This window comes from Peptoniphilus sp. BV3AC2, assembly GCF_000478945.1.
GTDB lineage: Bacteria > Bacillota > Clostridia > Tissierellales > Peptoniphilaceae > Peptoniphilus_B > Peptoniphilus_B duerdenii.
This window is the reverse complement of the sequence record NZ_AWXD01000031.1, coordinates 1-115,343: the sequence shown is the minus strand read 5'-3', so window position 1 is coordinate 115,343 and position 115,343 is coordinate 1. Positions and strand designations below refer to the sequence as shown.

The 115,343-nt window shown below is 33.3% G+C and carries 108 protein-coding genes, 1 tRNA gene, 14 pseudogenes, 1 riboswitch and 1 other annotated feature (1 of these 125 running past the window's edge); of the genes and pseudogenes, 99 read left to right on the top strand and 24 right to left on the bottom strand.

Features of this window, described 5'->3' with window-relative positions:
• The 17 genes from HMPREF1252_RS08230 to mnmH all read left to right on the top strand — a co-directional run.
• A protein-coding gene (locus HMPREF1252_RS08230) for a TetR/AcrR family transcriptional regulator (RefSeq protein WP_023060212.1) crosses the window boundary here: on the top strand, nt 1-565 show its 3' portion. 5 nt of this gene lie to the left of the window's left edge; only the last 565 of its 570 coding nucleotides appear in the window; the start codon falls outside the window, past its left edge; the stop codon is at nt 563-565.
• Between the two features lie 57 nt (nt 566-622).
• The gene (gene gpmA, locus HMPREF1252_RS08225) at nt 623-1,306 is read left to right on the top strand and encodes a 2,3-diphosphoglycerate-dependent phosphoglycerate mutase (protein WP_008901897.1); all 684 of its coding nucleotides are present in this window, start codon (nt 623-625) and stop codon (nt 1,304-1,306) included.
• 146 nt (nt 1,307-1,452) lie between these two features.
• Complete coding sequence (locus HMPREF1252_RS08220; RefSeq protein ID WP_023060214.1) at nt 1,453-1,980, top strand: phosphatase PAP2 family protein; 528 nt, start codon at nt 1,453-1,455, stop codon at nt 1,978-1,980.
• Nucleotide 1,981: 1 nt separating this feature from the next.
• Nucleotides 1,982-2,764: a nitroreductase family protein gene (locus HMPREF1252_RS08215; protein ID WP_023060192.1), complete on the top strand. Its 783-nt coding sequence runs from the start codon at nt 1,982-1,984 to the stop codon at nt 2,762-2,764.
• Between the two features lie 281 nt (nt 2,765-3,045).
• The gene (locus tag HMPREF1252_RS08210) at nt 3,046-3,729 is read left to right on the top strand and encodes a phosphoribosylaminoimidazolesuccinocarboxamide synthase (RefSeq protein ID WP_023060224.1); all 684 of its coding nucleotides are present in this window, start codon (nt 3,046-3,048) and stop codon (nt 3,727-3,729) included.
• Between the two features lie 23 nt (nt 3,730-3,752).
• Entirely contained in the window at nt 3,753-4,229 is a 477-nt protein-coding gene (gene purE, locus HMPREF1252_RS08205) for a 5-(carboxyamino)imidazole ribonucleotide mutase (protein WP_008901901.1), read from the top strand.
• 3 nt (nt 4,230-4,232) lie between these two features.
• Nucleotides 4,233-5,525 (top strand): amidophosphoribosyltransferase, encoded by a 1,293-nt coding sequence (locus HMPREF1252_RS08200; RefSeq protein WP_008901902.1) that lies wholly within the window; start codon nt 4,233-4,235, stop codon nt 5,523-5,525.
• Complete coding sequence (gene purM, locus HMPREF1252_RS08195; protein ID WP_023060213.1) at nt 5,515-6,540, top strand: phosphoribosylformylglycinamidine cyclo-ligase; 1,026 nt, start codon at nt 5,515-5,517, stop codon at nt 6,538-6,540. Before HMPREF1252_RS08200 ends, purM begins: the two co-directional genes overlap by 11 nt.
• Complete coding sequence (purN, locus tag HMPREF1252_RS08190) at nt 6,518-7,135, top strand: phosphoribosylglycinamide formyltransferase (protein WP_081695967.1); 618 nt, start codon at nt 6,518-6,520, stop codon at nt 7,133-7,135. The genes purM and purN overlap by 23 nt, the downstream gene beginning before the upstream one ends.
• Nucleotides 7,135-8,652 carry a bifunctional phosphoribosylaminoimidazolecarboxamide formyltransferase/IMP cyclohydrolase gene (gene purH / locus HMPREF1252_RS08185; RefSeq protein ID WP_023060098.1) on the top strand — a complete coding sequence of 506 codons (1,518 nt, stop codon included), beginning with the start codon at nt 7,135-7,137 and terminating at the stop codon, nt 8,650-8,652. Before purN ends, purH begins: the two co-directional genes overlap by 1 nt.
• 100 nt (nt 8,653-8,752) lie before the next feature.
• Nucleotides 8,753-8,987, top strand: a binding site (T-box leader).
• A gap of 46 nt (nt 8,988-9,033) precedes the next feature.
• Complete coding sequence (locus HMPREF1252_RS08180; protein ID WP_023060115.1) at nt 9,034-10,077, top strand: methionine ABC transporter ATP-binding protein; 1,044 nt, start codon at nt 9,034-9,036, stop codon at nt 10,075-10,077.
• Nucleotides 10,070-10,738 (top strand): methionine ABC transporter permease, encoded by a 669-nt coding sequence (locus HMPREF1252_RS08175; RefSeq protein WP_008901907.1) that lies wholly within the window; start codon nt 10,070-10,072, stop codon nt 10,736-10,738. Before HMPREF1252_RS08180 ends, HMPREF1252_RS08175 begins: the two co-directional genes overlap by 8 nt.
• 9 nt (nt 10,739-10,747) lie before the next feature.
• Nucleotides 10,748-11,581: a MetQ/NlpA family ABC transporter substrate-binding protein gene (locus HMPREF1252_RS08170; RefSeq protein WP_023060118.1), complete on the top strand. Its 834-nt coding sequence runs from the start codon at nt 10,748-10,750 to the stop codon at nt 11,579-11,581.
• 18 nt (nt 11,582-11,599) lie between these two features.
• Nucleotides 11,600-12,811, top strand: a complete 1,212-nt coding sequence (locus HMPREF1252_RS08165) for a M20 family metallopeptidase (protein WP_023060163.1) — start codon at nt 11,600-11,602, stop codon at nt 12,809-12,811.
• 118 nt (nt 12,812-12,929) lie between these two features.
• Nucleotides 12,930-13,562, top strand: coding sequence for an endonuclease III (gene nth, locus HMPREF1252_RS08160; protein ID WP_008901910.1), 633 nt, complete (start codon nt 12,930-12,932; stop codon nt 13,560-13,562).
• The gene (locus HMPREF1252_RS08155; RefSeq protein WP_023060158.1) at nt 13,544-15,001 is read left to right on the top strand and encodes a VanW family protein; all 1,458 of its coding nucleotides are present in this window, start codon (nt 13,544-13,546) and stop codon (nt 14,999-15,001) included. The genes nth and HMPREF1252_RS08155 overlap by 19 nt, the downstream gene beginning before the upstream one ends.
• Before the next feature lie 213 nt (nt 15,002-15,214).
• On the top strand, nt 15,215-16,234 hold the full coding sequence (mnmH, locus tag HMPREF1252_RS08150; RefSeq protein WP_023060099.1) for a tRNA 2-selenouridine(34) synthase MnmH: 1,020 nt from the start codon (nt 15,215-15,217) through the stop codon (nt 16,232-16,234).
• A gap of 112 nt (nt 16,235-16,346) precedes the next feature.
• On the opposite strand, the gene HMPREF1252_RS08145 is transcribed toward mnmH, so the two are convergent.
• The 3 genes from HMPREF1252_RS08145 to HMPREF1252_RS08140 form a co-directional block, all read right to left on the bottom strand.
• A tRNA-Leu gene (locus HMPREF1252_RS08145) sits at nt 16,347-16,433 on the bottom strand.
• A gap of 74 nt (nt 16,434-16,507) precedes the next feature.
• Entirely contained in the window at nt 16,508-16,636 is a 129-nt protein-coding gene (locus tag HMPREF1252_RS10025; protein ID WP_023060234.1) for a hypothetical protein, read from the bottom strand.
• The gene (locus HMPREF1252_RS08140) at nt 16,633-19,425 is read right to left on the bottom strand and encodes a transglycosylase domain-containing protein (protein ID WP_023060175.1); all 2,793 of its coding nucleotides are present in this window, start codon (nt 19,423-19,425) and stop codon (nt 16,633-16,635) included. The genes HMPREF1252_RS10025 and HMPREF1252_RS08140 overlap by 4 nt, the downstream gene beginning before the upstream one ends.
• Nucleotides 19,426-19,570: 145 nt before the next feature.
• On the opposite strand from HMPREF1252_RS08140, the gene hflX reads away from it, so the two are divergent.
• The 8 genes from hflX to HMPREF1252_RS08105 all read left to right on the top strand — a co-directional run bounded on the left by hflX (nt 19,571) and on the right by HMPREF1252_RS08105 (nt 26,284).
• On the top strand, nt 19,571-20,833 hold the full coding sequence (gene hflX / locus HMPREF1252_RS08135; protein WP_023060219.1) for a GTPase HflX: 1,263 nt from the start codon (nt 19,571-19,573) through the stop codon (nt 20,831-20,833).
• Nucleotides 20,830-21,474, top strand: a complete 645-nt coding sequence (locus HMPREF1252_RS08130) for a YigZ family protein (RefSeq protein WP_369756432.1) — start codon at nt 20,830-20,832, stop codon at nt 21,472-21,474. Before hflX ends, HMPREF1252_RS08130 begins: the two co-directional genes overlap by 4 nt.
• 1 nt (nt 21,475) lies before the next feature.
• Entirely contained in the window at nt 21,476-21,859 is a 384-nt protein-coding gene (locus tag HMPREF1252_RS08125; protein ID WP_023060233.1) for a CoA-binding protein, read from the top strand.
• Nucleotides 21,856-22,581 (top strand): NAD(+) synthase, encoded by a 726-nt coding sequence (gene nadE / locus HMPREF1252_RS08120; protein ID WP_023060149.1) that lies wholly within the window; start codon nt 21,856-21,858, stop codon nt 22,579-22,581. The genes HMPREF1252_RS08125 and nadE overlap by 4 nt, the downstream gene beginning before the upstream one ends.
• 213 nt (nt 22,582-22,794) lie before the next feature.
• Complete coding sequence (locus HMPREF1252_RS08115; protein ID WP_023060180.1) at nt 22,795-25,410, top strand: heavy metal translocating P-type ATPase; 2,616 nt, start codon at nt 22,795-22,797, stop codon at nt 25,408-25,410.
• Nucleotides 25,411-25,414: 4 nt separating this feature from the next.
• Nucleotides 25,415-25,549, top strand: coding sequence for a heavy-metal-associated domain-containing protein (locus HMPREF1252_RS09975; RefSeq protein WP_238318200.1), 135 nt, complete (start codon nt 25,415-25,417; stop codon nt 25,547-25,549).
• On the top strand, nt 25,546-25,815 hold the full coding sequence (locus HMPREF1252_RS08110; protein WP_008901920.1) for a metal-sensing transcriptional repressor: 270 nt from the start codon (nt 25,546-25,548) through the stop codon (nt 25,813-25,815). Before HMPREF1252_RS09975 ends, HMPREF1252_RS08110 begins: the two co-directional genes overlap by 4 nt.
• Before the next feature lie 7 nt (nt 25,816-25,822).
• Complete coding sequence (locus HMPREF1252_RS08105) at nt 25,823-26,284, top strand: hypothetical protein (protein ID WP_023060185.1); 462 nt, start codon at nt 25,823-25,825, stop codon at nt 26,282-26,284.
• Nucleotides 26,285-26,512: 228 nt separating this feature from the next.
• Here the strand turns inward: HMPREF1252_RS08105 and arcA are convergent, their stop codons facing one another.
• The 4 genes from arcA to HMPREF1252_RS08085 all read right to left on the bottom strand — a co-directional run bounded on the left by arcA (nt 26,513) and on the right by HMPREF1252_RS08085 (nt 31,509).
• Nucleotides 26,513-27,733, bottom strand: coding sequence for an arginine deiminase (gene arcA, locus HMPREF1252_RS08100; RefSeq protein WP_023060122.1), 1,221 nt, complete (start codon nt 27,731-27,733; stop codon nt 26,513-26,515).
• A 107-nt stretch (nt 27,734-27,840) separates the two neighbouring features.
• Nucleotides 27,841-28,935, bottom strand: coding sequence for a hypothetical protein (locus HMPREF1252_RS08095; protein ID WP_023060197.1), 1,095 nt, complete (start codon nt 28,933-28,935; stop codon nt 27,841-27,843).
• Entirely contained in the window at nt 28,935-30,110 is a 1,176-nt protein-coding gene (locus HMPREF1252_RS08090; protein ID WP_023060117.1) for a hypothetical protein, read from the bottom strand. The genes HMPREF1252_RS08095 and HMPREF1252_RS08090 overlap by 1 nt, the downstream gene beginning before the upstream one ends.
• Before the next feature lie 160 nt (nt 30,111-30,270).
• The gene (locus HMPREF1252_RS08085; protein ID WP_023060157.1) at nt 30,271-31,509 is read right to left on the bottom strand and encodes an AraC family transcriptional regulator; all 1,239 of its coding nucleotides are present in this window, start codon (nt 31,507-31,509) and stop codon (nt 30,271-30,273) included.
• Between the two features lie 220 nt (nt 31,510-31,729).
• On the opposite strand from HMPREF1252_RS08085, the gene argF reads away from it, so the two are divergent.
• The 4 genes from argF (at nt 31,730) to HMPREF1252_RS09360 (ending at nt 36,566) form a co-directional block, all read left to right on the top strand.
• Nucleotides 31,730-32,722 (top strand): ornithine carbamoyltransferase, encoded by a 993-nt coding sequence (argF, locus tag HMPREF1252_RS08080; RefSeq protein WP_023060144.1) that lies wholly within the window; start codon nt 31,730-31,732, stop codon nt 32,720-32,722.
• A gap of 187 nt (nt 32,723-32,909) precedes the next feature.
• On the top strand, nt 32,910-34,064 hold the full coding sequence (locus HMPREF1252_RS08075; RefSeq protein WP_023060215.1) for a hypothetical protein: 1,155 nt from the start codon (nt 32,910-32,912) through the stop codon (nt 34,062-34,064).
• A 42-nt stretch (nt 34,065-34,106) separates the two neighbouring features.
• On the top strand, nt 34,107-35,696 hold the full coding sequence (locus HMPREF1252_RS09365) for an AAA family ATPase (protein WP_023060128.1): 1,590 nt from the start codon (nt 34,107-34,109) through the stop codon (nt 35,694-35,696).
• Nucleotides 35,697-36,566, top strand: a complete 870-nt coding sequence (locus HMPREF1252_RS09360; RefSeq protein WP_081695966.1) for an ATP-dependent Clp protease ATP-binding subunit — start codon at nt 35,697-35,699, stop codon at nt 36,564-36,566.
• Between the two features lie 46 nt (nt 36,567-36,612).
• Here the strand turns inward: HMPREF1252_RS09360 and HMPREF1252_RS08065 are convergent, their stop codons facing one another.
• Nucleotides 36,613-36,945 (bottom strand): hypothetical protein, encoded by a 333-nt coding sequence (locus HMPREF1252_RS08065; protein WP_023060119.1) that lies wholly within the window; start codon nt 36,943-36,945, stop codon nt 36,613-36,615.
• 127 nt (nt 36,946-37,072) lie between these two features.
• Here HMPREF1252_RS08065 and HMPREF1252_RS08060 point away from each other — a divergent pair, with 127 nt between their 5' ends.
• The 8 genes from HMPREF1252_RS08060 (at nt 37,073) to HMPREF1252_RS08025 (ending at nt 45,673) form a co-directional block, all read left to right on the top strand.
• Complete coding sequence (locus HMPREF1252_RS08060) at nt 37,073-37,351, top strand: (2Fe-2S) ferredoxin domain-containing protein (protein WP_023060207.1); 279 nt, start codon at nt 37,073-37,075, stop codon at nt 37,349-37,351.
• On the top strand, nt 37,348-38,853 hold the full coding sequence (locus HMPREF1252_RS08055; RefSeq protein WP_023060151.1) for a 4Fe-4S dicluster domain-containing protein: 1,506 nt from the start codon (nt 37,348-37,350) through the stop codon (nt 38,851-38,853). The genes HMPREF1252_RS08060 and HMPREF1252_RS08055 overlap by 4 nt, the downstream gene beginning before the upstream one ends.
• A gap of 251 nt (nt 38,854-39,104) precedes the next feature.
• On the top strand, nt 39,105-39,572 hold the full coding sequence (locus HMPREF1252_RS08050) for a CtsR family transcriptional regulator (protein ID WP_008901931.1): 468 nt from the start codon (nt 39,105-39,107) through the stop codon (nt 39,570-39,572).
• Nucleotides 39,569-40,063, top strand: a complete 495-nt coding sequence (locus tag HMPREF1252_RS08045; RefSeq protein WP_008901932.1) for a UvrB/UvrC motif-containing protein — start codon at nt 39,569-39,571, stop codon at nt 40,061-40,063. Before HMPREF1252_RS08050 ends, HMPREF1252_RS08045 begins: the two co-directional genes overlap by 4 nt.
• Nucleotides 40,050-41,006, top strand: coding sequence for an ATP--guanido phosphotransferase (locus tag HMPREF1252_RS08040; RefSeq protein WP_023060189.1), 957 nt, complete (start codon nt 40,050-40,052; stop codon nt 41,004-41,006). Before HMPREF1252_RS08045 ends, HMPREF1252_RS08040 begins: the two co-directional genes overlap by 14 nt.
• On the top strand, nt 41,006-43,465 hold the full coding sequence (locus HMPREF1252_RS08035) for an ATP-dependent Clp protease ATP-binding subunit (RefSeq protein WP_023060142.1): 2,460 nt from the start codon (nt 41,006-41,008) through the stop codon (nt 43,463-43,465). Before HMPREF1252_RS08040 ends, HMPREF1252_RS08035 begins: the two co-directional genes overlap by 1 nt.
• The gene (gene radA / locus HMPREF1252_RS08030; RefSeq protein WP_023060193.1) at nt 43,452-44,801 is read left to right on the top strand and encodes a DNA repair protein RadA; all 1,350 of its coding nucleotides are present in this window, start codon (nt 43,452-43,454) and stop codon (nt 44,799-44,801) included. The genes HMPREF1252_RS08035 and radA overlap by 14 nt, the downstream gene beginning before the upstream one ends.
• Before the next feature lie 245 nt (nt 44,802-45,046).
• The gene (locus HMPREF1252_RS08025; protein WP_023060205.1) at nt 45,047-45,673 is read left to right on the top strand and encodes an AAA family ATPase; all 627 of its coding nucleotides are present in this window, start codon (nt 45,047-45,049) and stop codon (nt 45,671-45,673) included.
• Nucleotides 45,674-45,778: 105 nt separating this feature from the next.
• On the opposite strand, the gene thiT is transcribed toward HMPREF1252_RS08025, so the two are convergent.
• Together thiT and HMPREF1252_RS08015 are read right to left on the bottom strand one after the other, a co-directional pair.
• On the bottom strand, nt 45,779-46,309 hold the full coding sequence (thiT, locus tag HMPREF1252_RS08020; protein WP_023060160.1) for an energy-coupled thiamine transporter ThiT: 531 nt from the start codon (nt 46,307-46,309) through the stop codon (nt 45,779-45,781).
• 14 nt (nt 46,310-46,323) lie between these two features.
• Nucleotides 46,324-46,419: riboswitch (TPP riboswitch) on the bottom strand.
• Nucleotides 46,420-46,662 carry a hypothetical protein gene (locus HMPREF1252_RS08015; protein ID WP_023060110.1) on the bottom strand — a complete coding sequence of 81 codons (243 nt, stop codon included), beginning with the start codon at nt 46,660-46,662 and terminating at the stop codon, nt 46,420-46,422. It abuts the riboswitch before it with no gap.
• A gap of 221 nt (nt 46,663-46,883) precedes the next feature.
• Here HMPREF1252_RS08015 and HMPREF1252_RS08010 point away from each other — a divergent pair, with 221 nt between their 5' ends.
• From HMPREF1252_RS08010 to HMPREF1252_RS07990, 5 genes are all read left to right on the top strand, one after another.
• On the top strand, nt 46,884-47,879 hold the full coding sequence (locus HMPREF1252_RS08010; RefSeq protein WP_023060228.1) for an LCP family protein: 996 nt from the start codon (nt 46,884-46,886) through the stop codon (nt 47,877-47,879).
• 98 nt (nt 47,880-47,977) lie between these two features.
• Nucleotides 47,978-48,892, top strand: coding sequence for an aspartate carbamoyltransferase (gene pyrB, locus HMPREF1252_RS08005; protein WP_023060135.1), 915 nt, complete (start codon nt 47,978-47,980; stop codon nt 48,890-48,892).
• A 1-nt stretch (nt 48,893) separates the two neighbouring features.
• Complete coding sequence (locus HMPREF1252_RS08000; RefSeq protein WP_008901941.1) at nt 48,894-49,325, top strand: aspartate carbamoyltransferase regulatory subunit; 432 nt, start codon at nt 48,894-48,896, stop codon at nt 49,323-49,325.
• Entirely contained in the window at nt 49,322-50,032 is a 711-nt protein-coding gene (locus HMPREF1252_RS07995; RefSeq protein WP_023060111.1) for a dihydroorotate dehydrogenase electron transfer subunit, read from the top strand. The genes HMPREF1252_RS08000 and HMPREF1252_RS07995 overlap by 4 nt, the downstream gene beginning before the upstream one ends.
• Nucleotides 50,025-50,924 carry a dihydroorotate dehydrogenase gene (locus HMPREF1252_RS07990; RefSeq protein WP_008901943.1) on the top strand — a complete coding sequence of 300 codons (900 nt, stop codon included), beginning with the start codon at nt 50,025-50,027 and terminating at the stop codon, nt 50,922-50,924. The genes HMPREF1252_RS07995 and HMPREF1252_RS07990 overlap by 8 nt, the downstream gene beginning before the upstream one ends.
• An 87-nt stretch (nt 50,925-51,011) precedes the next feature.
• On the opposite strand, the gene HMPREF1252_RS07985 is transcribed toward HMPREF1252_RS07990, so the two are convergent.
• The gene (locus tag HMPREF1252_RS07985; protein ID WP_023060220.1) at nt 51,012-52,133 is read right to left on the bottom strand and encodes a poly(R)-hydroxyalkanoic acid synthase subunit PhaE; all 1,122 of its coding nucleotides are present in this window, start codon (nt 52,131-52,133) and stop codon (nt 51,012-51,014) included.
• A gap of 189 nt (nt 52,134-52,322) precedes the next feature.
• Nucleotides 52,323-52,955: a hypothetical protein gene (locus HMPREF1252_RS07980; RefSeq protein ID WP_023060196.1), complete on the bottom strand. Its 633-nt coding sequence runs from the start codon at nt 52,953-52,955 to the stop codon at nt 52,323-52,325.
• A gap of 159 nt (nt 52,956-53,114) precedes the next feature.
• Here HMPREF1252_RS07980 and HMPREF1252_RS07975 point away from each other — a divergent pair, with 159 nt between their 5' ends.
• The 19 genes from HMPREF1252_RS07975 (at nt 53,115) to tnpA (ending at nt 67,392) form a co-directional block, all read left to right on the top strand.
• Nucleotides 53,115-53,384: a hypothetical protein gene (locus tag HMPREF1252_RS07975; RefSeq protein ID WP_023060210.1), complete on the top strand. Its 270-nt coding sequence runs from the start codon at nt 53,115-53,117 to the stop codon at nt 53,382-53,384.
• A gap of 62 nt (nt 53,385-53,446) precedes the next feature.
• Complete coding sequence (locus HMPREF1252_RS07970) at nt 53,447-54,253, top strand: 5-bromo-4-chloroindolyl phosphate hydrolysis family protein (protein WP_023060206.1); 807 nt, start codon at nt 53,447-53,449, stop codon at nt 54,251-54,253.
• The gene (locus HMPREF1252_RS07965) at nt 54,246-55,382 is read left to right on the top strand and encodes a toxic anion resistance protein (protein WP_023060190.1); all 1,137 of its coding nucleotides are present in this window, start codon (nt 54,246-54,248) and stop codon (nt 55,380-55,382) included. The genes HMPREF1252_RS07970 and HMPREF1252_RS07965 overlap by 8 nt, the downstream gene beginning before the upstream one ends.
• A gap of 15 nt (nt 55,383-55,397) precedes the next feature.
• Nucleotides 55,398-55,976, top strand: coding sequence for a xanthine phosphoribosyltransferase (locus HMPREF1252_RS07960; RefSeq protein ID WP_008901948.1), 579 nt, complete (start codon nt 55,398-55,400; stop codon nt 55,974-55,976).
• A gap of 2 nt (nt 55,977-55,978) precedes the next feature.
• Entirely contained in the window at nt 55,979-56,500 is a 522-nt protein-coding gene (locus tag HMPREF1252_RS07955) for a nitroreductase family protein (protein WP_023060161.1), read from the top strand.
• An 8-nt stretch (nt 56,501-56,508) separates the two neighbouring features.
• A complete protein-coding gene (gene tsaE / locus HMPREF1252_RS07950) occupies nt 56,509-56,961 on the top strand; it encodes a tRNA (adenosine(37)-N6)-threonylcarbamoyltransferase complex ATPase subunit type 1 TsaE (RefSeq protein ID WP_023060116.1) in 453 nt (150 codons plus the stop codon).
• The gene (tsaB, locus tag HMPREF1252_RS07945) at nt 56,955-57,617 is read left to right on the top strand and encodes a tRNA (adenosine(37)-N6)-threonylcarbamoyltransferase complex dimerization subunit type 1 TsaB (RefSeq protein ID WP_023060164.1); all 663 of its coding nucleotides are present in this window, start codon (nt 56,955-56,957) and stop codon (nt 57,615-57,617) included. The genes tsaE and tsaB overlap by 7 nt, the downstream gene beginning before the upstream one ends.
• Nucleotides 57,602-58,048, top strand: a complete 447-nt coding sequence (gene rimI, locus HMPREF1252_RS07940; protein ID WP_023060102.1) for a ribosomal protein S18-alanine N-acetyltransferase — start codon at nt 57,602-57,604, stop codon at nt 58,046-58,048. The genes tsaB and rimI overlap by 16 nt, the downstream gene beginning before the upstream one ends.
• Nucleotides 58,029-59,030, top strand: coding sequence for a tRNA (adenosine(37)-N6)-threonylcarbamoyltransferase complex transferase subunit TsaD (tsaD, locus tag HMPREF1252_RS07935; protein ID WP_023060138.1), 1,002 nt, complete (start codon nt 58,029-58,031; stop codon nt 59,028-59,030). The genes rimI and tsaD overlap by 20 nt, the downstream gene beginning before the upstream one ends.
• A gap of 124 nt (nt 59,031-59,154) precedes the next feature.
• Nucleotides 59,155-60,762, top strand: coding sequence for a CTP synthase (locus tag HMPREF1252_RS07930; protein WP_023060202.1), 1,608 nt, complete (start codon nt 59,155-59,157; stop codon nt 60,760-60,762).
• Nucleotides 60,763-60,786: 24 nt separating this feature from the next.
• Nucleotides 60,787-61,401, top strand: coding sequence for a hypothetical protein (locus HMPREF1252_RS07925; protein ID WP_023060200.1), 615 nt, complete (start codon nt 60,787-60,789; stop codon nt 61,399-61,401).
• Nucleotides 61,388-62,206, top strand: coding sequence for a S1 RNA-binding domain-containing protein (locus tag HMPREF1252_RS07920; RefSeq protein ID WP_023060179.1), 819 nt, complete (start codon nt 61,388-61,390; stop codon nt 62,204-62,206). The genes HMPREF1252_RS07925 and HMPREF1252_RS07920 overlap by 14 nt, the downstream gene beginning before the upstream one ends.
• Nucleotides 62,203-63,465, top strand: coding sequence for a 23S rRNA (uracil(1939)-C(5))-methyltransferase RlmD (gene rlmD / locus HMPREF1252_RS07915; RefSeq protein WP_023060114.1), 1,263 nt, complete (start codon nt 62,203-62,205; stop codon nt 63,463-63,465). The genes HMPREF1252_RS07920 and rlmD overlap by 4 nt, the downstream gene beginning before the upstream one ends.
• A gap of 225 nt (nt 63,466-63,690) precedes the next feature.
• The gene (locus HMPREF1252_RS10105) at nt 63,691-63,816 is read left to right on the top strand and encodes an erythromycin resistance leader peptide (protein ID WP_017771940.1); all 126 of its coding nucleotides are present in this window, start codon (nt 63,691-63,693) and stop codon (nt 63,814-63,816) included.
• A gap of 57 nt (nt 63,817-63,873) precedes the next feature.
• Nucleotides 63,874-64,605, top strand: coding sequence for a 23S rRNA (adenine(2058)-N(6))-methyltransferase Erm(A) (erm(A), locus tag HMPREF1252_RS07910; RefSeq protein WP_021934625.1), 732 nt, complete (start codon nt 63,874-63,876; stop codon nt 64,603-64,605).
• A 216-nt stretch (nt 64,606-64,821) separates the two neighbouring features.
• Entirely contained in the window at nt 64,822-65,346 is a 525-nt protein-coding gene (locus HMPREF1252_RS07905; RefSeq protein WP_001176020.1) for a phosphotransferase, read from the top strand.
• A gap of 45 nt (nt 65,347-65,391) precedes the next feature.
• Nucleotides 65,392-65,781 carry a cytidine deaminase gene (locus HMPREF1252_RS07900; RefSeq protein ID WP_001041171.1) on the top strand — a complete coding sequence of 130 codons (390 nt, stop codon included), beginning with the start codon at nt 65,392-65,394 and terminating at the stop codon, nt 65,779-65,781.
• The gene (locus HMPREF1252_RS07895) at nt 65,772-66,464 is read left to right on the top strand and encodes an MBL fold metallo-hydrolase (RefSeq protein WP_019124342.1); all 693 of its coding nucleotides are present in this window, start codon (nt 65,772-65,774) and stop codon (nt 66,462-66,464) included. The genes HMPREF1252_RS07900 and HMPREF1252_RS07895 overlap by 10 nt, the downstream gene beginning before the upstream one ends.
• A 472-nt stretch (nt 66,465-66,936) precedes the next feature.
• Entirely contained in the window at nt 66,937-67,392 is a 456-nt protein-coding gene (tnpA, locus tag HMPREF1252_RS07890; RefSeq protein WP_023060178.1) for an IS200/IS605 family transposase, read from the top strand.
• A gap of 131 nt (nt 67,393-67,523) precedes the next feature.
• On the opposite strand, the pseudogene HMPREF1252_RS07885 reads toward tnpA, so the two are convergent.
• A pseudogene (locus tag HMPREF1252_RS07885) lies at nt 67,524-67,733 on the bottom strand (endonuclease); the annotation flags it as partial.
• A gap of 1 nt (nt 67,734) precedes the next feature.
• A complete protein-coding gene (gene mobC / locus HMPREF1252_RS07880; RefSeq protein WP_000370325.1) occupies nt 67,735-68,091 on the bottom strand; it encodes a plasmid mobilization relaxosome protein MobC in 357 nt (118 codons plus the stop codon).
• Nucleotides 68,092-68,386: 295 nt separating this feature from the next.
• On the opposite strand from mobC (HMPREF1252_RS07880), the gene HMPREF1252_RS07875 reads away from it, so the two are divergent.
• The 10 genes and pseudogenes from HMPREF1252_RS07875 (at nt 68,387) to HMPREF1252_RS07835 (ending at nt 77,540) form a co-directional block, all read left to right on the top strand.
• A complete protein-coding gene (locus tag HMPREF1252_RS07875; RefSeq protein WP_023060156.1) occupies nt 68,387-69,025 on the top strand; it encodes a TetR/AcrR family transcriptional regulator in 639 nt (212 codons plus the stop codon).
• A gap of 57 nt (nt 69,026-69,082) precedes the next feature.
• On the top strand, nt 69,083-70,813 hold the full coding sequence (locus HMPREF1252_RS07870; RefSeq protein ID WP_023060120.1) for an ABC transporter ATP-binding protein: 1,731 nt from the start codon (nt 69,083-69,085) through the stop codon (nt 70,811-70,813).
• Between the two features lies 1 nt (nt 70,814).
• Nucleotides 70,815-72,548, top strand: coding sequence for an ABC transporter ATP-binding protein (locus HMPREF1252_RS07865; RefSeq protein WP_023060132.1), 1,734 nt, complete (start codon nt 70,815-70,817; stop codon nt 72,546-72,548).
• A gap of 10 nt (nt 72,549-72,558) precedes the next feature.
• Nucleotides 72,559-73,149 carry an MptD family putative ECF transporter S component gene (locus tag HMPREF1252_RS07860; protein ID WP_019118518.1) on the top strand — a complete coding sequence of 197 codons (591 nt, stop codon included), beginning with the start codon at nt 72,559-72,561 and terminating at the stop codon, nt 73,147-73,149.
• On the top strand, nt 73,136-73,831 hold the full coding sequence (locus HMPREF1252_RS07855; protein ID WP_023060141.1) for an energy-coupling factor transporter transmembrane protein EcfT: 696 nt from the start codon (nt 73,136-73,138) through the stop codon (nt 73,829-73,831). Before HMPREF1252_RS07860 ends, HMPREF1252_RS07855 begins: the two co-directional genes overlap by 14 nt.
• Nucleotides 73,819-74,127, top strand: coding sequence for an ATP-binding cassette domain-containing protein (locus HMPREF1252_RS09970; RefSeq protein WP_023060169.1), 309 nt, complete (start codon nt 73,819-73,821; stop codon nt 74,125-74,127). The genes HMPREF1252_RS07855 and HMPREF1252_RS09970 overlap by 13 nt, the downstream gene beginning before the upstream one ends.
• Nucleotides 74,039-75,241: an ATP-binding cassette domain-containing protein gene (locus tag HMPREF1252_RS07850; protein ID WP_238318198.1), complete on the top strand. Its 1,203-nt coding sequence runs from the start codon at nt 74,039-74,041 to the stop codon at nt 75,239-75,241. The genes HMPREF1252_RS09970 and HMPREF1252_RS07850 overlap by 89 nt, the downstream gene beginning before the upstream one ends.
• Before the next feature lie 220 nt (nt 75,242-75,461).
• Nucleotides 75,462-75,665 (top strand): annotated as a pseudogene (locus HMPREF1252_RS07845) (sigma-70 family RNA polymerase sigma factor); the annotation flags it as partial.
• Nucleotides 75,666-76,069: 404 nt separating this feature from the next.
• Nucleotides 76,070-76,570: a hypothetical protein gene (locus HMPREF1252_RS07840; protein ID WP_023060204.1), complete on the top strand. Its 501-nt coding sequence runs from the start codon at nt 76,070-76,072 to the stop codon at nt 76,568-76,570.
• A 100-nt stretch (nt 76,571-76,670) separates the two neighbouring features.
• The gene (locus HMPREF1252_RS07835; protein ID WP_023060226.1) at nt 76,671-77,540 is read left to right on the top strand and encodes a ketopantoate reductase family protein; all 870 of its coding nucleotides are present in this window, start codon (nt 76,671-76,673) and stop codon (nt 77,538-77,540) included.
• 350 nt (nt 77,541-77,890) lie between these two features.
• On the opposite strand, the pseudogene HMPREF1252_RS09965 reads toward HMPREF1252_RS07835, so the two are convergent.
• From HMPREF1252_RS09965 to HMPREF1252_RS07805, 5 genes and pseudogenes are all read right to left on the bottom strand, one after another.
• A pseudogene (locus HMPREF1252_RS09965) lies at nt 77,891-78,242 on the bottom strand (transposase); the annotation flags it as partial.
• Nucleotides 78,243-78,390: 148 nt separating this feature from the next.
• Nucleotides 78,391-79,529: pseudogene (locus HMPREF1252_RS07825) on the bottom strand (IS3 family transposase).
• 71 nt (nt 79,530-79,600) lie between these two features.
• On the bottom strand, nt 79,601-80,227 hold the full coding sequence (locus HMPREF1252_RS07815; RefSeq protein ID WP_023060221.1) for an IS3 family transposase: 627 nt from the start codon (nt 80,225-80,227) through the stop codon (nt 79,601-79,603).
• A gap of 17 nt (nt 80,228-80,244) precedes the next feature.
• Entirely contained in the window at nt 80,245-80,649 is a 405-nt protein-coding gene (locus HMPREF1252_RS07810) for a helix-turn-helix domain-containing protein (protein WP_051338899.1), read from the bottom strand.
• A pseudogene (locus HMPREF1252_RS07805) lies at nt 80,606-81,133 on the bottom strand (transposase); the annotation flags it as partial. The pseudogene HMPREF1252_RS07805 and the gene HMPREF1252_RS07810, both read right to left, overlap by 44 nt.
• A 240-nt stretch (nt 81,134-81,373) precedes the next feature.
• Between HMPREF1252_RS07805 and HMPREF1252_RS07800 the strand changes: the two are divergent.
• The 3 genes from HMPREF1252_RS07800 to HMPREF1252_RS07790 are packed head-to-tail and all read left to right on the top strand — an operon-like array spanning nt 81,374 to nt 85,680.
• Nucleotides 81,374-81,979 (top strand): TetR/AcrR family transcriptional regulator, encoded by a 606-nt coding sequence (locus tag HMPREF1252_RS07800; protein ID WP_023060184.1) that lies wholly within the window; start codon nt 81,374-81,376, stop codon nt 81,977-81,979.
• Nucleotides 81,980-82,029: 50 nt separating this feature from the next.
• Nucleotides 82,030-83,940, top strand: a complete 1,911-nt coding sequence (locus HMPREF1252_RS07795; protein WP_023060229.1) for an ABC transporter ATP-binding protein — start codon at nt 82,030-82,032, stop codon at nt 83,938-83,940.
• A 3-nt stretch (nt 83,941-83,943) separates the two neighbouring features.
• Nucleotides 83,944-85,680, top strand: coding sequence for an ABC transporter ATP-binding protein (locus HMPREF1252_RS07790; protein WP_023060174.1), 1,737 nt, complete (start codon nt 83,944-83,946; stop codon nt 85,678-85,680).
• A 173-nt stretch (nt 85,681-85,853) separates the two neighbouring features.
• Here HMPREF1252_RS07790 and HMPREF1252_RS09960 read toward each other — a convergent pair.
• Nucleotides 85,854-86,032, bottom strand: a pseudogene (locus HMPREF1252_RS09960) (IS30 family transposase); the annotation flags it as partial.
• Nucleotides 86,033-86,407: 375 nt separating this feature from the next.
• Here HMPREF1252_RS09960 and HMPREF1252_RS07785 point away from each other — a divergent pair.
• The 10 genes and pseudogenes from HMPREF1252_RS07785 to HMPREF1252_RS07750 all read left to right on the top strand — a co-directional run.
• Nucleotides 86,408-86,977: a helix-turn-helix domain-containing protein gene (locus HMPREF1252_RS07785; protein ID WP_023060109.1), complete on the top strand. Its 570-nt coding sequence runs from the start codon at nt 86,408-86,410 to the stop codon at nt 86,975-86,977.
• A gap of 411 nt (nt 86,978-87,388) precedes the next feature.
• Nucleotides 87,389-87,652: pseudogene (locus HMPREF1252_RS07780) on the top strand (sigma-70 family RNA polymerase sigma factor); the annotation flags it as partial.
• A gap of 3 nt (nt 87,653-87,655) precedes the next feature.
• Nucleotides 87,656-87,751 (top strand): annotated as a pseudogene (locus tag HMPREF1252_RS10100) (23S rRNA methyltransferase); the annotation flags it as partial.
• A 376-nt stretch (nt 87,752-88,127) separates the two neighbouring features.
• Entirely contained in the window at nt 88,128-88,754 is a 627-nt protein-coding gene (locus HMPREF1252_RS07775; protein WP_023060177.1) for a TetR/AcrR family transcriptional regulator, read from the top strand.
• 4 nt (nt 88,755-88,758) lie between these two features.
• Nucleotides 88,759-90,924 (top strand): ATP-binding cassette domain-containing protein, encoded by a 2,166-nt coding sequence (locus HMPREF1252_RS07770; RefSeq protein ID WP_023060127.1) that lies wholly within the window; start codon nt 88,759-88,761, stop codon nt 90,922-90,924.
• An 18-nt stretch (nt 90,925-90,942) separates the two neighbouring features.
• Nucleotides 90,943-91,524 carry an MptD family putative ECF transporter S component gene (locus HMPREF1252_RS07765; protein ID WP_023060159.1) on the top strand — a complete coding sequence of 194 codons (582 nt, stop codon included), beginning with the start codon at nt 90,943-90,945 and terminating at the stop codon, nt 91,522-91,524.
• A 9-nt stretch (nt 91,525-91,533) separates the two neighbouring features.
• Complete coding sequence (locus tag HMPREF1252_RS07760) at nt 91,534-93,255, top strand: ABC transporter ATP-binding protein (RefSeq protein WP_023060112.1); 1,722 nt, start codon at nt 91,534-91,536, stop codon at nt 93,253-93,255.
• A gap of 14 nt (nt 93,256-93,269) precedes the next feature.
• Nucleotides 93,270-94,616 (top strand): ABC transporter ATP-binding protein, encoded by a 1,347-nt coding sequence (locus HMPREF1252_RS07755; protein ID WP_023060230.1) that lies wholly within the window; start codon nt 93,270-93,272, stop codon nt 94,614-94,616.
• Nucleotides 94,579-95,001 (top strand): ATP-binding cassette domain-containing protein, encoded by a 423-nt coding sequence (locus HMPREF1252_RS09955; protein WP_238318197.1) that lies wholly within the window; start codon nt 94,579-94,581, stop codon nt 94,999-95,001. The genes HMPREF1252_RS07755 and HMPREF1252_RS09955 overlap by 38 nt, the downstream gene beginning before the upstream one ends.
• 233 nt (nt 95,002-95,234) lie before the next feature.
• A pseudogene (locus tag HMPREF1252_RS07750) lies at nt 95,235-95,387 on the top strand (sigma-70 family RNA polymerase sigma factor); the annotation flags it as partial.
• A 321-nt stretch (nt 95,388-95,708) separates the two neighbouring features.
• Here HMPREF1252_RS07750 and HMPREF1252_RS07745 read toward each other — a convergent pair.
• Nucleotides 95,709-96,701, bottom strand: a complete 993-nt coding sequence (locus tag HMPREF1252_RS07745) for an AraC family transcriptional regulator (RefSeq protein WP_023060231.1) — start codon at nt 96,699-96,701, stop codon at nt 95,709-95,711.
• Nucleotides 96,702-96,852: 151 nt separating this feature from the next.
• On the opposite strand from HMPREF1252_RS07745, the pseudogene HMPREF1252_RS07740 reads away from it, so the two are divergent.
• The 8 genes and pseudogenes from HMPREF1252_RS07740 to HMPREF1252_RS09815 form a co-directional block, all read left to right on the top strand.
• A pseudogene (locus HMPREF1252_RS07740) lies at nt 96,853-97,224 on the top strand (AMP-binding protein); the annotation flags it as partial.
• Between the two features lie 101 nt (nt 97,225-97,325).
• Complete coding sequence (locus HMPREF1252_RS07735) at nt 97,326-99,047, top strand: ABC transporter ATP-binding protein (RefSeq protein ID WP_023060139.1); 1,722 nt, start codon at nt 97,326-97,328, stop codon at nt 99,045-99,047.
• Between the two features lie 26 nt (nt 99,048-99,073).
• Complete coding sequence (locus tag HMPREF1252_RS07730) at nt 99,074-100,804, top strand: ABC transporter ATP-binding protein (protein ID WP_023060222.1); 1,731 nt, start codon at nt 99,074-99,076, stop codon at nt 100,802-100,804.
• A gap of 14 nt (nt 100,805-100,818) precedes the next feature.
• Entirely contained in the window at nt 100,819-101,397 is a 579-nt protein-coding gene (locus HMPREF1252_RS07725; protein ID WP_019132828.1) for an MptD family putative ECF transporter S component, read from the top strand.
• On the top strand, nt 101,398-102,108 hold the full coding sequence (locus tag HMPREF1252_RS07720) for an energy-coupling factor transporter transmembrane protein EcfT (RefSeq protein WP_023060217.1): 711 nt from the start codon (nt 101,398-101,400) through the stop codon (nt 102,106-102,108).
• 2 nt (nt 102,109-102,110) lie between these two features.
• Nucleotides 102,111-103,133, top strand: coding sequence for an ATP-binding cassette domain-containing protein (locus HMPREF1252_RS07715; protein WP_023060123.1), 1,023 nt, complete (start codon nt 102,111-102,113; stop codon nt 103,131-103,133).
• Entirely contained in the window at nt 103,117-103,599 is a 483-nt protein-coding gene (locus HMPREF1252_RS10020; protein ID WP_369756448.1) for an ATP-binding cassette domain-containing protein, read from the top strand. Before HMPREF1252_RS07715 ends, HMPREF1252_RS10020 begins: the two co-directional genes overlap by 17 nt.
• Nucleotides 103,589-103,729 (top strand): hypothetical protein, encoded by a 141-nt coding sequence (locus HMPREF1252_RS09815; RefSeq protein ID WP_023060173.1) that lies wholly within the window; start codon nt 103,589-103,591, stop codon nt 103,727-103,729. The genes HMPREF1252_RS10020 and HMPREF1252_RS09815 overlap by 11 nt, the downstream gene beginning before the upstream one ends.
• Here HMPREF1252_RS09815 and HMPREF1252_RS07710 read toward each other — a convergent pair.
• From HMPREF1252_RS07710 to mobC (HMPREF1252_RS07695), 3 genes and pseudogenes are all read right to left on the bottom strand, one after another.
• Nucleotides 103,686-104,789: pseudogene (locus HMPREF1252_RS07710) on the bottom strand (IS256 family transposase). The gene HMPREF1252_RS09815 and the pseudogene HMPREF1252_RS07710 overlap by 44 nt on opposite strands.
• A gap of 85 nt (nt 104,790-104,874) precedes the next feature.
• Nucleotides 104,875-106,205 (bottom strand): annotated as a pseudogene (locus HMPREF1252_RS09630) (relaxase/mobilization nuclease domain-containing protein).
• Between the two features lies 1 nt (nt 106,206).
• A complete protein-coding gene (mobC, locus tag HMPREF1252_RS07695; RefSeq protein WP_023060167.1) occupies nt 106,207-106,563 on the bottom strand; it encodes a plasmid mobilization relaxosome protein MobC in 357 nt (118 codons plus the stop codon).
• A gap of 292 nt (nt 106,564-106,855) precedes the next feature.
• On the opposite strand from mobC (HMPREF1252_RS07695), the gene HMPREF1252_RS07690 reads away from it, so the two are divergent.
• From HMPREF1252_RS07690 to HMPREF1252_RS07660, 7 genes and pseudogenes are all read left to right on the top strand, one after another.
• Entirely contained in the window at nt 106,856-107,428 is a 573-nt protein-coding gene (locus tag HMPREF1252_RS07690; protein ID WP_023060096.1) for a TetR/AcrR family transcriptional regulator, read from the top strand.
• Between the two features lie 51 nt (nt 107,429-107,479).
• A complete protein-coding gene (locus tag HMPREF1252_RS07685) occupies nt 107,480-108,058 on the top strand; it encodes an MptD family putative ECF transporter S component (protein ID WP_005956598.1) in 579 nt (192 codons plus the stop codon).
• Complete coding sequence (locus HMPREF1252_RS07680; protein ID WP_012291072.1) at nt 108,058-108,738, top strand: energy-coupling factor transporter transmembrane protein EcfT; 681 nt, start codon at nt 108,058-108,060, stop codon at nt 108,736-108,738. Before HMPREF1252_RS07685 ends, HMPREF1252_RS07680 begins: the two co-directional genes overlap by 1 nt.
• Nucleotides 108,735-110,183, top strand: coding sequence for an ABC transporter ATP-binding protein (locus HMPREF1252_RS07675; protein ID WP_023060232.1), 1,449 nt, complete (start codon nt 108,735-108,737; stop codon nt 110,181-110,183). The genes HMPREF1252_RS07680 and HMPREF1252_RS07675 overlap by 4 nt, the downstream gene beginning before the upstream one ends.
• 12 nt (nt 110,184-110,195) lie before the next feature.
• Nucleotides 110,196-111,533: pseudogene (locus tag HMPREF1252_RS07670) on the top strand (MATE family efflux transporter); the annotation flags it as partial.
• 51 nt (nt 111,534-111,584) lie between these two features.
• Nucleotides 111,585-113,306 (top strand): ABC transporter ATP-binding protein, encoded by a 1,722-nt coding sequence (locus HMPREF1252_RS07665; protein WP_036747155.1) that lies wholly within the window; start codon nt 111,585-111,587, stop codon nt 113,304-113,306.
• Nucleotides 113,299-115,036 (top strand): annotated as a pseudogene (locus tag HMPREF1252_RS07660) (ABC transporter ATP-binding protein). The gene HMPREF1252_RS07665 and the pseudogene HMPREF1252_RS07660 overlap by 8 nt, the downstream one beginning before the upstream one ends.
• Nucleotides 115,037-115,343 lie beyond the last annotated feature (307 nt).

Below are 115,343 nucleotides of genomic sequence, written 5' to 3'. Positions count from 1 at the left end.
AGACGAAATAACTGAATCTATAATAGAATGTGGAAAGAATGAATTTCTTGAAAATGGATTTGAAAAAGCATCTTTACAAGAAATTTGTAAAAAATCAAATATAACTACTGGAGCATTTTATAGAAGATTTAAATCAAAGACCGATCTCTTCGAAACTATCGTATCTCCGTCAGTACTCTCAGTTAAGAATTTGGTTTCATCTCCAAACGATGATGTGCCAACCTTTATAAGAAAAGTTTTGAAAGGAAAACAAGACGAGGACACACTTCTTAACTTTTTTGAACACAGAGATAATATTATTCTTTTATTAAATGCTGCAGAAGGCACAAAGTACGCGGAATTTTTCCATAATGTAGCTAAATCTATGTCAGATGTTGCTTATAAATACCTATCTTCAATGGAAGAAGCACATGAAATATCAGAAGAAGAACTACATATCTTTATGTCTAGCTACTTACAAGCTATATTTGAAGCGGTAGTACACGCACAAAACAAAGACGAATACAGAACCTATGTAGAAAATCTAAATAAATTTTATAATTGGGAAAAGATTTTAACAGACTAACTTTGACAAGGCTATTTTAATATGTCAAAATGAAACTAGAATATTTTGGAGGTCAAAATGAAGTTAGTATTATTAAGACATGGACAAAGCGAGTGGAACAAACTAAATCTATTCACTGGATGGAAGGATGTAGATCTTTCTGAAAAAGGAGTAGAAGAAGCAAAATCTGCTGGAAGAAAATTAAAAGAAGCTGGCATCGAATTCGACATCGCCTACACTTCATACTTAAAGAGAGCCATAAAGACATTAAATATCGCTCTTGAAGAGATGGATAGTCTCTATATAGAAACTGTTAAAACCTGGAGATTAAACGAAAGACATTACGGTGCACTACAAGGATTAAATAAAAAAGAAACTGCAGAAAAATACGGAGACGAACAAGTGCATATCTGGAGAAGGTCTTTTGATATAGCACCGCCACTTATGGACAAAGACGATGAAAATTCAGCTCACAGGGATAAAAAATACAGAGATTTTCCACAAGATGTAATCCCAGATGGAGAAAGTCTAAAGCTAACTTTGGAGAGAACATTGCCATTTTTTATGGATGAGATTGGACCAAGCTTAATCGCTGGCAAAAATGTGCTAGTGGCAGCCCACGGCAATAGTTTAAGATCCATCACAAAATACATTGAAAATATCTCCGACGAAGAGATAACTTCTGTTGAAATCGCGACAGGAGAGCCAATCGTATATACACTAGATGAAAATTTAAAAATAATTAAAAAAGAAATTCTATAATATAAAATATAAACCAAAGGTAAATTTATCTTTGGTTTTTTTATTTTAGAAGACATGAATTTTTAGAAAAGCATAAATTTAATATAATAACTAAAGTATCGTAAAATTCCTTTAAATCATTTCTTTTCTGTATTATAATAAAAGTAATGGGTAAATTTATAAAAAAGTTCGATTCTCTTATTATAGAGATGCTTAACAAGAAGATTAAATGTTCCTTCTTGGACATTTTCTTTAAAAATTTTACAAACATATGTGGTCCAGTATTTCTAACGATAATGACGGCTCTACTAATACTTATTTCTACTACGAGAAATATGGGACTTCAGCTTGGGTCAATGCTCATTATAAACGGAATCGTGGTCCATATAATAAAGATCATAAGGAAGAGACCGAGACCCTACTGGGTAGATGAATTTATAAATACTTTGGGAATAGATCTAAATGACTATTCATTTCCATCTGGCCATACCAACGCAGCTTTTACAATATTTTTTGTACTTAAAAGCATATTTCCACAGTATCTATATATATTTCTAATCTTTGCAGTCCTTATGGCGATTTCAAGGGTGTATCTCGGAGTTCACTATCCAACGGACACGGTGGCAGGAGCATTCGTAGCTTGGATACTATACTTAATTCTATATGAGAAAATCAGAATCTTTATCGGAGGTTAATATGTTACTTACAAACTTTTTAGAAAAGAGAAAATCAGTTAGAAACTTCACAGACAAATCAGCTGACAGCGCAACTTTAGACAAAGTAAAATCAATAATCAAAAATTCAGAAGAAGAAAATTACATTCTTTTTGAAAATGGAAAGATCATCGCTAAGGGATTAGAAGGCAAGGCTGGATACAATAACACAATGATCGTTGCTCCACACTATATCGGTCTTTCTGTAAAAGGAAGTACTGATGAAGATAGACTAAAGACTGGATACTATCTTGAAAAGATAAATACAGAACTTATAAGACTAGGTCTATCAACATGCTGGATCACAGTAGATAATGTAGATGATGCAACTTCAAAATCTGTTTTTGGAGAAGAAGGAGCTCACATCTCTTACCTAATCGCATTTGGATATCCAAAAGCTAGAAAACTTTTCGATCCTAAGACTCAAAGCGAAAGAAAACCTGTATCAGAAATAGTTTTCGTAGAAGATTTCAACCATCCTGCAACAGCAGAAGATTTGGAACAATACGGAATTTTAAATATTATGTCTACAATTAGGTATGCGCCTAACTACATGAATTTACAACCATGGAGATTTTTAATAAAAGAATCTGCGATGGAACTTTTCATGGAAGAAAAATACGACAAAACTAAGACACTAGTTGACTGTGGTGTAATAATGTATTACTTCGAAGAGCTTATGAAAGCTATGGGAAGAAAATCTACTTGGAATATAAAATTAGAAGAAGCTGAAGGTATGCTTAAAATAGCTACATTTACTATGTAATTAAAGAGACTTTATGTCTCTTTTTTTGTAATAAAAATTTTAAGAAATTATTTTTTACATCTGGTGAAAAATTCTATTGACATGGTAATTTCTTATTGGTATTATTGCATTAGAAAGTGCTCAAGAAATTTGAGCGAAAGAGTGCCTAGGGATCCGTACTATGTAAAGGACCAAGCGGCACAGTGCTATGCACTACACCGAAGGGACAAAAGCCCAGGAGGATAGGTTTCGCTGACCTATCTTTCTGGGCTCTTTTAATGAAAAATTTTAAGGAGTGTATTATGAAAACAATTTACGAAGGTAAGACAAAAAACGTTCTAGAATCAGAAGATGGAAAGATATTTTTAAAATTCAAAGATACCATGACTGGCACAGATGGTGTATTTGATACAGGCGGAAATGAAGTAGCCGGATCTATCGAAGGAGCAGGCAGCGAATGCCTAAAAGTTTCCAAATTCTTCTTTGAAAAACTTCGTGAAAAAAATGTAAAAAGCCACTATGTTGACTCAGATTTAGAAAACAACTTAATGGAAGTTGAACCTATAACTATCTTTGGAAAAGGACTTGAAGTTATCACTAGATTTGTAGCAGTAGGATCATTTATAAGAAGATACGGAAGCTACATCGAAGAAGGAGCATCACTTCCAGGATACACAGAAATAACATTAAAAGATGATGATAGAAATGACCCACTAATCACAAAAGAAGGACTTGTAGATCTAAACATCTTAACAGCAGAAGAATATGACGAAATCGTAAGACAAAATCTAGAAAATGCGAAGATCATAAGAGACATTCTTGAAGAAAAAGGACTTAAACTTTATGACATCAAACTTGAATACGGAAGAAGAAAAGAAAACGGAGAAATAATTTTAATTGACGAAGTAAGTGGTGGAAACATGAGAGCATACAAAGATGGCAAGTACATCGAACCACTTGAACTTTCTAAATATCTAGGTATTTAATTTATTAAAAGAACGGAGAAAGAATGAGAGTTTCAGTTATTATGGGTTCTATTTCTGACAAAGAAATAGCTGACAAAGTAGTTAAGAAATTAAAATCATTTGATATAGAAACAGAAGTTAAAGTAATCTCTGCCCACAGAGCTACCAAACTTCTTGAAGAATATGTAAAATCTGCAGAAGAAGAATCAAAGGTATTTATAGGAATCGCAGGAAAAGCTGCTCATCTAAGCGGAGTTATTGCTGCCATGACCACAAGACCTGTAATTGGAATCCCAGTTAAAAGCTCTACTTTAGGTGGACTTGAAGCACTACTATCCACAGTAGAAATGCCAAGTGGAGTACCAGTAGCAACAGTTGCTATAAATGGCGGAGAAAATGCTGCTATACTAGCTGCAGAAATCCTAGCAGTTTCAGATGAAAATTTAAGAAACAAACTTAAACAAATGAAACTAGATATGGAAAAAAAGATTAAAGAAACTGAATATGTTTACGAGGATTAAAATTTGAGCGCAATATTTGGAGTTTTTTCTCAAAGAAAAAATAAAAATGTATTTTTAAGAATTTATGCCGGTCTCTATGCCCTTCAACACAGAGGGCAAGAGGCTATGGGCATCTGTCTAATCGAAAATGAAAAGATATCTGAGATTAAGGGAAGAGGATTAGTATCCGACAATATTAAACATGACAACAAGAATAGTATCGGAGGATACGCAGGAATCGGTCACGTTAAATACGAATACTCTGACGATGATATAACTACCCTACCTATGCCTTGGCAATACTATCCAGATGGCAAGGACCAAGTAATAATCGCAGTAGATGGTAAATTCTTAGACGATAGAGATGTGGAAGAGATAGCTGGAGTTTTAAACGGACCAATCGAAAAAATTCCAGAATATATTCTAAACCTAAAGGGAGCATATTCAATTATCTTTGCAAAAAAAGACATGATGATTGCTATAAGAGATCCCCATGGAATAAAACCACTTTCAATGGGTAAGGTTGATTCAGAAATAATATTCTCAACAGAAACTTGCGGAATCACAGGTTCAGATGCAGAAGTAGTAAGAGATCTTCAACCTGGAGAAATAGTAGTAGTTACAAAGGACGAAGTGAAATCACTAAGAGCGGGAAACTTCACAGCGACTCCATGCGTTTTTGACTTCGTGTACACAGCAAGACCAGATTCATTTATAAATGGAACGAGTGTATATAGATCAAGAATAAAAATGGGCATGGAACTCTTCGAAGAAGCTCCAGTAGAAGCTGATATTGTAGTGGGATCACCAGACTCTGGTATGATTTCAGCACTTGGATTTGCGAGAGCTTCAGGAATAAGTTACGAAAAGGCAATAGTTAGAAATAGATATATTGGAAGGACATTTATACTTCCATCAGATGAAATGAGAAAAAAAGGCGTGAAGATGAAATTATCGCCTATTAGATCACTTATTGATGGTAAGAGAGTTGTCCTTGTTGATGACTCAATAGTAAGGGGTAACACTATAAAACATGTCATCGAAATATTAAAAGATTCTGGAGCAAAAGAAATTCATGTTAGGATCGCAAGTCCACCAGTTATTAGATCAGAATCTCTTACATTCGATGTACCAAGCCCAGAAAAATTGATAGCAAATGGAAAAACTGTAGAAGATATACGCGAATATATAGGAGCAGATTCCCTTGCTTACTTAAGTCTAGACGGACTCAACAAAGCCTGTGGCAATGGTAAGTTCTATGAAAGATGTTTTGGTGGATATGATCCATTTGAAGAAGGAGATGAAGATGTCAATTAATTACAAAGATTCTGGCGTAGATGTTGAAGCTGGAGCAAAGGAAGTAAAACTTATAAAAGGTATGGTAGAAGCAACCCATGGTAAGGAAGTTCTATCATCAATAGGTGGATTTTCTGGACTATTCAGTCTAGAAAGTATGGACTATAAAAATCCGGTACTAGTTTCTGGAACAGATGGGGTAGGTACCAAGGTTATCATTGCTCAAAGCATGGATATTAATGACACAGTTGGGATAGACTGTGTTGCTATGTGTGTGAATGATATACTTTGCCAAGGTGCAAAACCATTATTTTTCTTGGATTATATTGGAACTGCAAAGCTTGAACCTCATAGAATGGCAGAAATTGTAAAAGGTGTGACAGAAGGCTGTAAGATTTCAAATATGGCACTAATCGGTGGAGAAACTGCAGAGATGCCAGGAGTTTATCATGGAGAGGACTATGATTTAGCTGGATTTGCTGTTGGAATCGTAGATAAAGATAAAATCATCGATGGTTCTACAATCGAAAAGGGAGATATAATATTTGGCCTTTCATCTTCTGGAATACATTCAAATGGATATTCATTAGTTAGAAAGATAGTTTCTGAAAGATCAGGACATGAATTAACAGATAAGGTAGAAGGTTTAGAAAAATCTCTTGGGGAGACACTTCTAACACCTACTAGAATCTATGTAAGAGAAATGTTAGACCTAATGGCAAAAGTTGATGTCAAAGGCGCTTGCCATATAACTGGTGGTGGATACTATGAAAACATACCTAGAATGATGCCAAAAGGTCTTACAGCAATGATAGATGTAAGAGAAGTAAAGATTCCATATATCTTTGAACTTTTAAAGAAATGGGGAAATCTTGAACTAAGAGAAATGTATAGCACATTTAATATGGGTCTTGGAATGGTATTTGTAGTTAAAGAATCTGATAGAGAAAAGGTGCTTGACCATTTTAAAGATTACGACTCTATCTACGAAATTGGAAAAGTTGTAGATGGCGATGAAATTGAACTCAAATATTAAAGTAGCTGTCCTAGTTTCTGGTTCAGGCTCCAATCTTCAAGCAATAATAGATGCTTCAAAAAACGATAGAGATTTTGGAGCTGAAGTTGTACTTGTAATCTCAAATAGAGAAAAGGCATATGGACTAAAACGGGCAGAGTTAGAAAACATAGACCACTTCTGCATTAAAGACAATGAAGAAGTACTTAAAAAATTAAAAGAATACGAAATAGATTTAGTAGTCTTGGCTGGATATTTAAAGATAATTCCAGAAAGCATAATAGACGAATTTCCAAATAGAATTATAAATATACATCCATCACTAATACCATCTTTTTGTGGCATGGGCTACTATGGAATAAAAGTCCATGAAGCTGCCATCGAAAGAGGCGTGAAGGTAAGTGGTTGCACCACTCATTTTGTAAATAAAATGGCGGATGCAGGTCCAATTATCTTGCAAAAGGTAGTGGATGTAGATTTTTCCTATGATGCGGATAGATTACAACAAGAAATATTAAAGGAAGAACATAAAATTCTACCAGAATCCATAAAATTATTCGCCCATGGAAAGCTAGAAGTAGTAGGAAATAGAGTAAAAATAAGGAGTAATAATTGATGCGTGCACTAATTTCAGTATATGACAAAGAAGGAATCGTAGAATTTGCAACCGAGCTTGAAAAACTTGGCTACGAAATAGTAAGTACAGGTGGAACATACAAAAAATTAAAAGATAGCGGTTTAAAAGTAATAGAAATTGATGAAGTTACAAAATTTCCAGAAATTTTAAACGGAAGAGTTAAGACTTTAAACCCTCTTATCCATGGAGCAATCCTCTATAAGAGAGACAATGAAGAACATGTAAAGACTGTAAATGAACATAACATCACATCCATAGATATAGTTGTAAACTCACTATATCCATTTGAAGAATGCCTAAAGAGAGGCGCTTCTCACGATGAAATGATTGAAAATATAGATATCGGTGGACCATCTATGATTAGATCCGCTGCAAAAAATTACAAAGACGTACTAATCGTAACCAATAGAAATCAATACGACGAAGTACTTAAGAGATTAAAAGAAAATAACTGCGACGAAGAATTTAGATTCTCCCTTGCAAAGGAAGCTTTTAATCTAACTGCAAGATACGACAGTCTAATCGCTGGATACTTCAATTCATTCGGCGAAAAAGAAGAGTTTGAAAAGATACTTGAACCTAAGTATGTTTTGAAAGAAGTCCTAAGATATGGAGAAAACCCACATCAAAAGGCAGCTTTCTATGAAGAAGAAAATATAGACAAAGTTGAATATAAAGTTCTCCATGGAAAACAAATTTCCTACAACAATCTAAACGATATGTACGGAGCTATAAAAGCTCTTAAAAACTTCGGAGATATTCCAACTGCAATTGCAGTTAAGCACACCAACCCATGCGGAATGGGAACTGGGGATACTTTAGCAGAAGCATTTAGAAAAGCGTACGATTGTGACGACGAAAGTATATTCGGGGGAATCATCGCTCTAAATAGAGAAGTAGATCTAGAAACTGCAGAGATGCTTTCAAAAATCTTCCTAGAAATCGTAGTGGCACCATCATTTGCAAAAGATGCCTACGAACTTTTAGCTAAGAAGAAAAATATCAGACTTATAGAAATGCCAAGAATCAACGATTTTGAAATAAAGATGTCTGTTAAAGAAGTTTTAAATGGACTTATCGTTCAAGAGTATGATAATGTGGATTTAGATGAAGATAAACTTGAAGTAGTGACTAAGAGAAAACCTACAGAAGAAGAAATGAAGGAACTTAGATTTGCTTGGACTGCTGTTAAAGCAAGTGCATCAAACTCTGTTGTTGTAGCTAAAAATGGTGGAACACTTGGAATTGGTCAAGGTCAAACCAAGAGATCTTGGGCAGTTGAAGAAGCTCTTGAAAGAGCAGGAGATAAGATTGAAGGAGCAGTATTTGCATCTGATGGATTCTTCTTTAGAGATACCATGGAACTTTTAAATAAATATGGTATCAAGGCTATAATTGAGCCAGGTGGATCTGTAAAAGACCCTGAAGTCATTGAATTTGCAGATGCTCATGATATGTCAGTAGTCTTTACTCATATCAGACATTTTAGACACTAAAAATAAATTTAAAAAAATTTTTAAAAATAGTGTTGACAAAATTTTAAATAGCCCGTACAATAAAAAACAAGTTCAAAAAACGAACTTAAAAAACAAACTTAAAAACTACAAGACAGGAAGAGTAAAAAGAATTTTAGTCTTTACAGAGAAGCTACATTTTGGTGAGAGTGGCGAGATGAGATCTTTTGAACATGATCCTTGATGGGGTGGTTCGATATTTAGAATCACACGGGAACTCCCGTTACAGAGTTAGTGTATGATGGTACATGAAGTGGCATTATTATTTATTATTGTAATGCAATTAAGGTGGTAACGCGGATTATTTCGCCCTTTTTATCCTAACGGATGGAAAGGGCGTTTTTTTATTTTACAGGAGGCAAAATGATAGAAATTAAAAATGTAAGTGTAGCATTTGAAAATAAAAACAAAGTGGTACACGCACTTAGGAATGCATCTCTTGATATAAAAGAAAAAGAGATATTTGGAATTGTTGGTTACTCTGGAGCTGGAAAATCAACCTTGGTAAGATGTATAAATCTTCTTACCAGACCAGATTCTGGAGAAATATATATAAAGGGAGAGGATATAACAAAATTATCAGAAAAAGAACTTAGAAAAAAGAGAATGAAGATAGGAATGATTTTTCAACATTTTAATCTGTTCTCAACAAGAACAATATTTGAAAATGTATACTATCCTTTAAAACATTCGAAATTAAAAGAGAGTGAGAGAATTAAAAAAGTAGAATCGCTTTTGAAATTAGTTGACATCTATGAAAAGAGGGATGAGTACCCTAGCAAACTCTCAGGTGGTCAAAGACAGAGGGTGGCAATAGCAAGAGCCCTTGCAAATGATCCAGACATACTTCTTTGTGATGAATCTACTTCAGCGCTAGATCCACAAAACACTTCTCAAATTTTAAAACTTCTAAAGAGACTTAACGAAGAACTTGGACTGACAATCGTAATCATAACCCACGAAATGCAAGTGGTTAAATCTATTTGTACCAAGTGTGCAGTGATGGAAGATGGAAATATTGTAGAGAGCAAGAGCGTGTTAGAAATATTTTCAAACCCAGAACACAGACTTACAAGAGAATTTATTGAAAGCACCATCCAATCAGAAGAAGTATTAGAAACTCTAAAGAACAACAAGGACGTTGTAGTGACGGACAATTCAAAACTAGTAAGACTAGATTATACAGGAGATTCCACATTGGAACCTATAATACTTGAGCTTTACAAAAAGTTTGACGTGGTCACTTCGATCCTTTGGGGAAATGTAGAATTTATACAGGATACACCACTTGGAGTTTTGATAGTGATATTAAAGGGAGATTGTAAAAATATTTTAAAATCCTTCGAATATATGAGGGAAAAAAATATTAGGGTAACTGAACTTAAACTGGAGGAAGAAAATGAGTGAATTTTTTAAGAATGCGATAGCGATTAAAGGTGATTTTTTACCTGCAACATTAGAAACAATTTATATGGTATTTTTTACTTCGATATTTGCAGGTATAGTAGGACTAGCACTTGGAATAGTGCTTGTAACTACGAAGGAAGGCGGAATACTTGAAAACAAGGTTTTAAATTCAATACTAGATAAATTTATAAACCTACTTCGTGCGGTGCCATTTATAATTATTTTGGCAGTGGTTGCTCCACTTACAAGTGCCATTGTCGGCACGAGGATCGGAGCGACAGCAGCGATTGTTCCACTTTTCTTTGGAGCATTTCCATTCTATGCAAAACAAGTGGAATCAGCTCTATCTTCTATAGACAAAGGTCTTATAGAAGCGGCAGTTTCAATGGGAGATAGTCCTTTTAATGTGATCACCAGAGTCTATTTAAGAGAAGGACTTCAAAATTTAGTAAGAGTTTCTGCTCTTACCATGATTTCATTAATCGGGCTTAGCGCGATGGCAGGAGCTATCGGAGCGCAAGACTTAGGTAAGCTTGCAATAGCAACCGGTTACAATAGATTTCAAGACGACGTAGTAATAGTATCGATGGTTCTTATACTAATACTTGTGTATTTTGTACAAGGAATATCAAATTTAGCAATCAAAAAATTAGAAAGATGAGGTATTAAAATGAGAAAAACAATTAAATTTTTAGCAGTAGCAGCATTAGCAGTAGTATTAACAGCATGTGGTTCAAAGGACACAGCAAAGAAAGTAGATGAAAAAGTAGGAATAGATCGTCCAGTTAAAATAGGTGTAGTAGGAACTAAATCAGACACTTGGAATTTCGTAATTAAAAAACTTGAAAAAGAAGGAATAAAGGTAGAACTAGTAGAATTCACAGACTACAATCAACCAAACGTAGCACTTCTAGCAGGAGATATCGACCTAAATTCATTCCAACATCAAAACTTCCTAGATCACTTCAACGAAGATAAGAAATCAAACATAGTTTCCATAGGAGACACAGTGCTTGCACCACTTGGAATCTATTCAAACAAAATAAAAGATGTAAGCGAACTAAAAGAAGGAGACAAGATTGCAATTCCAGATGACGTTTCAAATCAAGCAAGAGCAATATTCTTACTTCAAACTGCAGGACTTATAAAAGTTGATGGTAAACCTGGAGATCCAGTAACACCTAAAAATATTATAGAAAATTCAAAGAATCTAGAAATAATACCAATGGATGCATCTCAAACCGCAAGAGCACTAGATGACGTAGCAGCAGCATGTATTAACAACGGTGTTGCAACAGATGCTGGATATTCACCATCAGAAGATGCAGTTCTATTAGAACCTGTAGATGAAAATTCAAAACCATTTATAAATATCATAGCAGCAAGACCAGAAGATAAGGACAACGAAATATTTAAGAAAATAGTAGCAGCATACCAATCTGACGACACTGAAGAAGTAATCAAAAAAGAAAGTAAAGGATCTTCAATAGCAGCTTGGAAATAATAAACTGGAGGAAAAAAGATGATTTCAAAAGAAGTTTTAGATTTAAAAGACTATGTAGTAGAAACGAGAAGATATCTTCACAAAAATCCGGAAGTATCACTAAAAGAATATAAGACATCTGCATATATAAAAGGTGAACTAGATAAGCTAGGCATCGAATATGTAAATGTCGGAGAGACTGGAATTTTGGCAACCATAAAAGGAAAGCATGAAGGTCCAACAGTATTCTTAAGAGCAGATATGGATGCCCTTCCTCTTCAAGATAAAATTGAAAAAGATTATAGATCTATAAACGAAGGTGTGTCCCACGGATGTGGACATGACGCCCATGTGGCGGGACTTCTTGCAACTGCTAATATTATTGCAAAAAGAAAAGATGAAATAAAAGGAACAGTTAAACTATGTTTTCAAGCAGCAGAAGAGATAGGTAGAGGAGCAAAAGAATTTGTAAAAGCTGGTCATCTAAAAGATGTGGACTACACTTTTGGAATTCATGTTGCAAGTTCCCTACCTGTTGGTAAAGTTGCCGTAGTTCCAGGAGCGATAAATGCCTCTTGCGATATATTTAAAATCCATGTCAAAGGAGAAAGTGCTCATGGATCTAGACCAGACCTTGGAAAGGATGCTCTTCTTGCAGCAGCATCCATAGCCGTTGAACTACAAAATATAGTTTCAAGAAGGGTAAGTCCACTAGATAGCGTCGTGCTTACATTAGGTAAATTAAACGCAGGCACAGCTTATAACATCATCGCAAATGACGGTTATATAGAAGGAACTCTAAGGACACTTGACCAAAATATAAGAGAAAAAATCTTAAAGAAGATTGAACTTATATCCAAAAATATTGCAGAAGTCCATGACTGTGAAGCAGAGTTTGAAAACTACAACGCGGCATCCATACTTCAAAATGATGAAGAACTCACAGAAGAAGTACAAAGCATCGCAAAGAAGATACTCTGCACAGAAAATGTAATCACAGCTGGCAAACCATCTCTAGGAGCAGAGGATTTCTCAGAATTTACAAACTTAGTTAAGGGAACATTTATAAATGTGGGCACATCAAGTTGTGACGCTACCTCCTATCCTCACCACCATGAAAACTTTGATCTAGATGAAGAAGGAATCCTCTATGGGGTGGAACTATTTAAAAATATTTTAGAAAAATATTCATTAAAAGAAAATAAAATTGATCTAGAAAAATTTGGCACACATAAAAAAATCAAAAAATAAAAATAAATCTTTAGCAGGAATTTGGTAAAAATTAAAAACCTCCAATAATTATTGTTACAAAATGGAAAATTCATAATTTTAAAAAATTATAATATGTTACAATAATTATGGAGGTATTATGAGAATTTTAAGTAAGAAAAAAACAGCTGAAGTAATAGAAATACTAAATAAAACATATCCAGATGCAAAGTGCGAGTTAAACTATTCGACTCCATTTGAACTTTTGGTAGCAACCATTCTCTCTGCCCAATGTACGGATGTGAGAGTAAATATGGTGACTAAAGAATTATTTAAAAAGTACAATACCCCACAGCAATTCGAAGAACTTGGAGCAACTTCGATAGAACCACTGGTAAAAACTTGCGGCTTCTACAGAAATAAAGCCAGATCCATCTATGGCGCATCGAAGATGATCATAGATGAATACGGTGGCGAAGTTCCAAACACCATAGAAGAACTTGTGAAACTTCCTGGAGTAGGGAAGAAGACTGCAAATGTAGTTGCGTCAAACTGTTTTGGCATACCAGCCATAGCAGTTGACACCCATGTGTTTAGGGTTACAAATAGAATTGGAATCGTAAATGAAAAAACTCCAGAGAAGACAGAAGAAGCACTTATGAAGAGAATAGATAAAAATATGTGGACAAAGGCTCATCATCTAATAATTTTCCATGGGAGAAGAAGATGCATGGCTAGGAATCCAGATTGTGGACTTTGTGAGGTGAGAGAGTATTGCAACTGGATAAAGTAAAAAAAGCGGTATATATAACTATAACTGTACTAATCCTTTCCATATTAATATTTAGTTACTACTATTCAGTTAAAGACTCTGGGAAAATATATAGTGGAGTAAAAGTAGACTCCATAAATGTATCTGGACTTACCTATGAGGAAGCTGAGAAACTAGTAACTGAAAAGACCAATGAGAAAAAATCAAAAAAGATTGAATTTAAATTAGGAGATTTGACTTACTCAAGAACGCTTGGAGAACTTGGATTTGACAAAGAGATCAAAGATGCAATAAAAGAAGCGTTCTATGTAGGAAGAAGCGAAAATAAAATCGAAAACTTCTTCAGGATAATCTCACTTCCAATAGCGAATAAAAATATAGAATCCAAAACTATAATATCTGATGAAAAAGTACAAGAATCCATAAATTACTTGGTAGATAAAGTATATATAAAATCAGAAAATGCAAAAGTAGAAAATATAGATGGAAAATTTGTAAAATCTAAAGAAGTAGTAGGAAGATATCTGGACGCATCAAATCTAAAAGAAGAGATTAAAAATTCCATAGGCAAGGTGGACACAGTTGAAATAAAAGCTCTGCCTATACTACCAGAAGTAAAATCCGAATACTTCGATGGAATCGACGCAGTGTTAGGAAGTTTTATAACGGATTTTCACAGATCAGAAGACAATAGAAAGTTCAATATAGAACTAGGAGCAAGTAAAATATCGAATTTATTTGTAGCGCCTGAACAAGAAATATCATTCAACGACACGATCGGAGAGATGAATGAAGCGGGAGGATTTAAAGCTGCAGGAGTCATAGTCAATGGAGAGTTCGACAGAGGTTGGGGCGGAGGCATCTGCCAAGTATCAACCACACTCTACAACGCCCTTGTAAGGTCTGACATAGAAATATTAGAAAGATCCAACCACTCCCGTCCAATAGGATATGTGGAAAGAGGAGCAGACGCAGCAGTGGCACCAGGATATAAAGATTTAAAATTCAAAAACAACTTAAAACATAAAATATATATAGACTCAAAAATTGTAGATGACAAAATAGAATTTATAATTTATGGAAACAGTAGCGACAAAGAATTCGACATAGACCTAGTGACTAAATTTGTAAGCGAAAAAACACCAGAAACCATAACTAAGTACTCAGATCAAATTCCAGATGGAGAAGTACAAGTTGAGTCCCAAGGCAACAAAGGCTACGATTACTCATCATTTAAAGAATATAAAAAGAATGGGGAAGTAGTAAAAGTAGAAAAATATCTAAGCTCTCACTACATACCCAAAAATAGGGTAGTAGTAATAGGACAGGGAAAAGCAAAATCAAAAGATTCTGAAGAAAAGTCGAAGAAAAAGGAAAGCAAAAAAGATAACAAAAAGGAAAGTAAAAAAGAAAATAAAAAAGAAACTAAGAGTAAAAAATCAAAGAAAGAAAAAAGATAAAGATTTTACGCCAAAGCACCGATAAGGTGCTTTTTTATTTAAAAGTTTCCAAGAGACCCTTTTTCTTAAATACTTCCAATATGTCTAAAGCTTATTTTAAAGAGGAGACTGAAATTTTGCATTACAACCTCCGCATACTCGAAGTTTTTTAATTTCACCTCTACATTTAATAAAATACTTTAAAAATTTTTTTAAAACAACTATAATAAATCTATGTTTAAAGCAACAGATTATAAAGAAATTTTAAAATTTAAAAATCCTATCTTTATTGACTTACGAAGTGAAGGAGAGTTTGAAGATGGAACAATTTTAGGGGCAATATCCATGCCCATACTTTCAAATGAGGAGAGAAAAATTGTGGGTACTCTCTATGCATCAGGGGATGTAAAGAGAGCAAAGGAAAAAGGTGTGGAGTTTTTTGCGCCTAAGCTTACGGATTACTATAAGCGTATTTCCCAAATGGAAGAAGATCATGAAGTTGTCCTCTTTTGTTCTAGGGGAGGTTTTCGCTCTACTGCACTTTTTAATCTTTTAAAGACCTTGGGACACAATGTATATAAGTTAAATTATGGATACAAGTCATATAGAAAATATGTCCTTAACTTTATGGACACATTTAAGGATTATGAGTATGTGGTCCTTAAAGGCTACACTGGCTGTGGCAAGACGGAAATTTTAAAAGAGCTAAGGAAAAGGGGAGAGAATGTCCTTGACCTTGAAGGGCTTGCAAGACACAGAGGCTCACTCTTTGGTGGAGTAGGCATGGGATTTCAGCCTTCTCAAAAGACCTTTGAGTCGGAGCTTATTGAAAGCTTTAAAAGTTTTAAACAAGGTCCTATTTTTGTAGAAGGAGAGTCTCCACGCATAGGAAGCATAAATCTTCCTTCGGAACTTATAAAGGCTATGGCTCAGACGGATAAAGTTTTTTTAATTGAGGACACTATTGAAAGAAGAACAGAGCGAATTAAGTCCGACTATTTAAGTGACTATGGACTTAAGAAAAAAGAAGAGATTATCTCGGCACTTGAAAATTTAAAGAGATATATAAGTGCAAAGAGATACGAAAATTATTTGAAGTTGGTGGATGAAGAAAACTTCGATCTTATAATTAAAGACTTGATGATAAAATACTATGACGCCAATTACTCTATAAATAAGGACAAAATTTTTTATAAAATTTTAAATGAAGATATTAAAAAATCCTGTGACACAATACTTGATATCCTAAAATAAAAGCATCAGAAAAGGTGCTTTTTTTTCGAATAAATTTTTGGTGATAAATTTTATTATGAAATAAATTAAAAACAAAAAAATAAAAAACCGATACAATCGTATCGGTATTAATTGGTGCGGAAAAGGGGACTTGAACCCCTACGCGAATAGTCGCACATGCCCCTCAAACATGCCTGTCTGCCAATTCCAGCACTTCCGCAAAACATCTTATTTAGTTTACCACTTTTGAATTATTTTTTCAACTAAAATAAAAAATCTCCCACCAGGGGAGATTTATAATAAATTTTTTCTCTTTTTTATTCTTCTTGCTGCGAAAAAGATATTCTTTACATTTTTCATTGGAACTTTTCTAAGTTTTTTAATTGCTTTAAATGCTAAGAATATCATTTTTAATTTTCTCATCTTCTACCTCTTTTCTTGTGGTGCATGTACCAATCTTCGTCATGAACATTGCAGTAAAGGGATGGCACATATTGATAGTCATCCGGGTATATGCCGCCGTGATCTTTTGAATTGTATGGTGGATTTCTTTTGAAAAGTATCTTTAGTTCTACATCTTCTTTTGGACAGTATTCTCCTGCGAGTCTGCCAGAAGAGTTGCAGATTAGAAGTTTTACATGGCCATCGCAGTATTCTGTAGGCACATTTGTCGCTTCAAAACTTTCTAAGTATCCATCCTGTGCTTCTTCACAGAGTTTTGTACCGAGCTTTCCAGATTTTTCACAGATAAATTTCTTAACTATTCCATCAGGTGTTTTGAATTTGTCTGGCAATTCTCCATCTTGAGCAATCTTTTCTATTTCTTTGTAGAAATTTATAAGATAATATTTGTCTACATTTACTTCTATTTTTGGTGAGTCGGCTCCAAACCATGTAGTTATTACATAGTCGTTTGTAAATCCACTTAGCCACATGTCGCTTCTATCTTTATTGATACCCATCATCGCTCCTTGGTCATACTTTCTAGCCATAGGTTTTAATTCGCCACGGGTGACATTTGTTCTTAGAGCATCTCTAAGCAGATGACCAATGGTTTCTTTGTAAATTCTCTTACCTTTTGGGTTTGAATTGTCGATTAAGGATTCACCACTACTATCTATGATTTTAATTATTGATGTAGGTTTCTTGTAATCGCCTAGTCTTGCTACGGTTAAGTACGCATTAGTCATATCAAAAGGTGAGAAGCCGTAGTGCAAGTTGCCGAGTCCTAGTCCGTCTAGTGTTTCGTCATTTTTGTTTGGATCTTCTGTTGAGGTTATGAACCTATCATTTTCATTTATAAGTCCGATTAGTTTTAGAGTTTCTACAGATTTTTTAAATCCAACTTCTTGAAGTATTTTAACTGCTGCCACGTTGGAATTATTTTCTAGTGCAAGCCTTCTTGTGAGGAGTCCCTTATAGCCGGGATATTCATTTGATGGCCACATATTTACATCTACAAACATCGGCACATCGTCTACCACGTCTGAAAGTCTATCTCCTTTAAGTAGAGATGCTAAGTACACAGAGAATGGTTTCAAAAGACTTCCAGGATTTCTTGTGCTGTCATAAGCTCTATTAAATATTTTTTGATTTTTAGATTTTGTATCAAGACCGCCTACGATTGCTCTAATGTATCCGGTTTGCACATCGGTTATAAGAGATGCAGATTCCGGCTGAGTTATAGGGTTTCTATCTGCATTTATAAATTCATTTGAAATTATTAGATTGTCGTCTACAATTTTGTAAAATGTCGGATTGTCTTTTAAAAATGCGTGATCTATAACGATATAATCCTTTTGATTTTTAAATGAATTCTCCGGCACCTTTATCTCTTGAATACTATATGTTACAAGGGATTTATCGCTGAATTTATAGGTGTCTACTATGTCGATTTTCTTATCTACTCTTAAAAAATTCTTGTTTATTGAAAGGTCATTGGACTTTGAAATAGAATAGTCTTCCTTAGATAATTTTAAATTGAAATTTTCATCGAAATACTTGTCGTGATTTAGATACACCAAATTTCCTGCAGAGTCGATGATATTTTCGTTTGCATCTATATTTATGGAAAGTCCGATGCTTTCTCCGCCATTTTCTATATATGTCTTTAGATTTTCGTATACATCTTCTAGCTGATTTTGTTTTAACTTGTCGATGGAACTTATGATGTGGTAACCATTGGTAAGTAGTTTGTATTCAGCTTCATCTGCAGAGACATTGTATAACTTCATAAGCTCTCTCGTCGCCTGAGCCTTTATAAAATCGGTGGAATAACTGCTCATTTGGTGGTATTTTTTAATCCCTGGCTTGATTGAACCAACTATATCGAAATCTAACGCCTCTTTATATTCTGCTTCAGTTTTCTTTCCAAGGTCCAACATTTTTTTAAGAACTATTTTCTGTCTTTCAAAAGCTTTGTCATTTAGAACTATGTTGTATTCTATTCCGTCTATTACAGTGGTTCCTACTAATTTATTCTTATCCTTGTCAAAATTATCTACAGTGAGCCTCTTAACTGGAGGATATTCAACTGGAGATTTTGCAATTCCTGCCAAGAGGGCAGCTTGAGCAAGGTTTATATCTTTTGCATGTTTAGAAAAATATGATTGGGAGGCAGCTTCAACTCCGAAGGCTCCCTGTCCAAGGTCTATTCTATTCAAATATCCTTCCAAAATTTCTGGTTTAGATAAAACAGATTCAACTCGAAGTGCAAGATATGCTTCTCTTATCTTTCTAGTGAGAGTTTTTTCATTTGTTAAGTAAACATTCTTAACCAGTTGTTGGGTGATGGTTGAACCACCACGCACTAGATTTCTACTCTTTATATTTGTTAATGTCGCCCCTGCAATAGATTTTAAATCTATTCCGTGGTGAGTATAAAACCTTTGGTCTTCTATGGATACAAATGCATCTTGCAAGACTTTTGGAATTTCATCTATGGATAGAATGGTTCTATACTGTCTCGCATCAATTTTTTCTAAAAGTTCGCCCTTTTCATCATAGATATATGAGGTCTGTTCAAAACTCGAAGATAGATTTTTCAAATTGGTAGGAGGAGATTTCTTTATAATTGAATAAAAAACTGTAGCAAAAATAGTACCTATAGTTATAAGTAGTATAAGTATAGATAGAATTATTACTTTTATTTTTTCTTTTTTCTTTAAATCTTTAAAATTAAATTTAAAATCTAAGTTTAAATTGAAATTCATTTCTTACCTCCCAACTTCATTATAGCATTTAGAAATCTTTTTGTCTTTTTCAATATTGTATTAAACAGGGGACTTTCACCATCTTTTATTTAAAATTCAAAATCTATAAAATGATAAAATTAAAATTTTATTGTATAATGACTTTATGGAATACATTGAAAATTTAAAGAAAAAAGAAAAAGTTATACTTGTCGGCACAGACCTTGGAGCACTTCCAAATTCACTTAGTTCATCCATGGAAGAACTTAGGGAACTTGTTGAAGCAGATGGTGGAGAAGTGATGGGGGTTGTCACTCAAAATATTGAGAAGTTCAGCCCAAAATTTCTAATCGGCTCTGGAAAAGTAAATGAGATTAAAGAAATCGCAAAAAATATGGAAGTTGAAACCATTATTTTCAACGATGAGCTGACAGGGATTCAACTTAGAAACTTGGAAAAAGAATTAAAATTAAAAATTGTAGATAGAACCAACTTGATTTTGGATATTTTTGCCCTTCGCGCCAACACCTATGAAGGTAAACTGCAAGTGCTACTTGCAAAGAGGGAATACGAAATGCCTAGACTACTCGGGATAAAGGGTTGGTCTAGAACCGGTGGAGGAATCGGAACCCGTGGTCCTGGGGAACAAATTATAGAAACAGATAGAAGAAGACTTCAAAGAGAGATCGACTCCATTCGCGACAAATTAAAAGTTGCAGAAAAAAATAGAGAGACTAGATCCAAGAGAAGAATGGAATCGAGACTTCCAATCGTATCTTTGGTGGGATATACCAACGCGGGAAAGAGTACGATCTTAAATAGAATTAAAAATTCTAACAGTAGAGAAGTATTCGTAAAAAATATGCTCTTTGCTACACTAGATCCAAATTCAAGGAAGTCAAAACTTTTAAATGGAAGAGATTTTATAATTTCTGATACGGTTGGATTTGTTTCAAAACTTCCAACGAAACTTATAGAAGCATTTAAATCCACCTTGGAAGAGATAAGAGGTTCTGATTTAATCGTCCATGTTATGGATGCATCTTCATCGGACATAGAAATTCAGTACAAGACCACCATGAATATTTTAAGAGACATAGGGGTTATGGATGTTCCAATCCTTACTGTATATAACAAGATGGACAGAGCAGAGCTTGAAGATATAATCCTACCTCAAGTGGATGGAGATTATATATTTATATCTGCTAAGCATGATGAAAATATGGACAAACTGCTAAATGCTATCGAAAAATGTTTGAATATAAAGTATCAAGAAGTTTCACTTCTATTTCCATATAGCAAGACAGATGTGCTTGATAGATTTTTAAGTGGCGTAGAAGCTATATCTGTGGAATATTTAGCCGAAGGCACCAAGGTAAGAGCCATATTAAACGAAAATGAAATCAGAGAGTACGGTGAATTTTTATGATGTACTATTCAATGCTCGGGGAATCTACCGGAGAATTTGTTGAAAAAAAATCTAGATTTATCGGATTTATAAAAAGAGTTGAAACTGAAGAAGAAGCTTTAAAATTTATCGAAGAAAAAAAGTCCAAGTACTACGACGCAACTCACAATACTTACGCCTATATAATCGGAGAGAAAAAAAATATTCAAAGATACTCCGATGATGGTGAGCCAAGTGGAACTGCAGGAGTGCCTATGCTTGAAGTTTTAAAAAAAGAAGACATGACCAATGTGGTGACGGTGGTTACGAGATACTTTGGAGGAGTTCTTCTAGGAGCAGGAGGACTTGTAAGAGCATATACAAAGGGAGTAGTAGAAGCGATAAATGGCGGCACAAAGGTGCTTATAAAATCCATGAACCGAACGAAATTCACCTACGACTACACCGCCCACGGAGCGATTACAAACTACCTTATAACAAATGGGTATAAAGTAATAGAAGAAAATTATACCGACATGGTCAGCGTCACCATTGATGTGGACCCAGAGGATAAAAAGATATTTGACGATATGAATGACATGACCAGCGGAAGTGTAGAAATAAAGATTCTGGGAGAGGTAATCCTTCCAACTGTAGATGGAAAGATATTATACGAGGTGTAAAATGGATAAATTAAATAAAATGGTAGAGCTAAAAAATTGGGCAGTAGTTGGAGCAAGATCTGACGAGTCCACCTTTGGATACAAGATTCCAATGAGGATGCTAGAACATGGTTACAATGTCTACATGGTAAATCCAAAGCTTGATGAAATTGAAGGCCATAGAGTCTATAAAAAACTTTCTGATATTGAAGAAAAGATAGACGTGGTGGATGTGGTAGTAAATCCTAAAGTAGCCATTTCAGTCCTAGATGAAGCAAAGGCTATGGGAATAGAAAATATATTTTTCCAACCTGGAACTTACACAGATGAAACTTTGGAATACGCAGACAAACTCGGACTAAATTATGTAACAAACTGTATCTATAAAATCTTGGGGGCAAAATGATTAAGAGAATAGAAGATTTCGAGAAAAAGATAGATGAAAAAGTAAATTATATAAAAAGATCAGTTGAAGAAGCTGGACTTAAAGGAGTGGTCTTTGGACTTTCAGGAGGACTTGACTCTGCAGTTGTGGCGGCACTTTGCAAGAGAGCGTTTAAAGATGATGCTCTAGGAATAATCATGCCGATACATTCTGCACCACAGGACGAAGAAGACGCTAGACTCGTAGCAGAAAATACGGGAATAACTCTAAAAAAAGTAGACTTAACTAAGACCTTTGATGCATTTATGGAATCGGTGGATAAAACCAATGTAGAAATGAGCATCCACAATGTGAAACCTCGCCTAAGGATGACCACCCTTTATTATTATGCGCAAAGTAAATCCTACATGGTAGTGGGAAGTTCAAACTATTCTGAATACTACACAGGATATTTTACCAAACACGGAGATTCTGGAGCAGATATATTTCCGATAGTAGATCTACTGAAGACAGATCTATTTGAAATGGCAAAATACTTGGGACTTCCAGAAAAAATTATAGACAAGAAACCATCAGCAGGACTATTTGAAGGGCAAACCGACGAAGATGAAATGGGATTTACCTACGAAGAACTAGATGGATATATTATGAAGGAAATCAAACTAGATGAAAATAAAAAACAACTAATAGATAGACTTCATAGAATTAATAAACACAAGATGACGATCTTAAAAGAAGAATAATTGGAAATCAACCAAAATTTAATGGGATAAAAAATGGCAGCCGAAGCTGCCTTTTTATTTGCAAGAAATCTTATCTCGTTAAATAATTTTATCGAATAAAATTACAAAAAAATTGATAAAAAATATTAAAAATCATATCAAAAACTTGTAAAAAATTTATTCTAGTGTTATTATAAAAATATAGAACACCCCTAGGGGGGTGTAGGAGGTACTATGGAAAAGAAATATGATGTCAGAGGCATGACTTGCTCGGCCTGTGTCGCCAATGTAACCAAGGCTGTAGAAAGGCTTGATGGCGTAAACACTGCCAACGTCAATCTCATGACCAACTCGATGAAGGTAAATTTTGACGAAAACAAAATAAATGATGAAGAAATTATAAAAGCTGTGGAAAAAATTGGCTATGGAGCAAGCCCGGCTGGAGAAAAAATAAAAAATGAAGCTGGTCCAGTGGATGACAGGGAGAGAGCCCTAAAGCATAGGCTAATCTCTTCTAGCATCTTTATGCTCATCCTCATGTATATTGCCATGGGTCACATGGTTCACTTGCCAACTCCAAGGATCTTTCATGGGAGAGAAGGGGCAGTTATCTTTGCCTTTTCACAATTTCTATTGGCTCTTCCAGTTGTATTTATAAACAGGGACTTTTACATCTCTGGATTTAAGGGACTTAAGAACAAGGCTCCCAACATGGATAGCCTTGTTGCTATTGGTTCTCTTGCAGCTCTTATCTATGGAATCTTTGCCATTTACATGATGGCATATGGATTTGGTCAAGGGGACATGGAACTTGTTGATGCTTACAGGCACAATCTCTACTTTGAGTCTTCAGCAATGATCTTGACTCTTATAACTGTTGGGAAATACTTGGAAGAAAAATCCAAGAACAAGACAAGGTCATCTCTTGCAAAGTTAATGGATCTTGCGCCAAAAATGGCGACAGTTATTGAAGATGGGAAAGAAGTTGTAAAAAATATAGAAGATGTAAGAGTTGGAGATATTTTAATTGTAAGGCCTGGCGAATCTGTGGCAGTTGACGGTAAGGTAATTGAAGGTGCATCATCTCTTGATGAATCAGCAGTGACTGGTGAGTCAATCCCAGTCCAAAAGTCTGTGGGCGACAGGGTAATCTCTGCGTCTATAAACACAACAGGGTCCTTTAAGTTCAAGGCAGAAAAGGTTGGGGAAGACACAACAATTTCTCAAATTATAAAATTAGTTGACGAGGCCAACCAGTCAAAGGCTCCTATTGCCAAGCTGGCAGATAAAATTGCTGGAGTATTTGTGCCAACAGTTTTGATTATTTCTGCAATAACTTTTGGAGTATGGATGTATCTTGGCTACGGATTTGAAAATGCCCTTAACTTTGCAATTTCTGTTTTGGTTATCTCTTGTCCTTGTGCATTAGGACTTGCAACACCAGTTTCAATAATGGTTGCAACAGGCAAGTCTGCAGATTTTGGACTTCTATTTAAGAATGCAGAAGTTTTGGAAAATCTCCACAAGATTGATGTAATCGTAATGGATAAGACAGGGACAATCACTGAAGGCAAACCAATCCTAACAGATGTTGTTACAGACCTAGACGAAGATGAATTTTTAAAAATTGCTGGGTCTCTAGAAAAAAATTCTCAGCACCCACTAGCTTCTGCAATATTAAATTATGCTGAAGAAAAAAATATAGGCTTAGAAGAAATCACTAACTTCAATTCAGTTAGCGGCAGGGGCCTAAATGGAGAGATCGCTGGAAATAAGTATTTTGCTGGAAATCTTGAATACATGCTTGAAGAAAAAATTGACCTAAAGGGCTTTAAGGCAAAGGCAGAAGAACTGGCAGGTCAGGGGAAAACTTCTATGTACTTTGCAAATGAAAATGAAGTCATGGGAATAATCTCAGTAAAGGACCTTCCTAAGAAGTCATCAAGGGATGCAATTAAACTCCTAAGAGACATGGGAAAGATTATTATTATGTTAACTGGAGACAATGAAAAAACTGCAGAAGCAATTGCTGGAGAAATTGGAGTTGATGAAACTCTTGCAGGTCTTTTACCTCAAGATAAGAATAAGGAAATCGACAAAATTCAAAAATCTGGCAAGAAGGTTTTAATGATTGGGGACGGAATCAACGATGCTCCATCCCTTGCCAAGGCAGACATAGGCATGGCAATAGGCCGTGGCACAGATGTTGCAATTGAGTCATCAGACGTGGTACTAATGAGGTCCGACCTCTTAGATGTTGTTTCTGCCCTCGAACTTTCCAAGGCTACAATAAAAAACATCAAGGAAAATTTATTCTGGGCATTTTTCTACAACACACTTGGAATTCCAATAGCTGCAGGACTTTTGTTCCCAGCATTTGGGATAAAACTTTCCCCAATGTTTGCAGCCTTTGCAATGAGTCTATCCTCAGTCTTTGTTGTAAACAATGCCTTGAGACTTAGAAGATTTAAACCAAGAGGACTTAAAAAATCTCTAAATAAAGGCGAGCCCATAAGTGAAAAAGAAAACGCAAAAGAGAAAAATCTTATAGAAAAAAATGAAAAAAGAACTAAAATAAAGGTAGAAGGCATGATGTGTGGCCACTGCGAGAAGAGAGTTTCCGATGCTCTAGAAAAAACTGGCAAGGCAAAAAATATTGTGGCAAGCCATGAAAATTCTTCTGTAGAATTTATAGACCAAGGTCTAAGTCCAGAAGAAATAAAAAATGCTATTGAAGATGCAGGTTATAAAATTATTAAAAATAAAGGAGAAGATAGTATGAAAAAGATTTTAAAAGTAGAAGGAATGTCTTGTAATCACTGTGTGGCATCAGTAAAAAAAGGCTCTTGAAGGAATTGACGGGGTAAGAGAAGCTGACGTAAGGCTTGAAGACAAAAGTGCTAGGGTAGAACTTGACAAAGATCTTGCTGATGAAGCACTTGTTAAGGCAGTTGAAGATGCAGGCTACTCTGCAAAAATTGAAAAATGAGAGCAGACAAGGAAGTCCAACTTAGAAAATTAAAAACTGTCAGGGGACAAATTGATGGACTTATAAAAATGGTGGAGGAGAACAGGTATTGCCTAGATATCTCCAACCAGCTAATGGCATCAATCTCAATTCTTAAAAACATAAACAAGGATGTCCTGACAGCCCACCTAAGAGGTTGCGTTAAGGATTCCTACTCTAAGAGCCAGGAAGAAATTGACGAAAAAATCGAAGAAATGAACACAATTATAAATAAGTTGTCAAAGTAGGTGGGATATGAAATTTAAAAAAATATTTTATTTGTTAGTGGTCTTAATTTTTCTTACAGCTTGTAATAAAAAACAAGGACAGGAGATAAAATTTTCCACTGGAGAAGTTTATAAATTTGAGTCTTTGAGCTTGGAAGTAATTGATGACGAAGAAAAAATGACTACGAGAGAGATTTTTTCTTCTAAGGATAATGAAGAAAAGTTAGGGGAGATAATAAATCTCTTGGAAAAATGTGAGGTTACAGATCCAGGATATGGATATAAATCTATCCCAGATTATGATAGTTTAATAATTAAACTGAGAGATAAAAGCAAGGAAGATACAATTCATATGTACGACTCAAAGAGGGATAGAAACACAAATAAATTTCACTATTCTTTCTATGGAAAGCTTGGAGACCAAGAAAGTCCTACACTTTTATCAGATGAAGATTTAATTTCAGAGATAAAATATATAGTAGACAAATAAAAAATAATAACACCCTTTTGCTGGTTGATCAGTAGGAGGGTGTTTTTTATATAGATAATATCATAATAAGTGCAACATAAATAAACTCATAGCTAAATAGCCCTGCGTATTTTTGGTTGTTTTTGTTATTTTAGATTTGATATTTTAATTAGCGGCCATGTGTTCATTTTACATAAAGAAAGAGACTCGAATTAACGAGTCTCCCAAAAAATTTACATAGCCAATTTATTATGCTCTTTCTCTATAGATAGGCATTGACATACATCTTGGGCCCCCTCTACCTCTAGAAAGTTCCCCTGACTTCATAATGTGAAGTGTAACGCCATGATCTCTTAGAATTTGGTTTGTAACTACGTTTCTATCGTAAACAACTACTTCTCTTGGTGCAATAGCTAAAGTGTTATAACCGTCAGACCATTGTTCACGAGAAGCATCTAGTAGTCCGCCAGAACCTTGACGAATAAGGTCAACCTTGTCTAGGTGAAGATTCTTTAGAAGCACTTCTTCGATATCAGAAGATTCTTCTTCAGTGTGTAGGTTCTTGCCGTCAAATGTAATTCCGAAACAAGTTAGAGAATCTTCAATTTCTGGATGAACGGTAAATAGATCTCTATCCACCATTGTAAATACTGTATCTAGGTGCATGAAGGCACGTTTTTTTGGAATTGAAAGGACAAGAATCTTTTTAAATCCAGTTTCTTCTCTTAGAACTCTCTTAGCAAATTGTTCGATTGCACGGGCAGAAGTTCTTTCAGAAGTACCTACAGCTATAAGTTCATCACTTAGCACTAGAATATCTCCGCCTTCGATTGATGCTGGAAGTTCTCTATTGTAGTGAAGATCTTCGTCTTTTATTTTAAAGTCGTTGTGATATTTGAAAATATACTTGCCAAATAATGTTTCGCGTCTTCTAGTTTCGCTCCACATATGATTTAGAGAAACGCTGTGGCCTATAAGAGAGAATGGGTCTCTAGTGAAGTATAGGTTTGGCATTGGTTTTGTAACGAAAAATTCATCCTTTTCGATTATTTCTGGAAGGGAAGTCTTCTTGTAATCAGGAAGATCAGATTTTCTGATTCCGCCCATCATTTTAAGAACGAGTTCCTTATTTTCCATATTTTGGAAAAGTTCTTTTAAGATTTCTTTTTCTCTGTCAACTTGGATGTCAGATTCTTTTAAGAATTCATCAATAAAAGCTTCTTTGATTCCTGAATCTGTTAGGGATTCTGCTGCTAAATCTTCTAGGTAATAAACTTCGCATCCGTTGTCTCTTAGGATTTGTGCAAAGTAATCATGTTCTTCAACTGCAGCATCTAGAAATGGAATTTCGTCGAATAAAAGTTCACCAAGTTGATCTGGAGCGAGGTTTGTAAGCTCGTGACCAGGTCTATGAAGAATAACTTTTTTTAATTTTTCAATCTCTGAGTAAACATTAATATTTTTGTTCATAAGTTCTCCTTTCAACTAACTTAATTTTAGATTAAATTAAATATATATTTTTGTCAACATGACAAGAATTTAAAAAAAAGACCTCTGATAACAGAAGTCTTTCTAATTTAACTATTCAAAGCTCTATCTATGTTTCTTATGAAGTCTTGTACATTAGTAACCATTGAAACAGCTGTTAGAGTTCCTCTGTCGGAAAGTTTGTTTACAGCGAATTCTTGAATATCAACTGTATACATGTAAACAGGTCTTATCACTCCGTCAAACTCATTGTAAGATGGGGTCATGTTTCCAGTTGCTATTGTGTAAAGAATAGCTGAAAGCATTATGATTGTTGAGGTACGTCTAGCGTGGGTCCTCATCTTGTTTTGAGCTTCGTAAACATTATCGATAGTTTCTGGTAGTGCTAATCTATCTCTAATTGTACCAGCCATTACTACTTCAGTGCCACATTCTATGGCAGCCTTCATGAAACCGTCCTTTACAAGACCAGATTCAACAAGAGCTTTAGTTGAGCCATATTTTCTTGCGAGATTTATAGTTTCATATAGGTTTACTGTAGTATTTTGTTCGTGAACGAAATGTTCTTGTCCCCAAGTGGTTCCGTAGATTCCGCGTTCTAAGTCGAAGGCAGCAGTTTCTGTACCACAGAAGATTGCTTGAACATATCCGTTTCTAATAAGTCTTTCAAGAGCAAGTCTTGCATCTTCATCAAGGGCGATTGCAGAACCGATAATCATAGTTACATATCCATTGTTTGCTTTTTCGTGACGAAGAACATCGTAAAGTGTATCGTAGTCAACGGAGAAGGCAGTCTCTCTTGATCTTCCTGCTCTAAAAGCAAAAGTGTCAAGCTCTTCAGATTCTTCTAAGAATCCGCCGGTCCACATGTAAATCCCTTCAGAACCATCTTCGGTTCTTCCGATTACAACCTTGTCACCTTTTTTTAGATTTCTAAACTCTACAATTTCAACGGATTCTTCACCAGGTGTGTCGTTTGCAACACAGACAGTATCCATTCTAGACTGGGTAGCTAAAATCCATTTGCCATTTATTTTAAAATATTCTGGATAAACAGAAAGCGCGTGGTAATGTCTTGGGCTTATGCCATCTACTTTAACTTCTTCTAAATGAACATTAGGTGCATTTTTTAGAAATTCTTGTTCGAAATCTGGATGATGGTACTTAGGCATTTGAAAATCCATTATAGCAATCCTCCTTCTTCATTTTCTCTTCTTTTATTTTCTAGTTCAACGTATTCTTCTTCAGGAAGCTCCATTTCATTTGCAAATGTCTTATCAGCCGGAGTAACAAGAGCACGTTCTAGATTTACAACGAAGTCTTGTACGTTTGTAATCATAGGAACGAAAGCAATATTTTCTCTAGCATGAGCCATTTTGTTTGCTACGTTTTCTGTAACGTCGATTCCGTACATATATACAGGAGTAATATCTCCGTTTTCTCTAATTCTATAACTTGAAGCAAGATTTGCTGCAGCTAAGTTGTGAAGCATGGTAGCAAGTCCTATTATAAGAGTAGCTTTGTCAAGATGCTCTTTCATGTGGGTTAGACCTTCTGTTGTGTTTCCATATACTTCTGGAAGAGGTCCATCATCTCTAATGGATCCAGCAAGTACAAAAGGAACGTCCATTTGTGAAAGTGTCTTTATGATACCATCTTTTACATTTCCTTCAGCAATGAATTTTTTAATAGATCCAGCAGATCTAACTTCGTTTAGAAGGTCAAGGTGATTGTAGTGTCCGTTAGGTACGTTTTGTTGAGTGTAGATATTTTGTCCAAGGGCAGTGCCTAAGAATCCACCTTCAAGATCGTGTGTTGCCATTGCATTACCAGCCATTAAGCAGTTGATGTATCCAGCTTCAGCTAAGTGGTTTAATGCAATTCTTGTATCGTGGTCAAATACCACTGAAGGTCCAAGAACCCATACGATGTATCCGCCGTTATCTCTTTCGTATTCCATTTGTTCGAAAAGGAATTTATAATCTCTTGAAAAAGAAGTTTCAACGGCTTGACCAGGTTCAGAATATACTGATTTAGGGAAACCTTCTTTATATACTAGTACACCATTAGAACCGTCTTTAGTTCTTCCGGTTACGACTTGTTCACCTTTTTTAAGGTCTCTAATTTCTTTTATAACGATGTCACCATCTTTAAGAACTGCAACGCAGTTAAGTGAGTTATGTTCTGGTAGTAACCATTCTCCATCTACTTTGTAGAATGTTGGTAGGTGAGTTGTAAGATAAAAATTATCTGGTGCAACTCCATCTTTTTCTACTTCAGCAACAGTTATATTTTTTGCATTTTTATAAGCCTCATTTGAAAAATCAGGCTTTTCAAATATTGGTAAATGAAATTTCATACTGCCTCCTCATAGTATTTATGGTTATAGTTTATCATAATTAAAATATTATTGAGATTTTATTTATTGTTACACTTGTAAGAAAACAAGTGATTTAGCCATACAGCTTTAAATTATTCAATCTAATACAATTATATAATTAGATTTTATCCAATGAAAACTATTTGAGACTTTCTAAATTTCTAAACTCTCCAGGATTTACTCTCATAAATTTTATAAAGTTACGAGAAAATGTTTTGCTAGAGTTGTATCCAACTTCCAAAGCTATTTCTATAATCGGTTTTTCTGTCTCTATTAAAAGTTCAGCAGCTCTCTTAATTCTAAGGTTGTTTAAAAAGTTTGAGAAGTTCATCTCAACAAGGTAGGAGAGTGCTTCATTTATAGCTGGAGGAGTAAGATCAAACATTTTGGAAATATTGCCGATGTGTAGATTTTTGGCGTAGTTTTTATAGATGTATTTAACCATATTTCCCGTGTTTTCATCGTGTTTAATGTGAGTTATATTATTTATATTTTGGTAGGAATCTTTGAATTTTTTGGTTCCGATACCCTTTTGATCTTTAAACACTCTTGAAAGGTGAGCGGCGTCTGTGTAATTTAAAATATCTGCAATCTCATCTAAAGTTAAATCGGTATAGAGTAAAAAGTAGATTACTTTATTTAACTTCATTTCTTGAAGAAGATCATAGAACCCAAGTCCGGTTAAAGAATAGATATATCTAGAGATGGAAGATTCACTCATACAGAATATTTTGCTCATCTCTTCCAATGTAATCTTCCTCTTTGAATTTAGATACATGTATTGGAAAATTTCCTCTGATGGAAGTGGTGAATAGTCTTTGTGTTCGTGTTTCTTTTCAGGAATATTTCTAAGGTATAAAACTATTAATTCTGCAAGTTTTGAAATCATATAGATGGAAGAGTATTCCGCTTGTTCAGAAACCACCATTGAACGAATACCTACTTCATCTCTTATATCTTCAAATATGGTTCTCATTTTTTTTAGTTCAATTTCATTTGGAACTACGAAATTATTATTATAAAGAAGAGAAATCATATCTATATTTTCGTTGCTGACATTTAAAGTTTTCTTTATAACTTCGTTTAAAACTTCAAATGAATAAACTAGCAAGTAGTAGCTAAGTGGCTTTGTAATCTCTATAATTTCAGAAATTTGCCAAGGTAGTAGTGCTATGATGACACCAGGGCGAAGATCAAACTCTCTATCTAGAACTTTTATCTTTCCTTCACCTTCTAATATATATAAAAACCTAGATTCTTTATGTAAGAGTGGAGTAGTTTTTGTGTAGTCAACTTCTACATCGAAACTTATAATATCTCCTTCTCTATCTTGTCTATTAAATGTTTTTTGAATTTCGATTTTTCTATTCTTATTCATCGTAACCTCCAAAATAATTATAACATACTAAGTAGCTCTCTAAGGAATATAAAATAGTTGGTATAATCTAAAATTTATTAAGTAACAGGAAATATTTTCCTTGTATAATCAATTTAAAACAAAAATAATAAATGAAAATGTCCTTTCGAATATATATGATTATTGTAAAATGTAGATGTAGAAATACGTTAAAAATTTTTAAAATAAAAGGAGAGTTACTATGCCAAAGAATTTTAGAGGTAAGAATTACTTAAAACTTATTGATTTTACATCTGAAGATATGAGATATCTTCTTGATCTTGCAAAAGAATTTAAATCACTTAAGAGAGCAGGCGTTCCACATAAATACCTAGAAGGAAAAAACATCGTTTTATTATTTGAAAAGACTTCAACTAGAACTCGTTGTTCATTTGAAGTTGCAGGTTATGACCTAGGAATGGGAGTTACTTACCTAGATCCACAAGGATCTCAAATGGGACATAAAGAATCTATAAAGGATACTGCAAGAGTACTTGGAAGAATGTACGATGGTATCGAATACAGAGGATTTAAACAATCAGTAGTTGAAGAGCTTGCAGAATATGCAGGAGTTCCAGTATGGAATGGTCTTACTGATGAATGGCATCCAACACAAATGCTTGCTGACCTTTTAACTATCGAAGAACACTTTGGACATTTAAAAGGACTTAAATTTGTATACATGGGAGATGCTAGAAACAACGTAGCAAACTCTCTTATGATTGCTTGTGCAAAAATGGGCATAAACTTCGTTGCATGTGCACCAGAAGAACTATTCCCAGAAGCACACCTAGTTGAAATGGCTAGAGAAATTGCAAAAGAAAACTTCTGCACAGTAGAACTTATCTCTGATGTAAAAGAAGGAACTAAGAATGCAGACGTTCTATACACTGATATCTGGGTATCAATGGGTGAACCAGCTGAAATCTGGAAGCACAGAATTGATCTTCTTCACAAATACCAAATCAATAGAGAAGTTATGAACAATGCAAACGAAAAAGCAATTTTCTTACACTGCCTACCATCTTTCCACGACACTGAAACAAAAGTTGGTAAAGATATCGAAGAAAAATTTGGTCTAAAGGAAATGGAAGTTTCAAACGAAGTATTTGAATCTAGACAATCCCTTGTATTTGACCAAGCAGAAAATAGAATGCACACAATTAAAGCTATCGTGTACGCAACTCTTTGCTAATAAAATCCTTCCACTTGGAAGGATACATAATAATTTAATTTAAAGATACGAAAAGAGCTATCTTTTTAATTAAAAACCATTTTGTAAATGGGTAAAATCTTATAAAATTTCCGGCTTCAATGTAAAGCCGGTCTTTTTCTTAATAGTATTAATTTACAACGTTAACTTACAACATCAAGGAGGAAATTTGGAAAAGAATAAAAATAAATCCCTATTTAAAAATGAAGTTGGCTTAGAGGCTATAATATTTATTGTAGTATTCATGGCTTTCTTCTGCTACATGGGAAGCATTATGGGCGGCACCAATATGATTAAGACTATGATGTCCACAGGATTCGATCTTCTTATGAACGTATGCTTTTATCTTATGGCGGTTGCTGTACTTGCAGGTGGTGTCAGTGGTCTGTTTTCAGAATTTGGAGTTATTGCACTTATAAATAAAGTTCTTTCAAAAGTAATGGGACCACTTTATGATCTACCGGGGGCAAGTTCTCTAGGAATGTTAAACTGTTACATGTCTGACAATCCAGCAATACTTACTCTTGCTCACGATGATAACTTTAGACAATATTTTAAAAAGTATCAAATGCCAGCTCTTACAAATTTAGGAACCGCATTTGGAATGGGTCTAATCGTTACCACAACTATGATGGGTTTCAAAGTTGAAGGAGCTATAACAGCAGCTCTTGTAGGAAATGTTGGAGCGGTTATAGGCTCTATAGTTTCTGTAAGACTTATGATGAGACATACTAAAAAATATTACGGAACAGTTGACAAGGTTGAGACCACTCTTTCCGATCCAATTCCAGAGGGAATGAGAAGGGTAAGAGAAGGTAGCATCGGTTCAAGATTTATCCAATCCCTACTTGATGGAGGTAAAGTTGGAGTGGACATGGGAGTTTCAATAATCCCTGGTGTAGTTTTGATATGTACACTTGTTATCATGCTTACCAATGGAGTTGGTGAAGCTGGTGTGTATGACGGTTCAGCGAACCAAGGTATTGCAATTCTTCCGGTAATCGGAGAGAAGCTAAACGTAATTTTAAAACCTCTCTTTGGTTTTTCAAGTCCACAGGCTATTGCAGTTCCAATTACTGCTCTTGGAAGTTCCGGTGCTGCTATCGGAATGGTGTCTGAAATGGTTAACAAAAATCTTGTAACACCTAATGACATTGCAGTATTTACTTCTATATGTATGTGTTGGAGTGGATATCTATCTACTCACATAGCAATGATGGATGCTCTTGGAACAAAAGAAATGACAGGTAATGCCATACTATGCCACACTATTGGTGGAATTTGTGCAGGAATCGCATCACATTTAATAATGTTGATCTTTTAATTATAGGGGGCAGTTGCTCCCTTATTTTTTTGAGGTGATTATATGAATCCAGAAAAATTTTCAAGACAGGTTGTAAATATCTTTAAAGATGCACAGAATTTAGCTGTGAGATATGAAAATGCAGAGATAACAGATCTTCATCTTTCCCTTGCAATACTTCGTACCAATGGTCTTTCTCTTTTGGAAATACTTCTTGAAATGGGTGTGGATTTAAAAGAATATGAAAATAGGGTTGTAGAAGCTATTGAGAAGCTTAGAAGTTCAAAAGGTTTGACGAAGCTTTATTACTCTCGTCCATACCAAAGGATAATCGTAAACTCTGAAGAAATTTCTAGAAATCAATATGAATCTTTTGTAAATGTAAACTCACTATACCTTGCCATACTTAGGGAAGATAAGACCGTTTCAAAGGAGATTGCAAATAGTTATGGGCTGACCTATGAGGTTATGAAATCTAAATTCCTAGAGGAATTTACGAAGAAAAAACTTGGAAACATTTCATCAGAAAATTTAAAATATCTTCTAAAGTTCGGAAGAAATCTCACTGAGGAAGCAAAAGAAGGAAAGATTGATCCAATCATTGGTAGAGATGAAGAGACTTCAAATGTCATAAGAGTTCTTTCTAGAAGAATAAAAAATAATCCAGTTCTAATCGGTGAAGCCGGTGTCGGCAAAACTGCTGTGGTAGAAGGGCTTGTTTTAAGAATTGCATCTGGAGATGTACCGGAAACTTTAAGAGAGAAGATTGTGTTCTCTCTCGATATGACATCTGTCCTTGCAGGGGCGAAATTTCGAGGTGACTTTGAAGAGAGATTAAAAAAAGTTTTGGATATAGTTAAATTTTCAGACGGTCAAATAATTCTATTTATAGATGAACTCCACAACATAATTGGAAGTGGAACCAATGGTGCCATGGATACGTCAAATATTCTAAAACCGATGCTTGCAAGGGGAGAAATACTAACTATCGGCGCTACAACCACGAGGGAATACAGAAAGTATATTGAAACCGACTCTGCACTGGAAAGAAGATTTCAAAAGATTTTAATTGAAGAGCCTTCAGAAGATGGAGCCATTTCAATTCTAAGGGGAATTAAAAAGAAGTACGAATCTCATCACAAATTAAATATCAAAGATTCGGCGATAGTATCAGCGGTTAAACTTTCCAATAGATATATTAATGACAGATATCTTCCGGACAAAGCAATCGATTTAATAGATGAAGCGAGCTCCATGGTGAGGATGGAAATAGATTCAGTTCCTCAGGAGATAGATGAATTAAATCGTGAACTCATAAGACTTGAGACAGAAAAAGTCGCTCTAGAGATAGAAAAAGATATTAGAAGTAGCAATAGACTTCAAAAGCTAGAAGAAGAGATAGAAGAAAAAAGAAAAGCTTATGATGAGAAGAAAGAACTTTGGAAGAAAGAGCTAGAAAGACTAGATGATATTTCTAAAGAAACTTCAAGTTTGGAACTTTTAAATAAGAATATTGAATCTGCAAAAGAGTCACATGATTTTGAAAAATTAAAACAGTTTTCAGTAGAATTTGACACAAGAGAAAAACATCTTGAAGATCTTAAAAGCACAAAACCTTATTATCCAATTAAAGATGAAGTTACAGAATCATAAATATTAGAAGTACTATCTAAAAGCACAGGAATTTCTATAACAACATTAAATAAAAAAGAATCTGAAAAGATTAAATCACTTAAATCCGAAATAGAGAGAACCTTCATCGGTCAAGAGAGTGCAGTAAACGAAGTTGTAAATTCAGTTATAAGAGCAAAATCCGGTCTATTTAAAAGGAATAAACCAATCTCATACTTGGTTTCAGGTCCAAGGGGAACGGGTAAGACCTACCTAGCGGAAGTGCTTTCAGAAAAATTATACGAAGAAAGCGGATCAGTTTTAAGTTTTGAAATGAGTGAGTACACTGATAAAAGTTCAGTTACAAAACTGATTGGAGCGCCTCCAGGATATGTTGGACACGAACTTGGTGGAATCTTGACAGAGACCATAAGGACGAAACCTTATTCAATATTATTATTTGAAGATATCGAACTTGCAAATGCGGAAGTGCTTGGAATTATTTATCAAATCATCGACGAAGGCAAAATAAGAGACAATAAGGGAAGAGAGATCGACTTTAAAAACACCATAGTATTTTTAACTACAAGGGAAGAGCCAAATCCTGAAGCTATGAGCCATGTTGACGATACTCTAACCCTATTAGAATTTAATTTAGATGAACTTGCAAAGATATTGGAACTTAGATTAAATGAAATCAAACTCGAACTAGAAGATCAGGCGATATTCTTGGAGTGGGATTTAAATTTAAAAGATATAATAAAGAGATTTGGAATAAAATCTACAAAAGATATCCAAAGAAGTATTGAAGAAATATTAATGACAGAAATAGCAAATCTATCCTTAGATGGAAATATAAAACAGGGAAGCACAATTTTGGTACAATCGGATTTTACAGTTAATATAAAATAAAAATAAGCGACTAGAGCATAGACTTTAGTCGCTTTTTATGTGTAAATTAAATTTCTTCGTAAAAATCTTTTTCTTCTTTATCTTTCTCGTATTCCTTATCGTGAAAAAGTAGAATAAATGGGAAGAAAAATCCGAGTCCCATAAATAGTTTTGAAAATGTAAGCACTGATAAAGGGGTATTCTCAACAAGATCATATAGATGGTTCCATGACCAAGGAAATAAAATATAGCAAATGACAATATAGATTGAAATAACTAAGTATATTCCTGCGAATGGATCAACTTTAAAAAACTCTGTCATCAAAAAATAATATGCAAGTAAGTATACTAAACCTACAAAATAAGATAAAAAGATGTAAATTCCACCTATTTTTTTCATTAAAATCACCTTAGTTAATTATAACAGAAATATTTTGATTTTAAAAATACAAGAAAAGATTCATTGTGTTATCAATCATAGAAAAGAAAAAAATTCTCTGCTATAATGATAACGTAGGAGGTATAAAATGAAAGTTACAGTTTGTATGGGATCTAGATGCACAATGATGGGTGCAAATCAGATCTATGATCAATTGGAATACATAGCCAATGAGCTCTGCGGACCAGAGTCAGAACTCTGCAGCTCAAAAAATTTAGAATTAAATATTAGTAAATGTTTAAATCTATGCAAAGGAGAAAATGAAAGAAAGGCACCGATTGTGGTAATTGATGACGAAATATTATATAACGCAACTCCACAAGCGGTAAGTGAAAAAGTTATGGAAGCATTGAGGCAAGATCTATGAAAGAAAGTTATTCGAGGATAGTTGATATTAGACGTAGAGTCTTTGCAGAAGTTGCAAGGATTGCCTACAACGACTTGGATACAAGTAATTTCGAAGATGCAAGCTACAGACTTTTCCCAGGAGAGGTTGCTCAATTTAGAGAATCAATGTTTAGAGAAAGAGCCATTGCCGATGAGAGAATAAGACTTGCTCTTGGCCTTCCAATAAGAAATATCGGAGTGTATAAAAAAATCACCGATGGATTTGACAAGATTGATATTGATACCAACGCTTACGAAAAACCACTGGTAAATGTAATTAAATTTGCGTGTGAATCATGCCCTACTAGGACTATCTATGTAACGGATAACTGTAGAAGATGTATGGCGCACCCTTGTACCAACGTCTGTCCTGTAAACGCGGTTAAAATTGGTAAGCATCGTGCAGAAATCGATCATGACAAATGCGTAAAATGTGGAAGATGTAAAGATACATGTCCATACCATGCGATAGTCGATTTTGATAGACCATGTAGTGCTGCATGTGGAGTAGGTGCGATAGGTTCCGATGAATACAATAGAGCAGAAATCAATCAAGACAAGTGTGTTGCCTGCGGAAGATGTATTTCTGAATGTCCTTTCGGAGCGATTGCAGACAAGTCACAGATATATCAAGTAATAAAAGCAATAAAAGCTGGCAAGAAATTGTATGCGGCGGTAGCACCATCATTTATCGGACAGTTTGGACTAAGTACAACTCCAAAACAAGTTTTCGAAGCTATAAAAGAGCTTGGCTTTAAAGATGTAATTGAAGTTGGTTTGGGAGCGGACCTTACGACACTACACGAAGCCCATGAATATTTGGAAAGAGTTCCAGAAAAAATTCCTTTTATGGGAACTTCATGTTGTTATAGCTGGTCGCTTATGATCAAAAATATGTTCCCAGAACTTAAAGAACAAATCTCTGACTCAGGTTCACCAATGAGGTACACTGCAGAATATATTAAGAATATCGATCCAGAAGCGGTAGTAGTATTCATAGGTCCATGTACTTCAAAAAAATTAGAAGCGCTGGATACAAATATAAAATCTTCGGTGGATTTTGTGCTTACATTTGAAGAATTAATGGGAATGTTCGTTGCAAAAGATGTAGAACCTATGGACATTGAAATCGAAGATGACGTAGAAGATTCATCTGCACTAGGTAGAGGTTATCCAGTAGCAGGAGGAGTAGCAGCAGCAGTTAAGAAAGTGGCTGAAGAAATAGACCCAAGTAGAGAAATACTAATCGAAGGCGCAAATTCACTTTCCGAATGTGTAAAGATGCTAAAGGTTGCAAAAGCTGGAAGAAAAAATGGATACTTGTTAGAAGGAATGGCATGTCCTGGTGGATGTATAGCAGGAGTTGGAACTATTCAATCTACAACAAGAGTTAAGAAAAATGTGGATCAATTTATGAAAAATTCTAAGTATAAAGATCCATTTGAAAATGAAAATATAAAAGGTTACAAATTTGAGGATTAATCTGTTGAATATTCAACAGATTTTTTTATATTTTAATGAAAGTAAAATTATACCAGATGAACGAAAAAAACTATTTTCTATAAAATAAATTTTAAATTAAAATTAAAAATATCTATAAAAATATTTCTAATGTCAAAGAATGTCAAGAAACTGTTTACAATCTATACTAATTTGTGTTAATATGAAATTAATTAAAGGAGAAAAGAAAATTTTTTTAAAGATAAATGTCAAAGAATGTCAAAGGTGATTAAATGGCAAAGATTTCAAATAATATAGAGGAGTTTTTACTACAACTTTTAGAGGAAGAAGAGGGCTCATTGGAGATACAAAGATCTATAATCGCAAAGAAGTTTGATTGCGCCCCTTCTCAAATAAACTATGTGCTTACTACAAGATTTACTCCATTTAAAGGATTCTATGTGGAATCTCGTCGTGGTGGCGGAGGCTTCATAAGGATTACAAAACTTACCATAACTGAATATGGAAGGAAGAGAGAAAATCTATTCAATGAAATTGGAGATTCTATAACTTTAGAAAAAGCACATGATATAGTGGAAGCCCTCTATGAAATGGGAAAAATAGATGATGATGAAAAGAATTTAATCCTTGTATCCATTTCCAACAGATCTCTAAATAAAATTAGAGAAGGAAAAAATGAGGTAAGGGCAGATATTCTTAAAAATATGATTGTATATGTACTGGGAGGGAAAGAGAAATGATCTGTGATAATTGTAAAAAAAGAGAATCGGTTATTTCTTTTACAAAGGTAGAGAACAACGAAGTGACTGAGATCCATCTATGTAAGGAATGCGCAGCGAAGAAGTTCAAAGGCAATTTCCTTATGATTGATGGGTTTAAGGATTTGTTTAAAGAAATATTTAATGTTGAAGAAGAAACCATAGATGAAGAAAAGACCTGCAGATTTTGCGGAAGAAAGATAAGAGAAGTGCTAAAAACTTCTGATCTTGGATGCATCCATTGCTACGATGAATTTAGAGACGAAATAAATAATTTCTTACAAAACTACCAGCTTTCATCTGTGCACAAGGGTAAGATTCCAGTTTCTAGTCCAACGGATTTAAAAGTTGGCAGAAAGATTCTTGATTTAAAAGATAAGTTGCAAGAGGCTCTAATACTTGAAAATTATGAAGAGGCAGCGATCTTAAGAGATGAAATAAAAGATTTGGAAGTGAAGAATGATACTTTATAATGCAATTAGGATTCACAGAAATATAGAAGGTAAAAACTTCACATCTACAATAGATAACTTAGATGCAACAGAACTTGCAAATAAAATTGCAGAATCTCTCCCAAGCTTTAGTCATAAGAGACTAAAAGAACTTACAACCTATGAGCTACTAAAACTAAAGGAAGAGTTTACCACGAGTCCAAATCTTCTAAATCATGGAGAATTCTCTTCATATCTTGAAGATGAAGATATAAAGATTTTTCTCATGGGAGAAGATCATATGGTCATAACTACTATGGGCAAGGAAAATTTGTTAGAAGGATATAGAAAACTATCCAGACTTGACGATGAAATATCTTCAAAGATTAACTATGCCTTTGATAAGGATTTTGGATATCTTACTACAGATCCTTCAATTGTAGGTACAGGACTCCAAGCCTTTGTAGTGATTTCACTTCCTGCGACAAAGTATTTTGGAATAAAAAATATTTCTAAATCCATAAACAGGATGGGATATAGACTTGAACCATTTAAAGTAAATAATTCTAGTTTAAATAATATTTTTGTACTAAAAAATATGGTCACTATCGGCGAATCGGAGCTAACTATAATAAATAAAATTACAAGTATTTCAAAAGAAATAGAAAGAATTGAATTAGATAATAGAAAAAAACTCTATCTCGATGACATCGCAATTCTTGAAGATATGGTGAACAGGTCCTATGGACTACTTCGTAACGCAAGAATTTTGAAATTAGATGAGATGATAGACAATTTAACTATTTTAGATTTGGGAGTATCTCTCTCAATTATAAAAAAGAATGGAAATAGAAATTTAATAAAAAGCATAGATTCACTTACAAATGGAGCCATTCAACACGACAGAAAACAGATTTTAGATGGCAAATCACTAGATATTGTAAGGGCGAATCTAGTTAGAAAAATGATGAAGGAGGAATTTTAGTGGCGATTTTTGATAATTTTTCAGAACCGGCAAAAAGGGCGATGCTACTTGCTCAAAGAGAAGCAAGGATAAGCGGCCAATCATATATAGGCTCGGAGCACTTGCTACTTGGAATTATAAAAGAAACTTCTGGAGCTGGATCTAGTATTCTTTACCAAGTTGGAATCACCTATGATCTTGCAAAACAAGAACTAGATTCTATAGTTTCAGCCAACTCTTCAGGAGAAAATCTAGGACCACTTAACTATACACCTAGAACGAAAAGGATTATTGACCTATCCTACGAAGCATCGAGAGTTATGAACTCAAAACTTGTAGGTACAGAACATATTCTTCTTGCAATTTTAAAAGAAGGACAGGGAATAGCTGTCATGATTTTGAGAAATCTTGGCATAGATACAGAATCTCTCGAAGCATCTATTATGAGAGCACTAAATGGAAACCCAAACCAAGGCAAGAAAGAAAATAAAAAAGAAGATTCTCCAGTTGGAGAGTGGACCATTGATCTAAATGAAAGGGCGAAGGAAGGAAAAATCGATCCAATCATAGGAAGGACAGAAGAAATCGAAAGAATTATCCAAGTTCTTCTTAGAAGAAAGAAAAATAATCCTGTTCTAATCGGTGATCCAGGAGTAGGCAAGACTGCAATAGTAGAAGGTCTCGCAGCGAGAATCGTCGAAGGAGAAGTGCCTGATGTCATAAAGGACAAGAGAATTTTGACTTTGGATGTAAGCTCATTAATAGCAGGGGCTAAGTATAGAGGAGACTTTGAAGAGAGACTTAAGAGTGTAATTGAAGAAGCGACAAGAGATAGTAGCATAATTTTATTTATTGATGAGATGCATGTGATCATGGGAGCTGGTGGTGCAGAAGGGGCAATGGATGCATCCAATATTCTAAAACCTGCATTGGCAAGGGGAGAAATTAGAATAATTGGTGCAACAACCACCAAGGAATATAGAAAGCACATAGAAAAAGATCCAGCCTTCGAAAGAAGACTTGTGGCGATAAATGTAAAAGAACCGACAGAAGAAGAATCCATAGAGATTATAAAAGGTTTAAAGGCTGCCTATGAAGATCATCATATGGTAAATATTTCTGATGAAATTATAAAATCTGCGGTAGTTTTATCCAACAGATATATAAACGACAGATATCTCCCTGATAAAGCCATAGATTTAATCGATGAAGCTGCATCTAAGGTGAGAATAAAAAATATAAAGACTCCAAGATTCGTTAAAACTTTTGAAGAAAAGTTGGAGGACATAGAAGCGGAAAAAGCAAAGGCAATCTACGAACAGGACTATGAAAAAGCTGCAAGACTAAGAGACGAAGAATCCTCAATAAGAGAATCCTTTGAACTTAAGAAAGAAGAATATAAAAACAATAGAGAAAAACCAGATGTTCCAGTAGAAATCATAGAGGAAATAGTTTCTTCCTGGTCTGGAGTTCCAGTTACAAAACTAACTACAGAAGAAAACACAAAACTAAGAGAGTTGGATAATAATCTTAGAAGATCTGTAAAGGGACAAGATGACGCAATCATAAGCCTATCCAAAGCAATTAAAAGAGCAAGAGTTGGACTAAAAGATAAAAATAGACCGATAGGATCATTTATCTTTGTAGGACCAACTGGAGTGGGTAAGACCTACCTATCCAAGAAGCTTGCAGAAGAAGTATTTGGAAATGAATCCAACATGATTCGTATCGACATGTCAGAATACATGGAAAAACATTCTGTAAGTAGACTCGTTGGATCACCTCCAGGATACGTTGGTCACGAAGAAGGTGGACAACTAACAGAAATCGTAAGAAGCAATCCATACTCTGTAATACTATTCGATGAAATTGAAAAGGCTCATCCAGATGTGTTTAACATTCTCTTACAAATTTTGGACGATGGAATTTTGACCGATTCTCAAGGAAGGACAGTTTCATTTAAAGATACAATCATCATCATGACTTCAAACGCAGGTGCAACCCTTCTTAAGAATAAATCAAGTCTCGGATTTGGAACTAGCACCAAGGCAAGAGAAGAAACAGAATACGAAAAGATGAAAAATATTATAAATGAAGAACTAAAGAAGACCTTTAGACCAGAATTTTTGAACAGAGTTGACGATATAATAGTGTTTAAAGAATTGGGCAAGCCAGAAATTAAAGACATCGTAAGAATTATGCTCGATGAACTTAAAGAGAGGGTAAAGGATCTAGAACTTGATCTTAAATTTACAGAAGACGTGGTAAATTATATTTCTGAAGTTGGTTTCGATAAAGAATATGGAGCAAGACCAATTGCAAGATCTATAAGAACCAATATCGAAGACGTACTTGCGGATAAATTTGTAAATGGAGAGATCGAAAGAGGAGATTCTGTAACCGTTTATAAGAATGGAGAAACCCTTGTAATTCGTAGGAATAAAATAAAAAATAAGGTAGTAGAAAATGTACAAGTGTAGTGAATGTGGATATACTTCTCCTGGATTTTTAGGAAAATGTCCTGAGTGCGGTGCCTGGGGCTCAATGGAAGAGACCAAGGAGGAGAAGAAAACAAAATCCGTATCAAAGACAGAAATCTTTAAATCCAAAGGCTCAAAACCCTTAAAAGATGTGGAAGCATTGGAAGGCGAGAGAATCCTCACGGGAGTTTCTGAGTTTGATAGAGTAATGGGCGGGGGAATTTTAAAAGATTCCCTCACCATTTTAACTGCAAGACCAGGAGCAGGTAAGTCAACCCTTCTTCTTCAAGTTTCAAATATTTTGGCTTCAAAAGGAAAAAAAGTGCTCTATGCATCTGGAGAAGAATCGGCAAGTCAAATAAGACAGAGGGCTAAGAGAATCGTAGAAAATATTTCTGATAATCTCTTTGTAATTTCAACTAATAACCTTGTGGATGTGCTGGATGAAGTGGAGAGTTTGGACTGCGACTTTGTAATTGTGGATTCAATACAGACTTTTATCATCCCAAATATCGAATCGAGAGCAGGTTCACCGACGCAGATAATGGAATCCATCCACATATTAATGAATATGGCGAAGAATGAAACGAGACCAAGGGCAGTGTTTATCGTAGGACAGATGACGAAGGAAGATTCACTTGCGGGAGTGAGATCTCTAGAACACGCGGTGGACACAGTGCTTTTATTATCTGGAGAAACCTATGAAGAGTTAAGGATACTTTCCACAACTAAGAATAGATATGGAAGCACAGGAGAGATGGGATTTTTCAAAATGGATGAAAAAGGTCTCACCTCTATCGACAATCCTTCAGAATACTTCATGACGGAGAGAGAAAATGGAAAAAATGTCCCTGGCTCAGCATTATCTGTAACGAGGGAAGGGACAAGACCAATCATACTCGAAGTGGAATCATTGGTTTCAAAATCATTTATGCCATATCCGTCGAGAGTTTCAGAACATCTTAGAAAGGAACAACTTTTTACACTAATATCAATCCTTGAAGAGAGAGGAGAAGTTCCAATGATGGATAAAAACGTGGTTGTTAAAACTACAGGCGGGATAAAACTTCAAGATACCGCATCCAATTTATCGGTTATTGTAAGCATCTATTCAAGTCTTGTAGGTAAGCCAGTAAAAGCATCAAGCGTTTTTATTGCAGACGTAGGACTTACTGGAGAACTAAAAGTTTGTCCGTCCATAGATGTAAGAATCTCCGAAGCAAGACGCATGGGATTTAAACATATCTACGTTCCGAAAAATATTAAACAAGAATCGAAAGATTTAGTAAAATTAAATCACATAATGGAAGTTTTGAAACATTCAATAGAAGAGTAAACCAAGGGCAACCTTGGTTTTTATATTGCAATTAAAAATTTTTTTAAAATTTCTTAAATAATAGAGTACTTTCAATATGTTATAATGAAAATAAAAGAAGTATGAACTTGGCAAAGAATAAAATATTTAAACAAACTTTATAAGAAATCTAGAAAATTCATTGACTTTGAATAATTATTCTAATATTATTAACTTTATTTTCATATATTTGTGCTAAAGTAGTACCATACTTATAGGAGAAGATTATGTTTAAAAAAATTTTTAATTTATCAAATAAAAAATCAAATACACTTATAACCATAGATAGACAGTACGGATCCAAGGGTGATTTAATTGCCCAGAAACTTGCAACTAGACTTGAAGCAGAATATTTTGATGAAAATATAATTGAGCTTAAGACTTTGGAAACTCAGGTAGATTTAAGTTCTGTGTCCAAGGACGATTCATTTTTAAAAGGAACTGTCTATGATCTATATAGGGAGAATGATTCCTATTCAGAAGAAGACATGATGATCTCTGACGCAAGATTTTTGGCAGAAGCGAAAACCATAAGAGATATTGCAAAGAGTAGAAATGCTATTATCCTAGGCAAATGCGCAGGATATGTACTTAGAGATTACAAACCACTTAATATATTTATAGCGGCAGACTTTGATGATAGAGTAAAAAATATTATGGATCAGATGAGCTATGATGAAGAAAGAGCCACCAGTAAGATTAAGAAGATGGATATGAGGCGTATTAATCACTACGAAAGATTTACAAAGGGTAACTTTGGACAAGCATCAGAATATGACTTCACAATCAACACCTCTAAGTTTTCTGTGGATGAAATAGTAAACATAATCATAAGTCTAAAAAATAATTATTAAATAGATTAGAAATACATTTTCTGAATAAATAAAAAGTCCCCTTAAAATAATAAGGGGATTTTCTTGTTTTAAAACTTTAAAAAATATTAAATTATAATTAAAAATTTAATTTTTAGCTTTTAAAAATTTTTCAAATTTTGGGTAGATGATTGCTAGTACTGCACATGTAAGCACTAGTTCTGGACCCATGTAGGTTATGTTGTAGATGAATGAATAATAGTATGGATTCATTCCTTCTGGTGCGTAGATATACCAAACGAACGCTCCTGAGATAAATACAGAAATAAATCTTAAGAAAATTGCAAGAGCAGCACCCATTGTGGCTTTTATTCTATCTCCTCTTATAGCACCTGCGAATCCTAAAACTCCAAATCCAACTAAGTAATCAAAGATTATAGATAGTGGATGTAGAGAAAATCCTCCACTTAGTAAGAATTTTAGAACTCCAAAAGTTGTACTTGCTAGAAGTCCGTTCTTAAATCCCCATTTTTGTGAATAGAGAATAAGAGGTAACATTGCAAGTGCGGTAACTGAACCGCCTTGTGGCATCCTCCAGATTTTAATATAATCTAGGACGATACTTAGTGCGATGAAGATTCCACCTTCAACGATTCTTAATAAATTTGATCTTTTCATTTTTTCCTCCTCTTATTAAGAGGGGACCTGTTCGCTACGCCGGCATTACCCGGATCAGCTCTAGGGTCGGAATTAAATCCCTCTCAGCGATGGCTCCCCTTAAAATATATTTAATACTCACTTATGGAATAGAAATGTTCTCCATCTCCATCCATAAAAGTAGGTATTCCAATTTGGTTATTTTTCTTGAACTTATCAAAATATGGATCAGAATCTCTATATTTTAAAAATTCTTTTAAATTTTTAATAGAACTTGTAATATCTACAATTCTAACTTCTTCATTTAGTTTCTTTGCGTACTCAACTGCAGGTGGGCAATAAGGGCAAAGACCTGAGATAAAAAGTGTCTTCATTTTTTCCTCTATATTTTATAAGTGATAAAAAATATTAAATTAATTCACTAGATTCTATGATAACACTAAAAATTATTTATGTACAGTGAGGGGTTTTATTTATAATCTTATAAATTTTGAAAAATAGCAGCTCATGTGTTAAAATAAAGACTTAGGTAATAATTACATAAATAATTTGAAAAATATTCACAGATGTGAAAATTATTATAAAGAGGTGACTGATGAAGAAACTTATAAAAGTTTTCTTTGTTTTAGTAGTGCTGTCATTGTCAGGATTACTAATATTTTTATATGCAACTAAGCCTGGAATTGCCAAGATAGGCGTGGATAAACTTAAAAGGCAGACGGAAGAAAAAGAAAAACAAAAAAATATTTTCGACAATAAAAAGAGGATAAACATACTCTTACTTGGAGCAACAAGTACTTCTACTCTTGCAAATCCAGAGTCAAAAGAGAGAGGTCAATCTGATACAATAATGCTTATCTCTATTGACGCTATTGAAAACAAGGTACAAGTTTTATCCATACCAAGAGATTCATGGGTTAAGATAAAAGGTCATGGCGAGAGAAAGATAAATGATGCATACGTACTTGGAGATGTTCCTCTAGCTGTAGATACGATTGAAAATTTACTTGACACATACATTGATCACTATGTGGTAGTTAAGTATGATATCATCGAACAACTTGTAGATGCACTAGGTGGAGTGGATATCGAGTGGAATAGACCTGATTACAAGTACGAAGACAACTGGATCTATCCGCCTCTTAAGATTGATTTAAAGAGGGGTACAAACCACTTAAATGGTAGAGAAACTGTTGCTTATTTAAGAGCAAGAAAGGCTTATAGGGATTCTGACCTTGGAAGAATAGATGCTCAACAAGGTTTCCTTATGCAAATATTCAAGGAGTTAAAATCTCCAAGCACCATTCTATTAGTTCCAAAACTTTTGGAAATGGCTGTTAACAATGTGGAAACAGATTTAACTTACGGTGATATTGCGTATCTTGCAACCTGGGGACTTAAATTAAATAGCACCGATATTAGAATGGATAAAATAACAGGTGACTTCGTTAAGAAGACTCAAAGCGGTGTTGAGGTAGATGTTATAGATCTATACAAGACCCAAGCAATTAAAAAACTTCACGAGTTTCCATTTAATTTTGTGATGCCTGATAGGACACAAGAAATGGAAAGCATAACCGTAGGTAATTAAATTTAATATAAATATTTTTTAAATTTACCTTGACATTACTTTCTCTATGATGTAAACTTCTTAAGAACAAAAAAGAAGATACATTTAGGAGGATAATAATGATTAGGAATTTGATTGAACCTCGTGATTTCACAACTGAAGAGTTAAGTAGACTTTTTGATCTGGCTGATGACATTATTTCAAACCCACGTAAGTACATGGATGTTTGTAAAGGATATGTCTTAGCCAGTCTTTTTTTTGAGCCTTCAACTAGAACCAGACTTTCATTCGAAACTGCAATGAATAGACTTGGTGGTAGGGTAGTAGGTTTCTCAGATGCAAAAGTTTCTTCAACTTCAAAGGGAGAATCACTAGTAGATACGCTAAGAACTGTAGAAAACTATGCGGATATCTGTGCGATGAGACATCCTAAGGACGGGGCAGCACTACTTGCTACCAAGTACTTAAAAACTATGCCAATCATAAACGCTGGAGATGGAGCCCATAACCATCCAACTCAAACTTTAACAGACCTACTTACAATAAGACATTACAAAGGAAGATTTGACAATTTAAAGATAGGATTTTGTGGCGACTTAAAATTTGGTAGGACCATCCACTCACTTGTAAGGGCGATGAACAGATATGACAATGTAAAATTTGTATTCATAAGTCCAGAAGAATTAAAGATGCCTAAGATTTTTAAAAGTGAACTACCAGAAAATTCTTATACTGAAACAGATGACTTAGAAGGAAGCATAAAGGACCTAGACATCCTATACATGAGTAGAGTTCAAAAGGAAAGATTTGTATCAGAAGAAGAATATGTAAGATTAAAAGATTTCTTCATACTTAACAAAGAAAAACTAGACCTAGCTAAGAAGGATATGATCGTTATGCATCCTCTACCAAGGGTAAATGAAATTTCATACGATGTAGATGATGATGAAAGAGCAGTATACTTCCAACAAGCAAAATTCGGAATGTATGTAAGAATGGCACTTATAATGACACTTCTAGGATTGGAGGCATAAAATGATAAATGTATCAAAGATTAAAAAAGGAATCGTACTAGACCATATAGTTGCAGGTGACGGAATCAAACTTTTCAACGCACTTAAACTAAACGAAGTTGAAGACCCTGTAGTTCTTATGCAAGGAATAAGATCAACTTCCATGGGCAAGAAAGATCTTATAAAGATAGAAACAGATTTTAAACTTGACTTCACAGTACTGGGACTTATAGCACCACACACGACCGTAAATATAATCGAAGACGGAGCAAGGGTAGACAAGATTAGAATGGAACTTCCAGAAGAGGTAGAAGGAGTAATCCATTGCAAGAACCCTAGATGTATTACTAACGACCAAAAAGTAGAAGAACACAAATTCTACTTAGTTGACAGGGAAACCAAAGAGTACAGATGCGAATATTGTGACTCTATAACACAATTTGAAGAAATATGATCTGCAAAGTATTAAAAAATATAGATATTGACGACAGATACTTTTTTTTAAAGACAGACTTTGAAGTTGAACCTAAAGCTGGACAGTTCTACATGCTTAGATCCTGGGAAAATTATCCGACATTATCCAGACCAATTTCCATTTACAATGTAGAAGACGGACTTGAGTTTCTAGTAGAAGAAAGAGGAGTTGGAACGAACCTTCTAAGAAATTTAAAAGAAGGAGACTTAATAAAAGTCTACGGACCATATGGAAATTCATTTGATATAGATGTGGACAAGGTGGCACTCGTCGGTGGAGGAGTGGGAACTGCTCCAATGTATTTAACTGCAAAGAAAATAAAAGAAAAAGATAGAGATGCAAAAGTAAAACTCTACCTTGGATTAGATGAAGTTACTAAACTTGACGAGATGTTCTACGACTTAGAAAAATTGGGAGTGGAAATCTTTGTTAAAAGAGGTGGATTTATAACTGATATCATCGACTTCAAAGAAGAAAAATTAATCTACGCTTGCGGACCAGAGGCTATGCTTGAAAATATAACTAAGCTCTCTCTAAAAGAAAATTCTACATGCTATGTATCCCTTGATACGAAGATGGCATGTGGAGTGGGAGCCTGCCTTGGATGTACTTGCAAGACAAAGAACGGAAACAAAAGAACTTGCAAAGAAGGACCAATATTCTTAGGAAGTGATATTTATGAATAGACTTGAAACAGAATTTTTAGGAGTAAAATTTAAAAATCCTCTAGTAGGTGCTTCCGGAACATATGGTTATGGCGAAGATTACAAGGATTACTATCCAGTAGATTTAATCGGTGGTATCTCATCAAAAGGAGTCACATTCAATCCAAAGCCAGGCAATAGTGGAATCAGACTTCAAGAGACACCATCTGGACTTCTAAATAGCATTGGATTAGAAAATCCTGGTATTCATGAATTTGTTAAACACGAATTAAAAGATATGACAAACCTCGGTCCAAGAATCTTTGTAAACTTAGGTTCAAATACCTTGGATGAATATTTGAAGTCAGCTGAGATATTAAATGATTATGAATTTGATTTCATAGAGCTAAACATTTCCTGTCCGAATGTAAAAGAAGGAGGAATGGCTTTTGGAATCAAGTGCGAATCATCAGAAATGATCACTAGAAAGATAAAAGAAATTTCTAAACATAAAATTGTAGTGAAACTCTCTCCAAACGCAGAAAATATAGTGGAAAATGCACTTGCAGTAGAAGAGGGTGGAGCAGATGGAATCTCCCTTGTAAATACATTTTTAGGCATGGCGATAGATCTAGAAAAAAGAAAACCAGTCTTTGACAATGTATACGCAGGACTTTCAGGACCAGCGATAAAACCGATAGCCCTTAGAATGGTGCACCAAGTTGCACATGCAGTTGATATACCTGTAATGGCGATTGGAGGAGTAGCAGGATATAGAGACGTACTAGAATTTATAATGGCTGGGGCAAAACTCGTGCAAGTCGGCACATATAATTTTATGAATCCTTATGGAGTTAAAGAAATCCTAGAAGATTTAGAAAAATATCTAGAAAAAAATAACACCACCATAAAAGATATATACAAAATAATTTAATAAAAACAAAAACACACTGGATTTTCAGTGTGTTTTTATATTCCATAGATTTAAATAAAAAAGAGAGGCATAACCTCTCTTATAATTTTATTTGTCTAGTTTTGCTTCTAAAGCTGCAATCTTATCTTTAAGAGCTTGAACTTCTGCTTTAAGTGAATCCACTTCGCTCTTACGAGAAACTTCTGTAAGTTCTCTATACTCTTTCATCATCTTTTCAGCATCTTCTTTAAAAGTGCTTACAGCTTCAAGAGTCTTTTCAACAAGTTTGTTTACTTGTTCTTGATCTTTAAGCTTGTCCATGTTCTTCTTATAGATATTGCTTAGATACTTATAGAAATCTTCAAATGATTTGTTTTCTTTAAGTTCATTGAAGTCTTTCTTCATATCTTCAATAGTGCTTTCAGTCGCTTCCTTTAGAATTTTGTAGATAGCGTCATTGTAGTCGCCTAATTTCTTAGCATAATCTACATATTCTTTGAGATATTTTCTTTGGAGTTTAACTATTTCTTTTGTAGATTCAGAGCTATCTAAATTTTCAACAGCATTAAGAGAAAGATTCATCCTACTATCCATATCTTCTAGGAATTTAACCACTAAAGCAGGTCTTGATTTCATAGCTTCAAGATAGTAATCTTTCATATCTGCACCTGAGAATTCCCAAGGGCTTAGCATTTCTTTGAAAGCAGCACCTTTAGTATCAGCATCTTCAAGAGATTTTTCAAATTCTTTATTAAGTGCTTCTGGCATAAGTTTAAATACATTTTCTTTTAAATATGAAATTGAAAGATCTTTGTATTTTTCAAGTGACTTTTCGAAGTTTTCTTTCGCAAGTTCAGGAGCTTTGTAGATATCTTTGTAAAGATCATAAGCTCTCATATAGGAATCAAAACTATCTCTATACATTTTAGAAAACTCTTCTGGACTTTTTAGATATTCGTTGAAATCAAATGCATTCATATTTAATAGGTTTTCAACATATCTGTCGTAGTAGTCACCAAGCATCGGATTAATAGCCTTTAAGTTTTCTTTTACCTTTTCCTTGTCAAAGTACTTGTTTACGAAATCTTCTTGGAACTTCTTGGTATTTTCCATATAAGATTTCATAAAATTCCCATCTAGAAATTGGTTTTCGTTTGTAAAGAAACTAAGACCCATTTTTTCTAACATCTCACTTTGTTTTTTGAATAAATCTTCATAAAAGTTGTTCATAGTTACCCCCTTTTCTTCCATATATTTATATTCTACCACATTAGTATATGAATGTCATTTAAATAAAAAAATATGCAAGGTTTCCCTTGCACACTTTATATTTTAAAAAAAAGAATGAGATAGTTATATTTTAACATATTAATACGATTATTCAATACCATATCAAATAATTTTTAAAAAAATATTTTTTTACATTAAGTCGCTAAAAATATCGAAACTATATTCTGAATCGTCGGACATATCTTCTACTTCATTTTCTTCATCAAGAATAAGATCAAAATTTTCAAAATTTTCATTTATACTTTCAATGGACAAAGTATTATTTAGATAATCTTTGCCGATCCATTCGATAGTTTCATCGTACTTAGAATCATCTGGATTATTTAAAATACTTACAATTTCCATATATTCTCTTTCGCCTTCGCAGGATTCGACTGGTTCTTTGCCAATTGAATTTAAAAGCTCAGCCTCTTTTTCATAATCATAGATGACATCTACAACTTCTATATCGAACACAAAAGGAGTTTCATCTCCGTAGATCATTACAAATTTGCTGCCTTTATCTAGGAAATTTTCACAGATAGAGTCTCTATCGGATTTAAAATTTATACCCATGGTCTTTGGTATTTCGATTCTAGAATCTGTAATTTCTATTTTTGATGATTCTATAAAGTAGGTGATTTGTTTTTCTCCGGTCCAATTTAGACAGGTCATGATTATTTTAGATAGATTGTGGAAGCTAAAATCACCACGAGCTACGAAATCTCTTACTATATTTAAATCATTAGATCTAAGTTTCAAATTATATTTAAATACTTTCATAGTACCTCCTTCAATTAAAATAATTATATCATATAAAATTTTAATATAATATCTAAGAAGAAGCTCCAAATATTAAATTTTTACAGTTTATAGGGCTTATTGAATGGTTAAATCTAGTTATGAATAGTTCTTTGTGGTAAAATTTAAATAGGTGATAAAATGAAAAAATACAGGGTATCCATTCGAGATATCGTAAATTCTATAGATGAAGAAAAAAATTTAAAAGATTCTAAAGAATTTATAAATGAAATAAATAAAAAGATAGACGATGGTGACTACTCAGACATCTCAACTCTCGTGCAAAAATCTGTGGACTCTGCCATCGAAGGAGTAAGAAGCTCCATAAGTTATATTTTAAATTCTTATAAAAATAAAAGGATTTACCACCAGCGAGAAGGGAAAAGTATGCAGTACAAAATCCATCTATAAATACTGCAGCAGGATTTGCAAAATGGACTGGCTATGCAGGTATGTTCACTGGAGTAACCTTGATGTTTGGTTTTTTTGAAGAACCTACTTTGGCAATCGGAGCGATCTCTTCATTTGCGGCTGGATTTGTACTAGAAAGATGGGGTAAACTTGCAAAGAATAGAGCACTTAGATATAAAAAATATTTACGCGAATTAGGAAATAATACTGTTGTAACCATCGACGACCTATGTTCCTGTGCAGCGGTTGAGCCAGAAACGGTTATAAAGGATTTGACCTATTTTATAAAGAAGGATTATTTCAAAGAAGCAAGGCTTGTAGAAAATAATTCCATATTTATTTTGGATAAGAAGACCTACGAAGTCTATAAGAATAATTACAAAGACATCTACATCGGAAATAAAAATGAAGAAAACTTAGAAGAAGGCAAGGTTGATTCAGCATTAGAAATTGGCAAGAGCTACATTACAGAGATTGCTGCCTACCTACCTAGACTTCCTGAAAATATTCAAACCGATGTGACTAAACTTCTATCCATAGTAAGAGAAATATTTAAACAAATTAAAAAAGACCCAGAAAGAATAGAAGAACTCTCCAAGTTTATGGACTACTACTTACCGACGACTGTTTCACTTCTAAAGAGGTACAATGAATTTAGCGAATCGGAGGTTGTAACAGAATCTCAAAAGAATTCGATGGCAGAAATAGAAAAGACAATTTCAACCATAGACGAAGCATTCTTAAAGTTACTTAATGAAATATACGGAAATGTAGCAATGGATATAAATTCAGACATAACTGTCTTAACCACTATGCTTAAACAGGAAGGTCTCTTAGATAATGATTTTAAAGGAGAAATAAATGGATAACGAAATTAAATTAACCTTAGATGAAAACGAAGAAGCAAAAGAACCTGTACTAGAAATTACAAAAATAGAAAATGAAATAGAAAAAGTAAAGCCTGAAGTAACTCTAACCGACGAAGAGCAAAAGATGGTGGATGAATTTTCTAAAAAAATAGATTTAAAAAATTCCAACCAAGTTCTTCAATATGGAGCAGGAGCTCAATCCAAGATAGCAGGATTTTCTGAAAAGACTTTAAACAGCGTAAGGACTAAAGATTTGGGCGAAGTGGGAGATCTTCTTTCAAATGTGGTTTCTGAACTTAAAAATTTCGAAATTGATGAAAAAGAAAAGGGAATCACTGCCTTCTTTAAGAAAAATACCAACAAGATTATGAATCTTAAAAATAAATATGAAAAGGCAGAAACCAATGTGGACACTATTGCAAAAGTCCTTGAAAATCATCAAGTCCAACTCTTAAAAGACATTGCAAACCTAGACCAAATGTATGATTTAAACAAGAGTTACTACAAAGAAATATCTATGTATATAATGGCTGGTAGACAAAAACTTGAAGAAGCTAGGACAAAAGAACTTCCAGCACTTATAGAAAAAGCAAGCGGTTCAAACTTGCCAACAGATGCCCAAGAGTTAAGTGACTTCCAATCATCCATAGATAGATTCGACAAAAAAATTCACGATTTAGATTTAACTAGGACTGTGGCTCTTCAAATGGCTCCACAAATTAGGATGATTCAAGCGTCAAACACAGTAATGGTTGAGAAGATTCAATCTACAATCGTAAATACCATTCCGCTTTGGAAATCACAAATGGTACTTGCCCTTTCTGCAGCACACACTGGACAGGCTGCAAAGGCTACAAAAGATGTAACCAATCTAACCAATGAACTTCTAAAGAAGAATGCAGATAATTTAAAAATGGCTACTGTAGAAACTGCAAGAGAAGCAGAAAGATCAGTAGTGGACATAGAAACATTAAAACACACAAACGAACAACTCATCTCAGCTCTATCCGAAGTTAGAAATATTCAAATCGAAGGCAGAGCAAAGAGACGAGAAGCGGAACAAGAAATGGTTAAATTAGAGAGCGATCTAAAGAAATCTCTAATTGAAATCGCTACAAAAGAAAGATAAGGAAAGAAAAAGATAATGAAATTACTTGAAGAAAGAATAAAAAAAGATGGAAAGATTCTCGATGATGGAAAGATTATAAAGGTGGATTCATTTTTAAACCATCAACTTGATATACCATTTTTGGAAAAATTGGGAGACGAAATGTACGCCCATTTTCTTGGTAAAAAGGTAAATAAAATTTTGACCATCGAAGCATCTGGAATTGCACTGGCAACTGTTGTATCTCAAAGTTTTAACGGAATTCCAGTAGTCTTTGCAAAGAAACAAAGAACGAAAAATATTGGAAGTAATGTCTATACCTCAGAAGTTAAATCCTACACAACTGGCAAAGAATACACGATTACAGTTTCAAAAGAATATTTAAATGAAGGGGATAGACTTTTGATAATCGATGACTTCCTAGCAGAAGGTCAAGCCCTAAGAGGACTAATTGACATTTCAAACAAAGCATCTGCTCATATATGCGGACTTTCCGTTGCGGTTGAAAAGGGATTCCAAGGCGGAGGAGATGCGCTTAGAGAAGATGGATATGACCTTCTTTCTCTGGCAATAATCGATTCAGTTAAAGATAATAAAATAGAATTTAGGAGATAGAAATGAAATTTAACGAACTGGCAAAGAATAGAAGATCAATTAGAAAATTTACAGGAGAAAAAGTATCACAAGAAGATTTAGAAACTATACTTAATTCTACACTTACAGCACCATCAGCTCGCAATAGAGATACTGTTCATTACTATGTTTTTAGAGATAAAAATTCTTTAGAAAAACTCGCTCGTATGAAGAAAGTCGGAGCAGATTTCTTAAGGGAATGTGATGTTGCAATAATGATTCTCGGAGATAAGGAACTTGCATCAGCCACATATTTTCAAGATGAATGTATCGCTGCTACAATCATGCAGCTTCAAGTTCACGACCTAGGACTAGGTTCATGCTGGGTAAATGTAGTTGCTGGAATGTATGACGATAACACCACTACCTATGAATATCTTTTAAAAGAATTTGATATTCCTGAAAAATTCGATATACAATGTGTAATCGGAATAGGTCATCCTGCAGAGGAACCTGCAGTTAAAAACCATAGAGAAATAAAAGATTTTGTCAGATTTGATAAATAGTGGCGGCTATGAAGTTTACTACGAAATCATTAGAAGAAACAAAATCTCTTGGCAGAAGACTGGGTTCAATTTTAAACCCAGGACAGGTAATCGCACTTGAAGGAGATCTCGGAGCAGGCAAGACCACATTTACAAAATCCATAGCCCTTGGATTAGGAGTGGATGATGTGGTGACAAGTCCAACATTTAATTTAATCAATGAATATATGGGAAGACTTCCTGTCTATCATTTTGATGTTTATAGATTAGATGGAATCGATGCGGACTACATGGGATTTGATGAATATCTATTTTCCGATGGAGTTTGTATAATTGAGTGGGCGGATAAAATAAAAGAACTTTTGCCAGAAGACACACTTTATATATATATTAAGAAAATTTCTGAAACTGGAAGAGAATTTGATTTTAAACCAAATGGTAAAAAATCGAATGAAGTAATGGAGGTGCTCATGTCATGTTGACCTTAGCAATGGATACAAGTTCCAAGACAGCCTGTGTTGGACTTATAAAAGATGGAGAAAATGTAGCAAATATCACTCTCACAGGAACTAAATTTCACTCTGAATCTCTAATTGACATGGTGGATGATGCACTTAAGTATCAAGATTTAAAAATAAAAGATGTGAATTTAATCGTAGTCGGAATTGGACCAGGATCTTTCACTGGACTTAGAATTGCACTAACAGTTGCCAAGACATTTGCTCAAACATTAAATATTCCAATAGTTGGAGTAAGTTCACTAGAAGCATATGCCTTTGGATTTAAAAATAGTGACAAGATCATTCCAATAATCGACGCGAGAAGAGAAAGAGCCTTCTTCGGAGTGTATAGAACTTCTGGAGATGAAGTGATAGAAAATATAAAAGAAGACAGCCTAGCAAGTTTTGAAGAGATTAGAAAATTTATAGATGAGGACACAATCTTGGTGGGAGAAAGTGCAGAAATTCTAAAAGAAAATCTTGGGGCGAAGTTTGCATTTACCACAGAGATTCTTCCAACGGATCTTGCAAAACTCGGAGAGCTTAAATATAAAAAAGAAGGAAGCGACAACTACTTTACACTTATTCCAAACTATTTGAACGTTTCCCAAGCGGAGAGACAATGGAAGCAAGAGTAAGGCGTGCTGAAGCAAAAGACATACCTACAATAATGAGTTTGGAATATGAAAACTTCGATGAACCTTGGAGCTACGAGACAATTCTACTTGAAATGGCAAAGGGAACAAATATAACATTGGTCATAGAAAATCAAAAAGTTTTCGGTTACATGCTCGTTATAATGATGTACGAGGAATTTCATATAGGCTCCATCTGTATCGACGAAAATTACAGAAACTTAGGGTACGGAGAAAAGCTTTTAAAATCTTTCTTCGACATTACGGATTCATTTGGATACGACACCACACTTGAAGTTAGATACGATAACTACAGTGCGATAAAACTATATGAAAAACTTGGATTTGAAAAATCTGGAATTAGAAAGAATTACTATAAACATGGCAAGGATGCCATAATTATGTGGAGGAAAAATGTTAACACTGGGAATTGAATCATCCTGCGATGAAACTTCTGTAGCCATTGTAAAAGATGGGCGAGAAGTGTTATCCAATATAATTGCATCACAGATAGATGTTCATAAAAAATATGGCGGAGTTGTTCCTGAAATTGCATCTAGAAAACACGTGGAAGCTATATCCCAAGTTATAGATGAAGCATTTACAGAAGCAAATATTTCCTACGATGATATAGATATAATTTGTGCTACGAGAGGACCTGGACTTATAGGAGCTCTTCTTGTTGGACTGAGTGCAGGAAGGACCATGGCGTATGCTCTTGACAAACCATTTGTTGGAGTAAATCACATGATGGGACATATCTGCGCCAACTATATTTCAAACAAAGAGTTGGAACCACCATTTATATGTTTGGTGGTGAGTGGAGGACACACCTATCTCTTAGATGTAAAAGACTATACAGAATTTAAATTAATAGGCAGAACATTGGATGATGCAGCGGGAGAAGCATACGATAAGATAAGTAGAGTACTTGGACTTGGCTATCCGGGAGGTCCGGAAATAGAAAAGGCTGCAAGAGATGGAAAAGATATCTATGATTATCCAAGGGTCATGATTAATGACGGATATGATTTTTCATTTAGCGGACTTAAAACTGCTGTTATAAATCATCTTCACAACCTAGAGCAGAAAAATGAAACTTACAGGATTGAAGATGTGGCGAAATCATTCCAAGATGCGGTAATAGATGTGCTTGTAGAAAAAACTATAAGACTAACAGTAGAGAGAAATCTTGACAAGATAGTCTTATCAGGAGGAGTATCTGCAAACGGAGAACTAAGACGTAGAATGGAAGAGGCGGCAAAGGAACATGGATATAAAGTTTACTATCCGGAAAAGATACTTTGTACAGACAACGCAGCCATGATTGCATCCGCTGGATACTATGATTATAAATCTGGAAATTATGAAAATAATGTAACTGCCAAGCCTAATTTAGGTCTAGAAAATTCTTGACAAAATAAGAATTTTTAAATAGAATAAAAGAAAACACATAAAGTTTTTTTTCATATTGGCAATTCACATTGCCAATTTTTTCTTTTTGTACAGATAAAAATTGATATATTAATAAGGAGTTCAAATGAGTAAGTTTATATTTGTAACAGGCGGAGTAGTATCAGGAATAGGAAAAGGAATATCCGCAGCAAGCATCGGAAGACTTCTAAAGGACAGAGGTCTATCAGTATTTATGCAAAAATTCGACCCATATTTAAACATTGACCCGGGCACCATGAGTCCATACCAACATGGCGAAGTCTTCGTAACTAGAGATGGAGCGGAAACAGATTTAGACCTTGGCCACTACGAAAGATTCATAGATGAAGAACTCACTAAGAGAGCATCTATAACCACAGGAAAAGTCTACGCAAAAATAATCGAAAAGGAAAGACGTGGAGACTTCAACGGAGCAACTGTACAAGTAATTCCACACATAACAGACGAAATAAAAAATGCGGTATATAAAGCAGCGCAAGAATCTAAAGCGGATGTAGTTATAACAGAAATCGGTGGAACAGTTGGAGATATAGAATCCCTTCCATTCCTAGAAGCAATAAGACAGATTCACGCAGAAAATAAAAAAGAAGATGTATTATTTGTGCACACTGTATTGGTACCTCAAATCCCAGGGTCAGATGAACTAAAGACTAAACCGACCCAACACTCATTTAAGGAACTTATGAGCAATGGAATCAAGACCAATGTAATAATCGTAAGATCCGATGGAAAAATCACAGAATCAATTAAAAATAAAATTTCTCTATTCTGTGACGTTCCAGTGGATGCCATCGTTCAATCAGAAAATGTAGAATTTATCTATGAAGTACCACTAGTATTTCACAAAAACGGACTAGATAACTATATCCTTAGAAAATTAGATCTAGGAAACCAACCAGAATCCAAAGGCGAATGGTCAAAGATGGTGGAAAGATTTAAAACTGCCGACAAACCTGTTAAGATTGCTCTAGTTGGTAAATATGTAGAACTTCACGACGCATACCTATCAGTTCAACAAGCATTACTAGATGCAGGTTGGGACAACGGATTGATGGTAGAAATAAAATGGATAAACTCAGAAGAATTAACAGAAGAAAACTCAGATGAATATCTATCAGATGTAGATGGAATCATCGTACCAGGAGGATTTGGTTCAAGGGGTTTAGAAGGAATGATAGAAGCCAGCAGATATTCAAGGGAACACAATATCCCATACTTTGGAATCTGCCTTGGAATGCAAATAGGACTTATAGAAATTGCTAGAAACGCTCTAGGATTTAGAGATGCCCACACCACAGAAGTAGAAGCAAAAACAACCTATCCAATAATCGACCTTATGGATTCACAAAAGGGAATTGAAAACCTAGGCGGAACCCTTAGACTCGGAAACTATGACTGTCTATTAGAACCGGATTCAAAAGTTCAAAAACTTTACGGAGAAGATAAGATAGTAGAAAGACACAGACACAGATACGAATTCAACAATAAATTCAGATCAGATTTAAGAAGAGCTGGAGTTCAATTTGTAGGAATAAATGAAGATCTAGACTTAGTAGAAATAATTGAGTTAAAAGATCATCCATACTATGTAGCATGCCAGTTCCACCCAGAATTTAAATCAAGACCAAATAGACCACACCCACTATTTGTTGGATTTGTAAAAGCAGCATTTGAAAAATCTAAGGCAAACTAAGGTTTGCCTTTTTTTGAGGAGAATATGTTTAAATTTTTTTATAAGAAAGCAGAAAATATTGATAACAAGCCAATATATGAAGAAATCTTAAACTCATTGAAAGATCCAGAGTACAGACTAGAATTTATAGAACATTACAGCCTACCTGGATTCGGAGAATATGAATACAATATTTTAACAGGAAAAGAAGATAAAAACTTAAGAGAAGCAGACGAACTTTTAAATTTAATTACAAAATTTAAAAGTGATGAAAAAGAAATAGAAAATATAGATAAATATTTAAAAGATAAGAGAGCATTGGAGCTTATAAATTCATTTGAATATCTATATTTTAGATTTAACACATACGAAGAAGATGCATTAATAGGAGTTGCAACCAAACTTATGAAGCTTGGAACCAATGTAGAGACAGTGAAGCTTGGAATACTACTGACCCAGTACTTCGACTTAGAATCCAAAAGCGAAGCAAAAAAAGTAGTCTTTCAACTAGGTGAGTATCCAGACTTTACATACTACAGTTTGTTGGCATTAAAACCGACAAATATGTACTATGGTGCATTGGAAGATTATTTGAAAACAACCTTTGACTATGGAGAACTAATAGTTAGAGAGATGGAGGGAAAAGATGGAACTAGGTAAGATACAGAAACTAAGAGTAAAAGAAATGTCGCCCCACGGAGCAATCTTGACAGATGGAAATGAAAAGGTGCTACTACCAAACAACGAAAGTAAAGATTTAAAAATAGATGGAGAAGTAGAAGCATTTCTATATAAAGACTCAAAAGATAGATTAATAGCAACACTTAAAACGCCATACCTAACAGTAGGTAAGATTGGCATGTTAGAAGTAGTAGCAAAATCAAGGGTAGGATACTTTGTAAACATAGGACTTGATAAAGATATATTCCTACCATTTAAAGAAGTAAACGGAAGAATATTTGTAGAAGGAAAATATCTATTCTACATGTATGATGACAGAGGAAGACTTTGCGTAACTATGAATCTAAGAGATCATCTAAAGAGAAATGATAAATTCAGAGTAAACGACAGAGTAGAAGGAACCATCTACGCAATAGATAGAAATTACGGAGCATTTGTAGCAATCTATGACGAGTATGACGGATACATCCCGAAAGAAGAATTAAAGGGAGCCCACACAGTAGGAGAGCGCATCGAAGCTAGAATACTTAGAATATTAAAAGACAACAAGATCACCCTTACATTTAGAGATTACGCATACAAACAAAGAAAAGATGATGCAGAAGAAATCCTAGAACTTATAAAAGAAAACCAAGGCAAACTAAACTTGGGAGATAAATCAGACCCAGAAGAAATAAAAAAAGTAACAGGACTATCTAAAAAAGCATTCAAAAGAGCAGTAGGCACACTATACAAAATGGAAATGATAGAAATAACAGATCACAGCCTGGAGCTTAAAGAATGATAGCAGAAATAGTTGACCTTTCCCATGATGGAATGGGCATCGTAAAAGAAAATGGAGTCTATTTTCTAGACGGAGGACTAATCGGCGACAAAGTCGAATATGTAGTCACAAACGAAAAGAAAAAACAGGGCAAAATTTTAAAAATTATAGAAAAATCAAAATATAGAATAGAAAGTCCATGTCCATATAGCAGTGAATGTGGCGGATGTCCATTGATTGAAATGGATTACAAAAGAGAACTAGAGTGGAAAAGATCTAAAGTAGAAAATGCCATAAGAAGAATAGGTAAGATCAATAAAGAAGTAGAACCGACAGTAGAAAATAAAAAGCCACTCAGATACAGAAACATAGTACAGCTAAAAGTACAAGACGAAAAAATCGGCTACTTTAAAAAAGGAACTCACGAAGTACTAGACATAGACGACTGCAAAATCGCACCAGAAGAAATAAAAAACGTAGTAAAAATACTTAAAAATTGGAATGGACTCTCCTCCATAGAACAAGTAATAATCCGAATAAACTACCAAGGCGAAATGATGGTAATCCTTGGCACCAAAGCTGGATTAAAAAAAGAAAACAACCTACTAGAAAAACTCCTAGACTTAAAAGTAATCTCGGTTTACGAAGATATAAATAAAACCAGAAATCATTACGGATATGAACTTCGCGAAATATATAAAGCAAAACAGATGTATGAAAAAATCGGAGATCACAAATTCATCGTGGAACCGGGCACATTTTTACAAGTAAACCCATACCAAGTAGAAAATTTATATAACCTTGCAGTAGAAGGACTAGAACTAAAAAAAGAAGATAAAGTCATGGATCTCTACTCAGGCATAGGAACCATATCACTAAAAATGGCAGAACAAGTTGAAAGTGTAGTAGCAGTAGAATCCTTTGAAGGGTCAGTAGAAATCGCAAGGAAAAATGCAGAACTAAACGAAATAGAAAACGTAGAATTTGCCCAAGGAAAAGTAGAAGATCTAACAGAAGAACTAGAAAAATATACGGTGAATAAAGTACTACTAGATCCGCCAAGAGCAGGCGCAAAAGAAGAAGCACTACGAACAATAATAAAACTAAACCCAGAAAGAATCTCCTACGTATCCTGTAATCCATCCACCTTGGCAAGAGACTTAAAAATCCTTGGAGAAAAATATAAAATAGAAAAAATAATACCAGTTGATATGTTCAGCCACTCAAGCCACGTTGAAGCAGCAATTCTGATGACGTATTGTGGTTTGGACAAGGAATAATAGGAGTCAACCACAACATGTAGTGGTTTGAGTACGAAAATTGGGTCAAAAACAGGCTAAAAAATACCGTTTTTTGACCCTTTTAAATAGGGCATTTGACAGATGACATTTGATGTTTCGGGATTAAAAATCCATAGGGTGAGGTAGATTAGCACAGAACTTTATTGAATAGAGAAATTAAAAGTGATATAATCAGTTGCATAAGGAGGAGTTAAATATGTGTACATGTATTGCAGTAGTAGATATTACTTTATCTCATTTATAATGAAAAAAATTAAAGGAGGTAAAGGTATGGGTATGTTTTCTATATTTGTTATTGAGAGATTTCATTATCAACCAAACCAAAAATAATTGGTTATAATGAGCTCTTAAGATTAGTTCATTATAACCGGCAAGGAGAAGGTTATAATGAAACAGAAAAACCCGAAAAATACGCAAAATTTCATTACATCTAAAAAGCATGTAAAGGAAATATTAAAATATACGAATATCAATAAACAAGATAAAATAATAGAAATTGGGTCAGGAAAAGGACATTTTACCAAGGAACTTGTGGAAATGAGTCAACGGGTGAATGCTATAGAGATTGATGAAGGTTTATGTCATGCCACGAAAAAAGCAGTTGAACCTTTTCAGAATATAAAAGTTATTCATGAGGATATTTTGAAGTTTAGCTTTCCTAAAAATACAGACTATAAAATATTTGGTAATATTCCCTACAATATTAGTACTGATATTGTAAAAAAGATTGCTTTTGATAGTCAAGCGAAATATAGCTACCTTATTGTAGAGAGGGGATTTGCTAAAAGGTTGCAAAATACCCAACGAGCTTTAGGTTTGCTGTTAATGGTGGAAATGGATATAAAAATTCTTAAAAAAGTGCCACGAGCATATTTTCACCCTAAGCCTAATGTAGATTCTGTATTGATTGTACTTGAAAGGCATAAACCATTTATTTTAAAGAAGGACTACAAAAAGTATAGATTTTTCGTTTATAAATGGGTAAACAGGGAATATAATGTTCTTTTTACTAAAAATCAATTAAGACAGGTGCTGAAGCATGCGAATGTTACTGATCTTGATAAATTATCCAATGAACAATTTTTGTCTGTTTTCAATAGTTACAAATTATTTCAATAAATTAAAAATAATTAAGCGTTCTCTAACTTTAAGAGAACGCTTAATCTTATTACATTGAAAAATGCATTCTATTATTTTCAATTATTATGATATAACATAACTATCATTTTACTTATTTGCATATTTGCACGAAAATATAGTTATCGACGACTATTCTGATAATAGCAACTAATATAGTCAATGATAACTCAAAATTTATTGATATAGTAGGTATATGTGCAACTAATTAGGGAAGATTTTAGCTTGCCATTTCTGAAACAGCTAAAACAAGTATTGCGTAAAGAATGCGCCAGTCTTCCCATGGACTTAAAATGCTTGCTTGGGGCACACATAAAACCCCTTGAACAATCTATTGACAGAGTTGAAGGACTGTCGGAGATTCTAAGACGAAGTAATCCTAAAATGGCCCTATGCCATACAGATATTCATAATTGGAACTTGATGCAACGGGATGAGCAGTTAGTTCTAATTGACTGGGAAGGCTTGAAATTGGCTCCAGTAAAAGCTGATCTCATGTTTTTTGTTGATAAGCCATATTATGATGTATTTATGAACATATACCTGAAATTACACAAAGATTTTTTAATCAATACGGATGCTTTGTTATTCTATCATATTAGACGTAAACTAGAAGATATATGGGAGTTTATTGAACAACTTTTATATGACAATCAAGAGGATAAGGAAAGAAATGAAACTATAAAAGTTCTTGATGGTGAACTGAATAACTTAGTGTTTTGAAAAAAGAATAACGTATTATTAAGCTAAATAATATTGGAGAAGAAAATGAATAAACAAGAATTATATCAAATTGCTTTCAGTATAATTAATCATAAAAAGTTACGGAACTTTGGAACTTCAGGGCATGTTGCGTGCGCGTTGGAGACAAATAGCGGTAACATCTTTACAGGAATATGCATTGACTTGCCCTGTTCTATTGGCTTATGCGCTGAACAGTCAGCTATTGCTGAAATGGTAAAGAACAATGAAACTGCAATCAAAAGGATTATCGCTGTATTTGAAGATGGGAGTATACTTCCACCATGTGGAAGGTGCAGAGAGTTTATTGCACAGATAGATAATCAAAATATAGAGACCCAAATTGTATTACCTGAAATGGAAGAAGTGTTGCTGAAAGATTTATTACCAGAAAGGTGGGATGGCAAATGGAACTGAAAAAGATAACTAGCAGGGTCTTTTATTATCCACATCAACCAGAAACTGATAGGCCTATGTTGGCATACTTAAATGGAGATAAAATTGCACTTGCCATTGATGCAGGAAATTCAGCAGACCATGTTGATGAATTTTATAAATCCCTAGAAATCGAGGACCTAAAGAAGCCAGATTTTACTGTCATCACTCATTGGCACTGGGACCATACCTTTGGAATGCATAAAATTCACGGATTGTCCATTGCACACCATAAAACCAACGAGTTTTTGAAACAGGAAAGAGCCAAACTATCTGACAGTGCATATATAAAATTTTTGATAAATGATGATGAGTGCCTAGCTAGAGAATATGTAGATAATAAAAGAATTATTGCCGTTCTATCGGATATCCAATTTGAAAAAGAGCTTACCCTTAATCTCGGTGGAATAACCGCAATGATTTTTCATACGGTTTCACCCCATTCGGAAGATACGGTGCTTATCTATATTCCTGAGGAAAAAATATTGTTCTTGGGAGATTCAACAAGCGAGGATTTCTACGATGATGGGTATATGGATAAAGAAAAATTAATGTCATTAACAAATTTGATAGAAAGTTTCGACTGTAAGTATTGTATTTTAAGTCATGCAGAGCCTCTAACTAAATCAGATTTATTAGATTACTTAAAATCCATTCTAAAATAATAATCCATGAGGTGTATTGATATGTTCCCGTCTACCGATAGCCCCAAAAACGCAGTGGATATGTTCCCGAGAACGGACACACTCAAATGACATTCATTCTATCCTCTCAAGCCATGTTGAAGCTATAGCGTTGATACAAAAGATGTAAATTTAGAAGTCCTGCATTTTAAGCAGTTTTACAAGCATTTTGTCTTTGATAAAGATGAAGAAGGATATGTCAAAAAGACTCAAAAAAACTACATGGACGTGAGAGTAGTTTTTGGGCTGGTATGAGGAAACACAAAAATATAATTAACTCATTTTGTACTTTCTACAAGAGTAGCTTAAAAGGCTGCTCTTTTTTGTAATTTGAAAACCCCCGGTTAGACCGGGGGTTCCGTTTAGCTTTAGCGATGAAAAACAAATAAAAGACCTCCATGTTAAAATAAAAAAAGTGGTTTACCAAAACACAAAAATAACAGGAGGAATTTTAATGAATTTATCGCATACGCATAGTCTATCACACACAAAATGGAATTGTAAATACCATGTAGTATTTGCGCCGAAATATAGAAGAAAAGTATTTTATGGAAGTAAGAGATTAGAAATAGGAGCAATACTAAGGGAATTATGCAATTGGAAAGAAGTAAACATAATAGAAGCAGAAGTATGTCCGGACCATGTGCATATGCTACTAGAGATACAACCAAAACTAAGTGTATCAAGTTTCATGGGATTTTTAAAAGGGAAAAGTAGCATAATGATATACGAAAAATGGGGAAGCTTAAAATACAAATACAGAGGAAGGCAATTTTGGTGCAGAGGATATTATGTAGATACGGCAGGAAAGAATACACAAGCAATAAAAGAATATATAAAAAACCAACTAAAAGAAGATGAACTAAGTGGACAAATAACAATGGATAATGTAGACCCCTTTAGGGGTTAGCAAGTAGAAATTGCAAGTGGTAAACCACAGGCGTCCTTGAGGCGCAGCTAGTAAAAAAGGTCCTTTGGACCGCATAAGAAAAACCACCGGCTACGCCGGTGGATTTTTATTCTGTTTATATTTTTTTATTTTGGTAGAAGAAATTGAATTAAATGTCTAGCCAAAACTTTACCTTTAGTATCATTATCTTCTCGAGTTTTCAAAAATTGAATATTGGCAGTAGATGGATGACATTTGAATGAAGATACCAAAATTTTTTCATCAGTTTTTTCACTCTTAGTAATATAATCTATTGCCAAATTTAGGGTTGATTTTATAGGATGTATTTTTGTAATTGCCATACTAATCACCAGAACTTTCTTTTGATTTGTTAAGAAGTAGTGAATGGATCTGCCATATTTCTCTTGATAATTTTTCTATCTGTTTATTCATTGATTCAATTTCATTTTTGTAAATAACACCAGTTGTATTAGTTGCCTTTGCTATCTGGTTTATATTATTTGTTGCATTTGAAAGTAGCCATTGTAGGTTTCTAAATGGTTCTAAATCTACTACATAAATTTCTTTTTCTAATACACACTTTCTAAGAAAGTGGGACATAGTTTTACAATTAGCAAGTTTCATTTTCTTTTCAAAGATTTCTTTTTCTTCATCTGTTAAATATATTTTCAGTTGATTATTTCTTTTTCTATTATCCATAGTATATCTCCTTATCATAAAATATCGGGGTCTTAGGGTTTTCCCTAACAAGGTAAAATTGATAAAAAAAGAAGCAGTCCATAAAGGTTCTGCTTCATCAATTTTTCGTAAGTGGGTACTCACTTACTGTGCTTGCTATTAAAGTTATAAGCGTTAAGCGTGTATTTAATTATTAATAATTATATCATACTTAAGTATGATTTTCTACTGTTCGTATTGACAAAAAGAAGATGAGTATATATAATGATAACTAAGTTATCATAGTTGGATTTTGTAGTAGGAAGAAGGTGAATGAGTGTTAAGTTTAAGTGGGTATGATGCTACTCATAGCAAAATTTTAGAAAGTGGTATAAAAAACTTTTTAAAAGATGGTTATGAGAAATCTAACTTAAGAAAGATTTGCAAAGAAGCTGGGGTAACTACAGGAGCTTTTTACCGTCATTTTGATGATAAGGAAAATTTGTTTACAAATTTGGTAGAACCTTTTGCAAGTCAGATTCTTGATATTTATAAAAATTATGAAGGCAAAAGTCTTAAAACTTATGAATCTAATGAAGAGCTAAGTAAAAATAAGTTATTAGAAATACTGAAAATGAAAGAAGAAGCATCTGTAAAATCCGTATCTTTCTTTTATGATAATAAAGATATTTTTGAGCTTTTGATTTTTTCTTCATATGGTACAAAATACGAGAACTTTATTGATGAAATTATAGGATTTGAAGATGAAAATCATAAAAAAATTTTAAATCTAATTTATAAGAATGGATATAGGAGCGTTATTACTGATGAGGGACTACATCTTATAAACCATGCTTACATTTATGCACTATCAGAATTAGTAGTACATTCTAATAGTAAGGAAGAAGCAATTCATAATGCAAAGATTATAGCGGGATTTTTTAATGATGGTTGGAAAAAGATTAGGGGATTATAATCCTTAATTTTTTTAAAAATATGATAACTAAGTTATCTTTTTATGGAGGTGGAAATTATGAAAAAAGAAAATCAATTTAAAAAACTAATGATATTGGCGAACAATCATAGGGCAAGTTTAAATCTGTCAGTGCTACTCGCAAGTCTTGGAGTTATTTTTGGAATACTTCCCTTTATAAGTGGAGGGAAAATTGCTGAAGGACTTATATCAAATGATACTGATAAAAATTACTATATCTTATGGTGTTTAATTGGACTACTTGGTTATGCTTTAAAAACTTTATTATATGCATGGTCTCTTTCTATTTCCCACAAGGCTACTTTTTCTATACTTGCTGATATTAGGATAAAAATGATAGAGAAACTTCCTAAACTTTCTCTTGGAACAATAAGCGAAACTCCAAGTGGAGCTTTTAAGCAAAAAATAGTTGATCAGGTAGAAAGTATGGAGAGTCCACTTGCTCACATGTTCCCTGAAATGACAGCAAATTTACTAGGTCCTGTTTTTGTATTTTTATATCTTTTATTTGTAGACTGGAGAATGGGACTCTTATCCCTCGTATCATTTCCAATAGGTATGTTTTTTATGGTAAGTGTTTTTAAATCCTATGGAGATAATTTTGCTGGTGCGATGAAAATCGGAGGAGAAATGAATTCTTCTCTTGTAGAATACGTAAATGGGTTAGAAGTGATAAGGTCATATAATCAGACGGATAAAACTTATAAAAAAATTACCGACAAAGTTTATGCTAATGCTAAATATTATTATGACTGGATGACAAAAACTCAATTTGGAATGTCAATGTCAAAAGCAATCACTCCAACTACTCTTCTTGCTATACTTCCATTGGGATATATCTTTTATAAGAATGGATCTTTATCCTTAACAGGATATCTACTTTCCATAATTTTATCCTTTTCCTTACAAGGATTACTAAATACTATGATGAGATTTACAACTATAGGAGCTCAAGTAGGCACTTTAGTAGAAAATGTGGAGTCTGTTCTTAATGCGACTGAGCAAATTCACAGTGAAGAAAAAATTGTTATTAAAAATCATGATATAGAGCTTAATAATGTGAGTTTCGAGTACGAAGATGGTCAAGAAATCTTATCAGATATTTCCTTACAAATAAAAGAAGGAACTAAAAATGCTTTTGTAGGTTTGTCAGGTGGCGGAAAATCTACTATTGCAAAATTAATTGCAGGATTTTGGGATGTAAAGAAGGGTGAGATTAAGATGGGCGATATTCCTTATGAAAACATTCCTTTAGAAGAGCTTTATGATCAGGTTTCTTTTGTGTCCCAAGACAACTTTTTATTTGATGATACTGTAAGGGAAAATATAAGAATGGGTGACCCTAAGGCGAGCGATAAAGAAGTTGAGGAGATATCAAAAAAAGCTGGCTGTCATGAATTTATATCTCATTTGGAAAATGCATATGAAACTAGGGTTGGAAAACAAGGTGAAAGTCTTTCTGGAGGCGAAAGGCAGCGAATCGTTATAGCTAGAGCAATGCTAAAAAATGCCCCTATAGTTATATTTGATGAAGCAACGGCCTATATGGATCCAGAAAATGAATATTTAATTCAAAATTCTTTAAATGAATTAATTAAAAATAAAACTGTAATCGTGATTGCACACAGATTATATACAATAAAAGATTCGGATAAGATTTTTGTAGTAAATAATGGAAAAATTGAAGACTCTGGTAAGCATGAAGATCTTCTAAATTCTTCAGAGACTTATAAGAAGCTTTGGAAAACAAGTATAGGAAAGGAGGATTAATATGTTAGAAACCTTAAGTAAAATTTGGAGGTTTTCAGCTAAGGAGAAGTCAAACTTAAATAAATCTTTAGTTGTATCAGTAATTCATGCATTCTTTTATGTTTTGCAAATGGGAGCAGTTTACTTTATTTTGTTAAGTGTTGTAAATAATGGAGAAAAATTAAGAACATCCTTAATGGCTTTTGCTATTATTCTTGCATCTATTTTTGGACGAATGATAACAAATTATTACGCACAGTTAAGACAAACTCATGCAGGTTATTTTATGGTTGCAAATGCAAGAATTAAAATGACAGATAAGTTGAAAAAAATTCCAATGGGTTTACTAAATAATTCAAAAATGGAAAATATTTCAGGGATATTAACAACAGGGCTAAGCGAAACAGAAAACACTGTTCCTTCAATTCTCATAACCATGCTTACTGGATTTTTAACAGCCTTTGTTTTTACTATCATGGTTTTTGTTTTTGATATTAGAATTGGGATTGTAGTTGCAATAGCAACATTAATATACCTTTATGTTAGTAATAGAATGCAAAAAGTTTCAGCTAAAGTTGCTCCCAAAAGAGCCAATGCCCAAATTAATTTATCTGATAGAGTTTTAGAACATATACAAGCCATGCCTGTTATTAAATCATTTAATTTAACGGGTAAGGGAGATAAAAACACAAGAGATGCTATTTTTGAGAGTAAAAAAACTAATTTAGAAGTAGAGAGAAGATTTACTCCTTATACAATTTTTTCTTCTCTAATTTTAAATGTTGCATCATTTATATTGATGTATTTGGCTATTAGATTTTATTTTGATCAAACTATGAATTTAACAAACTCTTTGATGACATTGATTATGTCTTATATGATATTTTCTCAGATTCAGGAGGCAGGATCTTCAATGTCAGAGCTAAGAATAGTAGCAAGTTCTATTGATAAAGTTGATGATATTATGTCGCTTAGTGAGATGAAATCGAAGGCTGGTCTAAAGTTAACAAGTAAAAGAAATATTGAATTTAAAAATGTTTCTTTTTCCTATGGAAATAAAAAAATAATAGATAAGGTATCTTTTAAAATTCCTGAAAAAACCACTGTGGCATTTATAGGACCATCAGGAGCTGGGAAAACAACCCTATCAAAGCTCATTGCTAGATTTTGGGATGTAGATAGTGGAGATATTACAATAGGTGGAGTAAATATAAAAGATATTAGTTTAGAAGAATTGATGGATAATATCTCCATAGTCTTTCAATCAGTATATCTATTTAATGATACTATTGAAAACAATATAAAATTTGGAAATCCTAATGCAGGTCATGAGGAAGTCATAAATGCTGCAAAAAAAGCTGCGTGTCATGATTTTATTATGGCTTTGCCAAAGGGATATGACACAGTAATAGGAGAAGGGGGTGCTAATCTTTCGGGAGGTGAGAAACAAAGAATATCAATAGCAAGAGCAATTATTAAAGATGCACCAATTATAATTTTAGATGAGGCAACTGCAAATGTTGATCCAGAAAATGAGGACAAATTACAAATTGCGATTAACTCATTAATGAAAGAGAAGACGGTGATTATGATAGCCCATAAATTAAATACCATAAAAAACGCTGATCAAATCATCGTCTTAGAAAAGGGTCAAATTGTTCAAAAAGGTGAACATGACGAATTAATTAAAGAAGAAGGTATATATTCTGATTTCATTAAAATCAGAGAAAAAGCTGAAAATTGGAAAATTAAATAAGGAGGAGAAAATGAATTTAAAAAATATTGTAAAAATTGCTGTTTTTTCAGTTATAGGTTTTGTGTTAACAATGGGACTTGGTTATGCTACAGGAGCTTTAGGTGTAATGCCTAGTTTATATTTGTCTTGCGCCTTTGCTACGATTGTAGTAGCGCCAGTATTTGTAATTTTGGCAAGGAGTGTAAAGGTGAGGGGGACCGCATTTTTATATTTCTTTTTGATAGGACTATTCTACACTCTTATGGGGATGTGGCCTATTATAATTATAAATACCATTGCTGGAATATTAGCTGAACTTGTAGTGGGAAGTAGTGAAAATTATGATAGAGGCAATAGTAAGGTTGGTCTTGCTTTTGGAGCGGGTATGTTTGTATATTCACTTCATCCTATGATAATTGTGTTTTTCTTTTCAAAATCTAAGGCGATGCTTGAAATGATGGGAGCGGACTACTTTGACTTTTTAAGAAACTTTTACACACCTGCAAATATTGGAATTTGTTTTGTTATTTCCATAATTGCATCAATCATTGGTGCAAAATTTGGATCATATATCTATAATAAGTTTTTTGCTGGTAGGAATAAAAAAAGTGTTCTTGGTTAAAAGTAAAAAAGAGAAAAAGGAAGTAATTAGCCCAATTACTATAATTGGGCTAATTATAATCTTTTCTATAATACTCACAATAGGAGATGAAGCTTTTTATATTACATGTCTACTATTAAGCTTATTATCATTATCCATTTATTCACTAAAGTTAAGTTTTAAATTTACTTTATTTTTGATTGTAATTTTTATTTTAATAAGGATTTTAGAAAAATATTTGGGTGGTGTCTTTATTGGCTCGATATATCTCATGCTTAGAATTATATTTCTTTACGCTCCTATATTTATTATGGCAAGAGTCATGAGTCTATATTCGGCATCTTTTATTGTAGCTTCTTTTACTAATAGAGGAATGCCTACAAGCTTTGGACTTCCTATTGCTTTATTCTTTAGGTTTATACCTGAAATAAAAATAAGACTCCAAGAAATAAAAGATGGACAAAAGATAAGAGGATTTAAGACTAGTATATTTCACCCAATAAAGACTTTTGAGCTTTATTTTGTGCCTTTACTTTATAAATGTCTTGAAATAAGCGATGTATTAACCTGTTCAATTATTTTAAAGGGGATTGAAATAGATTGTAAAAAGACATCCATATATAATTTGCAATTTTCAAAATTTGATTATTTTATGTGGGTTAGCACAGTTATTATGCTAGGAGCAAGTCTATGGAAAATGTGATTAGTGTTAATATTAAATCTTTTTCTTATGGAGAAAATAAGAATTTAAAAAATATTAAATTTAATATCAAAGATGGAGAGTTTATTTTATTAACAGGCAATTCTGGTTGTGGGAAGAGCACACTAATAAGAATAATTACGGGTCTTTTTCCAAGCTTTTATGAAGGAAAATTAGATGGAGAGGTTGAAATTTTAGGAAGAGATATAAATGAATATAATAAAGGAGAACTTTCAAAAATTTTATCCATTGTTTTTCAAAATCCCAAAGATCAGTTTTTTTTGTACAAATGTTTATGATGAAATTGCCTTAGGGGCAGAAAACTTGGGAATTAAAAGAGATTTGATTATAGAAAAGATAGAGTCTATAAGTAAATTGCTTAAAATAGAAAAACTGCTTGATAAATCTATTTTTTCACTATCAGGAGGAGAAAGACAGAGAGTAGCTATTGCTTCAGCTCTTATTCAAGATAGTAGAATTTTATTTTTTGATGAACCATCTTCTTATCTAGATTATGATTCTATTGAAAGCTTTAAAGAGATTTTAAAAGAATTAAAATCTATGGGTAAAACCATAATAGTAGCCGAGCATAGACTTTATTATCTAAAAAACTTATTTGATAGAATTGTGTTTATGAAAGGTGCAACAATCAATGAAATTTTTACAAGAGAAAATTTTAATAATAATCTAGCCAAAGAATTAGGACTTAGGACGTTAGAAGAAAGAAACTTAAAAACTGAAAGAATTTTTTTTGAAAAAGATTCTGTAGAATTTTTTAATAATATATATGTAAGTGTTGGTAAGAAAAGCATTTTAGAAAACATTTCTTTTGATTTAAAGAATGGAGAAGTTTTAGGAATACTTGGGAAAAATGGATCGGGTAAGACATCTCTATCAAGAATAATAACTGGACTTGTTGGAAAAAATCAAGATACAAGTATAGGTGTACGAGAAAAAGAAAGACTAAAAAATTCTTACCTAGTCCAGCAGGATGTAGATTCACAAATATTTTTAGATACAGTTGAAAATGAACTTCTGTCTATATCATCTGATAAAGAAGAAATTAAAAAACTTTTAAAGGAAATAAATCTCTGGGATAAAAGAACATCACATCCTCAAAAATTATCAGGAGGTCAGAAACAAAGGCTAGCTGTAATTACTGCTTTTCTATCAAATAGACGAGTAATCATATTAGATGAACCAACATCAGGACTTGATTATAAGAATATGGAAATTATGGCTAAGCTTATAAATGAGTATTCTAAAAAGATTTCAATAGTTATTATAACTCATGATTTGGAATTTCTTTTTAAGTGTTGTAATTCTGCTTTAACTCTAGATAAAAATAATTATGAAAGGTTTGTCTTATTTAATAATGAAGAAAAAATATTTGAATTTATTGAGCAAATGTAATATTTCAACTTATCATATATTAAAACAAGGAGAAAATAGACTTAAACATCGAAAGACGATATTTATATAATATATCTGTTAAAAATAATATAGCAAATCCAAAAAGAATCTATATTAAAAATAGTTTCTTTCATTTTAGAGGATTAACCATGCCCAAGAGCAGGAGTCCTCTTTTTTTGTCTGAGAACATAAAGACAAAAAAAGAATGGAGGAAACATAAATGACAAAAGAATATTACCTTTATGTGAAAGGAAAAGCCGTACCTGTAAGTGAAGAAGTCTACAAAGCCTACTGGAAGATGAAAGAGCGTGAAAAATATCTTTATAAGAAAGATAGAGATCACTGCGTATTACCTTTTTCATCATTGGATCACGATGGAGACTGTCTGTTTGATGTCAAGAGTGAAGGACTAAACTGTATAAAAAAGGCTTGAAATCAAGGGATTTCGAAGAACTGTCCCGGTTTGGGCAAATGATTGGAATCTTTTTTTTAGACCTTTTGACAACATTTCTGACTACTGGAAAATAGAGGGTGGTAACTACAGAACTGCTTTTTGCCATATTGAGACTACAGAAATGTTGTCAGAGGTGGTTTTGGAGATATTGAGACTATAGAACTGTTGTAGTTATCTTAGCCACCACGCAAAATGATATAAAAACACTTAAACCGTTGAAAAAAATACAAGCTATCTGGTATAATGCTCGTTAGAATATTGCGTACACATTTGCGTAAGTGAGGAGAACCTAAATGAGCGAAATCATAAAGGGAGAAAAGTGGATTGGGACTAAAGAGGCGACAAAGAATATAATTTGCTAAGGAGATAGTTTTATGGATTATATACGAGCGATTCTGGACGGGATTGCAATAGCCGCAATCTTTAACGGTGCAGTGGCAGTCTTGGTACTTATTAATCCAAGATACTTTTTTGATTCTTATCCAAAGGCAATTCAGAAAGCTGCACCTGAACAGATGACAAAAAAAGAGAAAAATATAAATTTCATTATAACAATTGTAATTTGCGGGATTTGTTTCATATATTCAGCAGCAAGTCTTTTCCATACTGGAATTTCAGGTTTTTGGAATCTTTTTTGGATGGGCTATATTCAGTGGAGCATATTAAACTTAGGAGATTTCTTTTTGTTGGATTGTCTGTTGTTCCAAGGGAAATATAAGGATAAAATCGTCATTCAGGGGACAGAGGGACATCCAGATTATGAATTCAGTAACTGGATGAGGCATTTGGCAATCATGGAACATTTTGTAGTTACTCCGTTTTTAATTATACCGTTTGTAGCGGCGGTTCAGGCTTTGATTGTTGGGATATTATAAAGATGAATTTTCGGGTCATTTATCAAAATGGATAGTGAGCTTTTGTTTGGATATGTAAAATACATCGAAATTTAGGAAGAAACATAAAGGGATCGTGAAGATGAGAGTATTAATTTATGGTGCAGGAGTGATAGGAAGTCTTTATGCGGCTTTGATTTCCGAAGCAGGAGCAGATGTATCCTTATATGCTCGTGGAAATCGTTTGAAAGAATTACAAATGTATGGGCTAAGGTATAAAAAAAATAATGAGATTCGGACTGCCAAAGTATCCGTTTTATCTCGACTGCTGCCGTTAGACAGTTATGATTTTATATTGCTTGCGGTAAGAGAAAATCAGTTACATATTGCTTTGGCGGAACTGAAAGCTAATATAAGTCCTGTCATTGTAACTATGGTAAATTCTTTAGAAACGTATGATACATGGGAAAAGATTTGTGGAAAAGGACGTATCCTCCCTGCTTTCCCGGGTGTCGGCGGCGGCTTTGACGGAGATATTTTGGATGCAGCCCTTACGCCTCGCTTTATTCAGCCAACTACAATCGGCATGTCAGGTGGTCGTGAAAAAGAACTGTTCGATTTGTTCCGATCAGCAATGATTCCATGCCAAGTTGTAAAAGACATGCATTCATGGCAGATTTGTCATCTTGCAATGGTCGTGCCGATTGCAGATGCTTATTATCATTCAGATGATCCTGAGCATGCCGGAAACGATCGTGTATTAATGAATAAAACAGCGAAGCAAATCAGAAGAAATCTTTTTAATGTTAAAACAAAAGGAATTAAACTTGTTCCGATAAAAATGAAGTTTTTACAAATTCTTCCATGCTCCATTATGGGGTTTATTCTTGGGATTATTTTTCGAAGCCGTTTTGGAGAAAAGTTTATGTACCGACATTCAATAAAGGCTCCGGCTGAAATGAGGCGGTTACATGAGCAATTTTATAACTATATAGGTATTTATGGCGAATGAACCGATAAGTGTTTGTAGTTTTTTATGCTTTTCTAAAAGCATACTGGATGTTTATTCTCAAGCATCCTTCCCTTTGCCAGCTTCCACCCTGCAACGAATGTTAAGGCTCTTTTCTTGATGTAGGGTTATCATCAGGGGAGTCTTAATACATGTGGAGACGGTAACTCTATTATCCAAACTTAATACAGAGCACCATTTGGATATATAAATAGGTGAAGATGAATTGTCTAAAATTGATAGACAAGAATTTATTACAACGAAAATTAAAAGAATATATAGATATTGCTGGTGAAATAAACGAATAAAATTTAAAAAAGGTACGGGGGTGCGGACAAAAAGTTGGACAGTTTTTATGCAGCAAATCCAAATTTTCTCCTATACTCTACAGGACTAAGATTTCCCAATGACGTTTTAATACGCTCTTCATTATACCAAGAAATATAATCATTAAGCTCCTGCATGAATTCAAATATGTTGACTCCTGGCCAATCCTTATTGTAAAACATCTCTTTTTTTAGTCTTCCCAAAAAGCCTTCACAAGCAGCATTGTCGCCAGTACAGCCTTTTTTAGACATGGAGCGAGTAAGGCCCCGCCTCATCCATACGCTGAATCCAACCCGGCCAACGGTAGTGACATCCACGATCTGAATGGACCGTGGGATTCTCATCGCTCTGAAGAGTGTCTATTGCTTTCTCCAGCATCTTGGTATGTCAACACTTTTTAGGACAATTCAAAATCGAATAAATCATTAGACTGATTTCAAAACATTCTAAAATATATTCCTAAATAGTCAAGGGTTCGGCTACGCCAGAATCTTACGATTCGCCCTTGACTATTTCTCCATATATTTTATTTGTTTGTTGAAATCAGTTCTAATTCTCTGTATTTTCTCGGGCTCATGTATCCTAATGATCCATGTAGTCTTATGTTGTTGTACCAGTAGACATATTCTGCTAGTTCCTGTTGCAGCTGTTTTAGGTTTCTAAATTTTCTTTGTTATATGAATTCTGTTTTCATTGCTTTGTTTATTGTTTCTGCTACTGCATTGTCATACGGGCTTCCTTTTTTGCTTAGGGATTTTTCTATTCCGAATGTTTTTAGGATTTCTTCTATTTTCTTGTTGTCATATTCTTTACCTCTGTCTGTGTGGAATATTTTTATTTTGTTTAATGGTTCTTTTATGTTGTATATTGCTTCTTTTACTAGGTTTGCATCTTTCTTTGATCCCGCTGCATAGCCTATTATTTCTCTGTTGTGCAGGTCTATTATGGTACATATGTAGTTCCAGTTATTTCCTACTTTTACGTATGTTAGGTCACTTACTATTGCTTCTAGTTTTTCTCTTTCATTAAATTGTCTGTCTATTTTGTTTTCTATTTTACTTTCGTTACTTACTGTTTTTTCTACTTTGTATTCTTTTACTGCATAGTTTGATACTAACTTATTTTCTCTCATTATTCTTGAGATTTTTCTTCTGGATACTTGGTATCCTTTATTTTCTAGTTCTACTTTTATTTTTCTTGTTCCGTAGTTGTTTTTGCTTTTTCTAAATATTTCTTTTATTTCTTTTTCTATTTGCTCTTCTTGTTCTAGGGGCTTTTGTTCTTGTTCTTTTTCTTTGTCAAGGTGGTAGTATATGAGGCTTCTTGTTATTCCTAGCATTTTACACATTGCACTAATGCTATATTTTTCTCTGCTTGAGATTATGAGCTTTATCTTTTCCCTAGCAGTAGTGCTGCTTGCTTTAAAATATCATTTTCCATTTCTAGTTGTTTTAGTTGTTTTCTTAGTCTTATTATTTCTTTTTCTTCTTCTGTTCTGTTGTCGTTTATGTCAAATGATTGTGTGTTGTTGTACCTTTTTACCCAGCCTCTTATTGTGGATGGGGCTATTTGATATTCTTCTCCTAGCTTGTTGTATGTATAGTTTCCTTGGTTGTATATTTCTACTATTTGCTTTTTAAAGTTTTCTTCGTAATGTTTTACCATTTCCTTATCTCCTTTTCTTTGGGTTTTACTATTTTGTTTAGTATATCATGTTCGATTTTATTTTGTCCTATTTAGTGTAGCCTACCCATCTCGTTAACTAGTTTAGCTTCCGGAGAGACGCTGATTGACCATGCGCAAACCATACCGTCAAAGCAATCTACGATTGGAGACAGGTAGACTTTGCCGGCCGGTATGGCAAATTCTGTTATATCAGTAAGCCATTTGCTATTCGGTTGCTCTGCATGGAAGTCGCTCCGGATTAAATTAGGAACAGCCGGGGAAACCTCACCCTGATAGGAGTTGTACTTCCTCCGCCTTTTTGCGGTAACTACAAGACTTTCTTCGCTCATGATACGGCGGACAACCTTATCTGAAATGGTAATGCCCTCACGCTGAAGCAAAGCATGAATGCGACGATAACCGTAACACTTTCGATTTTCGGCAAAGAGCTCTGCAATACGAACTCTTAAGCGAGTATACTTATCCGGTTTCTTGCGTGTTGCCTCTTGATAATAATAGCTGCTCCGAGAAAGATGCAGGATTGACAGCAATTGCGACAACGAGTAGCGGTTCTTTAAGGCGTCAACGATCGTTGTCTTTTCCCTGTTGTTCAGGTTTTTCCGGTTGATGCCCGGGTCTTTTTTTATGACTTTGATCGCCTCCCTCAAGATATCTATCTCCATTTGCATTTCGAGCATTTGCTGTTTTGGCTCTACTATTTCATCCTTTGAGGCCTGGGTCCCTCTTTCGGTTCTCCTCTTGGTCTATCTTTTTCATTCATTAGTGCGGCTACTCCCTGTGATACATATTGTTTTCTCCATCTGTAGATTGATGTCCGACTATAACCGGTTTCCTCAGAAACCAGTTGTACGTTTTCGCCCTTCATAAAACAACGCTCTAAAATTGCGAACTTGGTCTCTACAGAAGGATGCAAAGGATGCTCTTTAGAGTTGTTTATCCTTTTGCGCTCTGCTTTATCCTCAGGAGGATTTGAGCGTCCCCGGAGCCATTTATACATATCTTGCCGACTGGGATAGCCAAGCTTTTGTATGACTTTAGTAACTGATTGAAACTCATCATGCAGTTGCAATGCGGTTTCTCGTTGTTCTTTTGAATACATTTCCTGCTCCTTGATATCTTCTTTTGACTTTTTTACCTCTACGGGGTAAGTTTCTATTTGTCAGATTGAGGAAGTAACCTTTACTGATGTAGTTGTAGAGGGTTTTTATACAAATCTCGGTTTCAAAAGAGAGTCCTTCGTTTTCGATCTTCATGATTACCGCATCCGGTGAATACTTTTTCTCTATTATCCAGTATTCAACAAAATCATGGAAGAGCTGATCTTTACCTAACTTTAAAGAGGGACCTTTTGCCGTGGTATTGGAATCAATGAGATCTTGTGCTACATCGGCGCAATAGGAAGTGTATTCTTTCCACAGGATATCACGCTGCGTGATTTCGCCCCTTTTGAGCTCTCGGCTGATTGTTGAGTGATGAACGCCAAGCATTTCTGCCATCTTACTCTTTGATATTCTCTCCTTAGCAGGTTTCCTGTGATTCTCCATGACCATCCTTTCTAAGGTTTGACGATCTTGATAAGTTAAATGGCTTCCTTTTTCTCGAGTAGTGGTACAATATACTTAATCCATGGCTTCTACTTTGTGTTTTTGTGGGTAGTAACACTTTATCAGATTAGCCATGGATTATTTTATTTATTTGTTGCATTTCATATTACAAGTCACCATAAAGTATATTCCGAAAAAGTTAGTTGACGCTAACTTAAAATGATGCTACAATAAAACTGACAGTTTTGTCAGTTTTGTTTACAAAGAGAGGTATATATTTTGGAAGGGAAAAAACAAAAAGTCAGTCAAATCAGAAAAAAAGAAATATTAGATGCAGCTAAAAGGGTTTTTTTAAGGAAGGGTTTTGCTGACACGGTAATGGAAGATATTATTGTTGAAACCTCGCTTTCTCGAGGAGGTGTGTATTACCATTACAAAAATAAAGTTGAAATATTACATGATTTAATGCGAGAAGGTATGGCTTATCGAGTCGATAAGATTAATGAAGTTCTGGCAGAGTATTCGGGAGAGTTAGATGCTAATGCTGTAGCACATATGATTGTCGATAAAGTACTTGATGAAAGTGAACTCATGAGCGTATATGCCATATATCTTCAGGCTACGAAAAACAATGATGACCTAAAGAATTTGTTCCCAATTTTGGTCGAAGAATCCTTAAAGGCTACATATATAGGAGTTAAAGCTGCAAAGAAAGATGGGTGTGAATATCTCACAAATGACTTTTTAATATTTTTTATGAATACAGTTATACTAGGTTGTGAAATCTTAGATGGGGCAAGGGATAGCTTTATAAATAATAGAGAGTTTTTTATAGAAATAATAAAGCTGTTTATTGATAGTTATGAAAAAGGTAAAATAAGGTAATTTTTTTAAACTAATAGTTAGTATAAGCTAACTGAAAAGGAGATGAGTTAATGAAGAAAAAAAATGATGAGTTGATTTGCTCTGCTTCTGACAGCAAGAAACTCAAGCAAAATAAAAATTTAATAAAAGAGGTAGAGAGTTTAAACTTGGATGTTCCTGATGAGATTATGCAGCGAATCGAAAGTGATGTAGAGCAAAGCGAAAAAAAACCTAAAATCAGTATGGGTGGTTTAAATAAAGCACTTATGAGTGTAGCACCTGAGTATAAGGGTAGGATGAGAATTTCTGTTATTTTTGCCTGCATTGGGGAGCTTTTTAGTTTTTCTACTTATTTCTTTAGTGCTTATGCAGCAGGATGGCTTATAAAAAATGCCGGGGGTAATCCGGTCAGCTTTCATGCACTATTGAAATATGCTTTTTTTGCAATAGGATCACTGCTCCTTTACTTTATATTTACAGGATTTAGCACAACTATTTCACATAAAACCTCATTTTCCATACTTGCAAAACTTAGACAGACTTTGTTTGAAAAATTAAAGGTAATTCCAATGGGGTACTTGGTGGATAATCCTGTAGGTAAAATTAAGGTAATTATCATGGATCGAGTAGCAGATATGGAAGACTGGGTAGCCCATTTGATGCCTGAACTACCTAGTAGGCTTTTGCATCCGATACTCTGCACAGTTATTTTGTTTTATTTAGATTGGCGTATAGGATTATCAATATTTGTGCCGCTACCAATTGTTTTTTTAGCGATGATTACAATGATGTATAAATACCGTAGTAGAATGGCGGTGTGGCTATCAAGTTATGCTAATGTTGCCGACAGAAGTGCGGAGTATGTTCGTGGAATTCCTGTAATCAAAGCATTTGCACAAGACAAAGTTTCGTATGGAAAGTTTGCAGATGCGGTAAAATTCTATCATTTTTCAACGATGAAATGGTGGAAGCAAAGTTGGTTTGGCAAAGCACTTATGACGGCTGCAATGATGACACCACAGATAGTGAGCTTACCTTTAGCTTTCTATTTATATGGGAACGGGCAAATAGGCATTGAAACATTGCTTTTATCACTTATTCTGCCAATTGCTATCCTTCCACAAGCTTTTGCAATCATGATGAGCTTTGAACTTTTTCAGATGGCTTCCAATACTTGGGTATCCATACAAGAATTGCTTGATATGCCTGATCAAAAACGTCCTGATGCAGAAAATAAAGTTACTATAGATAGGGGCAAGGGAATAAAATTTGATAATGTAAGTTTTTCTTATCATGACGGAACTGAGGTATTGCATAATATTTCTTTTGAAACAAGCCCCGGAGAAGTGACTGCGCTTGTAGGACCTTCAGGTGGTGGAAAATCTACAATTGCAAAGCTTTTAGCAGGATTTTGGGATCAGTCATCGGGTAAAATTTCCATTGGTAATGTGGATACAAAGAATATTTCATTTAAACAGCTTGCTGAAGAGATTTCTTACGTTTCACAAGATAATTTTCTTTTCGATGTAAGTATTAGAGATAATATTCGTCTTGGCAAGCCTAATGCAACCGAAGATGAAATTATTTCAGCGGCAAAAGCTGCTCATTGCCATGACTTTATTATGGCACTTCCTAAAGGGTATGATACAAAAGCAGGAGAAGCAGGAGGAGCAATGTCGGGCGGTGAAAGACAGAGAATAACTCTTGCCAGAGCAATTTTGAAACCTGCATCAACCATTATTTTGGATGAGGCAACAGCTTATGCCGATCCGGAAAACGAAGCTCTAATCCAAGAAGCAATATCGAATCTCGTTAAGGGAAAAAATCTTGTGATGGTTGCTCATAGGTTAAATACAATCAAGCAGGCACACCAAATAATTCTAATCGATAAAGGTCAAATTATAGCCAAGGGTAAACATGAAGAACTGATGGAAGAGCCACTTTATGCAAGCCTGTGGAAACAATATTTAGGGGAGGAATAAGACATGGAGTTTATAAGATTATCATTCAAACTGGCAGGACAGTATAAAAATCGTCTTAAGGCAGGAATTTTTCTTATTTTTCTGCAAAATGCTTCAATGCTGTTTGGATTTTTCGCTCTCTTTCTTGCATTCGGTTGGATGAATGAAACTACATGGGAGCATATTTGGACAATTTTCGGAGTGCTTTTTGCTTCCTTTCTTTTTAATTTTTTTACAGGCTGGGCGAAAAGTGGTCTTAGTGACGGTGTTTTCTTTGGCATTTTCAAAGACTACAGACTTGCAGTTGGCGAAAAACTTAAAAAGGCGCCTATGGGATATTTTGCAGAACAAAGCCTATCAAGAATTATGGCGGCATTTACCAATGTTATGAAGAGTCTTGAAAATTACTCTGCAATGAGTATCGACTTTGCTGTTTCAGGCATTTCAATATCCTTTTTTCTGTTGGTTGGGATGTTCGGTGTAAATACTAAAATTGGATTTTTAACTTTAATTTGTTTAATTCTTATTTGGTTATGCATGTCTCTTATGATTAATCAAGCAAAAAAAGAGGTTGCACGTGAGCATGCAGCTATTACAAAGGTGGGAGATGCGTTAGTTGATAGCATTAGCGGGATTCCTGTGCTTCGCAGTTTTCCGTTTGCAGATGAAGGTGTTGTTGAAGAAATACATTCTAAATTGGAAAATGCTTCTGAAGAACTTAGACTCTCTCAAGTACATTTTGAAATCGTCTTTGTTATTTATGCAAGAATTTTTTCTACTGTTATTAATCTTTCGAGTCTACTTGTTACATTATTTTCTTGTTATCTTTATACGAAAGGGGAAGTTTTATTACCACAAGCGCTTACTGTTTCAGCTGCCGGCTTTATGATTTTCGGCGGTTTAAAACAACTTGAAAATGCAGCCATCCTCATGGTTAAGAATCCTGCCAATATGCAATATTTGGATGAGGTTTTAGATATTCCTGAAATAAGTGACGGGACTTTGGAAGTTATGGAAAATCAGGATATCGTCTTTGATAAGGTGAGCTTTAGTTACGACAAAGGGAAGCCTGTTTTAAAAGACCTTTCATTTACTATTCCACAAGGGTCAAAGACAGCTATCGTAGGACCGTCAGGATCCGGAAAAACGACAATAATCAATTTGATCTCTCGTTTTTATGATGTTGACAGTGGTGAAATAAGATTAGGAAATAGGGATATACGAGATTATAAAGTAGAAAGTTTACTGAAAAATCTTTCGCTTGTTTTCCAAAATGTTTATCTTTTTCAAGATACTATAGAGAATAATATTCGCTTTGCAAATCCTAAGGCAAGTCATGAAGAAGTAGTGGAAGCTGCTAAAAAGGCTCGTTGCCATAATTTTATTATGGAACTTCCTGATGGCTATAACACCATGGTAGGTGAGGGTGGCAGTTCTCTTTCCGGTGGTGAAAAACAACGAATTTCTATTGCTAGAGCATTACTTAAAAATGCACCTATTATTCTTTTAGATGAAGCGACCAGCTCCGTTGATCCTGAAAATGAATATGAGATTTTAGCAGCGATTGAGGAATTGTCCAAAGGACACACTGTAGTTTCGATAGCTCACAGACTTTCAACTGTGAAAAAAGCCGATCAGATACTAGTGATTGATGACGGTAAATTGGTTCAAGAAGGCAAACATAACGATTTGATAAATAGAGAAGGAATTTATTCAGCATTTATCAAGGCAAGAGAGCGAGCTGCAAGCTGGAGATTGTAAAAAAAGTAAACGATTAAAAGCAACCGACATTTAAGAATTAAAAAGCTTTGTAAAGCACATATAGACAATTTTTGAAGCGATTAAGAATAAAATAACTTAGTCGCTTTTATATCGTGATTTTTAAATTACGTAAATTGCAATAACAAGTTGAACATTGGCAGTTGAATCGTTCATCAGGCAACACAGGAGTAAATTTTGTCAAGTTCGTCCTCAAAGAGTGTATCTGGGGGCGGTAGCCGAACGACTTCCGTGGAAGGCCATTGCACCAGATCTCAATCTGAGCAATCTGTTCGTCGGAGCAGCTGTCAATTTGTTTTCCCTTGGGGATGAATCTGCGGATCAGACCATTATACGACATTCCCTTTGCCATTTTTCGTCCTGCAACGAGCGCGCAGACCTATTTCTTGATGTAGGGTTATCATCAGGGTAGTCTTGATACATGTGGAGGCAATAACGTTGTTGTCAAGAACTAAGTAAAATGAAGAAACCTTAGCCACTGAACTTGATTATGAATTTGTCACAAAGTTTACTAAAGAGTTTAGGGAATTATATAATGGGATTTATTTTTAAACAAAGATAAATTAGAATTTTTAGAATAGCTTGTTTATATTGAATTAACAAAAAAAACAGCATTGCAACTCTTGGTTGACATATTTCCAAGGCAGCTTGGTAGTATGAAACCGATTTGTTTGATATAACTAAACCATATAAGAAAGGAGTGTGCGTTATGAACATGGCAGACAGAATACAGTATTTGAGAAAAACAAACGGAATTTCACAGGAAGAACTTGCAGGCAAGGTTGGAGTATCTCGGCAGGCGGTTTCAAAATGGGAAAGTGGACAAAGCTTGCCGGATTTGGAAAAAATAATTACCATGAGCGATTACTTCGGAGTTACAACCGATTACATTCTAAAAGGAATTGAACCAGTTGCAGATAAAGAACAGAAAAGCTCTGAGCTAAAAAGCAAGATACTATATATCGCATCAACAGCATTTGTTTGGATTGGATTATTTAGTGCTTTTGCAGGCTGGTATGAAAGGCAAACCATGGATACCCTATGGGGTTCAATGATTATTCAGGCCGTTGGAATTGCTGGATACTTTATAGGGCGGTTACTCTCTGCAGCAAGGGCACCTTTCGCTGTCAACTGGCTTAATCTCATCGGGGTCTTGTTCATGCCTTTTTCTATGGTTACGGGTGCAATTTCTATCGCACTTTTCAAACAAGGGTGGATTGCTCCATACCCTATCGGCATTGCCCCCCCATCTTGTATTGTTTGTTATAGTGTATATTAGTATTTGTGCTATAAGCTATATTGTGTTGAAAAGAAGAACAACAGGAGCTCTGTTTTGATGACAACTCTCAGTTTGTAGAACTAATGCCTTTTAAGGATAGGTTTATGTTATCGTTAAAAAGCATGTGGATATGTTTCCACATACATACAAGAATTCATGACATACTTAGTGTTCATCCGTTTCACTTGAAGAGTCTAGCCTTGATATAAAAGATATAAACTTAGAAATCCTGTAATTTAAGCAGTTTTATAAGCATTTTGTCTTCAATAAAGATGAAGAAGGATATGTTAAAAAGACTCAAAAAAACTATATGGACGTAAGAGTAGTTTTTGGGCTGGTATTAGGAAACACAAAAATATAATTAACTCGTTTTGTAAAACAAATAGACAAAAAAGAAATGGAGGAAACTTTATGGCAAAAGAGTATTACCTTTATGTCAGAGGGCAAAAGGTAAAAGTCAGTGAAGATATTTATAAAGTCTACTGGCGAGAAAAAGAACACGAGAAGTATTTAGAGCAGGTGGACAGAAAAAACCACCTGCTTTTCTTTTCCTCTTTGGATCATGATGGGAATTTTGTAGATAACATCACTGATGAAAGCGTTGATGTAGAAAAGATTGTTGAAACACAGATGATGATTGAGGCAGTCAGAAATGCTATATCAAAACTAAACGATTAGACGGTAGCACTTTTGTCCAAACTCGATATCGATAAGCACATAAGTGTTGAAATTGAGCTGGATGAGATGGATTTGACAAGCAAAGCAACATATGCTTAAATCAATGCAACATAGTCAAGTATATGTACACAAGAAGAACCTAAAGAACTTACGCAAGAGGAACTTGATGAACTAGAGAAGCTAAGGAAAAAGAGAGAGAAGAAGGGAGAGTATAATTACAGATATTTAAAAAAGAAAAAAGCTAGTATGGAAAAAATCAAATTATGACTTTGTGGTCGGCGTAGTTTTAAAACTGCACCGACTATTTTATTTCATACAAATAAATATGTAAATCAGTAAATTTTCTAAAAAAATCTCTTACAACTATTGTTAGATAAAACTAACTGATGTATAATCAATAATATCATTATTGATAATTCGATTATTGATTATACTATTAAAATTAAAGTTTTGTAAGAATGGAGGAATGGACATGGCAAATAGAAACCATGAACTTGATAAACCAATCATTGAAGCTGCTAAAATAGAGTTTTTGCAAAATGGATTTCAGGCTGCTTCAATAGGCAATATTGCTAAAAGAGCGGGAGTTACAACGGGAGCAATCTATACAAGGTATAAAGGGAAAGATGAACTTTTTTATAGTTTGATAAAAGAATTTTTAGAAGCTATAAGTGTGAAAAGAAAAGAGAACGAATACTCGTATAGGGAATATTGCGTAGATAAAAACTTTGATCATTTTTTGCGTAGCATTCAGAAAGAAACCAAAGGATATGTAGATGTGTTATTTAAATATTACGAGGAGTGCAAACTAATACTTTGCTCAAGTAAAGGCAGTTCTGTAGAAGCAATATTTCGTGAAATGATGAATAATAAAATTTCCATAACAAAACAATTTATAAGGGAAAATATAGACCCGAATATAAGTGAGATGAAATTAGATTTGGTAGAGCTTTTAATGAATCAACAATTTAGTGCTTTTAAATTAGTGATTGAAAAAGGATATAGCAAAGAGGAGACAATCGAGTACACAAAAATGCTCGGCGATTTTATTGGGGCGGGTTGGGAAAAGATATTTGATGAAATTATAAATAGGTATTGAATTTATGTACGATAAAGGCAAGAAGGACGAAAATATTTTAGATTTTAAAATAGATTTTTCCTATGAAGGCAAAAAGGAAAAGTCGTTAGATGATGTAATTGGCAGCATATCAAAAGGAGATTGCATAGTTCTTTGTGGTGAAAGTGGATGTGGAAAATCAACATTACTTAGGTGCTTAAACCATTTAATACCGGAGTTCTATGATGGGATATTTAATGGCTATATCTTGGTAAATAGCAACAATATAGAAAATAAGAACATTGGAGAAGTTGGAGAATTGATTTCGTCCGTTTTTCAAGATCCAAGAAGTCAATTTTTTACAATGGAAAGCGATACGGAAGTATCTTTTGGACTTGAAAATAAAGGGTTAAGCCATGAAATAATAAAAAGAAGAACAGAAGAAGCTTTTTCAAAATTTGGCTTGGAGTATTTGAAAAACAGGGAAGTATTCAAACTTTCAAGCGGAGAGCGTCAACTAATAGCGATTATGTCTGCTTGGGCAATGGATACGGATATTATTTTACTTGACGAGCCAACTGCAAACTTAGATTATTTATCCATAGAAAAACTGAAAAATATCTTATTGCTTCTAAAAGAAGATGGAAAAACTCTAATAATCAGTGAACATAGGCTTTACTATTTGAAAGAGTTGGCTGATGAATATTGGCTGATAAAAAATGGAAGCTTTTATGAAAAGTATGATAAGGACGATTTTAAGATATTTTCTAAAGATGAATTAAATAATTTGTGTTTACGAGTTACGGATTTGAAGCAGATTGAGGTTCAGAAGAAGTGTTCTAATGATGTCAATGATAAATTAGAGGTAAAAAATATATCCTTTGGATATAAAAAACAACATATTTTAAATGATTTGTCGTTTACAGCTTATTTGGGAGAAGTGACTTGCTTGATTGGCAAAAATGGTTCAGGTAAAACCACCTTAGGAAAATGTATATGTGGACTATTGAAACCACAAAAGGGAAGAGTTTTTCTAAAGGAAAAAGAATTGAGCCATAGGCAGCTATCGCAGGATAGCCTCTTTATTATGCAAGAAGCTGAATTTCAATTTTTTACAAATTCTGTATTATCTGAACTGAAGTACGGTGTAAATCGAAACAAATATGATGAGATAGAAGCTCTACTTAAAAAGTTTGATATGTGGAAATATCGTGATAGGCATCCATTTTCTCTTTCAGGTGGGCAAATGCAAAAATTAACCTTAATGATGGCGTATCTTTCGGATAAAAGTGTGGTTATTTTAGATGAACCAACCTCAGGAATGGACAAAAAAAGTTTAGATACTGTAGTGGGACTGATAAACGATATGAAAAAGGAAAAAATCGTGATAACAATTAGCCATGACTTAGAATTTATTTCATCAGTTGCGGATAAATGTTTGGAACTTGATGATGGAACGATACAAAGGATTTGTGAAGTAAAAGAGAATAGAGATATTGAAATCATTAAATGTATATTTGAAAAAGATTTAGAACATCAACCTCCGGCAAAAAGAGAAAAAAATCTTTTAGATCCGAGAACAAATATTTTGTTTTGGATTCTTTGTATGGTTGCAGTAGGAATTGACAATAAAAGTTTGATTTTTGAATGCAATTTATTAGCTCTCGTTTTTTCTCTCGCAAATAGAAGATACAAGACTTTAGGAATTACTTCTGTCATTATAGGGCTTATTTACGGTCTTGAAATCATATATCCGAATGAAATTACAATATTTACGGCAAATTTGTTTCCTAGATTTATTTTAATATTTCTACTATTTCCTATTATTCTTGGAGGTAGAGGGACAACAAATATGCTTGCGGGACTTAGAAAAATAAGAATACCTGAGAAGTTATTATTGATTCTTGCAGTTTCTTTCAGGTTTTTCCCGGTGCTAAGGAATGATTTTAAATTACTTAGACAGGTGCTTAGAATTAGAGGAAGTTGCAAGCATAAAAATATAATAAAAGAAAAAATAGAGTATCTTGAGGCTCTGATTGTATCACTCATTTTTCGAGTGGTAAGAATAGGCGAAACTTTATCAGCTTCAGCAGAAACAAGAGGAATTGCTTTAAATCATAAAAAATCATCTTATGTTACTTTACAGTTCAATTTATGCGATTACATATTGATGATTGTAATGATAGTAATTTTGATGATAAATATTTTATAAAAATAGGAGGATTTAATCATGCACAAAAACAAATTGAAAGCGAAAGATATCATTACAGTTACTTTATTATCATTGTGTAACATTTTGATATTTTCGATAGGAACATTCATGTATGCAACACCAATTACCATACTTTTAACACCGGTGCTTTACTCATTATTACAGGGTATTGTTTTCTATGTTATCGGAGTGAAAGTGAAAAAAAGAGGAGCGTTTTTAATATATTCCCTTATTCAAGGAGTGATAGCATTCTATCCACCATATATTTTGATGTTTGTAATTTCAGGATTGATAGCAGAGTTCTTATTATATAAAAAAGGTTATGGTAATTTAAAAGTTATTGGAATCAGCTATGTTATTCAGCAAACTTTGGCTTCAATTGGAAGTGTAATTTATCCATATACAATAGCCTTGAATAAAACTATAGGAGCTATGAAAGAAAAGGAGTTAGCTTCAAATATTACAGCGGCAGGCAAAATGATTTCTTCTTGGGGAACGCTGATTTTACTTGCCTTAGTTATAGTTTCATCAATCGCAGGAGCTTATATAGGTAGCAAGGTCGTAAGGAAACATATTTTAGAAAAAGAAGCTAATGCATAGGGTGAAGTCATGAAAAAAGAGAAAGAACCAAACTTTTTTAAAGAAATGGATTCGTTTATAAAGCCATACAAAAAAAGATATATTTTATCTGTTATGCTAAGTATGTTTTCTGTTCTATGCGAACTGTTATCCTATGCTTTTGTTGGAATTTTAGCGGGATATATCTTCAAAGGATTTCACGGAAACAACATGATATATGTCTTGATTTTCACTATAATCTGCAAAATATCAGGGGTGCTGCTTTCAAATATTTCAACACTTATATCTCATAAAGCAGCATACTTAACGCTAAAGGACTTAAGATATGCAATTTGTGATAAATTTGTTAGATTGCCGATGGGATATTTTGATATGAATCCTAGTGGAACATTAAAAACTATATTGGTAGACAGGGTGGAAGATATAGAAAAAACATTAGCACATCTACTTCCTGAGATGACTGCAAATCTATTGATACCTATTGCCATGATTGTTTGGATGCTTGCAGTTAATATTAAGCTTACCGGGATTATATTTCTTTGGGTTATATTTGGACTATCAATCGGGATGCTTATGATGATTGGATATAAGAAAAAATATGAGGGACAAGTACAGGCACAAAAGAATATGAATCAAGCGATTATAGAGTATGTCAAGGGGATTGAGGTAATTAAAACTTTCAATATGGAAGATAGTTCATATGCTAAATATAAAAATGCAGTCATACGCCATGCGGAGTATGCTATAAACTGGATGAAAAGCTCACAGATTTATGCGTCTCTTTCCTATAGCATAGCTCCTGTATCTATATTTCCAACAATTGTTGTGGGATTGATATTTTTTAATAATGGGTTTCTTACTGAGCAAAGTTTATTTTTGTTTATGATGATTTCTCTTGGTATATTTAAACCGATTGTTAAAGCATCCAGTTATATTGACCAATTGGCACAGATGGGAACTGTTGCTAAGGAAATAAAAGGAATCTTAGATTATCCGGAACTTAAGAGAAGTGAGAATTCTAATTTAAAAGAAAAAATGACATACGACATAGCGTTTGAAAATTTACAATTTTCTTATGATGGGACAAAAAATGATGTTGATGATGTGAATTTAACCATTAAAGAAAAAACTATGACTGCAATTATTGGTACTTCAGGTTCAGGAAAATCAACTCTAATGAAACTTTTAGCCGGATTTTGGGATTTTGAGAAAGGAAAAATAAAAATAGGTGGTATAGGGGTAAAAGACCTTTCAATGAATGACCTGAATACTCTTATCTCCTATGTGGATCAAAATACATTTTTATTTGATGATACTATTTTGGAAAATATTAGAATAGGTAAAAAAGATGCAACGAATGATGAGGTGATAGAAGCTGCTAAAAAAGCCGGTTGCCATGATTTTATTGTAACTTTGCCTGATGGATATGACACCATCGCAGGAGATAGGTTATCCGGCGGAGAAAAGCAAAGAATAGCTATTGCCAGAGCAATTCTAAAAAATGCTCCAATTATCATATTAGATGAAGCAACTGCAAGTACAGATATTGAAAATGAAGAAAAAATTCAAGGAGCGTTACTGGAATTTACCAAAGGAAAAACACTAATTGTTATTACACATAAAATTAAAACTGTCATAAATGCAGATAAGATCATATATATGGAAAATGGGAAAATAATTTGCGATGGAAAACATGAAGAACTTATTAAATCGTGTTCTGCGTATAAGCATTTATATGAAATAGCAAATTGATTGGAGGTGAGAATATGTTTGAAGCTCTAAAAAGTGTATGGAACTTTAGTGAGAAAAGAAAAGGCAGTTTAGTCAAAATTTTAATTCTATCATTTATAGAAGGCATATTCGTTATGCTGAAAATGATAGCAATAATTTTAGCGGTAAACGCCATGTTTAATAGCAATTTAATGGACAATTATATTTATAAGGTAATGATACTCGTAATTGTATGTATCATAGGCGTATTTGGTTTTGGTTATTTCACACAACTGGGTTCTGTATCCGTTGGATTTGAGATGGCGAAAGATAAAAGGTTATATTTTGGCTCATTATTTAAAAAACTCTATTTAGGGTTCTTTAGCAAAAATTCAGTAGGAAATATAAACTCAACACTGACTACATCTATTTCAACCGTAGAACAAGTTGCACCAATCATTTTAATTCATGTGATAGGTGGAATTTTATCTGCTATATCAATAGTTTTAGGATTTGCTTACTATGAATGGCAAGTTTCCGTTGTAATATTTGCAGGCATATTAACATATTTGTTTGTAGTTAATTATCAAATGAAAATTTCAAGAAGCGAAGCTCCCAAAAGACAATTAGCACAAACAATATTAACGGAAAGTGCTATTGAATTTATACAGGGAATAAGCGTAATTAAGGCTTTTGGTATGGGAGAAAAAGATGAAAGAGTAAAAAAAGATATAGATGGTAGTTGTGTTAATAATATAAATTTATCCGAAAAATCTATTCCCTCAAGCATAGGTGCCGGTCTTACGATACAGCTGTTTGAAATTATGATTATTAGCTATGCGTTTTTTATGTGGAATAGTGGAGAAATTTCTCCTCAAAAAGCCATTAATTTATTGATTATGAGCTTTGTAATATTCCAGTCTGTAAGTCAAGCAGGTTCTATTCTTTCTATGATTGGGCTTTTAGATAGTTCACTAAAGGATATAAGCAGTATGGAAAATGCTGAAGAAATAAAGGTATTATCACCTATTCAAAATATAAAATCCAATGAAATAGAATTTAAAAATGTAAGTTTTTCTTACGGAAAAGGAGAAGTTTTAAAGGGAATATCAGTAGCTCTTAAACCGAACACACTTACAGCGATTATCGGTCCTTCAGGTTCAGGAAAAACAACGTTTTGTAAGCTTATACCGAGATTTTATGATGTAAGCGAAGGAGAAATTCTGATTGGTGGAGCAAAAATAACAAATATCTCCACCGAAGAATTGATGAAAAATATAAGTATGGTATTTCAAAATGTGTATTTGTTTGAAGATACAATTATGAATAATATTCGTTTGGCAAAGCCAAATGCCAGTGATGAGGATGTTATATCCGCTGCAAAAAAAAGCGAGCTGTCATGAATTTATAAAAAGCTTGCAAAAAGGATACGAAACTAAAATTGGCGAAGCGGGTTGCACTTTATCCGGTGGAGAAAAACAAAGAATAGCGATAGCTAGAGCAATACTCAAAGATGCTCCCATTGTGATTTTAGATGAATTTACCAGTGCTTTAGATGTAGAAAATGAACGCCATATTTTGCAAGCCATCGATAATTTAGTACAGAATAAAACAGTTATTATGATTGCACACAGGTTAGAAACTGTTAGGAAAGCAGACAACATCATTGTTTTAGATAAAGGGGAAATAGCACAAGAAGGAACGCATAATGAGCTTATAACTCAAGATGGGATATATAAATCATTCATTTCAATAAGAGAGCGAGCAAATAAATGGAGTTTTAAGTAAATACATCCATTTTGATATTTGACTAAATAAATGAGTATTTAATGGAAGATGACGATGTTTTTTGATAATAAAAGTTTTTGAAAGTAACTTTTCACACAAAAATTAAATAATTCAATAACAATAAGAGTTAATTTGATTGTTATTTTCGGAGGATTTCTTATGCCAAGATGCAGGAGTCCTCCTTTTTTATTCTCAAAAAGCAAAACAGAGAAAAATAAAAGGAGGATAACACAATGGCTAATAAAGAGTATTACCTTTATGTCAGAGGGCAAAAGGTAAAAGTCAGTGAAGATATTTATAAAGTCTACTGGAGAGAACGAGAACACGAGAAGTATTTAGAGCAGGTGGACAGAAAAAAACACCTGCTTTTCTTTTCCTCTATGGATCGACCTGATACGTGGAGACCATAGCGTTGATACAAAAGATATAAACTTAGAAATCCTGCATTTTAAACAGTTTTATAAGCATTTTGTATTTGAAAAAGATGAAGAAGGATATGTAAAAAAGACTCAAAAAAACTATATGGACGTGAGAGTAGTTTTTGGGCTGGTATTAGGAAACACAAAAATACAATTAACTCGTTTTGTACTTTCTACAAGAGTAGCTTAAGAGGCTGCTCTTTTTTTTGCTTTTTACCAAACTTATACATACCTATACCAATATCTATAAAATCATATAAGATAAAGGCCTATAAATAAAAAAATGCTTTAATCACAATAATCGCATTTTAACTTGTGATGTTTGCAAGCTAAATTACGGACCTTACTAGGAAGTTTTCCCTTATATCTTTTGTAGTAAATGGAAAATTTGCTATGAGATGAGTATCCAACAGATTCAGCAATTTCCTTTATAGGTAGTTCGGTATTTAAGAGAAGAGTTTCAGCTACATTCATTCTTTTTCTTTGGGTGTATTCTGTAATGCTCTGACCATATTTTTCTTTGAACAAATTTTTTAATTTTGTCCCACTCATTCTTGAAATCTTTTCAAGGGTTTCTTGATTTACATTCATGGCGAAATGATCATCTAAAAATCTTGCTACATCTTCAAGTGCTTTATTATCATCAATTTCAATTTTATATTTTTTCTTTTTTAAGTAGGTATCTATTACTATACTTACCCATTCATTTGCTTTGGCTTTGAAGAAAAAATCAGCGGCAGGAGCATCCATTTTACAATTTAAAATTTCCATTGCCACTTTTTCTAAGGCCTTTGTAAGTATAATTTGATTATTTTGAAGTAAGGTCGAATAAAAAGATTCTGGATCAATATTAATGGATGATAGGTGCTTTTCCAAAAGTTCTCTTTTAAAGCCAATAGATACAGCAAGATAATAGCAGTTCTCATGTAATAAAAACACAAAATCATCTCTTATATTATCAAAATCAAGAGTACATAAAGAGTTTGCAGTCAAGGTTTGATAAGGACTAAATTTCTCGCCGTTTGCACTGACAATGTAGATTGTGTAAATTGACACATAGTCTTCCGCACTATAAGCGCTATTTTGAATTATTTCTTCTTTGATATAAAAATCATGGATATCAATAATAAATCCATCTCCTTCATAAAACCAATATATACCCTCTGCATAAGTTAAATCTTCTTTATTCCAACAAAAAGTATGCCCCGCACTTGAATACTTCTTATTATTTTTACATTCTTCTACTTTCATATAATCTTTTACCAAATCATAGTAACTCATAATTCATATATCCCTTTTAGACAATATTCCAATTAGCCTTTTTAATTCAAAGCTATTGTATTAGTAATTATAACCGATGTATAATAGAAAAGCAATGATAGCTATTATCAACTAAGTAAATTCATATCTAAAAGGAATATTAAAGTAAGGAGATTTGAATATATGGTCAAATTACTTAAACGTGCCTAAAACTATTCCTCAAGATTGGATTTCAATTCCATATGGAAAAGCACTAAAAAATCAAGCTTATAGAGTTGTAGATGAACTTGGAAGGAACTGCCCCAATTATGTAATGGGTGAGCTTTTAATAGGTGGAGTTGGTGTTGCTAAAGGTTACTATGGCGACAGAGAATTAACGGTGAAAAAATTTTTCAAAAAGGATGGAATAAGATGGTACAAAACAGGTGATAACGGGAGAACATGGGATGATGGAACAATAGAATTCTTAGGGAGAAAAGATACACAGGTTAAAATAAAAGGCTATCGTATTGAGCTTGGTGAAATTGAAGATGCAATATTAGGCGAAATAAAAATAGATTATATATGGGTGGGATCATTTTTCTTGTATCGAAAACCACAATTTCGCTAAGGAATTAGCCATTAAACTTGGAAAGGAATGTAAAAATGACGAGAACTGAAATTAGCTTAGAAGCTTTTATAAAAGAAGAGAAAAAAGGATATATCTTTTCTATTATCCTGGCCATCATTGGTGTTGGATTTGGGATGATTCCGTATATATGCATTTCGGAAATTATTTTGAATTTAATTAAAAATATGAATAGTTTTAAAACTTATGTGATTTTATTCTCAATATCAATGATAGCATATGGCGTAAAATATACTTGTACAGGTATTTCAACATCGTTATCTCATGAAGCTACTTTTAGGGTGCTAGATAAATTACGTAATTATATAGCAGAAAAACTAACAAAGGTCCCAATGGGATATGTTATTGATAATTCGTCAGGTATGTTTAAAAGTTTGTTTGTAGAGAGAGTTGAACAACTTGAAGTTCCATTGGCTCATGCTGTTCCTGAGGTAGCTTCAAACATACTAGTTCCTATTACGATTATTATATATATTTTTACACTAAATTGGAAAATGGGCATAGCTTCAGTATTAACAATACCATTTGGTATAGGTTCCTATTCAAAGATAATGAATACTTTTTCAGAAAAATACAAAAATATCATCGATATAAGAAATCATATGAGTTCTACCGTGGTTGAATATATTAATGGAATAGAAGTTGTAAAGACTTTTGGTCAGGGAGAAAATTCCTATTCAAAGTTTGTGAATGTGGTAAAAAAGAATACAAAAGCTAATATCAAATGGCTAAAAAGTACTCAAAAATATACTTCATTTATGATGAATCTTGTCAGCTCTATGGTTTTTACACTGCCAATTGGTTGTTATCTTTATAGCATAGGAGAACTTAGCTTAGCAGATTTCCTTTTCAGTTTGATTTTATCCCTAGGGATTACAGGCCCTCTTTTATCAGCAGTGATATATACTGATAATTTAGCAAAAATAAAAATGATAATGAAAGAAATAAACGATATTTTGAACGTAGATGAATTGGTAGGTGTAAATAGCATCAAAAAAACTATATTGAATTATGATGTTGAGTTTAAAAATGTAGATTTTCAATATATTGAAGGGCAAAATATCTTGAACGAACTTTCATTTAATATAAAGCAAGGAGAAAAAGCAGCTATTGTTGGGCCTTCAGGTTCTGGGAAATCTACTGTTGTCAAGTTGATAAATAGGTTTTGGGATCCTCAAGTTGGGAGTATTTCTATAGGTGGAGTAAATATTAAAGATATTCCCATTGCACAATTAACCAATATGATTTCTTATGTTTCACAAGATAACTATTTATTCAATAGAAGTATAATGGAAAATTTGAAATTGGGAAATGAAAATATAGAAGACAGCTTGGTAATAGATGTTTGTAAAAGAGCTAATTGCCACGATTTTATTATGGAATTTGAGCAGGGTTATCAAACTGTAGTTGGAAAAGAAGGAAATCTTTTATCAGGAGGGCAGAAACAGAGAATAACTATAGCACGAGCTATGTTGAAGAATTCTCCAATAGTAATTTTAGACGAAGCCACCGCATATGTAGATCCGGAAAATGAAACGTTGATTCAAAGTGCTATAACAGACTTAACAAAAGATAAAACGTTAATAGTTATAGCCCACAGATTAAATACAATTGTAAATTCGGATCAAATCATATTATTAGAAAACGGAAAACTAGTTTCGTCAGGGACACATGAAGAATTGCTTAGGAGTTCAAAATTATATAGAAATATGTGGAAGGCAAATAATTATGAGAATTAGAAAATGCATAGGAAAGGAGGTAAGAGATGATAAAAGCTTATAAATTATTCTTCAAGTTTGCTGGCACAAGACAATTTTTATGGTGGAAAAGCATATGTTTAGAGCTTTTAAAATGTATATTTATTATGGCAAATTATGCTTTGCTTCTTTATTCTATAAAGCTACTTTTGGACAGTGCTATAGATATAAAGATTTCAATTTTAATTTTTATAGCTCTCTTAATTCTCATGATTGGGCAAATTTTACTTTCTATAAAATCAAGGGATGTACAAACGGAAGCAGTTTATTCTATGTGCGAGGATAAAAGAATATCCATCGCAAATAAAATGAGATTTATGCCCATGGGATATTTTAGCAGTCATACATTAGCTAATTTAACTGGCATTACAACAGAAACAATGAATGAACTTGAGAGTATGTCTTTAGCTGTTGTATCGACAACATTAGTTGGAATTATAAATAGCATAGTTCTGTCAATGGTTATTTCCATATTCTCTTATAAGATAAGCATTATCTATTTATTAGGTATAGGATTCTTTTTGCTAATAAATAACAAGTTGTTAAATCTTTCAAAGGGACTTGCGCCAGGAAGAGTGAAAAATCAGATGGAATTTGCTGACAGTGTACTGGAGTTTATTAGGGGAATGGAAGTAATAAGGTCGTATAATTTGTTTTCTTCTTCAAAAAGTGATATAAGCCAGTCCATAAAAAGGCTTCATATTGCAAGTTTAAGGATAGAGAGAATGAGAGTTCCCTATATTTCTTTACAAAAAATGGTATTAAGAATTATGAGTATGCTCGCGGGACTTGTATCAGTCTATTTGTATTTTCATAGTGATATAGGCTTAATAGCTTGTTTGGTTTTAATTATCATCTCATTCCAAATATATAGCCAACTGGAAGATGCTTCAAGTATGTTTTTTATGTTGCCTATAATGGTTACCGATATAGAAAAAATTATGTCAATTGATCAACTCCCTTCAATAGAATCAGGGAACATAAAGGTAGCTCCAATAAATTATGATATAAGATTTAAAAATGTTGATTTTTCTTATGGGGATGAAAAGGTATTAAAAAATATAAATTTATTTGCAAAGCAGGGTTCAACGACAGCTATTGTTGGGCCAAGTGGCTCTGGTAAGACAACTTTGGCAAATTTAGTTAACAGATTTTGGGACGTAGATAGGGGAGAGATAACATTAGGAGATGTCAATATTAAGGATTACGATTTGGAAAACCTTATGTCCCAAATTAGTATGGTCTTTCAGAGGGTGTATTTGTTTAGAGATACAATAGAAGCAAATATTAAGTTTGGCAATCCGGAAGCTGAAATACAAGATATTAAGGAGGCAGCAATCAATGCTAAATGTGATCACTTCATATCAAAACTAGAGGATGGATACAATACGATTATAGGCGAAGGAGGAGCTGATTTATCGGGAGGAGAAAGACAAAGGATATCCATAGCAAGAGCAATATTAAAGAATGCACCTATTATCATTTTGGATGAAGCGACAGCCAATATAGATCCTGAAAATGAAAGAGATATCAACACAGCGATTAAAAATCTTACTCAGGATAAGACAGTTATTATAATAGCTCATCGCTTAAAAACAGTAAAAGAAGCTGATCAGATTGTGGTTTTAAATAGAGGTGAAATAGAACAGATTGGAAAACACAGTGAATTGATTCAGGAAGAAGGACTTTATAAAAATTTTGTAAGAAATATGGAAAAAGCGAAAAATTGGAAAATTTAAGGAGATGAAAAAAAATGAAAAAGAGATTAACAGCAAAGGATCTAATAACAGTTGGAATAATGGTAGTTTTGACTATGGTGGCCTTTATGATAAGTGGAATTTTAGGAAATATTCCCATACTAATGCCACTCATACCTTTTTTCTTAGGAATACTTGGAGCTTTACCATTTTTAGTTGTTAGCACAAAAGTAGGAAAATTTGGAGCTATTTCAATTATGGGAATCCTTCTTGGTTTAATTGGATTCTTGATGGGTCAACATTGGATATTACTACTAAGTGGATGTGTTTGCGGTATTCTTGCAGATCTAATTATAAAATCGGGAGAATATAAGTCAAGTAACAAACTCGCAATAGGATATGGAGTTTTTACCGAATGGTCAGTCGGTTCTATGTTACCTATGTGGATTATGAAGGACGTATATTTTAGTAAATATGAACAAATAGCACCAGAATATGTTAAAGCTGTTCGACCTTTGACAGAAAACTATATGTTGATAGTAGTTGTAGCTTTAGGTTTTGTTGGGGCTTTAATAGGATATTTCATTGGTAAAAAATTATTAAATAAACATTTTAAAAGAGCAGGTATAGTATAGATGACTTTGCATAAAGAATCGTTAGCTAAACTCGACCCTAGAACCAAACTATTACTTTTGATTGTAGTAAATATTATAGTATTAAATGCATATGATTATGGTAATAGACTTTATATCAAATTTGCCTTGTTTGCTTTAACAGCAGGTTTGCTTTTATGTGAAGACGAAGTTAGTGCAGTGGTTAAGGGGATTATTATATATATATCTGCACAACTAATAAGGATAAGTGGGATGACAGATGCTATTCCACTTGTTCTTAACATTTTTATTAATGTGTATGTTAATATCATTGCAAAAATGTTTCCTTGTTTATTTTGTGGCTATTATCTTCTAAATACTACAGAAGTATCATCTCTATTAGAAGCTTTTAGAAAGATGAAAATTCCAGAAAAAATAAATTTACCACTATCTGTTGTTTTTCGATTCATACCAAATGTAATAATGGATAATATAGAGATAAAAAAAGCTATGAGAATTAGGGGGATAAGTTTTAAAAATAGTATTTCTATTTTTAAAATTATTGAGTATAAATATATTCCCTTAATGATGTCATCTATGAAAGTTGGGGAAGAACTTACAGTTTCAGCTTTAACAAAAGGATTATCAATAGAAGAAAACAGATCATCTATTCATCGATTATGTTTTGGTAAAGCTGATTATATCTTAATGAGTATGCTTTTTTTCCTAGTAGTTTTATTTATAAGAGGTTGACCATGATAAAATTTACAAACTTAAATTTCAAATACATGAATTCTGACAAAAAATGTTTAGAAAACATTAGCTTAGAGATAAAAAAGAACGAATGCATTTTATTTACAGGAGTTTCTGGGTGCGGAAAAACTAGCATTTTAAGGCTGATCAATGGATTGATACCTAATTTTTATTTTGGTGAATTAACTGGACAAGTATGTATAGATGATGAGAACATTACAAATATGGATATAAGAGACATATCTCGCAAAGTAAATTCTGTATTCCAAAATCCAAAAAGTCAATTTTTTAATGCCATAGTAGAAGACGAATTAGTATTTAAACCTGAAAATTATAATATGAATCCAAAAGATATTGTAAAGAATATAAAAGACATCTTGGAAAAATATAAGCTTAAAGACTTTCAAAAAAGAAATCTTTTTACACTATCAGGTGGAGAAAAGCAAAGAATATGTTGCTTAACTTCTGAAACCTTTCCAACTGAAATTATTGTGTTGGATGAGCCATCATCTAATTTGGATGTTGACTCTATAGAGAAATTGAGAGAAATAATAACAAAATGGAAAAAAGAGGGAAAGACAATAATTATTGCAGAACATAGACTTTGGTATTTAATGGGTTTAGCTGATAGAGTTTATTATATGAAAGAGGGGAAAATAGAACGAACTTTCTCGGGAAATGAATTTGAAGATATCCCATATAAAGCTCTTAAAGAGATGGGACTAAGAAGTAATCAAAATCGTAAATTAAAGTTTTATAGCAGGATAGGGAATATTACGGATAACAAAGCAAACAAATATAAAAACAATAACCTAATACAAATAGACTATTTAAAGTTTAGAGTAAAAGAAAAAGAACTCTTAGATATTAAAAATATATTTTTACCAATGAATTCTATTATTGGTATAGTTGGATTAAATGGGGTAGGTAAATCAACTTTTATGAATTGCTTTTGCGGACTTGAGAAGAAATCTAAAGAGGTTATAAAAGTAGCAGGGATAAAGATGGATAAAAAACAAGGTTAAAAAAAGCTATATTGTTATGCAGGATGTTAATCACCAATTATTTACTGAAAGCGTAGAAGAGGAGATGAAGGTAAACTTATCTGCTAAGTATGCTGATGGTAAGTATATAGATATATTAAAGTCTTTAAATCTATATCATTTGCTAGAAAAACATCCTATGAGTTTGTCAGGTGGTCAAAAACAAAGGCTAGCTATTGCCACAGCTATGGTATCCGATAGAGACATTATTTTTTTTGATGAACCAACAAGTGGTTTGGATTATTACCATATGCAAGAGGTGGCAAAAAATATGTTGGAATTAAAGAAAGAAAGAAAGACAATTTTCATAATAACTCATGACTATGAATTAATAGAAGAATGTTGTGAGCATATTTTATGTTTCGATAATCAAAGTAAAAGAATTATAGGAAACTTTTCAGATGAGAAAATTACAAAATTATATTTAGGAGAAAAACATGGAAGTTAATAGTAATAAGTTTAATATAAACAAAAGAAAAGATCTTTTTAAAAAAATGCTTGAAGCTGAGGATTTTTGCTATGAGTATAATTCTATTAGACCATCAAAATTATTGGAAATATGGTCTTGTTTTTGGTAACTTTTCTTAGTTCACTATTGAAGTTTTCCATTGCATTTGTCGTGTAGATTAACTTTCTTATTCCTTATGGATATTTGAAATATGTGGATAGTTCTGTCCAGTTATTTTTCCAATAGTTTACACACATTGGGTATTTTTTACCCCATTTTTCTTCAAAGATTCCTAGATTTGTTAATGCTAAGTCTTCTGTTGGTGCTTTGTATACTGCTTTTAAGTCTTTCATTAATTCTTTGATGTCTTTGTATGATACATATTTTGTTGAGTTTCTTATTTGGTGGATTATACATTTTTGAACTTCAGCTTTTGGGTATACTGCTTCTATGGCTTGGCTAAATCCTAGTAGGTTGTCTGTGGAGAAGATTAATACATCTTCTAATCCTCTTTCTTTTAGCCGATTTAGTACTAAGAGCCAGTATTTGCTTGATTCGTTTTCGCCTACCCACATGCCTAGGATTTCTTTAAAGCCTTCTAGATTGTAGCCTAGGGCGATGTATACTGCTTTTTTGACTACTATGTTGTTTTCTCTTACGTTGTAGTGTATGGCGTCTAAGAATACCATAGGATAGATTTTTTCTAGTGGTCTATTTTGCCATTCTTCTATGGTTGGTAATATTTTGTTGGTTATTTTACTTACCATTGTTTCTGATATTCCAAAACCATAGATACCTTTTATGTGACTTGATATGTCTCTTGTTGTCATTCCTTTCCCATACATTGATATTATCTGCTTTTCTATGTTTGATATGTCTTTTTCGTATTTTCTTAATGATTGTGGCTCAAATGTTCCTTCTCTATCTCTTGGTATATTTAAATCTATATTTCTATATGATGATCTAACTGTTTTTTTGCTTGAACCGTTTCTGGTGTTTAATGATAGAGGTTTTTCTCCATATTCATAGTCTAAATGCTCATCTAATTCTGCTTTTAATAGCTCTTCCATTGTATCACCTAAAAGATCTTTTAGTGATTCTTGAATATCTTGTGCACTTTGAGGTTGATATTCTTCAATTAACATTTTTGCTATTTTGCTTCTTTTTGTTTCTGGTCTTTTTCTTGGCATAAAAATTCCTCTTGATTAGTTTTTCTCTACCCTAATCAGGAAGTTTATATACACAAAATTTTACACAGTCTCAGAAGTGAAGATATTACCTCTCTACTTCCTTCCCATAATAATTTTGATAGTTTTTTCTATACTGAACAAGTTCAGAAAATTGCTCTTTATTCAAAGAATACTCTTGCATAAGGGTGTTCTTTTTTTCTTGCAGTTTATCGAGATTTGATAATATTTCTTTTGTGTTTGGTAGCTTTTTATAATTCTTTAGTATGTCTTGAGCGGCTATTTTATATACGGAAAGTTCGCTATAATATTCTTCTTCAAATTGTTTATCATCAGGATTTTTCTTGTGGTATTTGTAGATTTCACGATACTTATTTATAGTATTAATATTTTCCATATCTTGGGATAAACTCTTCATCTCAGTTTCAATTTTCTTTATTTTATCTAATAATTCTTGTCTATCATCAGCAGATTTTTTGATTAGATCATCGAGTTGAGTAATTGAATTAATTCCTTGTTCTCTAAGCTTAATTATTGAATCAGCCATTGTTTTGATATTATGTTTTCTTGCCCAAACTTCATAACCTTTAGAGGATTGAGCTTTTTTATTAGTAGATATATCAATAACATTTCCTCCACGCTTTTTAGTAGGATTAGCTTTGTTTTTAATAGCTAAATCTATTCTTTCTTTGATTCTTTCCTCAGTATAATCTTCTCCGATAGTCTTTGATCTTGTAAATCTTTGCTTATCTTTATGACGAAAAGCAATGTGTTTACCAAACTTAATTTCATAATCAAGAGACCTCATATTTTCTAAAAATTCTTCCCACGATTTAGACTTATTAATCATTCGATCTATATCAAATTGCAATTTAGATTTCCAAGAATTGCCTTTCTTGTTTTGGTCATACTCATACTAAGATTTACCAGCAGTTTTATATTTTCTTTTGTAAGCTTCATAATATTCATCAATGACTGAAAGCTTATTTTCTTTACACAATTCATCACTTTGATACCTAATTTTGTGGTAAGATTTTTGTTAGATTGGTAGCATTTACCAGTCTTGTAATTAACATTATTAAAAATAATATGGTTATGGATATGCCCTCTATCTATATGAGTTGCAAGAACAAATTCATAATCTTCTTTTAAAATTTTCTTACATAATTCCATTCCAATTTCGTGAGCTTTTATAGGATCAACCTCTCCTGGAAGAAAAGATTGAATCAAATGTCTAGCTAAAACTGTACCTTTGGTATCATTATCTTCTCGTGTTTTCATAAATTGAATGTGTGCAGTAGATGGATGACATTTGAATGAAGATACCAAGACTTTTTTATCAGTTTTTTCACTCTTAGTAATGTAATCTATTGCCAAATTTAGAGTTGATTTTATTGGGTGTATTTTTGTAATTGCCATACTAATCACCAGAACTTTCTTTTGATTTATTAAGAAGTAGAGAATGGATTTGCCATATTTCTCTTGACAATTTTTCTATTTTTTCTCTCATATAATCGATATCTTTCTTGTAAATAACACCAGTTGTATTAGTAGCTTTTGCAATCTGATTTATATTATTTGTTGCATTCGAAAGTAGCCATTGTAGGTTTCTAAATGGTTCTAAATCAACAACATAAATCTCTTTTTCCAATACACATTTTCTAAGAAAATGGGACATAGTTTTGCAATTTGCAAGTTTCATTTTCTTTTCAAAAACTTCTTTTTCTTCATCTGTTAAATATATTTTTAGTTGATTATTTCTTTTTCTATTATCCATAGTATATCTCCTTATCATAAAATATTGGGGTCTTAGGGTTCTCCCTAACAAGGTAAAATTGATAAAAAAAGAAGCAGTCCATAAAGGTTCTGCTTCATCAATTTTTCGTAAGTGGGTACTCACTTACTGTGCTTGCTATTAAAGTTATAAGCGTTAAGCGTTTATTAGGTTTTATTAATTATACCGCATTTAAAAAAATTAATAAAGAAGTATAAGCGAAGCTATTGACAATGATTATCAGAGTTGATACAATAATACCGACAAGAGTGTCGGTTTGGAGGTTATTTATGAAATGAAAATGGAAGCTGATGAAAGAAAAAAGCAGATTAGACAAGCAGCTATTAAAGTTTTTTTGGATAAGGGATTTAGAAATACAGTTATGAATGACATTATGGAAGCTACTGGACTTTCTAGAGGTGGCTTGTATCATCATTATGGTTCTACCTATGAAATTTTATACGACATTATGTTAGAAGGAAATAAATACAGAGAGAAGATAATCTATGATGAGATGAATAAAACAAGTCAGGATTTTAGCGAAGTTTTATCTGAGATTATTTTAGAAAAAATGCTATATCAGAGTGACTATGTTTCAATTTATGCAATGTTTTTGCAGGAATTAAATCATGACGATAAGTTAAAAGACTTATATAAGAAACTAAAAAAATCATCATCTGATAGTATTTTAATGTTATTTGATGAAGATGTAAGAGGTGAATTAAGTGAAGCTATTGAATTAATAACTGATTTTATTAACACATTTATTCTAGGTTGTGAAGTTCTAAATGCAAGAGAAAATTTTGTGAAGAACAAACTTGCATTAAAAAAAATGATAGGAATTATCTTAGATAATAATGCTAAGTAAATCTTAGGGTTTACTCAGAAAGAAAAAACATATCTTAAATTGGAGGTTTATATGAAATTAAAAGATATCGTACAAGTTACAATTTTTACAGTAGTGGCGTTTATATTAAACATGGCTGTATCAACGGCCACAGGAATGTTAGGAACTTTATCCTTATATATAGCGGCAGGATTTTCTTCCTTTGTAGTAGCTCCGCCATTTATAATTATGGCTAAAAAATTACAAAAAAGAGGAATAGCTTTTATATTTTTCATGTTGCTGGGTGTATTTTATGCATTAAGTGGATATTGGCCAATGCTTATAGTAAATGCCATCGCAGCTATTGTAGCAGAATTAATTATAGGTAACTATAAAAATGATAATAGAGTTGCCTTAGCATTATCTGCTGGAATGTTTGTTATTTCAATGCATGCAATGACATTTGTAAGATTACTTGGACCAGAAAAAATTGTTGAAGTTTTTAGCGTATTTACAAAAGAACAGGCTGCCTTTATGGATGCCTTTTTTACACCAAAGGCAATGCTAATCTCAATAGGCATTAATATCGTTTTGGTATTAATAGCAGGAAGATTTGGATTATATATAAATAATAAGTTTTTTAAAAAGAGTAAAAAATCAGGAATATTGTAATGGAAAACATAAGGAGAGATGACAACTGTCTTGTAAATCCTATAATCTTATTTGTTTTAATTTTAGCGTTTTCGATTATATTATTTATAACAGATGATATTGGCTACTATATTATGATAGGAATATCAATGTTTCTAACCTTAACTTTTTCCTTAAAACAATTTATTAAACAACTAGCAACAGTTCTTATCTTGTTAATTGTTGGCAAAACATTAACTATTATAGACTTAGGAATAGGTGGAAATGCAATTTTAGGTCTTGTAGAAATCGTATTAAAACTCTTTCCGATATTTATTATTGGCGGTATTCTTGTGAATACATCACCACTTAAAATGATGAGTTCACTTAAGTTTTTACACATTCCAAATGTGTTTGCTCTAAGCATAGTGATAGGAATGAAGTTTATATCAGAGATGGGGTTAAGGATTAAAGAAATAAAGAATGGCATGAAGGTAAGGGGGCTAAGATTAAGTCCCCTCCATCCTGTTAGGTCTTTTGAACTTTACTTCATCCCTCTTATCTATAAATGTTTGCAAGTGAGTGAAACTTTGACTTCATCTATTATATCTAAAGGAGCAGAATATAGAGGGGAAAGGACTAATTATCATAAAATAACTTTTAAATTTTTTGATATCGTATTCTTACTTTTAGCTATTTTCTTATTGTGGAGGTCAATATGAATGTAATAGAAGCAGATATTAAAAAATTCTCTTATGACGGAAATGATAAGGTAATTTTAAAAGATATAGAGCTAAATATTAAAGAAGGGGAACTTGTTGTTATAAGTGGTTTATCTGGTTGTGGAAAAACTACGCTAACAAGAATATTAAATGGCTTAATTCCGAATCATTATCAAGGACAATTATATGGACAAGTATCTATTTTAGGAAAAAATATTTCGCAATATAACAATGGAGAATTGGCAAAGTATATAGGAAATGTTTTTCAAAATCCAACAGATCAGTTTTTCGCAAATATTGTTGAGGATGAGCTTGCCTTTGTTGGAGAAAATTTAGGAATGGAGCTTTCAGAATTAAAGAAAAGAGTTGATGACTCTTTGAGTGTGATGGGAATTGAAAATTTAAAATATAGAAATATCAATTCTTTATCAGGTGGACAAAAGCAAAAAGTTGCTATCTCATCTACTCTTGTTTATGATACTAAAATAATTTTCTTTGATGAACCATCATCAAATTTAGACTATAGGGGAATAGTCGAACTTAAGAATATTCTTGAAAAATTAAAATCATTAGGAAAAACGATAATAATATCTGAGCATAGATTGTTCTATTTAAATGATTTATATGATCGTTTTTTGTATATGAAAGATGGTAAAATCGAAAAAGTTTTTAAAAAAGGTGAATTAACAGAAAAGGATTGTAAAAATTACTCTTTAAGAACAATTAACTATAATTTTTTGCTATCTGAAAATATTGATAATTGCAAAAATGTAGTTGAGGATATAAGAGGAGCTGGTATTTCTATTGGTAAAAAAGAATTAATAAAAAATTTAAATATAAGCTTATATGAAAATGAGATAATGGCGATTATAGGTAAAAATGGAGTAGGTAAAACGACTCTTGCAAGATCTTTAGCTGGTTTATTAAACTTTAAAGGCAAGACAAGCTTTGGGAGAAATAAAAAAGAAAGATTAAGAAACTCTTATTATATGATGCAAGATGTAGAATACCAAATATTTTTTGATACGGTGGAAAATGAGCTTTTACAAAAAGATAGAATTAATGACGTTGGATATTTAAATAGACTTAGAAACGAATTAAAACATATTGACCTTTGGGAAAATAGGTATGACCATCCACAAAATCTATCTGGTGGACAAAAACAAAGACTTGCACTATTAACTGCTTGTTTAAGTGGTAGAAAACTAATAATTCTTGATGAACCTACGTCAGGTTTAGATTACAAGAGAATGAATGATATTTCTGAAATAATAAAAAGATATTCAAAAATATATCCTTTTGCCATAATAACTCATGATATAGAACTTATTTTTAAAGTTTGTAATTCTGTGTTAATGCTTGAAGAAGATGGATATAAGAAAGTATATGTTCAGGGACATGAAAAAGAAATTTTGAAATTTATTAAAGATGGACTGATTGTGTAAGGAGTTGATTTTTTGAAACAAGATATGAAAGAACAATTATTAAGCAAAAGACCTATAGACCTACTTTTTCAATTATCTATCCCTGCTGTAATAGGAATGATAGTAATAGGTCTTTATCCACTAATGGATGGAATTTTTGCAGGAAATATTATAGGACAAACTGCAATGACAGCTTGTGGTGTAGCTATGCCACTTACCTTTTTTAATAGTGGAGTATCTACACTCATAGGTGTAGGTTCAGCATCAGTTTTATCAAGAGCTATAGGAAAGGGTGACCAAAAAACAGTTGATAAAATTATGGGGAATTTAATCTTTTGGGTTATCCTATTCTCATCAATTATTACAATAGGCGGAATTTTACTTGCACCACATTTTTTAGATATGGTTGGAGCAAGTGGAGAAATTAAAGAATATGGTATCAGATATTTACGAGTGATTTTCATTGGCTCTTTATTTGTAAACTTTACTCAATCAGCAAACATGGTTATGCGTGGAGAAGGATTAATGAAAAAAGCAATGCTCATTATGGGGCTAGGGGCTTTTTTAAACATAATTCTTGATCCAATTCTAATGAAATTAATGGGAAAATACGCAATAGAAGGGGCTGCACTTGCAACTATTACAGCACAATTTGTTCAAGCGATAATAACACTCCATTACTTCAAATATAAAAGTAAAGCGGTAAAAATAAATAAAATCAAACCTGATCAGGAAATAAAAAAAGAAATGTTTGGCGTAGGGTCATCTGCTATGATGATGCAAATTTTATTTATGATTCAACAAACAATGCTATATAAAATGTCATTTAAATATGGAGGAGATACAAATGCTATCTTAATGGCAGCAACTTTAAGAATATATGCCTTTTCCTTTATTCCACTTTGGGGAATGAGTCAAGGCTTGCAACCTGTTGTTGGTACAAACTTTGGAGCAAAAAGATATGACAGGGTAAAGGAGGCAATGAAGGTATTCTCCATTGGAGGACTTGTTCTTGCAGCCATATTTTGGCTACCAGTCTTATTATTTTCAAAAAACATCCTTTCCCTATTTGGAGTAGAAGAAAGTATTATAACTCAGGGAGTAGGAAACTTTAGACTATTTTATTCTATATTTATCTTATATGGAGTAATGGTTATGTCTATAACATTCTTCCAAGCAATAGGAAATGCTAAAAAGGCAGGCATAATCGTCATGCTAAGACAATTATTTTTATTCGTTCCTGCCATGATTATTCTACCAATGACATTTGGAGTTAAGGCAGTATGGTTTGCTGAACCTCTTGTAGATTTAATTATGATTTTAGCTGGAATAGCAATGATGATTGGAGAGCTTAATAGAATGCCCTCTGAAATAAAAAAATATAATAAACTATTTAAAAATATTACTAAAGGAGGTTTTAAAGTGAATTTAGTAAAAGAATATGTAAATAAAAGAAAAGGCTCATATTTTATGTCAATCTTACTGGCAATAATTGGAGTAGTGGCTGGGCTTTTTTCTTATATATACATGGCGAAAATTATTGTGAATTTGATTAATGGCATAAGGGATATTAGCTTATATACTCCACTATGCATAAATATTTTAATAACATTTGTTATTAAAGAAGTGGCAGCAGGAATATCAACAAGTATTTCCCATACCGCAACTTTTAACTCATTAGGAGAAATCAGAAATGATATTTCTAAGAAACTTTTCAAGATGCCATTGGGAGATGTACTATCAAGATCATCTGGAGAATTAAAAAATATTATAGTTGAGCAAGTTGATTCTATGGAAACATCCCTTGCCCACTTAGTGCCAGAATTTACGGCAAATTTAGTAGGACCTATTCTATTATTTATTTATATGTTTACCTTAGATTGGCGATTGACCTTGCTATCACTAATTCCATTTGTGGTAGGAATGGCTACCATGATGTCTGTTATGAATGCTCATTATAAGGAAATGTTTGGAAAGTCAGTTGCAATTGGTCAACATATGAATAATTCCATTGTTGAGTATATAAATGGGATAGAAGTAATAAAGACCTTTAATCAAAGCGAATCATCTTATAAAAAATATGCTGATGCAGTTTATGACAATGCAAGCTTTTATTATAACTGGATGGGTGAATCTATGAATAGGGTTGCCATAGGTAGATTACTTTCTCCTATGGGAATTATTACCATCATACCCTTTGGGATTTTATTTTATATAAATGGAAGTATTGATTTAGGAAATTTAATTACCTTAATCGTCTTATCCTTTTCTACGGTTTCTAGCATTTTAAAAATCATGAACTATATGGACGACATGTCAAGAATATCAACTATAACTTCTGAAATAGGGAAGATTTTAGATTCAAGAGAGTTAGAAAATATCGACAAGGGAGAAAAAATAGAATCCTATAATATAGAACTTCAAGACGTAGACTTTTCTTATGATGGAAAAAATAAGGTTATAGATAATCTTTCTATGGAAATAAAAGAATCTAATGTTTCAGCCCTCGTTGGACCTTCGGGATCAGGCAAGTCAACAATAGCAAAACTTATTGCTGGTTTTTGGAATGTAGATATAGGTTCTATTAAAATCGGTGGAGTAGAAACAAAGGATGTATCTCTCGAAAACTTGTCTTCATTAATTTCTTTCGTATCTCAAGATAATTTTCTTTTTGATATGACTATAAAGGAAAATATTAGGCTTGGAAATAAGAATGCCTCTGACGAAGAAATCATAGAGGTATGTAAAAAATCTGCCTGCCATGATTTTATTATGAATCTATCTAATGGTTATGATACAAGAGTCGGTGAAGGTGGAGGTCATCTATCTGGAGGAGAAAGACAAAGAATATCTATTGCTCGTGCCATGCTAAAGAATGCACAAATCATAATTTTAGATGAAGCAACATCCTATATAGATCCTGAAAATGAAGCTCTCATACAAAACGCCTTGGCAAATCTAGTTAAGGGTAAAACTTTAATCATAATCGCTCATAGGCTAAAGACAATTGTTAATGCAGATAGGATATTTGTTATTAAAGATGGCAAATTAAATTCTTATGGTACTCATGAAGAACTATTAAAGTCATCAGAGCTTTATAAGGAAATGTATGCTGCAAATTTAAGGGGTGATGAAAATGCTTAATGTGTTTAAAAAGATATGGAATTTTTCAAAAGAAGAACAGGTATATATTAAGAAATCTATTCTCGCTGGATTTTTGCACGCAGTATTTAATGCCCTTGAGTTTGGAGCAATTTACTATATGCTAGTAAATATATTTTCTAAAACTTTAGACTATAAGGCTATCTTTGTTTGTCTTGGAATATTAGTTATATCCCTTGTTGGAAAGATAATGACACAAAAATCATCACAAATGGCACAAACACACGCTGGATATTTTATGGCAGCTCATAAGAGGATAGAAATAGGAGAAAAAATAAAAAGAGTTCCTATGGGTTTCTTTTCAAGCTTTTCACTAGGAAGATTAACTACTATTGCTACATCTTCACTTTCCCAAGCAGAAATGTGGGTGCCTATGCTTTTGGTTCTTGTACTTGGTGGAGTTTTAAATACTTTAGTCTTTATCCTTGGAACTTTAATTTTTAACGTAAAGGTAGGACTGGTTGCTGTAGCAGGTGTGGTAGTATTTTTCATCGTTACATCAATGATGGAGAAAAAAATCATCAGCTAATGCAGACAAAATGACAGAAACACAAACAAGACTTACAAAAGAAGTATTAGCAACTTTACAAGGAATGCAGGTTATAAAATCCTATAATCTTGGTGGAGAAAATAACAGAGCTTTGAGAAAGTCTATAAAAGATACATCAAATATACTTTTAGATTTAGAAATATCTGTAGCACCTTACACAGTTATCCAAAGAATTGTAATGGGAATAACAACAGTAGCTATGGTCTATGTATCATTAAAATTAAATTTATCTGGTGAACTTCCACTTGCTGAAACAATTCTTATGATTATGGCATCATTTATTATCTTTGAAGGCTTAATCGGGGCAGGATCAAACATGGCAATCCTAAGAGCTTGCGAAAATGCCATAGATTCTGTAGGTTTTATCGACTCTATGCCTGATATGAGAGAAGGAAGTATTACAGAGACAATAAAAAATCATGATATAGTCTTTAAAAATGTAAGCTTTTCTTATGATGATAGACCAATTTTAAAAAATGTATCAGCAGAGATAAAAGAAAATACTATGACTGCTATTGTTGGACCATCTGGATCTGGTAAAACAACATTTTGTAATCTTATTGCAAGATTTTGGGATGTAAATTCTGGCGAAATTCTAATAGGTGGAAAAAATATTAAGGACTATAAGATAGAAAACTTAATGAATTCTATTTCAATGGTCTTTCAGGATGTATACCTATTTGAAGATACAATTGAAAATAATATAAAATTTGGAAAACAAGATGCAAGTCACGATGAGGTGGTTGAGGCTGCAAAAAAAGCAAGATGTCATGAATTTATAGAAGCTTTACCAGAAGGATATAACACTATCATTGGAGAAGGTGGAGCAAGTCTATCAGGCGGAGAAAAACAAAGAATTTCCATTGCAAGAGCCATGCTAAAAGACGCGGACATCATAATCTTTGATGAAGCAACAGCAAATATAGACCCGGAAAATGAAGATAAGCTTAAAGAAGCAATAGAATCATTAACAAAAAATAAGACAGTAATAATGATTGCTCATAGACTAAAGACAATTAGAAATGCTGACCAGATTTTAGTCTTAAAAGATGGAGAAATAGTAGAACGTGGTAATCATGAAGAACTGATTAAAAATAATGGACTTTATTCTGACCTTATAAATGCAAAAACTAAGGCGGAATCATGGAAATTAAATAATTGATAGGAAGAAATATTTAAAGTCTTTGAATAGGAAAATTTATTTTAGAGGATTTATGCCTAATAGCATAAGTCCTCTTTTTATGTTCAAATTAATCATTAAAACTCAAAAATACTATAAAAAAATAAAAATTTTGGTTACCAAAGAGGGCAAATTTCACTATATAAAGTGAGGGGTATTTTGTCATCTTTTTATAAAAATCCAAATACTTTGAAGTGTGAATAATCTTGAAATTGATTATGTGAGATTAGCATATTTCAAATTTAACCCACTTATCAAGGTAAAAAAAACTTACATAGGAGGTTAAAAT

What these genes read in the sequence shown, in the direction of transcription:
- gpmA (WP_008901897.1), top strand. Translation starts at nt 623, where the DNA reads ATGAAGTTAGTATTATTAAGACATGGACAAAGCGAGTGGAACAAACTA.
- HMPREF1252_RS08220 (WP_023060214.1), top strand. Translation starts at nt 1,453, where the DNA reads ATGGGTAAATTTATAAAAAAGTTCGATTCTCTTATTATAGAGATGCTT.
- HMPREF1252_RS08215 (WP_023060192.1), top strand. Translation starts at nt 1,982, where the DNA reads ATGTTACTTACAAACTTTTTAGAAAAGAGAAAATCAGTTAGAAACTTC.
- HMPREF1252_RS08210 (WP_023060224.1), top strand. Translation starts at nt 3,046, where the DNA reads ATGAAAACAATTTACGAAGGTAAGACAAAAAACGTTCTAGAATCAGAA.
- purE (WP_008901901.1), top strand. Translation starts at nt 3,753, where the DNA reads ATGAGAGTTTCAGTTATTATGGGTTCTATTTCTGACAAAGAAATAGCT.
- purM (WP_023060213.1), top strand. Translation starts at nt 5,515, where the DNA reads ATGTCAATTAATTACAAAGATTCTGGCGTAGATGTTGAAGCTGGAGCA.
- purN (WP_081695967.1), top strand. Translation starts at nt 6,518, where the DNA reads ATGAAATTGAACTCAAATATTAAAGTAGCTGTCCTAGTTTCTGGTTCA.
- purH (WP_023060098.1), top strand. Translation starts at nt 7,135, where the DNA reads ATGCGTGCACTAATTTCAGTATATGACAAAGAAGGAATCGTAGAATTT.
- HMPREF1252_RS08180 (WP_023060115.1), top strand. Translation starts at nt 9,034, where the DNA reads ATGATAGAAATTAAAAATGTAAGTGTAGCATTTGAAAATAAAAACAAA.
- HMPREF1252_RS08175 (WP_008901907.1), top strand. Translation starts at nt 10,070, where the DNA reads ATGAGTGAATTTTTTAAGAATGCGATAGCGATTAAAGGTGATTTTTTA.
- HMPREF1252_RS08170 (WP_023060118.1), top strand. Translation starts at nt 10,748, where the DNA reads ATGAGAAAAACAATTAAATTTTTAGCAGTAGCAGCATTAGCAGTAGTA.
- HMPREF1252_RS08165 (WP_023060163.1), top strand. Translation starts at nt 11,600, where the DNA reads ATGATTTCAAAAGAAGTTTTAGATTTAAAAGACTATGTAGTAGAAACG.
- nth (WP_008901910.1), top strand. Translation starts at nt 12,930, where the DNA reads ATGAGAATTTTAAGTAAGAAAAAAACAGCTGAAGTAATAGAAATACTA.
- mnmH (WP_023060099.1), top strand. Translation starts at nt 15,215, where the DNA reads ATGTTTAAAGCAACAGATTATAAAGAAATTTTAAAATTTAAAAATCCT.
- HMPREF1252_RS10025 (WP_023060234.1), bottom strand. Translation starts at nt 16,636, where the DNA reads ATGAGAAAATTAAAAATGATATTCTTAGCATTTAAAGCAATTAAAAAA.
- HMPREF1252_RS08140 (WP_023060175.1), bottom strand. Translation starts at nt 19,425, where the DNA reads ATGAATTTCAATTTAAACTTAGATTTTAAATTTAATTTTAAAGATTTA.
- hflX (WP_023060219.1), top strand. Translation starts at nt 19,571, where the DNA reads ATGGAATACATTGAAAATTTAAAGAAAAAAGAAAAAGTTATACTTGTC.
- HMPREF1252_RS08130 (WP_369756432.1), top strand. Translation starts at nt 20,830, where the DNA reads ATGATGTACTATTCAATGCTCGGGGAATCTACCGGAGAATTTGTTGAA.
- HMPREF1252_RS08125 (WP_023060233.1), top strand. Translation starts at nt 21,476, where the DNA reads ATGGATAAATTAAATAAAATGGTAGAGCTAAAAAATTGGGCAGTAGTT.
- nadE (WP_023060149.1), top strand. Translation starts at nt 21,856, where the DNA reads ATGATTAAGAGAATAGAAGATTTCGAGAAAAAGATAGATGAAAAAGTA.
- HMPREF1252_RS08115 (WP_023060180.1), top strand. Translation starts at nt 22,795, where the DNA reads ATGGAAAAGAAATATGATGTCAGAGGCATGACTTGCTCGGCCTGTGTC.
- HMPREF1252_RS08110 (WP_008901920.1), top strand. Translation starts at nt 25,546, where the DNA reads ATGAGAGCAGACAAGGAAGTCCAACTTAGAAAATTAAAAACTGTCAGG.
- HMPREF1252_RS08105 (WP_023060185.1), top strand. Translation starts at nt 25,823, where the DNA reads ATGAAATTTAAAAAAATATTTTATTTGTTAGTGGTCTTAATTTTTCTT.
- arcA (WP_023060122.1), bottom strand. Translation starts at nt 27,733, where the DNA reads ATGAACAAAAATATTAATGTTTACTCAGAGATTGAAAAATTAAAAAAA.
- HMPREF1252_RS08095 (WP_023060197.1), bottom strand. Translation starts at nt 28,935, where the DNA reads ATGGATTTTCAAATGCCTAAGTACCATCATCCAGATTTCGAACAAGAA.
- HMPREF1252_RS08090 (WP_023060117.1), bottom strand. Translation starts at nt 30,110, where the DNA reads ATGAAATTTCATTTACCAATATTTGAAAAGCCTGATTTTTCAAATGAG.
- HMPREF1252_RS08085 (WP_023060157.1), bottom strand. Translation starts at nt 31,509, where the DNA reads ATGAATAAGAATAGAAAAATCGAAATTCAAAAAACATTTAATAGACAA.
- argF (WP_023060144.1), top strand. Translation starts at nt 31,730, where the DNA reads ATGCCAAAGAATTTTAGAGGTAAGAATTACTTAAAACTTATTGATTTT.
- HMPREF1252_RS09365 (WP_023060128.1), top strand. Translation starts at nt 34,107, where the DNA reads ATGAATCCAGAAAAATTTTCAAGACAGGTTGTAAATATCTTTAAAGAT.
- HMPREF1252_RS08065 (WP_023060119.1), bottom strand. Translation starts at nt 36,945, where the DNA reads ATGAAAAAAATAGGTGGAATTTACATCTTTTTATCTTATTTTGTAGGT.
- HMPREF1252_RS08060 (WP_023060207.1), top strand. Translation starts at nt 37,073, where the DNA reads ATGAAAGTTACAGTTTGTATGGGATCTAGATGCACAATGATGGGTGCA.
- HMPREF1252_RS08055 (WP_023060151.1), top strand. Translation starts at nt 37,348, where the DNA reads ATGAAAGAAAGTTATTCGAGGATAGTTGATATTAGACGTAGAGTCTTT.
- HMPREF1252_RS08050 (WP_008901931.1), top strand. Translation starts at nt 39,105, where the DNA reads ATGGCAAAGATTTCAAATAATATAGAGGAGTTTTTACTACAACTTTTA.
- HMPREF1252_RS08045 (WP_008901932.1), top strand. Translation starts at nt 39,569, where the DNA reads ATGATCTGTGATAATTGTAAAAAAAGAGAATCGGTTATTTCTTTTACA.
- HMPREF1252_RS08040 (WP_023060189.1), top strand. Translation starts at nt 40,050, where the DNA reads ATGATACTTTATAATGCAATTAGGATTCACAGAAATATAGAAGGTAAA.
- radA (WP_023060193.1), top strand. Translation starts at nt 43,452, where the DNA reads ATGTACAAGTGTAGTGAATGTGGATATACTTCTCCTGGATTTTTAGGA.
- HMPREF1252_RS08025 (WP_023060205.1), top strand. Translation starts at nt 45,047, where the DNA reads ATGTTTAAAAAAATTTTTAATTTATCAAATAAAAAATCAAATACACTT.
- thiT (WP_023060160.1), bottom strand. Translation starts at nt 46,309, where the DNA reads ATGAAAAGATCAAATTTATTAAGAATCGTTGAAGGTGGAATCTTCATC.
- HMPREF1252_RS08015 (WP_023060110.1), bottom strand. Translation starts at nt 46,662, where the DNA reads ATGAAGACACTTTTTATCTCAGGTCTTTGCCCTTATTGCCCACCTGCA.
- HMPREF1252_RS08010 (WP_023060228.1), top strand. Translation starts at nt 46,884, where the DNA reads ATGAAGAAACTTATAAAAGTTTTCTTTGTTTTAGTAGTGCTGTCATTG.
- pyrB (WP_023060135.1), top strand. Translation starts at nt 47,978, where the DNA reads ATGATTAGGAATTTGATTGAACCTCGTGATTTCACAACTGAAGAGTTA.
- HMPREF1252_RS08000 (WP_008901941.1), top strand. Translation starts at nt 48,894, where the DNA reads ATGATAAATGTATCAAAGATTAAAAAAGGAATCGTACTAGACCATATA.
- HMPREF1252_RS07995 (WP_023060111.1), top strand. Translation starts at nt 49,322, where the DNA reads ATGATCTGCAAAGTATTAAAAAATATAGATATTGACGACAGATACTTT.
- HMPREF1252_RS07990 (WP_008901943.1), top strand. Translation starts at nt 50,025, where the DNA reads ATGAATAGACTTGAAACAGAATTTTTAGGAGTAAAATTTAAAAATCCT.
- HMPREF1252_RS07985 (WP_023060220.1), bottom strand. Translation starts at nt 52,133, where the DNA reads ATGAACAACTTTTATGAAGATTTATTCAAAAAACAAAGTGAGATGTTA.
- HMPREF1252_RS07980 (WP_023060196.1), bottom strand. Translation starts at nt 52,955, where the DNA reads ATGAAAGTATTTAAATATAATTTGAAACTTAGATCTAATGATTTAAAT.
- HMPREF1252_RS07975 (WP_023060210.1), top strand. Translation starts at nt 53,115, where the DNA reads ATGAAAAAATACAGGGTATCCATTCGAGATATCGTAAATTCTATAGAT.
- HMPREF1252_RS07970 (WP_023060206.1), top strand. Translation starts at nt 53,447, where the DNA reads ATGTTTGGTTTTTTTGAAGAACCTACTTTGGCAATCGGAGCGATCTCT.
- HMPREF1252_RS07965 (WP_023060190.1), top strand. Translation starts at nt 54,246, where the DNA reads ATGGATAACGAAATTAAATTAACCTTAGATGAAAACGAAGAAGCAAAA.
- HMPREF1252_RS07960 (WP_008901948.1), top strand. Translation starts at nt 55,398, where the DNA reads ATGAAATTACTTGAAGAAAGAATAAAAAAAGATGGAAAGATTCTCGAT.
- HMPREF1252_RS07955 (WP_023060161.1), top strand. Translation starts at nt 55,979, where the DNA reads ATGAAATTTAACGAACTGGCAAAGAATAGAAGATCAATTAGAAAATTT.
- tsaE (WP_023060116.1), top strand. Translation starts at nt 56,509, where the DNA reads ATGAAGTTTACTACGAAATCATTAGAAGAAACAAAATCTCTTGGCAGA.
- tsaB (WP_023060164.1), top strand. Translation starts at nt 56,955, where the DNA reads ATGTTGACCTTAGCAATGGATACAAGTTCCAAGACAGCCTGTGTTGGA.
- rimI (WP_023060102.1), top strand. Translation starts at nt 57,602, where the DNA reads ATGGAAGCAAGAGTAAGGCGTGCTGAAGCAAAAGACATACCTACAATA.
- tsaD (WP_023060138.1), top strand. Translation starts at nt 58,029, where the DNA reads ATGTTAACACTGGGAATTGAATCATCCTGCGATGAAACTTCTGTAGCC.
- HMPREF1252_RS07930 (WP_023060202.1), top strand. Translation starts at nt 59,155, where the DNA reads ATGAGTAAGTTTATATTTGTAACAGGCGGAGTAGTATCAGGAATAGGA.
- HMPREF1252_RS07925 (WP_023060200.1), top strand. Translation starts at nt 60,787, where the DNA reads ATGTTTAAATTTTTTTATAAGAAAGCAGAAAATATTGATAACAAGCCA.
- HMPREF1252_RS07920 (WP_023060179.1), top strand. Translation starts at nt 61,388, where the DNA reads ATGGAACTAGGTAAGATACAGAAACTAAGAGTAAAAGAAATGTCGCCC.
- rlmD (WP_023060114.1), top strand. Translation starts at nt 62,203, where the DNA reads ATGATAGCAGAAATAGTTGACCTTTCCCATGATGGAATGGGCATCGTA.
- HMPREF1252_RS10105 (WP_017771940.1), top strand. Translation starts at nt 63,691, where the DNA reads ATGTATTGCAGTAGTAGATATTACTTTATCTCATTTATAATGAAAAAA.
- HMPREF1252_RS07900 (WP_001041171.1), top strand. Translation starts at nt 65,392, where the DNA reads ATGAATAAACAAGAATTATATCAAATTGCTTTCAGTATAATTAATCAT.
- HMPREF1252_RS07895 (WP_019124342.1), top strand. Translation starts at nt 65,772, where the DNA reads ATGGAACTGAAAAAGATAACTAGCAGGGTCTTTTATTATCCACATCAA.
- tnpA (WP_023060178.1), top strand. Translation starts at nt 66,937, where the DNA reads ATGAATTTATCGCATACGCATAGTCTATCACACACAAAATGGAATTGT.
- mobC (WP_000370325.1), bottom strand. Translation starts at nt 68,091, where the DNA reads ATGGATAATAGAAAAAGAAATAATCAACTGAAAATATATTTAACAGAT.
- HMPREF1252_RS07870 (WP_023060120.1), top strand. Translation starts at nt 69,083, where the DNA reads ATGAAAAAAGAAAATCAATTTAAAAAACTAATGATATTGGCGAACAAT.
- HMPREF1252_RS07865 (WP_023060132.1), top strand. Translation starts at nt 70,815, where the DNA reads ATGTTAGAAACCTTAAGTAAAATTTGGAGGTTTTCAGCTAAGGAGAAG.
- HMPREF1252_RS07860 (WP_019118518.1), top strand. Translation starts at nt 72,559, where the DNA reads ATGAATTTAAAAAATATTGTAAAAATTGCTGTTTTTTCAGTTATAGGT.
- HMPREF1252_RS09970 (WP_023060169.1), top strand. Translation starts at nt 73,819, where the DNA reads ATGGAAAATGTGATTAGTGTTAATATTAAATCTTTTTCTTATGGAGAA.
- HMPREF1252_RS07850 (WP_238318198.1), top strand. Translation starts at nt 74,039, where the DNA reads ATGAATATAATAAAGGAGAACTTTCAAAAATTTTATCCATTGTTTTTC.
- HMPREF1252_RS07840 (WP_023060204.1), top strand. Translation starts at nt 76,070, where the DNA reads ATGGATTATATACGAGCGATTCTGGACGGGATTGCAATAGCCGCAATC.
- HMPREF1252_RS07835 (WP_023060226.1), top strand. Translation starts at nt 76,671, where the DNA reads ATGAGAGTATTAATTTATGGTGCAGGAGTGATAGGAAGTCTTTATGCG.
- HMPREF1252_RS07815 (WP_023060221.1), bottom strand. Translation starts at nt 80,227, where the DNA reads ATGCTCGAAATGCAAATGGAGATAGATATCTTGAGGGAGGCGATCAAA.
- HMPREF1252_RS07810 (WP_051338899.1), bottom strand. Translation starts at nt 80,649, where the DNA reads ATGTATTCAAAAGAACAACGAGAAACCGCATTGCAACTGCATGATGAG.
- HMPREF1252_RS07795 (WP_023060229.1), top strand. Translation starts at nt 82,030, where the DNA reads ATGAAGAAAAAAAATGATGAGTTGATTTGCTCTGCTTCTGACAGCAAG.
- HMPREF1252_RS07790 (WP_023060174.1), top strand. Translation starts at nt 83,944, where the DNA reads ATGGAGTTTATAAGATTATCATTCAAACTGGCAGGACAGTATAAAAAT.
- HMPREF1252_RS07785 (WP_023060109.1), top strand. Translation starts at nt 86,408, where the DNA reads ATGAACATGGCAGACAGAATACAGTATTTGAGAAAAACAAACGGAATT.
- HMPREF1252_RS07775 (WP_023060177.1), top strand. Translation starts at nt 88,128, where the DNA reads ATGGCAAATAGAAACCATGAACTTGATAAACCAATCATTGAAGCTGCT.
- HMPREF1252_RS07770 (WP_023060127.1), top strand. Translation starts at nt 88,759, where the DNA reads ATGTACGATAAAGGCAAGAAGGACGAAAATATTTTAGATTTTAAAATA.
- HMPREF1252_RS07765 (WP_023060159.1), top strand. Translation starts at nt 90,943, where the DNA reads ATGCACAAAAACAAATTGAAAGCGAAAGATATCATTACAGTTACTTTA.
- HMPREF1252_RS07760 (WP_023060112.1), top strand. Translation starts at nt 91,534, where the DNA reads ATGAAAAAAGAGAAAGAACCAAACTTTTTTAAAGAAATGGATTCGTTT.
- HMPREF1252_RS07755 (WP_023060230.1), top strand. Translation starts at nt 93,270, where the DNA reads ATGTTTGAAGCTCTAAAAAGTGTATGGAACTTTAGTGAGAAAAGAAAA.
- HMPREF1252_RS09955 (WP_238318197.1), top strand. Translation starts at nt 94,579, where the DNA reads ATGTTATATCCGCTGCAAAAAAAAGCGAGCTGTCATGAATTTATAAAA.
- HMPREF1252_RS07745 (WP_023060231.1), bottom strand. Translation starts at nt 96,701, where the DNA reads ATGAGTTACTATGATTTGGTAAAAGATTATATGAAAGTAGAAGAATGT.
- HMPREF1252_RS07735 (WP_023060139.1), top strand. Translation starts at nt 97,326, where the DNA reads ATGACGAGAACTGAAATTAGCTTAGAAGCTTTTATAAAAGAAGAGAAA.
- HMPREF1252_RS07730 (WP_023060222.1), top strand. Translation starts at nt 99,074, where the DNA reads ATGATAAAAGCTTATAAATTATTCTTCAAGTTTGCTGGCACAAGACAA.
- HMPREF1252_RS07725 (WP_019132828.1), top strand. Translation starts at nt 100,819, where the DNA reads ATGAAAAAGAGATTAACAGCAAAGGATCTAATAACAGTTGGAATAATG.
- HMPREF1252_RS07720 (WP_023060217.1), top strand. Translation starts at nt 101,398, where the DNA reads ATGACTTTGCATAAAGAATCGTTAGCTAAACTCGACCCTAGAACCAAA.
- HMPREF1252_RS07715 (WP_023060123.1), top strand. Translation starts at nt 102,111, where the DNA reads ATGATAAAATTTACAAACTTAAATTTCAAATACATGAATTCTGACAAA.
- HMPREF1252_RS09815 (WP_023060173.1), top strand. Translation starts at nt 103,589, where the DNA reads ATGGAAGTTAATAGTAATAAGTTTAATATAAACAAAAGAAAAGATCTT.
- mobC (WP_023060167.1), bottom strand. Translation starts at nt 106,563, where the DNA reads ATGGATAATAGAAAAAGAAATAATCAACTAAAAATATATTTAACAGAT.
- HMPREF1252_RS07690 (WP_023060096.1), top strand. Translation starts at nt 106,856, where the DNA reads ATGAAAATGGAAGCTGATGAAAGAAAAAAGCAGATTAGACAAGCAGCT.
- HMPREF1252_RS07685 (WP_005956598.1), top strand. Translation starts at nt 107,480, where the DNA reads ATGAAATTAAAAGATATCGTACAAGTTACAATTTTTACAGTAGTGGCG.
- HMPREF1252_RS07680 (WP_012291072.1), top strand. Translation starts at nt 108,058, where the DNA reads ATGGAAAACATAAGGAGAGATGACAACTGTCTTGTAAATCCTATAATC.
- HMPREF1252_RS07675 (WP_023060232.1), top strand. Translation starts at nt 108,735, where the DNA reads ATGAATGTAATAGAAGCAGATATTAAAAAATTCTCTTATGACGGAAAT.